This is a genomic window from Nocardia sp. NPDC004860, assembly GCF_040609015.1.
GTDB lineage: Bacteria > Actinomycetota > Actinomycetes > Mycobacteriales > Mycobacteriaceae > Nocardia.
Window position 1 is genome coordinate 225970 of the sequence record NZ_JBEXJI010000003.1, and the last position, 113113, is coordinate 339082.

Annotated in this window: 109 protein-coding genes, 1 tRNA gene and 3 pseudogenes (2 of these 113 running past the window's edge); 61 read left to right on the forward strand and 52 right to left on the reverse strand. The window is 67.9% G+C overall.

Annotation, left to right across the window (positions count from 1 at the left end; translation table 11 throughout):
- Positions 1-723, reverse strand: partial view of a serine hydrolase gene (locus tag ABZV44_RS08685; protein WP_354833516.1) — the 5' portion only. The gene continues 627 nt to the left of window position 1, outside the view; 723 of the gene's 1350 nt are visible here — the first part of the coding sequence; it begins with the start codon at positions 721-723; the stop codon falls past the left edge of the window.
- Positions 724-1018: 295 nt separating this feature from the next.
- Between ABZV44_RS08685 and ABZV44_RS08690 the strand changes: the two genes are divergently transcribed.
- On the forward strand, positions 1019-3268 hold the full coding sequence (locus ABZV44_RS08690; protein WP_354833517.1) for a serine/threonine-protein kinase: 2250 nt from the start codon (positions 1019-1021) through the stop codon (positions 3266-3268).
- Here the strand turns inward: ABZV44_RS08690 and ABZV44_RS08695 are convergent.
- A complete protein-coding gene (locus ABZV44_RS08695) occupies positions 3234-3704 on the reverse strand; it encodes a TetR/AcrR family transcriptional regulator C-terminal domain-containing protein (protein WP_354833519.1) in 471 nt (156 codons plus the stop codon). The two genes, ABZV44_RS08690 and ABZV44_RS08695, sit on opposite strands and share 35 nt — an antisense overlap.
- Before the next feature lie 512 nt (positions 3705-4216).
- Between ABZV44_RS08695 and ABZV44_RS08700 the strand changes: the two genes are divergently transcribed.
- The 3 genes from ABZV44_RS08700 to ABZV44_RS08710 all read left to right on the forward strand — a co-directional run bounded on the left by ABZV44_RS08700 (position 4217) and on the right by ABZV44_RS08710 (position 6939).
- Positions 4217-6283 carry a serine/threonine-protein kinase gene (locus ABZV44_RS08700; RefSeq protein ID WP_354833521.1) on the forward strand — a complete coding sequence of 689 codons (2067 nt, stop codon included), beginning with the start codon at positions 4217-4219 and terminating at the stop codon, positions 6281-6283.
- Positions 6284-6368: 85 nt separating this feature from the next.
- Positions 6369-6674, forward strand: a complete 306-nt coding sequence (locus ABZV44_RS08705) for a hypothetical protein (RefSeq protein WP_354833523.1) — start codon at positions 6369-6371, stop codon at positions 6672-6674.
- A 142-nt stretch (positions 6675-6816) separates the two neighbouring features.
- The gene (locus ABZV44_RS08710) at positions 6817-6939 is read left to right on the forward strand and encodes a hypothetical protein (RefSeq protein ID WP_354833525.1); all 123 of its coding nucleotides are present in this window, start codon (positions 6817-6819) and stop codon (positions 6937-6939) included.
- 52 nt (positions 6940-6991) lie between these two features.
- On the opposite strand, the gene ABZV44_RS08715 is transcribed toward ABZV44_RS08710, so the two are convergent.
- The gene (locus tag ABZV44_RS08715; protein ID WP_354833527.1) at positions 6992-7909 is read right to left on the reverse strand and encodes an alpha/beta fold hydrolase; all 918 of its coding nucleotides are present in this window, start codon (positions 7907-7909) and stop codon (positions 6992-6994) included.
- A gap of 109 nt (positions 7910-8018) precedes the next feature.
- Between ABZV44_RS08715 and ABZV44_RS08720 the strand changes: the two genes are divergently transcribed.
- The 4 genes from ABZV44_RS08720 to ABZV44_RS08735 all read left to right on the forward strand — a co-directional run bounded on the left by ABZV44_RS08720 (position 8019) and on the right by ABZV44_RS08735 (position 11803).
- Complete coding sequence (locus ABZV44_RS08720; protein WP_354833529.1) at positions 8019-8480, forward strand: helix-turn-helix domain-containing protein; 462 nt, start codon at positions 8019-8021, stop codon at positions 8478-8480.
- A 134-nt stretch (positions 8481-8614) separates the two neighbouring features.
- Positions 8615-9046, forward strand: a complete 432-nt coding sequence (locus ABZV44_RS08725; protein ID WP_354833531.1) for a CBS domain-containing protein — start codon at positions 8615-8617, stop codon at positions 9044-9046.
- Positions 9047-9310: 264 nt separating this feature from the next.
- Positions 9311-10015 carry a phosphate signaling complex protein PhoU gene (gene phoU, locus ABZV44_RS08730; protein ID WP_354833533.1) on the forward strand — a complete coding sequence of 235 codons (705 nt, stop codon included), beginning with the start codon at positions 9311-9313 and terminating at the stop codon, positions 10013-10015.
- Between the two features lie 426 nt (positions 10016-10441).
- Positions 10442-11803 (forward strand): FAD-dependent oxidoreductase, encoded by a 1362-nt coding sequence (locus ABZV44_RS08735; protein ID WP_354833535.1) that lies wholly within the window; start codon positions 10442-10444, stop codon positions 11801-11803.
- 173 nt (positions 11804-11976) lie between these two features.
- Here ABZV44_RS08735 and ABZV44_RS08740 read toward each other — a convergent pair whose 3' ends face one another.
- The 4 genes from ABZV44_RS08740 to ABZV44_RS08755 all read right to left on the reverse strand — a co-directional run bounded on the left by ABZV44_RS08740 (position 11977) and on the right by ABZV44_RS08755 (position 14043).
- Positions 11977-12423, reverse strand: a complete 447-nt coding sequence (locus ABZV44_RS08740) for a hypothetical protein (RefSeq protein ID WP_354833537.1) — start codon at positions 12421-12423, stop codon at positions 11977-11979.
- Positions 12424-12476: 53 nt separating this feature from the next.
- Positions 12477-13205, reverse strand: a complete 729-nt coding sequence (locus ABZV44_RS08745; protein ID WP_354833538.1) for an NAD(P)H-binding protein — start codon at positions 13203-13205, stop codon at positions 12477-12479.
- A 94-nt stretch (positions 13206-13299) separates the two neighbouring features.
- Entirely contained in the window at positions 13300-13743 is a 444-nt protein-coding gene (locus ABZV44_RS08750; protein WP_354833540.1) for a hypothetical protein, read from the reverse strand.
- 117 nt (positions 13744-13860) lie between these two features.
- Complete coding sequence (locus tag ABZV44_RS08755; protein ID WP_354833542.1) at positions 13861-14043, reverse strand: hypothetical protein; 183 nt, start codon at positions 14041-14043, stop codon at positions 13861-13863.
- A gap of 148 nt (positions 14044-14191) precedes the next feature.
- Here ABZV44_RS08755 and ABZV44_RS08760 point away from each other — a divergent pair, with 148 nt between their 5' ends.
- Positions 14192-14788 (forward strand): TetR/AcrR family transcriptional regulator, encoded by a 597-nt coding sequence (locus tag ABZV44_RS08760; RefSeq protein WP_354833544.1) that lies wholly within the window; start codon positions 14192-14194, stop codon positions 14786-14788.
- Here the strand turns inward: ABZV44_RS08760 and ABZV44_RS08765 are convergent, their stop codons facing one another.
- Positions 14789-15619, reverse strand: a complete 831-nt coding sequence (locus tag ABZV44_RS08765; RefSeq protein WP_354833546.1) for a hypothetical protein — start codon at positions 15617-15619, stop codon at positions 14789-14791. It lies immediately after the preceding gene.
- A gap of 153 nt (positions 15620-15772) precedes the next feature.
- Between ABZV44_RS08765 and ABZV44_RS08770 the strand changes: the two genes are divergently transcribed.
- The 3 genes from ABZV44_RS08770 (at position 15773) to ABZV44_RS08780 (ending at position 17982) form a co-directional block, all read left to right on the forward strand.
- A complete protein-coding gene (locus ABZV44_RS08770; protein ID WP_354833548.1) occupies positions 15773-16270 on the forward strand; it encodes a nucleoside deaminase in 498 nt (165 codons plus the stop codon).
- Between the two features lie 306 nt (positions 16271-16576).
- Positions 16577-17263, forward strand: coding sequence for a GNAT family protein (locus tag ABZV44_RS08775; RefSeq protein WP_354833550.1), 687 nt, complete (start codon positions 16577-16579; stop codon positions 17261-17263).
- A gap of 194 nt (positions 17264-17457) precedes the next feature.
- Positions 17458-17982: a hypothetical protein gene (locus ABZV44_RS08780; protein ID WP_354833552.1), complete on the forward strand. Its 525-nt coding sequence runs from the start codon at positions 17458-17460 to the stop codon at positions 17980-17982.
- Between the two features lie 4 nt (positions 17983-17986).
- On the opposite strand, the gene ABZV44_RS08785 is transcribed toward ABZV44_RS08780, so the two are convergent.
- The gene (locus ABZV44_RS08785) at positions 17987-18463 is read right to left on the reverse strand and encodes a hypothetical protein (protein ID WP_354833554.1); all 477 of its coding nucleotides are present in this window, start codon (positions 18461-18463) and stop codon (positions 17987-17989) included.
- A gap of 148 nt (positions 18464-18611) precedes the next feature.
- Here ABZV44_RS08785 and ABZV44_RS08790 point away from each other — a divergent pair, with 148 nt between their 5' ends.
- The 4 genes from ABZV44_RS08790 (at position 18612) to ABZV44_RS08805 (ending at position 25518) form a co-directional block, all read left to right on the forward strand.
- A complete protein-coding gene (locus ABZV44_RS08790) occupies positions 18612-22379 on the forward strand; it encodes a BTAD domain-containing putative transcriptional regulator (RefSeq protein WP_354833556.1) in 3768 nt (1255 codons plus the stop codon).
- A 71-nt stretch (positions 22380-22450) separates the two neighbouring features.
- Positions 22451-23107 (forward strand): CHAP domain-containing protein, encoded by a 657-nt coding sequence (locus tag ABZV44_RS08795; RefSeq protein WP_354833558.1) that lies wholly within the window; start codon positions 22451-22453, stop codon positions 23105-23107.
- Positions 23108-23263: 156 nt separating this feature from the next.
- Positions 23264-24496: a hypothetical protein gene (locus tag ABZV44_RS08800; protein ID WP_354833559.1), complete on the forward strand. Its 1233-nt coding sequence runs from the start codon at positions 23264-23266 to the stop codon at positions 24494-24496.
- A gap of 296 nt (positions 24497-24792) precedes the next feature.
- Positions 24793-25518, forward strand: coding sequence for a DUF1906 domain-containing protein (locus tag ABZV44_RS08805; RefSeq protein WP_354833561.1), 726 nt, complete (start codon positions 24793-24795; stop codon positions 25516-25518).
- Here ABZV44_RS08805 and ABZV44_RS08810 read toward each other — a convergent pair whose 3' ends face one another.
- Both ABZV44_RS08810 and ABZV44_RS08815 read right to left on the reverse strand, forming a co-directional pair.
- The gene (locus ABZV44_RS08810; RefSeq protein WP_354833563.1) at positions 25519-25878 is read right to left on the reverse strand and encodes a hypothetical protein; all 360 of its coding nucleotides are present in this window, start codon (positions 25876-25878) and stop codon (positions 25519-25521) included.
- A gap of 121 nt (positions 25879-25999) precedes the next feature.
- Positions 26000-26752, reverse strand: a complete 753-nt coding sequence (locus tag ABZV44_RS08815; RefSeq protein WP_354833565.1) for a hypothetical protein — start codon at positions 26750-26752, stop codon at positions 26000-26002.
- A gap of 360 nt (positions 26753-27112) precedes the next feature.
- Between ABZV44_RS08815 and ABZV44_RS08820 the strand changes: the two genes are divergently transcribed.
- Positions 27113-28330, forward strand: coding sequence for a mannosyltransferase (locus ABZV44_RS08820; protein ID WP_354833567.1), 1218 nt, complete (start codon positions 27113-27115; stop codon positions 28328-28330).
- A 184-nt stretch (positions 28331-28514) separates the two neighbouring features.
- The gene (locus ABZV44_RS08825; RefSeq protein WP_354833568.1) at positions 28515-29735 is read left to right on the forward strand and encodes a mannosyltransferase; all 1221 of its coding nucleotides are present in this window, start codon (positions 28515-28517) and stop codon (positions 29733-29735) included.
- On the opposite strand, the gene ABZV44_RS08830 is transcribed toward ABZV44_RS08825, so the two are convergent.
- Positions 29677-29970, reverse strand: a complete 294-nt coding sequence (locus tag ABZV44_RS08830; RefSeq protein WP_354834082.1) for a 4a-hydroxytetrahydrobiopterin dehydratase — start codon at positions 29968-29970, stop codon at positions 29677-29679. The genes ABZV44_RS08825 and ABZV44_RS08830 overlap by 59 nt on opposite strands.
- Positions 29971-29990: 20 nt before the next feature.
- On the reverse strand, positions 29991-30167 hold the full coding sequence (locus ABZV44_RS08835; RefSeq protein ID WP_354833569.1) for a hypothetical protein: 177 nt from the start codon (positions 30165-30167) through the stop codon (positions 29991-29993).
- A 170-nt stretch (positions 30168-30337) separates the two neighbouring features.
- Here ABZV44_RS08835 and typA point away from each other — a divergent pair, with 170 nt between their 5' ends.
- The 6 genes from typA to ABZV44_RS08865 all read left to right on the forward strand — a co-directional run bounded on the left by typA (position 30338) and on the right by ABZV44_RS08865 (position 37200).
- Positions 30338-32233: a translational GTPase TypA gene (gene typA, locus ABZV44_RS08840; RefSeq protein ID WP_354833570.1), complete on the forward strand. Its 1896-nt coding sequence runs from the start codon at positions 30338-30340 to the stop codon at positions 32231-32233.
- Positions 32234-32490: 257 nt separating this feature from the next.
- Positions 32491-34233: an ABC transporter family substrate-binding protein gene (locus ABZV44_RS08845; RefSeq protein WP_354833572.1), complete on the forward strand. Its 1743-nt coding sequence runs from the start codon at positions 32491-32493 to the stop codon at positions 34231-34233.
- Complete coding sequence (gene mshB, locus ABZV44_RS08850; protein WP_354833574.1) at positions 34230-35123, forward strand: N-acetyl-1-D-myo-inositol-2-amino-2-deoxy-alpha-D-glucopyranoside deacetylase; 894 nt, start codon at positions 34230-34232, stop codon at positions 35121-35123. Before ABZV44_RS08845 ends, mshB begins: the two co-directional genes overlap by 4 nt.
- A 12-nt stretch (positions 35124-35135) precedes the next feature.
- Complete coding sequence (locus tag ABZV44_RS08855) at positions 35136-35294, forward strand: hypothetical protein (RefSeq protein WP_169336837.1); 159 nt, start codon at positions 35136-35138, stop codon at positions 35292-35294.
- On the forward strand, positions 35291-35788 hold the full coding sequence (locus ABZV44_RS08860; protein ID WP_354833576.1) for a hypothetical protein: 498 nt from the start codon (positions 35291-35293) through the stop codon (positions 35786-35788). Before ABZV44_RS08855 ends, ABZV44_RS08860 begins: the two co-directional genes overlap by 4 nt.
- A 107-nt stretch (positions 35789-35895) precedes the next feature.
- Entirely contained in the window at positions 35896-37200 is a 1305-nt protein-coding gene (locus ABZV44_RS08865) for an FAD-binding oxidoreductase (protein ID WP_354833578.1), read from the forward strand.
- 56 nt (positions 37201-37256) lie between these two features.
- Here the strand turns inward: ABZV44_RS08865 and ABZV44_RS08870 are convergent, their stop codons facing one another.
- From ABZV44_RS08870 to ABZV44_RS08880, 3 genes are all read right to left on the reverse strand, one after another.
- On the reverse strand, positions 37257-38897 hold the full coding sequence (locus ABZV44_RS08870; RefSeq protein WP_354833580.1) for a PH domain-containing protein: 1641 nt from the start codon (positions 38895-38897) through the stop codon (positions 37257-37259).
- On the reverse strand, positions 38894-39400 hold the full coding sequence (locus ABZV44_RS08875; RefSeq protein ID WP_354833582.1) for a PH domain-containing protein: 507 nt from the start codon (positions 39398-39400) through the stop codon (positions 38894-38896). Before ABZV44_RS08875 ends, ABZV44_RS08870 begins: the two co-directional genes overlap by 4 nt.
- An 88-nt stretch (positions 39401-39488) precedes the next feature.
- Positions 39489-40964 (reverse strand): hypothetical protein, encoded by a 1476-nt coding sequence (locus tag ABZV44_RS08880; RefSeq protein WP_354833584.1) that lies wholly within the window; start codon positions 40962-40964, stop codon positions 39489-39491.
- Positions 40965-41135: 171 nt separating this feature from the next.
- On the opposite strand from ABZV44_RS08880, the gene ABZV44_RS08885 reads away from it, so the two are divergent.
- From ABZV44_RS08885 to ABZV44_RS08915, 7 genes are all read left to right on the forward strand, one after another.
- A complete protein-coding gene (locus ABZV44_RS08885; protein ID WP_354833586.1) occupies positions 41136-43841 on the forward strand; it encodes a bifunctional FO biosynthesis protein CofGH in 2706 nt (901 codons plus the stop codon).
- 234 nt (positions 43842-44075) lie between these two features.
- A complete protein-coding gene (gene fdxA / locus ABZV44_RS08890; RefSeq protein ID WP_040812194.1) occupies positions 44076-44399 on the forward strand; it encodes a ferredoxin in 324 nt (107 codons plus the stop codon).
- Between the two features lie 9 nt (positions 44400-44408).
- On the forward strand, positions 44409-45515 hold the full coding sequence (dapC, locus tag ABZV44_RS08895) for a succinyldiaminopimelate transaminase (protein WP_354833589.1): 1107 nt from the start codon (positions 44409-44411) through the stop codon (positions 45513-45515).
- Positions 45516-45584: 69 nt separating this feature from the next.
- Positions 45585-45658, forward strand: a tRNA-Asp gene (locus ABZV44_RS08900).
- 397 nt (positions 45659-46055) lie between these two features.
- A complete protein-coding gene (locus ABZV44_RS08905; RefSeq protein ID WP_354833591.1) occupies positions 46056-47543 on the forward strand; it encodes a GMC oxidoreductase in 1488 nt (495 codons plus the stop codon).
- 94 nt (positions 47544-47637) lie between these two features.
- Positions 47638-49275, forward strand: coding sequence for an L-glutamate gamma-semialdehyde dehydrogenase (pruA, locus tag ABZV44_RS08910; RefSeq protein WP_354833593.1), 1638 nt, complete (start codon positions 47638-47640; stop codon positions 49273-49275).
- Entirely contained in the window at positions 49272-50231 is a 960-nt protein-coding gene (locus tag ABZV44_RS08915) for a proline dehydrogenase family protein (RefSeq protein WP_354833594.1), read from the forward strand. Before pruA ends, ABZV44_RS08915 begins: the two co-directional genes overlap by 4 nt.
- Positions 50232-50345: 114 nt before the next feature.
- On the opposite strand, the gene ABZV44_RS08920 is transcribed toward ABZV44_RS08915, so the two are convergent.
- A complete protein-coding gene (locus tag ABZV44_RS08920; RefSeq protein WP_354833596.1) occupies positions 50346-51209 on the reverse strand; it encodes an oxygenase MpaB family protein in 864 nt (287 codons plus the stop codon).
- 145 nt (positions 51210-51354) lie between these two features.
- On the opposite strand from ABZV44_RS08920, the gene ABZV44_RS08925 reads away from it, so the two are divergent.
- On the forward strand, positions 51355-51987 hold the full coding sequence (locus ABZV44_RS08925) for a TetR/AcrR family transcriptional regulator (protein ID WP_354833597.1): 633 nt from the start codon (positions 51355-51357) through the stop codon (positions 51985-51987).
- A gap of 13 nt (positions 51988-52000) precedes the next feature.
- On the opposite strand, the gene ABZV44_RS08930 is transcribed toward ABZV44_RS08925, so the two are convergent.
- Positions 52001-52855, reverse strand: coding sequence for an oxygenase MpaB family protein (locus tag ABZV44_RS08930; RefSeq protein ID WP_354833599.1), 855 nt, complete (start codon positions 52853-52855; stop codon positions 52001-52003).
- A gap of 133 nt (positions 52856-52988) precedes the next feature.
- On the opposite strand from ABZV44_RS08930, the gene ABZV44_RS08935 reads away from it, so the two are divergent.
- Both ABZV44_RS08935 and ABZV44_RS08940 read left to right on the forward strand, forming a co-directional pair.
- Positions 52989-54398, forward strand: a complete 1410-nt coding sequence (locus tag ABZV44_RS08935) for an acyl-CoA synthetase (RefSeq protein ID WP_354834085.1) — start codon at positions 52989-52991, stop codon at positions 54396-54398.
- A gap of 34 nt (positions 54399-54432) precedes the next feature.
- Complete coding sequence (locus ABZV44_RS08940) at positions 54433-54801, forward strand: PPOX class F420-dependent oxidoreductase (RefSeq protein WP_354833601.1); 369 nt, start codon at positions 54433-54435, stop codon at positions 54799-54801.
- A 171-nt stretch (positions 54802-54972) separates the two neighbouring features.
- On the opposite strand, the gene dapD is transcribed toward ABZV44_RS08940, so the two are convergent.
- Entirely contained in the window at positions 54973-55935 is a 963-nt protein-coding gene (gene dapD / locus ABZV44_RS08945) for a 2,3,4,5-tetrahydropyridine-2,6-dicarboxylate N-succinyltransferase (protein ID WP_354833603.1), read from the reverse strand.
- A 109-nt stretch (positions 55936-56044) separates the two neighbouring features.
- On the opposite strand from dapD, the gene dapE reads away from it, so the two are divergent.
- The 6 genes from dapE to ABZV44_RS08975 all read left to right on the forward strand — a co-directional run bounded on the left by dapE (position 56045) and on the right by ABZV44_RS08975 (position 62289).
- Complete coding sequence (gene dapE / locus ABZV44_RS08950; RefSeq protein WP_354833605.1) at positions 56045-57148, forward strand: succinyl-diaminopimelate desuccinylase; 1104 nt, start codon at positions 56045-56047, stop codon at positions 57146-57148.
- 68 nt (positions 57149-57216) lie between these two features.
- Entirely contained in the window at positions 57217-58020 is an 804-nt protein-coding gene (locus tag ABZV44_RS08955; protein ID WP_354833607.1) for a TIGR00730 family Rossman fold protein, read from the forward strand.
- Positions 58014-58565 carry a TIGR00730 family Rossman fold protein gene (locus tag ABZV44_RS08960; RefSeq protein ID WP_354833609.1) on the forward strand — a complete coding sequence of 184 codons (552 nt, stop codon included), beginning with the start codon at positions 58014-58016 and terminating at the stop codon, positions 58563-58565. Before ABZV44_RS08955 ends, ABZV44_RS08960 begins: the two co-directional genes overlap by 7 nt.
- An 84-nt stretch (positions 58566-58649) precedes the next feature.
- Complete coding sequence (locus ABZV44_RS08965; protein WP_354833611.1) at positions 58650-60419, forward strand: long-chain-acyl-CoA synthetase; 1770 nt, start codon at positions 58650-58652, stop codon at positions 60417-60419.
- Between the two features lie 74 nt (positions 60420-60493).
- Positions 60494-61369: a dihydropteroate synthase gene (gene folP / locus ABZV44_RS08970; protein WP_354833613.1), complete on the forward strand. Its 876-nt coding sequence runs from the start codon at positions 60494-60496 to the stop codon at positions 61367-61369.
- A complete protein-coding gene (locus ABZV44_RS08975; protein ID WP_354833615.1) occupies positions 61366-62289 on the forward strand; it encodes a glucosyl-3-phosphoglycerate synthase in 924 nt (307 codons plus the stop codon). The genes folP and ABZV44_RS08975 overlap by 4 nt, the downstream gene beginning before the upstream one ends.
- 89 nt (positions 62290-62378) lie before the next feature.
- Here ABZV44_RS08975 and ABZV44_RS08980 read toward each other — a convergent pair whose 3' ends face one another.
- From ABZV44_RS08980 to sigE, 5 genes are all read right to left on the reverse strand, one after another.
- A complete protein-coding gene (locus tag ABZV44_RS08980; protein ID WP_354833617.1) occupies positions 62379-63215 on the reverse strand; it encodes a hypothetical protein in 837 nt (278 codons plus the stop codon).
- A 59-nt stretch (positions 63216-63274) separates the two neighbouring features.
- Positions 63275-63712 carry a Sec-independent protein translocase protein TatB gene (tatB, locus tag ABZV44_RS08985; RefSeq protein WP_354833619.1) on the reverse strand — a complete coding sequence of 146 codons (438 nt, stop codon included), beginning with the start codon at positions 63710-63712 and terminating at the stop codon, positions 63275-63277.
- Positions 63713-63888: 176 nt separating this feature from the next.
- On the reverse strand, positions 63889-65436 hold the full coding sequence (locus ABZV44_RS08990) for a trypsin-like peptidase domain-containing protein (RefSeq protein ID WP_354833621.1): 1548 nt from the start codon (positions 65434-65436) through the stop codon (positions 63889-63891).
- 10 nt (positions 65437-65446) lie between these two features.
- On the reverse strand, positions 65447-65851 hold the full coding sequence (locus ABZV44_RS08995; RefSeq protein WP_354833623.1) for a hypothetical protein: 405 nt from the start codon (positions 65849-65851) through the stop codon (positions 65447-65449).
- 92 nt (positions 65852-65943) lie between these two features.
- Positions 65944-66636, reverse strand: a complete 693-nt coding sequence (gene sigE, locus ABZV44_RS09000) for an RNA polymerase sigma factor SigE (protein ID WP_354833625.1) — start codon at positions 66634-66636, stop codon at positions 65944-65946.
- Between the two features lie 233 nt (positions 66637-66869).
- Between sigE and ABZV44_RS09005 the strand changes: the two genes are divergently transcribed.
- From ABZV44_RS09005 to ABZV44_RS09030, 6 genes are all read left to right on the forward strand, one after another.
- On the forward strand, positions 66870-67517 hold the full coding sequence (locus ABZV44_RS09005; RefSeq protein ID WP_354833627.1) for an O-methyltransferase: 648 nt from the start codon (positions 66870-66872) through the stop codon (positions 67515-67517).
- 251 nt (positions 67518-67768) lie between these two features.
- On the forward strand, positions 67769-68401 hold the full coding sequence (locus ABZV44_RS09010) for a TetR family transcriptional regulator (protein ID WP_354833629.1): 633 nt from the start codon (positions 67769-67771) through the stop codon (positions 68399-68401).
- Positions 68402-68434: 33 nt separating this feature from the next.
- On the forward strand, positions 68435-69370 hold the full coding sequence (locus ABZV44_RS09015) for an ABC transporter ATP-binding protein (RefSeq protein WP_354833631.1): 936 nt from the start codon (positions 68435-68437) through the stop codon (positions 69368-69370).
- Positions 69367-71025 (forward strand): ABC transporter permease, encoded by a 1659-nt coding sequence (locus tag ABZV44_RS09020; RefSeq protein ID WP_354833633.1) that lies wholly within the window; start codon positions 69367-69369, stop codon positions 71023-71025. The genes ABZV44_RS09015 and ABZV44_RS09020 overlap by 4 nt, the downstream gene beginning before the upstream one ends.
- Positions 71026-71250: 225 nt before the next feature.
- A complete protein-coding gene (locus ABZV44_RS09025; RefSeq protein ID WP_354833635.1) occupies positions 71251-71469 on the forward strand; it encodes a hypothetical protein in 219 nt (72 codons plus the stop codon).
- Positions 71470-71529: 60 nt separating this feature from the next.
- Positions 71530-72042, forward strand: coding sequence for a hypothetical protein (locus ABZV44_RS09030; protein WP_354833636.1), 513 nt, complete (start codon positions 71530-71532; stop codon positions 72040-72042).
- An 18-nt stretch (positions 72043-72060) separates the two neighbouring features.
- Here the strand turns inward: ABZV44_RS09030 and ABZV44_RS09035 are convergent, their stop codons facing one another.
- Both ABZV44_RS09035 and glgC read right to left on the reverse strand, forming a co-directional pair.
- A complete protein-coding gene (locus tag ABZV44_RS09035; RefSeq protein ID WP_354833638.1) occupies positions 72061-73245 on the reverse strand; it encodes a hypothetical protein in 1185 nt (394 codons plus the stop codon).
- A 126-nt stretch (positions 73246-73371) separates the two neighbouring features.
- Positions 73372-74586 (reverse strand): glucose-1-phosphate adenylyltransferase, encoded by a 1215-nt coding sequence (gene glgC / locus ABZV44_RS09040; protein WP_354833640.1) that lies wholly within the window; start codon positions 74584-74586, stop codon positions 73372-73374.
- Between the two features lie 147 nt (positions 74587-74733).
- Here glgC and glgA point away from each other — a divergent pair, with 147 nt between their 5' ends.
- Complete coding sequence (glgA, locus tag ABZV44_RS09045) at positions 74734-75903, forward strand: glycogen synthase (protein ID WP_354834088.1); 1170 nt, start codon at positions 74734-74736, stop codon at positions 75901-75903.
- A 12-nt stretch (positions 75904-75915) separates the two neighbouring features.
- Here glgA and ABZV44_RS09050 read toward each other — a convergent pair whose 3' ends face one another.
- Positions 75916-76425: a GNAT family N-acetyltransferase gene (locus tag ABZV44_RS09050; RefSeq protein WP_354833641.1), complete on the reverse strand. Its 510-nt coding sequence runs from the start codon at positions 76423-76425 to the stop codon at positions 75916-75918.
- A gap of 69 nt (positions 76426-76494) precedes the next feature.
- On the opposite strand from ABZV44_RS09050, the gene ABZV44_RS09055 reads away from it, so the two are divergent.
- Complete coding sequence (locus ABZV44_RS09055; RefSeq protein WP_354833643.1) at positions 76495-77433, forward strand: LysR substrate-binding domain-containing protein; 939 nt, start codon at positions 76495-76497, stop codon at positions 77431-77433.
- Here the strand turns inward: ABZV44_RS09055 and ABZV44_RS09060 are convergent.
- The 10 genes and pseudogenes from ABZV44_RS09060 to ABZV44_RS09105 form a co-directional block, all read right to left on the reverse strand.
- Positions 77405-77968, reverse strand: a pseudogene (locus ABZV44_RS09060) (methyltransferase domain-containing protein); the annotation flags it as partial. The gene ABZV44_RS09055 and the pseudogene ABZV44_RS09060 overlap by 29 nt on opposite strands.
- A gap of 450 nt (positions 77969-78418) precedes the next feature.
- Positions 78419-78664, reverse strand: a pseudogene (locus tag ABZV44_RS09065) (putative RNA methyltransferase); the annotation flags it as partial.
- A 185-nt stretch (positions 78665-78849) separates the two neighbouring features.
- On the reverse strand, positions 78850-79017 hold the full coding sequence (locus ABZV44_RS09070) for a DUF3117 domain-containing protein (RefSeq protein ID WP_083869218.1): 168 nt from the start codon (positions 79015-79017) through the stop codon (positions 78850-78852).
- A gap of 165 nt (positions 79018-79182) precedes the next feature.
- A complete protein-coding gene (locus ABZV44_RS09075; protein WP_354833646.1) occupies positions 79183-79755 on the reverse strand; it encodes a DNA-3-methyladenine glycosylase I in 573 nt (190 codons plus the stop codon).
- Entirely contained in the window at positions 79752-80171 is a 420-nt protein-coding gene (locus ABZV44_RS09080; RefSeq protein ID WP_354833648.1) for a DivIVA domain-containing protein, read from the reverse strand. Before ABZV44_RS09080 ends, ABZV44_RS09075 begins: the two co-directional genes overlap by 4 nt.
- Before the next feature lie 158 nt (positions 80172-80329).
- Positions 80330-81466 (reverse strand): P-loop NTPase, encoded by a 1137-nt coding sequence (locus ABZV44_RS09085; protein ID WP_354833649.1) that lies wholly within the window; start codon positions 81464-81466, stop codon positions 80330-80332.
- 101 nt (positions 81467-81567) lie between these two features.
- A complete protein-coding gene (locus ABZV44_RS09090) occupies positions 81568-82455 on the reverse strand; it encodes a lytic murein transglycosylase (RefSeq protein ID WP_354834091.1) in 888 nt (295 codons plus the stop codon).
- A 158-nt stretch (positions 82456-82613) separates the two neighbouring features.
- Positions 82614-84065: a lytic transglycosylase gene (locus tag ABZV44_RS09095; protein WP_354833651.1), complete on the reverse strand. Its 1452-nt coding sequence runs from the start codon at positions 84063-84065 to the stop codon at positions 82614-82616.
- Between the two features lie 156 nt (positions 84066-84221).
- Positions 84222-84809 carry a DUF1003 domain-containing protein gene (locus ABZV44_RS09100; protein ID WP_354833653.1) on the reverse strand — a complete coding sequence of 196 codons (588 nt, stop codon included), beginning with the start codon at positions 84807-84809 and terminating at the stop codon, positions 84222-84224.
- Positions 84806-86131: a CBS domain-containing protein gene (locus ABZV44_RS09105; protein ID WP_354833655.1), complete on the reverse strand. Its 1326-nt coding sequence runs from the start codon at positions 86129-86131 to the stop codon at positions 84806-84808. Before ABZV44_RS09105 ends, ABZV44_RS09100 begins: the two co-directional genes overlap by 4 nt.
- 61 nt (positions 86132-86192) lie before the next feature.
- Here ABZV44_RS09105 and ABZV44_RS09110 point away from each other — a divergent pair, with 61 nt between their 5' ends.
- The 3 genes from ABZV44_RS09110 to ABZV44_RS09120 are packed head-to-tail and all read left to right on the forward strand — an operon-like array spanning position 86193 to position 88251.
- Complete coding sequence (locus tag ABZV44_RS09110; protein ID WP_354833657.1) at positions 86193-87128, forward strand: CoA ester lyase; 936 nt, start codon at positions 86193-86195, stop codon at positions 87126-87128.
- A gap of 51 nt (positions 87129-87179) precedes the next feature.
- Positions 87180-87671, forward strand: a complete 492-nt coding sequence (locus tag ABZV44_RS09115; RefSeq protein WP_354833658.1) for a general stress protein — start codon at positions 87180-87182, stop codon at positions 87669-87671.
- Between the two features lie 4 nt (positions 87672-87675).
- Positions 87676-88251 carry a suppressor of fused domain protein gene (locus tag ABZV44_RS09120; RefSeq protein WP_354833660.1) on the forward strand — a complete coding sequence of 192 codons (576 nt, stop codon included), beginning with the start codon at positions 87676-87678 and terminating at the stop codon, positions 88249-88251.
- A 17-nt stretch (positions 88252-88268) separates the two neighbouring features.
- On the opposite strand, the gene ABZV44_RS09125 is transcribed toward ABZV44_RS09120, so the two are convergent.
- Together ABZV44_RS09125 and corA are read right to left on the reverse strand one after the other, a co-directional pair.
- Positions 88269-89891, reverse strand: coding sequence for an alpha/beta hydrolase (locus tag ABZV44_RS09125; RefSeq protein WP_354833662.1), 1623 nt, complete (start codon positions 89889-89891; stop codon positions 88269-88271).
- 80 nt (positions 89892-89971) lie between these two features.
- Entirely contained in the window at positions 89972-91042 is a 1071-nt protein-coding gene (gene corA / locus ABZV44_RS09130; protein ID WP_354834094.1) for a magnesium/cobalt transporter CorA, read from the reverse strand.
- Between the two features lie 71 nt (positions 91043-91113).
- Here corA and ABZV44_RS09135 point away from each other — a divergent pair, with 71 nt between their 5' ends.
- The 3 genes from ABZV44_RS09135 to ABZV44_RS09145 all read left to right on the forward strand — a co-directional run bounded on the left by ABZV44_RS09135 (position 91114) and on the right by ABZV44_RS09145 (position 95574).
- Positions 91114-91968, forward strand: a complete 855-nt coding sequence (locus tag ABZV44_RS09135; protein WP_354833664.1) for a PHP domain-containing protein — start codon at positions 91114-91116, stop codon at positions 91966-91968.
- Between the two features lie 314 nt (positions 91969-92282).
- Positions 92283-93839, forward strand: coding sequence for an FAD-binding protein (locus tag ABZV44_RS09140; protein ID WP_354833666.1), 1557 nt, complete (start codon positions 92283-92285; stop codon positions 93837-93839).
- Positions 93840-94365: 526 nt separating this feature from the next.
- Positions 94366-95574, forward strand: coding sequence for an NADP-dependent malic enzyme (locus ABZV44_RS09145; RefSeq protein ID WP_354833668.1), 1209 nt, complete (start codon positions 94366-94368; stop codon positions 95572-95574).
- 63 nt (positions 95575-95637) lie between these two features.
- Here ABZV44_RS09145 and ABZV44_RS09150 read toward each other — a convergent pair whose 3' ends face one another.
- Positions 95638-96465 carry a sterol desaturase family protein gene (locus tag ABZV44_RS09150; protein WP_354834096.1) on the reverse strand — a complete coding sequence of 276 codons (828 nt, stop codon included), beginning with the start codon at positions 96463-96465 and terminating at the stop codon, positions 95638-95640.
- 188 nt (positions 96466-96653) lie between these two features.
- Between ABZV44_RS09150 and ABZV44_RS09155 the strand changes: the two genes are divergently transcribed.
- Both ABZV44_RS09155 and ABZV44_RS09160 read left to right on the forward strand, forming a co-directional pair.
- The gene (locus ABZV44_RS09155; RefSeq protein WP_354833670.1) at positions 96654-97814 is read left to right on the forward strand and encodes a histidine kinase; all 1161 of its coding nucleotides are present in this window, start codon (positions 96654-96656) and stop codon (positions 97812-97814) included.
- A 34-nt stretch (positions 97815-97848) separates the two neighbouring features.
- Positions 97849-98508 (forward strand): response regulator transcription factor, encoded by a 660-nt coding sequence (locus ABZV44_RS09160; protein ID WP_354833672.1) that lies wholly within the window; start codon positions 97849-97851, stop codon positions 98506-98508.
- A 95-nt stretch (positions 98509-98603) separates the two neighbouring features.
- Here the strand turns inward: ABZV44_RS09160 and ABZV44_RS09165 are convergent, their stop codons facing one another.
- The 6 genes from ABZV44_RS09165 to ABZV44_RS09190 form a co-directional block, all read right to left on the reverse strand.
- Positions 98604-99335 (reverse strand): alpha/beta hydrolase, encoded by a 732-nt coding sequence (locus ABZV44_RS09165; protein ID WP_354833674.1) that lies wholly within the window; start codon positions 99333-99335, stop codon positions 98604-98606.
- 451 nt (positions 99336-99786) lie between these two features.
- Entirely contained in the window at positions 99787-100185 is a 399-nt protein-coding gene (locus tag ABZV44_RS09170; RefSeq protein WP_354833676.1) for a D-arabinono-1,4-lactone oxidase, read from the reverse strand.
- Between the two features lie 195 nt (positions 100186-100380).
- Positions 100381-100755: a hypothetical protein gene (locus ABZV44_RS09175; RefSeq protein ID WP_354833678.1), complete on the reverse strand. Its 375-nt coding sequence runs from the start codon at positions 100753-100755 to the stop codon at positions 100381-100383.
- A 366-nt stretch (positions 100756-101121) separates the two neighbouring features.
- The gene (locus tag ABZV44_RS09180) at positions 101122-101568 is read right to left on the reverse strand and encodes a DUF4189 domain-containing protein (protein ID WP_354833680.1); all 447 of its coding nucleotides are present in this window, start codon (positions 101566-101568) and stop codon (positions 101122-101124) included.
- Between the two features lie 980 nt (positions 101569-102548).
- A complete protein-coding gene (locus ABZV44_RS09185; protein WP_354833682.1) occupies positions 102549-102992 on the reverse strand; it encodes a hypothetical protein in 444 nt (147 codons plus the stop codon).
- A 978-nt stretch (positions 102993-103970) separates the two neighbouring features.
- Positions 103971-104282, reverse strand: a complete 312-nt coding sequence (locus ABZV44_RS09190; protein ID WP_354833683.1) for an EthD family reductase — start codon at positions 104280-104282, stop codon at positions 103971-103973.
- 281 nt (positions 104283-104563) lie between these two features.
- Between ABZV44_RS09190 and ABZV44_RS09195 the strand changes: the two genes are divergently transcribed.
- Positions 104564-105466 carry a LysR family transcriptional regulator gene (locus tag ABZV44_RS09195; RefSeq protein ID WP_354833685.1) on the forward strand — a complete coding sequence of 301 codons (903 nt, stop codon included), beginning with the start codon at positions 104564-104566 and terminating at the stop codon, positions 105464-105466.
- Positions 105467-105477: 11 nt separating this feature from the next.
- Here the strand turns inward: ABZV44_RS09195 and ABZV44_RS09200 are convergent.
- Positions 105478-105564: pseudogene (locus ABZV44_RS09200) on the reverse strand (3-hydroxyacyl-ACP dehydratase); the annotation flags it as partial.
- A 253-nt stretch (positions 105565-105817) separates the two neighbouring features.
- The gene (locus tag ABZV44_RS09205; protein WP_354833687.1) at positions 105818-106234 is read right to left on the reverse strand and encodes a helix-turn-helix domain-containing protein; all 417 of its coding nucleotides are present in this window, start codon (positions 106232-106234) and stop codon (positions 105818-105820) included.
- A 97-nt stretch (positions 106235-106331) separates the two neighbouring features.
- Here ABZV44_RS09205 and ABZV44_RS09210 point away from each other — a divergent pair, with 97 nt between their 5' ends.
- Entirely contained in the window at positions 106332-107204 is an 873-nt protein-coding gene (locus ABZV44_RS09210) for an alpha/beta hydrolase (RefSeq protein ID WP_354833689.1), read from the forward strand.
- A gap of 346 nt (positions 107205-107550) precedes the next feature.
- Positions 107551-108369: a TIGR02452 family protein gene (locus ABZV44_RS09215; protein WP_354833691.1), complete on the forward strand. Its 819-nt coding sequence runs from the start codon at positions 107551-107553 to the stop codon at positions 108367-108369.
- A 96-nt stretch (positions 108370-108465) separates the two neighbouring features.
- On the opposite strand, the gene ABZV44_RS09220 is transcribed toward ABZV44_RS09215, so the two are convergent.
- Positions 108466-108960: a hypothetical protein gene (locus ABZV44_RS09220; RefSeq protein WP_354833693.1), complete on the reverse strand. Its 495-nt coding sequence runs from the start codon at positions 108958-108960 to the stop codon at positions 108466-108468.
- Positions 108961-109456: 496 nt separating this feature from the next.
- Here ABZV44_RS09220 and ABZV44_RS09225 point away from each other — a divergent pair, with 496 nt between their 5' ends.
- Complete coding sequence (locus tag ABZV44_RS09225) at positions 109457-109867, forward strand: DUF4189 domain-containing protein (protein ID WP_354833695.1); 411 nt, start codon at positions 109457-109459, stop codon at positions 109865-109867.
- A gap of 271 nt (positions 109868-110138) precedes the next feature.
- Positions 110139-110393, forward strand: coding sequence for a hypothetical protein (locus ABZV44_RS09230; RefSeq protein ID WP_354833697.1), 255 nt, complete (start codon positions 110139-110141; stop codon positions 110391-110393).
- A 223-nt stretch (positions 110394-110616) separates the two neighbouring features.
- On the opposite strand, the gene ABZV44_RS09235 is transcribed toward ABZV44_RS09230, so the two are convergent.
- The 3 genes from ABZV44_RS09235 to ABZV44_RS09245 all read right to left on the reverse strand — a co-directional run.
- Positions 110617-111894, reverse strand: a complete 1278-nt coding sequence (locus tag ABZV44_RS09235) for a lipase family protein (RefSeq protein WP_354833699.1) — start codon at positions 111892-111894, stop codon at positions 110617-110619.
- Between the two features lie 338 nt (positions 111895-112232).
- A complete protein-coding gene (locus tag ABZV44_RS09240) occupies positions 112233-112640 on the reverse strand; it encodes a hypothetical protein (RefSeq protein WP_354833701.1) in 408 nt (135 codons plus the stop codon).
- 124 nt (positions 112641-112764) lie between these two features.
- Positions 112765-113113 carry the end of a hypothetical protein gene (locus ABZV44_RS09245; RefSeq protein ID WP_354833703.1) on the reverse strand. It continues 494 nt past the right edge of the window, so the window shows 349 of its 843 coding nt (coding positions 495-843); its start codon lies off the right edge, out of view; it ends in the stop codon at positions 112765-112767.

Genomic DNA, 113113 nt, shown 5'->3' on the forward strand with positions numbered 1-113113 from the left:
GGTGTGCCCGGCGCGATCGCGCGCCCAGTAATAATCACCGCGTTCGATGCCGAGCGGATCGAAAAGCTCACGCTGCGCGAACTGCTGCAATGGCTCGCCCATGGCCAACTCGATGACATAGGCGAGCAGATCGACATCGCGCTCGCTGTAGCTGAATACCGCACCCGGCGGATTGTCCAACGGCACCCCGAGCGCCTGCACGGCACCATTCGGATCGATCGGAATCACCCCGGTGACACCCTCGGTAAGTATATCGGCCGCCAGGCCGGACGATTCGGTCAGCAGATTCTCCACGGTGATCGACCGATGTTGCTCATCACCGAGTCCGGGCGGCAGATACCGATCGATCGGCGCCTCGAGATCGAGTTTCCCCTGATCCCATGCTATTCCGGCGAGCAGGGAGACAACGCTCTTCGTCGCACTCCAGATATTCCACGCGACATTGCCGGTCTCGTCGTTCGTCGGCCCCTCGCCGATCAGGCAGTTGTGCCGGAACACCTGCATATTCAACCGATTACGCCCACTGGCGAACGTCAAGGCGTCCGCGAGCAGTCCCGAATCCAGTCCAACCTGTTCCGGAGCCGCCCGTTCCGGGTCCCGCCCGGACGACACCTCACACGACCGCTGCTCGGCGGGCGCGGCCTGCGCACCCCCGGCGAAAACGCTCCCAGCGACCATCGATATCGCCGCAGTTCCGGCCAGGAATCTGTACATGCGACCCATAGCTCGAGGCTATCGCCCCCGGCAGCGCCAGAGCGGGCAACAGGCTGAATAAAGTTCAGCCGAATGCAAACCGGGCGTGCCGCTCAACGTCGAATATTCCAAGATTTCTCTTCGAGGACATCAGCGGCGTGTTCGTGCCGTGAACCATCCGGTGCCCATAGGAAGGCTTCTTGGGAGGGGGTGGACAGCTGGGGAGCAACGGTGTATCGCTATTGATGAAGTGCCGATCATCCACCTGAGGGATCCAATACCCCTTGTTGGGGAGGCGGGCTCAACCGCTTCGAGGCGAGCGACGATGGATAAGGACCTCGGCGCGAGCGCATTCGACCCCGGTGCCGCCCGCGCGACTGCAACGCAGACCGCGTTGACGACTCTGGTTGCCCAGTTCGCCGAGGACTGGCATTCATCGAGCGAACCACCTGATCTGTCGATCCACCTGCCGGTCGAGCCGGCGCTGCGGCGGACCACGTTGATCGAACTGATCAAAGTGGATCTGCACGAACGGTGGCAGCGCAGCGACGACGCGCTGCGCCTTGCCGATTATCGCGAACAGTTCCCGGAACTGGGCACTGCCCCGCTGCCGCCGGATCTCATCTACGAGGAGATCAGTGCCCGCAGCTGTCGCAACGACATCGACCTCACCGAGTACGAACACGACTATCCGGCCCAAATGGCCCGCATCGCCGAGACTTTCGATGTCGGCGGCGTGCGCAGCACGCTGCTGGCCGACCCCACGGCAGTCGATGCTCTCGACTCCATCAACACGGGCACATCCCTCGACGATTTCGATCTGCTGCTGCCGCTGGGCAGCGGCGCGTTCGCGCGCGTATTCCTGGCTCGGCAGCGATCGCTGAGCCGACTGGTAGCTGTGAAGATCTCCCGCGACCACGGCGCCGAACCGCAGACGCTGGCCCAGCTCGACCACGACCATATCGTCCGCGTCTTCGATCAGCGTCAGATCACTGAACAGCATCTGAAGTTGATGTACATGCAGTACGTGCCCGGCGGCACCCTGCTGGGCGTGCTGCAACTGCTGCGGCGCACTCCACCGGCCGGACGCAGTGGCAAGCTGCTGCTGGCGGCCATCGACGCCGCCACCACGACCACGGGCGTGCTCGCGCCGCAGCCCTCGCCCGCACGCGCGGAACTGGAACAGCTCACCTGGCCGGAAACCGTGGCCTGGCTGGGCGCCCGGCTGGCCGCCGCGCTCGACTACGCCAATCGCCACGGTGTGCTGCACCGCGACATCAAACCCGCAAATGTGCTGTTGACCGCCGACGGTCAGCCCAAGCTGGCCGATTTCAACATCAGCTTCAGCCGGCATCTGCCCGGTGCGAACCCCGTCGCGTACTTCGGCGGCTCCCTGCGCTACATGTCCCCCGAACAGCTCGAGGCCTGCCACCCCAACGTGGCCACCACTGCCGCCGATCTGGACACCCGCAGCGACCTCTACGCACTGGCGGTGGTCCTGTGGGAACTGCTCACCGGACTGCGACCGTTCGACGACGGAGACCGGGCCGGCGAATCGGAGCAATCGCTGCAGGCGATGATCGATCGCCGCCGCCGGCCCGTCGACGCGACTCTGGAGGCCGAGCTGCCCCCCGACTGCCCGGCCCTACTGCGTCACGCACTGCTCACCTGCCTTGCGCCCGACCCCGCCGACCGCTACCCCAGCGGTGCCGAGCTGGCCCAGCGGCTCGAATTGAGCCAGGACCGGGCCGCCCGTGACCTGGTCGACCCACCCGCACACACCCTGCGGGCACGGCTGCGCATGCGGCCGATTCCGGTGGTGCTTCCGACAGGCATGTTCGGCCAGGTCGCGGCCGGACTGTACCTTTCGGCGCACAATGTCCGGCTGATCCAACTCGAACTGGGCTCCGAGGCTGCCGGGCGGCTGACCCACCTGGGTTACGTGGTGATCGCGATCTCCTATCCGGTCGCCATCGCCGGACTGCTGTACTGGTGTCGCAACGTCTTCTTAGTGCCCGACGGCCTGCGCCGCGGCAAACAATTCGACGAGACCACCCTCGCCCGTGCGCGCGCCGACGCCCTCGCCTGCGGCGACCGGATCGCGGCAGTCGCGTTCACCGGGTGGATCCTGGCCATGGGCATCTTCCTGGTGAAACTGCTGTCACTGGGGCCGCTGCCGGGCGGGCTGCTGGCTAATCTGATCGCCTCGAGCCTCGTCGCAGCCACGGTAGCGGTCGTGTACACGTACTTTCCGGCCACCTTCTTCGTGCTGCGCTGGTACTACCCGGGTTTGGTCGCCGCCGGGCACCTGTCCCCCGACGACGCCACCCGGCTGCATCGGCTGATCCAACGCAGCCGTGTGTACCTCGGTGTGGCGGCATCGGTTCCGCTGATCGGCGTGCCGTCAGGGCTGATGTTCTTGACTCCGCAACAGCAGCACACGGTGATCGGCTCGATGGTAGCCCTCTGTGTCGGTGGGCTTATCGCCTTCGCCGTCGCCCTGCGCACCTTCTACGCCCTGCAATCGGATCTGACGGCTCTCAATCGCATCGTGAATCCCCATTCTCACGCCTGACGGATGGATGGCCATACAACCGAGATCGGCTGATCTCGAGCCGGTGTGAAGGACATTCACATGCGACCAGCGGCGTGCTGGCGTAGGCGGGAGCCGCTGCCGTACTACCACTTTCGGTACTGACGTATCCCGCGTTCCTACAGCCACCTGGCATGTCGATGGTGACAGCGCATCGGCGGGAGCGTTCTTCGATGAGCTGGGCCAGACCGTCGAGCACTCGCGCCAGGCCGAATTCGTAGGCGCTGTCGTGATTTTGGCCGACGCCGGCGGACAACGGATATTGCTCCGGGTCGAAGACCGATTCCAGGACTGGGGCGGCGCGCTGCCACCACTCGTGTTCGGACGTGTTGTTGTCGGCGGCGGCCCGCTGGATGTCGATGGCGATGCGGGCGACGGAGTTCACGAAACCGAGTACATAGGTGAGCGCCGCGTCCATCGAGAGGTCGTCGAGGCCGGGGCCGAGGCCGTGCAAGGCGCTCAGTTCATGGTCTATTTGGCGGCCTGGCCCGGACCTAGCGGCAGGCGGGTGGTCGGGACGTAGGGGTGGTGGGCCAGCATCTCCCGGTTCTCGGCCGCATCGTCGTAATGCGTTGCCGCCATGGCATTCCGGTGAGATCCGTGCGCGGCATCTGCTTGAACACGGCGTCCACCATCAGCTCCACCCAGGGAATGCGGCGGTACCTGAACGTGGGCACGGTAGTTGAGCGCGTACTCGAGTTTCGCTAGAGCCAGCGGGGGCGATCTGGCTGGGGGATCGATCCCGGGGCGGCACTGGCGCCGTCTCGGACTCGAGCAGGCCGACCGGTTCGACATCTCGTATGGCCGGTGTCCGCGCCTATGCTTATTGAGAGGTTTCTGTTGCCAGTGCGGGTGCCCGGATAGCGGGCTGGGTGTTTGCTGGTCGGGTGTCGGATTGAGGGTGTTCCCGGAAGGGAGGGGTCCTCAGCGATGGGCGCTTCGTTGGAGTCGGGGGGAGTGTTCGCCGGCTATCGGATCCTGCGTCGGCTCGGTGCGGGTGGTATGGGCACGGTATATCTGGCTGAGCATCCGAATCTGCCGCGCCTGGTCGCTCTGAAGGTGCTCAACCGTGCTCTGACCGATGACGAGGATGTGCGTGCCCGGTTCCTGCGAGAGGCCGATACCGCCGCCCGGCTGGACCATCGGAATATCGTCACCGTCTACGACCGCGGCAACGAGGGTGGTCAGCTGTGGATCGCGATGCAGTATGTCGACGGCAGCGACGTGGCCGAGCTGGTGCGGGATGGGGGGCTGCCGGTCGGGCGGGTGGTGTGGATCCTCACCGAGACCGCGGCTGCGCTCGATTATGCCCACGGGCACGGGGTGTTGCATCGTGACGTGAAGCCGGCCAACATCTTGTTGACCGACGCGTCGCGCGGTGAACCCGAGCGGGTGTTGCTCGCGGACTTCGGTATCGCCAAGGCTCTCGATGAAACCGGCGGATTTACCCGCAGCGGCATGCTTCTGGCGAGTCTGCAGTACGCCGCGCCCGAACAATTCGATATCGGTGCGACGATCGATCACCGTGTCGACGTGTACGCCCTGGGTGCGACTCTGTACCGGATGCTCACCGGGGCGCTGCCGTATCCCGGGAGCACCCCCGCGCAGCTGATGTACGGGCATTTGAGCCTGCCGATCCCGAAGCCCAGCAGGCAAGGCGAAGTGCATGTGCCCGAAGGTTTCGATGCCATCGTCGAACGCGCCCTGGCCAAGGACCGTGACAGTCGATACTCCAGTTGTGGTGAGCTGGCCGCTGCCGCCAACGGCGCGCTGGCGGCGGCATCGAAGGAGCTCACCGCGACCGTCTCATCGTCGACCGCACCGCCGAAATCCAAGATGGTGACGGAGGGCATCCCGGCAGTCGGAGGCGCCGAGTACGCGAGCGCGACGGAGCCGGCGGTGGTGCTGGGGACTCCGGTCCGAAAGCGCCGCGTCCGCCGCCGGTTGCTTGCGGTTGCCGCCGCGGCGGTCGCGATCATCGCTGCGGTCGCTGTGGTCCTGATGTGGCCGAAACCGCCACCGCACGGCTCGCCGGCCTTCACCGTCAGCCCGGTCGCCGTCGGGAAGAACCCGCAGGGCATAGCGGTCGATCCCACGACACACAACGTGTACGTCGCGAATACTACCGGCGGTACCGTTTCCGTTCTCGACGGCACCACCCTCGCTGTCACCGCCACCATAGAGAACATACCGAGCGCGTGGGGTGTGGCGGTCGACCCGCAAACCCGCACGGTGTACGTAACCGACTTCGCCGACGCTGGCAAGGTGTTCGTGATCGACGCGAAGACCAACACCGTCACCGCGACCATCGCCGTCGGGGCCAACGCGGACGGGGTGGCGGTCGACCCCCGCAGCCATCTGGTGTATGTCACCAACGCCACCGCCGATCCGCGCGCGGAGGGCGAGACCGGTACCGGTACCAATACCCGCACTTGGTCGAAGCCGGGTTCGGTGTCGGTGATCGACCCCCGCGTCCGCGCCGTGACCGCCACCGTCGGGGTGGGTATCCGGCCGAAGGGGGTCGAGGTCGATGCCGATCGCTCGCGGCTCTATGTCGGTAGCGATGGCGACAATTCCGTGTCGGTGATCGACCTGTCGACCAACACCGTGGCCGCGACCGTCGCGGTGGGCCCGGGGCCACTGGGCCTCGCGCTCGACCATCGCTCCGGCACCCTCTACGTCGCGAACAACGTGGGTGACTCGATATGGACGATCGACACCCACACGAACCGGGTCACCGGCATCATCCCCGTCCACCGCCCGAGCATGATTGCCCTTGACCAGGATCGCCGCATCCTCTACGTCGGGGTGCTGCCGTTGTACGGCGACCCGACCACGCTCGACCTGACGCCGGTGGCGATCGACGCCGACACCCACAAGGTCACCCCCATCCCCGGGTCCGGCCGGAGTACAGAGGGGGCCGCAGTGGACCCCGGCGCCGGTGCCGCCTACCTCGTCGACATCATCGACAGTACGGTCTACGTGGTCAGACCCTGACCGATTACCTTGCGGCCACGGGACACCCGCGATGAACAATGAGCCAGAACGACCATCCTCACCAAGATCGAATTAGTCTGAGCATATGGCGCAAATCACTGTCCAGCGGCGACCTGGCGGATATGTGGACCTTCTGCGCAAGTACCGCGTGTTCATCGACGGCAGCGAAGTGGGTCGCATCGGCCGTGGCGAGATGCTCACAGTCAGTGTGGACCCTGGCAACCACGAGGTCCAACTCGAGCTCGACTGGGGGACGTCGCCGACCGTCACCGTCGACCTCGCAACCGATGAGACCCGCCAGCTGTACTGCGAACCAGGCGCCAACGCCCTCACTGCGCTGTACTACACCATGTTCAGGCGCCGGCACTACATCAAGCTGCGCCCCACATAACTCCGTCGCTCATCGGTATGAGCGCGGTTCCGAGCACCGCCTCGTCGGCCCGCCCGGACCGCACGCTCGTGCACGCCGCCGACGACGGCTGGGACGTGCTCGAGCATGTGCTGCGGCACGCCGCGGTGCGGCCGGAACGTCCGTGCGGCTCACCGAGTACCCGGGAGCACGCCACGCGTTCCTCACCCTGCCGGGTATGGAACCGCAGGCCGAGGCCGCCCAGGCGGAGATCCTCGAATTCCTGCGCGCGGCCCTGGCAATCTGACGGCTGCATATTGCGCTGCCGAAGTGGCGGATCCCGGTTTCTCGCGCGTGGATTACGCGGTCGTGTCGAGGAACAGTTTCAGCAGCGCGGTGATAGTGGCCGGATTGTCCTCGAGGCTGTAGTGGCCGGTGTCGGGGAGCTCGTTGACCTGGCCGTTGGGGAAGGCTGCCCGGAACAGCGGTAGGAAATGGTCGGCGGCGAGGGTGTCGTCGGCCATTCCCCAGATGGCCAGTGCTGGGCAGGATTTCAGATGTTCACGGGCGTGGTCGGAGGGAGTCTCGAAGGTGTGGGCGCCTTGCGCGAAGCCCTCGGCCCAGCCGAGAGCTCCGAGCGTGTCCGCGGCTGTCGGGAACGGGGAGCCGTAGGCGCGCAGCCAGGTCGGTGTGATGATCGAATTGTTCTGGAAGCCATTGAGTTTCAAGGTACTCAGGATGTTGTAACCGAGCTGCCCCAGCGTGCTGCGCAGACTGTCGCGGTCGTGGGCCTCGGCGATCCAGCGGAACCATGGCGACCGGGACGCGTTGGCGGTGAGGGTGTCGACGAGATCGGGTTGGCCGAAGGGTGTCGGCCCATTGACGCTGACGACGCGGGCGATGAGTTCCGGATGCCGGGATGCGAGGCCCATACCGACGGGGCCGCCGAAATCGTGCATGACGAGTGTGATGTCGCGCAGTCCGAGCTCGAGGACGAGGGCTTCGAGATTGTCGATGTGGTCCTGCAGTAGATAGGAACGGTCGGCCGGGGTCGCGCTCTTGCCGAAACCCATGTGATCGGGCACGACCACGCGATGCCCGGGCGCGAGCGCGGTGATGACGTGGCGGAACAGATAACCCCAGGTGGGCTCGCCGTGCAGGCACAGGATCACCGGACCGGAGCCCTCGTCCACGTAGTGCATGCGGAACCCTGCCGCGGCGGTGAAATGCGGTGGGAAGGGAAAGGTTTCGTCGAAGGTTTCGGCGGCGGGGATCATCGGGTAAAGCCCTCCATGGTTTTGATTTGAAACCATCATGGACGGTGATGGTCTCGATTTGCAACCATGGAGGATGTGGGGCACCGAGACACTTCGAGCCGGGAGGATCATGAGCCGCGCAATGCCGGAGAGCGACTGGACGGATCCCGCGTGCCCGATCGCACGCACCATCGATCTGGTCGGCGACAGATGGTCGCTGTTGATCCTTCGCGATGCCTTCGACGGCAAACGGCGCTTCGGCGAGTTCCAGCGGAGCCTCGGCATCGCCAAGAACATCCTCAGTGCTCGCCTGCGCGGGCTGACCGCCGCCGGGATACTCCGTGCCGAACCCGCCTCCGACGGAAGCCGATTCGGGGAATACGTCCTCACCGATCGCGGCCGCGACCTGTTCGACCTGATCCTCGGGCTCGGTCAGTGGGGGCGCGATCACGCCTTCTCGCCCGGCGAGCGGCATGCGGAACTGGTCGACATCGACTCCGATGAGCCACTGCCGAGGCTGGCAGTCATGACGCCCGAGGGACGACGGGTTGCTCCTGATCGCGTGCGGGTACGCAGACCCGATCAGTGTTGACCAGGTCCTACGCGAACTTCGTCGAATCAGCGGTCAGCGGCAGGACTGGACATTCAGCGATCGATTCTGCTGCGCCGTTGACCACGACGTCGTTACCGTTGGAGAGGTCCGTAGCTCCCTATCTGGAGGTGACCATGACTACCGCTCGCGACATCATGCACCCGGGTGCGCATTGGATGACCAGCACAGACACCGTTCAGCGCGCGGCGCAGGTAATGCGCCAACTAGGCGTTGGAGCCTTGCCGATCGGCGACAAGAACGAGCGCATGATCGGAATCATCACAGACCGCGACATTGTCGTGAAATGCACTGCCGACGGCCGTGATCCAGCGAAGATGTCTTGCGCCGAGCTGTGCGAGGGCACGCCACGTTGGATCGATGCCGATGCCGACGTGCAGGATGTACTGCACGAGATGGTGAGCCATCGAATCCGGCGACTGCCCGTGATCGAGAACAAGAGGATGGTCGGCATGATCAGCGAGGCCGATCTGGCCAGGCATCTGCCTGACGATCAACTCGCCGAATTTGCCGGACACATCTACTCAGCGTCCCCCGGGCAGCGCTGAAGTACGCCGGCAAGTCAGTGTGGTCTCAACGGGTCGGCACACACGCAGACCCGTTGAGACCACAGGCATCTTCGTGCGTTGCCCGGTGGCCGCACTGCCTGCGGTTGGTCAGCCGCCCCGACCATTGATTTCCCTAGGGTTCGCGTTGGCCGGTTGGATCCGCGCGGTACGCGGTATGTCCGGTGGGGTGCTCGGTGCGTGTCGGCGGGCAGTGGAGACATTCACCGAGCCCCGTCGTCAGCTTATTTCTGCTGGTCAGCGCAATTGTCGTGGTTCGACGAAGATGGAGCCATGCGGACTGAGTATCACGCGAATCTCGCTCGTCTCGCCACCCTGCTCGTGGCGATGAGTCTGCGTGATCGCGACGCGGTGGCGTCGGCGACGAACGCGTTGCTCGACGCTGACATCGAACAGGCCGAGCACGCTATCGACGTGTGCGCGGAGATCGAGACCATGCGTGATCACTGTGAACAGGCCGCCGTTGGTCTTCTGGCCCGGCAAGCCCCGGTGGCCAGTGAATTGCGCCAGGTCGTGACCGCCCTCCAGCTCGTCGGCGACCTCGCCCGCATGGGCACCCTGGCGAGCCACATCGCCAGAACCGCCCGGCGCCGGCACCCCGGCCCTGCCGTCCCGGACTCGGTCCGCCCGATTGTCGCGAGCATGGGTGCGGCTGCGGTTGCCATAGTCACCAGCGCCGCAGCGGTTTTGGAGTCCCGCGATCCTGAAGACGCCGCGCGACTCGATCAGCAGGACGACGTGATGGACGAACTGCACCGCGAACTGTTCGCCAGGGTGCTCGGTCCGGACTGGCGCGACGGGGTCACTGCCGCTGTCGATCTCGCTCTGCTCGCCCGCTACTACGAGCGGTTCGCCGATCACGCCGTGCAAGTCGGACGCCGCACCATCTTTCTGGCCACCGGCGAAAACCCACAGACCTGGCTCGCCGATCGGCAATCACTCGACACCTGACCGAGCGCGAGACCTCTGACACGGAATGCTTGTCCAACATCGCACAATTGGCGGAAGAGGATGTCCTGGGCCGCAGCCGGTCTCGCTGCCGGCCACGTCCACTCTGGCCGATTCGAACCGCGCGGGATGCGGCGTTATCGTGCGTTCGCGGCTTGAAGATTGCCGCGGTAGCAGCGGAAGCCCGCGCCGTGCTCCGGCCTACTCAACTCTGTTCAACTGCGATCGGCGAATGTTGCTGTCCCGGCAAACTCATGCGCGATTGTCATGACCTTCGTTGGCCCGATCCGCCCATGTAGTTTGCTATAGAATTGCCGACTTGGGTGTGGGTCTGATCGGAGGCGGTTCGCATCCGTGAAGTCGTGGGTGCGGGCAGCGCCGTGGCCCAGCCGTGGCCAGGAGCACTTCGAGACGAAGGCGGTTCTCTCGATGACGGACTTCGACTATTGCGTGATCGGTGGCGGATTCGCGGGATTGACGGCTGCGTTGCGGCTGAAGCAGGCGGAGCGATCGGTGGTGGTGCTGGAAGCCCGCGACCGGCTCGGCGGGCGCACATTCACCGAGGTGCGCGCGGACGGTTGCTGGATCGACCGGGGTGGTGCCTGGATAGGGCCGGGACAGGACCGCATCCGGGCCTTGATGAACGAGTTCGGGGTACGGAGTTACCAGCAGTACACCGACGGTGAGGCCATGATGGTCGTCGACGGCAAGCAGTACCGCTACAGCGGCACGATCCCGTGGACGATGAGCCCCTGGGCGTCGATGAATCTCGGCGCGAGCTTTGTCGAGCTGGGGCACATGTGCAAGTCGATCCCGCTCGAGGCGCCGTGGGAGGCGAAGAAGGCCGACAAGTGGGATCGGATGAGCCTGGCGCAGTGGCTGGATCGCACCGTCTGGTCCAAGCCCGCCCACGATCTGCTCGAGACCGCCATCGCGGGCAGTTACACCTCGGCCGCCTCGGAAGTGTCGATGCTTTTCGCACTGCATCAGATGGCATCGGGAGGCGGGCCCAACTTCGTATTCGGCGTCAAGGGCGGCGCCCAGGACGCCCGGCCGATCGGGGGCATGGGTGCGATCTACGGGCCGATGGCGGCCCAGCTCGGCGACTCGATCCACCTGTCGCAGCCGGTGCGCAGTATCGAGCAGGACGCCGCCGGGGTGAGTGTGCATGCGGATGGATCGACGGTGCGCGCCCGTCGGGCGATCGTGGCCGTCCCTCTGGCGATCGCCGGTCAGATCCGGTACGAGCCGATGTTGCCGGTCGATCGCTCGCTCCTGCATCAGCGGGTGCCCAGTGGCTCGGTCATCAAGATTTCCGTCCTGTACGACGAGCCGTTCTGGCGGCGCGACGGATTGTCGGGTCAGTCGGCCGCGCCGGGATCGCCGGCCACCGTCACCATCGACGGCTGCACCGACGCCGGGCGTCCCGGGGTCCTGTGCGTCATTTCCGAGGGGCCCATCGCACGGCAGATCGGTCGACTCGATCCCGCCGAACGCAGGACGGCGATACTCCGCGAATTGGTCACGCGATTCGGCGAAAAAGCCGGTGTCCCGGTCGACTACATCGAGCAGGACTGGAGTTCCGAGCGCTATTCCGGTGGCGGGATGCTCAGTCACACGCCGACCGGTGTGCTCACCCAGTTCGGCCGTACGCTGCGCGAACCGTGCGGCCGTATCCACTGGGCCGGAACCGAGAGCTCGGCCGTCATGTGCGGTTGGGTCGACGGAGCCATTCGCTCGGGTGAACGCGCCGCGAGCGAAGTGCTGCAGCACGAACTCGCCGCGGTCTGAGGCCGGCCGACCGGAAGCTCTTGTGCGGCAGAGGCGTTCCCGCGTTCGCCGGCCACAGCAGCGCCTTCGGATCTGCGCCTCGGGACGAGTGGTCGACTACTCGCCCACGGCCAGGTTTCCGCACCGGCCGCTGGAATTCGAGCCGAGCGGCGTGGTCCGTGCCGTTGACTTCCTCACCGCCGCGATGTCGGGTCGAAGGCCTCGGGGTACTGCCGTCGTGCCTTGTCGAGGAGACCAGGCTCGGTGCTGGTGTCGAGCACGGTTTTGAGTTGCAGATTCGTTCTCTCCGCCGCGGCGTCGGCTTGGACCGCCTTGGCTTCGGCCTGAGCCCGGCCGGCCACGCCGAACCAGTAGCCGAGCGCGGATGTCAGCAGCGGAAGCACAACCAGCAGAATGTCTTTGGCGCGTTGATAGGAGTCCACGACATCTCCGGCGCTGTTTCTGGCCGGCGGGACGTCCAGGTCGCTGGCCACTACCCCCAGCCACCACGCGGTGAATCCCAGCAAGACGAGTGTGATCGCCGCCCGGATCACCGGTCCGGAGATCTTCATCAGTTCGCACTCCTTCGAATTGTTCCGATCGTCGACCCCAACTGTGCCGCAGCGGGTGCGGTCGGTCACGGGTAGTTTGCTACCTGATCCGTTTGGGTGCTGCTGTTCGTCGCGTAAGTGAGTCAGGAGAGCCAGTCGGCGTAGTGGGTGGGGGCGAGGTGGGCGTTTTTATCGGTGAGGACGTCGCCTTTGACCATGGCGAACATGCCGGCGGTGGGGTCGGTGACTACGGTTCGGCTGTCGCCTTTGCGGGCCAGGGTGATTCGGCCCAGTTCGTCGAGGGGGAAGATGTCGGGTCCGGCGATGTGGCGGGCGCCGTTCAGCGGGGCGCCGGTCGCGACTTCTGCTACCGCGGCGGCGACGTCCTTCGCGGCGATCGGCTGGATCGGTGTCGTGGGCAGTCGGACGGTGTCGCCGTCGGTGGTCCATGACAGCACGGCGTCGATGAACTCCATGAACTGTGTGGCCCGGACGATGGAATAGGGGATCGACCCGGCCGCCAGGATGTTCTCCTGCAGCACTTTTGCCCGGTAGTAGTCCAGGTCCTGCACCTGGTCCGCGCCGATGATCGACAGGATGACGAAATGGCCCACGCCCTGGCTGCGGGCAGCGGTCAGGAGGTTGTCCATGGAGGTCTGGAAGAAGGCCGGAGAGGCCTCGTCGAAGGTCGGGGAATTGGTCAGGTTGACGACGACGTCGGCACCGGCCAGGGCTTCGTTCAATCCGTTGCCGCTGATGACGTCGACACCGGTGGAATGCGAGTGCGGTATCGCCTGGTGTCCGGCGGCGTTCAGATCCTCGACGACCTGCGATCCGATCAGTCCGGTGCCGCCGATGACTGCGAGTTTCATGAGATGTCCTTCCGGGCGGTGTATCGACCTGTCTGGTTTCGTGAAACCTGTTGTGGTTCCGCCGAATACGTCTCGACGTCGCCGCTTCCGGCTGCTAGGTGGCGCGGTAGAAGTCGGCCGCGGTGACGGTGACGGGCACCCCGAGTTCGTTGGCTACCGCAGTGATCGCGGTATCGCCGACGGTGAGGTCGGCGCGGCCGTCGGTGGTGAAATACGGCGCGATGAAAGTCTCCCTGGGCGAGGTAACGAGCGAACCGCGCGAGTGCGGATTTGGCGGTGCCCAGCGCTGCCGGCCCCTGTCGCCAATGCCACTCGCCGCGTACCCGTGATCACGGTGCGACCTCCTTGTGATCCGCTCCTTCGAGCACGAGGTCGACGCGCCCCGCGGCAAATCGGTGGCGGTGCGGTCGAGTTCGTGTGATGCCGCGAGGCGAGCAGGCGCTCCAGCCTGCCGCGGGTAGATCACCGGGCTGCGTTCCACGGTCGTGAAAGGTCGATCCAGCTTCGGAATGCCACTCGGCTCGGATCCGATGTGCATCGGTCGCAGTTGAAGGCGTTGTGCGACAGTTATTTCGGAGACCGGCGAGAAATGGCCGCGTCCGAGCGAGCGGCCCACCGCGCGGTGCGCGGTTGGGCCGTGACCTCGCTCTGCGCGTCAGATGCAGATGTTGAAGATGATGAAGCCCAGCGGGACGCCGAAGCAGAACGTGACCGAGCCGACGGTGTCGGTGACCGGCACGGGTGCGGGCGGGGCGGCCGATGCGGTAGGAGCGGCCAGCCCGGCGAGCGACATGGCGATGCCGGTCGCGGCGATTATCGAGGCAATTGTGGTCTTCATTTCCGAGCTCCGTTCCTTGGATGAGCGATGGTGGTTCAGACCCCGACCCGGAACAGCTGCCCAATCGATCTTCCGCCGATGATCTCCCGGCGACAACCCCCCGGCCTACACTGCTAACGCCAGTTCGGCTTGTGTTTGTGGAGGTTCGGTGACGGAGGGTGAGGTTCGGCGGCGGCCGGGCGGCAGATCCGCCCGGGTGCGGGAGGCCGTGCTCGAAGCGGCATTGAATGTGCTGGCGGACAAGGGGGTAGGCGAGTTCGCGGTATCGGATGTGGTCGCGTCGTCGGGGGTGCACGAGACGACGATCTATCGGCGTTGGGGCAGCCGGGACGAGCTGATCATCGACACCCTGCTCAGCTACAGCGAACAGCGGATACCGGTGCCCGATACCGGGGCGATCCGGACCGACCTCTACGCACTGCTCGATGCCGTCGCGGCCTACCTCGGCACGCCGCACGGCCGGGCGCTCAATCAGGCGCTGTCGTTCAGCGGCGGCGAACCGCGGTGGGCGCGCGTGCGGGAGACGTTCTGGACCACGCGGCTCGACCTGACCCGGCCGATCGTCGAGCGCGGCGTCGACCGCGGCGAGCTGCCCGCCGGGACCGACCCGCGGCTGCTGCTCGAAACCTTGATCGCGCCACTGCAATTCCGCACGCTGGTCACCCGGGAACCGATCGACCCGCAGCTGTGCGTCCGCCTCGTCGACCTGGTGCTCGACGGTGCGCTCGCCGGTCCGCGGCCGTGATCACCGCATCGGCGACGATCCGGCCGCGACCGGGGCCGCCGCGATCATCCAATTACTGAACTCCGTGGCCAGGTGCCACTGGTGTTCGCGAATCAGCCGGGCGGGAAACACCCCCGGGAACTGCACGGTCAGCAGGGCCTCCATCCCGCCGTCCCGATCCCGGAATTGATGGCGCACACCACCGATGATCAGGCCGTCGTCGAGTACCGCGTGCCCCGCGAGCTGGATCGGATAGCCGGGGTCGGCCGGAATGGTCAGCGCGTCCGTCGAGGTGTAATCGACCAGGAATCTGGTGACCGTCGGTGAGCCGCCGGTGGTTTCGACGACTTCCTGCCGGCCATCGGGCAAGCCGCGCAGCAGGTAGTGGTCCGGGCACGCGTCGACCATATCGGCCTCGGCATTGCTCGCGGTCAGGGTGTCGAACCAGGCCGCGAAACGTGCGGCGGAGTAGTTCGGCACTTCGACCCGGACGGCACTGTGCCTGGTCCGGCCCCGGCTCGCCGCGACGCCGATCCGGGCAGCTCGCTCGGAGAACGCCAGCTCCCGCCCGAGCATGGCGTAGATCCCAGCGTGCCCCAGTCGCATCTTCAAACTCGTGAGTGCCGCCCGCTGCCGGTCGAGCGTCGCGTGCCGCAGGTCGGCGGCGGTGTGCGCGGGCGCGAGTTCGGCGAATCCCCGCGGCCCGAGCCGGGTCTCGAATTTCGCGAGCACCGCGCGGGTGCGGCGTGACTCCCATGCCAGTACCCGGTCGCGGGACATCCATTCGCCGCCGATGACCACCTGGATCGCGAGGGGATCCGCCGTGCTCCGCTGTTCCTCCACGCCCGCCATGTCGCCTCCCTAAAGCTAGTTGAACTAGCGTTAAGCATGGGTGGGGTGCCTGCTAAAAGCAAGAGGTACCCGCGTTTGTGGCCGCGACCCGCCTCCCGGCGATCTTCGAACCCCTCCGGTGGCGCCGAAGTGGTTGTGTGGCAAGGTGTTCGGGTGGTCGAATCGCTCAGCGAGCGGGATATGGAAAATCTGCTGACGGCTGTCGGCATTGCGCGGCGGTCGCGTGAGCACGGCAATCATCCATTCGGGGCGGTGCTGGCCGAGCCCGGGGGAAGGGTGTTGCTGGAGGCGGAGAACACGGTGATCACCGCGCGTGACGCGACGGGACATGCGGAAACGAATCTGGTGCGGCTGGCGAGCGCCGCCTATGACGCCGAGTTTCTGCGCGGCTGCACGCTTTACACCGGTACCGAACCCTGCGCAATGTGCGCGGGGGCGATCTACTGGGGAAATATCGGGCGGGTGGTTTATGCACTCGGCGAGGACCAGCTCTTGGCCCTGACCGGTGCGGATCCCGAGAACCCGACCATGGCGCTGCCCTGCCGTGCGGTATTCGCCGCCGGTCAGCGCGCACTGTCGGTCATCGGTCCGATCGAGCTCGCGGAGGCCAGGGCGGTACACGACGGTTTCTGGCGGGGAAGACCGGCGTAGTAATACCTTCCACCGCATAGGTATTCGCATTTCCGGCAGCCCGAAAGGGGGTCGCCGGCAGGTAGCGGATGGCCGTGCCGGAAAAGGCTGTAAGACACCTGTGAAATAACCCGCGCGACGCGCGGTAGAGCGCATGAAATTTACATGCCGCCTGCAGCGCCGTGCGCTGGTGTTCCGCTATCGTTCATCCCACTATCCGATGCTGCTACTGGCGCGCCAGGGCTGGTTCGTCGATTCCGGAGTGTGTGGCCGGGGCGGCCATTGCCTGACGCGAGCCCCCGACCCCTTCCGAAAGATCGAGGGAACGTGCCCGTACCCGTAACTCTGACCGGCCGTCTGGTACGGCTGGAACCCCTTGCGCCGCAGCATGCTTCGGGTATTGCGGAGGCTGCTGCGGGGAATCGCGATGCGTACGCGTTCACGCCTGTCCCACACGGTGTGGACGAGGCGCTGGAATACATCGCTCAGGCCCTTTCCGGGCATGCCGCGGGAACCTCGCTGGCCTTCGCCATCATCGCCGTCGCCAGTGGACGGGTGCTGGGCTCGACCCGATTCACCCGTTTCGACTACTGGCAGGGCCCGGTGGTGTGGCCGTTGGTGCACGGCATGCCGACAGGAGATCCCCTGCTCGCAGTGCCCGACGCCGCCGAGATCGGGAACACCTGGCTGTCTCCGCAGGCGCGCGGCGCCGGCATCAATCTGGAGTCCAAGCTGCTGTTGCTGCAGCACGCCTTCGACGTGTGGCGGGTGCGGCGCATCGCCATGCGGGCCGATGTCCGGAATCTGCGGTCCCGCTTGGCGATCGAGCGCCTCGGCGCCACCAGCGACGGAGTGCGCCGGGCGCACTCGCGCGGGCTGGACGGCGAGGTGCGCAGCACCGCCTTCTACTCCATCCTGGACGAGGAGTGGCCGACTGTCCGGGCCACCATCGAGGGCCAGCTGGCGGCGCTGCCGGCCCGAGAGGGCTCGCGCAGCCGTCTGGTGGGCGCGTAACCGGGCGGTACGGCAACCGGGCACCGATCGGATCGACCGTCAGACCGGTCGGTCTGATCGGTGCCCGGAGACTATAATTCCGGGTGTTGCACCGGTCGGGCGTCGAGGAGAGATCTGTCCGAGTCTGGTAACTCGGCGAGCCGGCACGATTCGGATGACGAAGCCAGCAACCCCTCCCGTGTAAGGAGTGGCGCATGACCGACCCCATGCGCACCAAGGTCTGCCTCTGCGACAGTCTGTCCGGATCCCCCGTGCTCAGCCTCTTCCTCGTCCCCGAACCCCGCGTGCCCGGCGCCAGCATCCTGCACCTGGTGGAGCAGACCCCGTTGTCCGCGAGGTCGATTCCGCGCCCCAACCCGCATCTCATCGAGTGGCTGCAGGAGCACGGCTCGCCCGCCATCCGCACCCGCTTCCTCGCCTTAGCGGCCGGGCAGCACGACCCGCACGATGTGCACGCGGTGCTGCACGATCACTTCATCGTCGACCCCGGCCCCATCGGCCTGGACATGGACGATCCGGACGAGATGACCCGGCTCGCACTGCTCCCGGAGCACTGGCTCGGCCCGCGGCGCATCGACGACTTCCATGACTACGCCGTGCGCAGCACGATGCTGGCGGTCTATCGGCACTTCGGCGTGGACCGGCGCATACCGCTCATGTACCACGGCTATGCCGAACCCGAGGACGGCTGGTTCGAGGTCCCGGCCGCCGAGGCCTGACCGGCTAGTCGAACGGCACCACCGTCAGCAGCCACCACGGTCGCTGCGGTGACTGGAACTCGAAGGTCTGCACGTACATCCGGCGTTCCCGGCGGGTCACCGGATCGTTCATCAGCACCGTGCGCTCGCGCGGCTCCGGGGGGACGACGTGGCTGTGCCACAAGCGATCCCAGTCGGGGGAGCGGCGCGCCAGATTGACGATCTCCTCGACCCGGTCCGGCCGCAGGCCGGGGGCGGCGGACCGGAAGGCCGACACCATGACCTGCGCCTCGGCCTCCCAGTCGCCCAGCCGGTAGCGGGCCATGGGTTCCAGCAGGATCGCCGTCATCAGATTCGCGCCCGGACCGGTGCCCGGAAACAGGTTCCGGAAGGGTTCGTTCGCGGCCACCACGTCGTAGCAGCCGTCGTGCAGGCAGGCCGGATGCGGAAGGCTGTGCAGGACCGCGAGATCGGCGTCCGGCGGCGGGGAGGGGTCGAACACCCTAGGCAGTGTGCGGGACAACTCTTCGGAGCGTCTTCGTATCGAGTTAAGCCCCGTCACAAGACTGGGTACTGTCGCAGAATTTCTGTCATATTGAGAGGATTCTGTTTGGTTTTATTCGAAGTGGGTACGGGGGTCGCACTGCGACATGGCGCTCATACGCATCGGGGTGCTGGGCCCACTGCACATCAGCATCGACGGTCAGCGCGTGCCTCCGGGCGCGCCCATGCAGTGCGCCGTGCTGGGACGACTGGTCGCCGCAGGTGGCCGGGTGGTTCCCACCGAACGGCTCATCGACGACCTCTGGCACGGTGACCCGCCCGCCAAAGCCGTTGCCGCGCTGCAGGTGTACATCCACAATCTGCGCCGGGTCTTCGAGCCGGACCGGCCGCGCCGGGCGCACTCGCGCGTCATCGTGTCCGAATCACACGGGTACGCGCTCAATCTCGAGCCGTCCCAAGTGGATTCCTGGCACTTCGAACAACTGCTGCACGGGCACGAGGCCGCCATGCGCGACCCCGCCGGGCGACCGGACCCGCTGGAGCAGGTGCGGGTGCTGGACGCCGCCCTGGCGTGCTGGCACGGCGGCGCCTTCGAATCCTTCCCCGGAATGCCCTGGGCGGCGCAGGAAGCCGCCCGCCTGCAGGCCCTGCGGCTGACCGCCGCCGAACTGCGAGCCCAGGCGGCGCTGGAACTGAACCGGCCCGCCGAGGTGGTGCTGGCGCTGCGGCCCATCCTGGAGGAGCATCCCGGACGCGAGGAATGCGCGCGGCTGCTGGCCGTCGCCCAGTACCGACTGGGACAGTCGCTGGACGCACTCGCCACGGTGCGCCGCAGCCGCGATTTCCTCACCCTGGAATTCGGGGTGGATCCCGGTCCGGGACTGCGGGATCTGGAGACCGCCATCCTCACCCACTCGGTGGACACCGAGACGGTCACCCCGCCCGTACCCGTGCGGCCCGCCGAACCCGAACCGCTGCCCGATCCGGAACCCTTGCCGGACAGCGGATATGCCGCACAGCGCGCCGCCGTGCTGGCCGCCGCCGACGCCGCGTCCGCCGGGCACGTCCGGCTGGTCTGGCTCTCCGGTGAGGCCGGCGCGGGGAAGACCACCCTCGCCACCGCCCTCACCACACACCTGGGCGACCGCGGCTGGACCACCGTGTTCGGCCGCTGCCCCGAGGTCGAGTCCGCGCCGCCCGCCTGGGCCTGGGCCGAGGTACTCACCGGCCTCGACGCCGCCGACCCCGAAACCTTCACCGCCGCCGATGCTTTCACGCTGGCCCGGCGCGTGGTCCGCTCCTGCCGCGAACGCTCGGCCGGGAGACCGATCGCCATCGTGCTCGAGGACGTGCACGGCGCCGATACCGCCACCCTGCAGGTGCTGCGGCAGGTGGTGAACTGGCTGCGGGACCGCCCGATCCTCATCGTCGCCACCCTGCGCGGCACCGAGGCGGGCGCGGGCGTCCGCGACACCGCCGCCGCCCTGGCCTTGTTCACCGCCGACCGCCTCGAACTCGACGGCCTCGATATGGCGGGCACCCGTCGCGCCGCGGCCGCCGCCGGGCTCGCCGCCCCCGACGACCGCACCGTGGAACTGCTACGCCGCCGCACCGGCGGCAACCCGCTGTTCGTGCGCGAACTCGCCAAACTCGTTGCCACCCAGGGCACCACCGACGGCCTGCCCGACAGTGTGCGCGACCTGCTGGGCCGGCGTATCGGTCAGCTCCCCGCCGACGTCGTGGACCTGCTGCGCCACCTCTCGGTCTGGGGCGAGGACAGCGACATCACCACCCTCGCCGCCTCCGCCGGCCGCCCCGCCGACACCGTCATCGACCTGATCGCCACCGCCGAATCCGCGCGCCTGCTACGCACCGACCGGGCCGGCCGCGTCACCTTCGACCACGCCCTGGTCCGCGAAACCGTCTACTACGACCTCCCCACCCTGCGCCGCACCCGAATGCACTGGGCCGCCTTCGAATACCTGCGCAGCGACCCGGAACCGGGCCCGGCAGTGCCGGGCTCGACCCGCGCGGTGGTCGCGCCCGGCCAGGACGAGCGCCGATCCGACGCCCAGGCCGGGACGGAAGTCCTTCCGGGCATGGGGAATCGAGTGCTCAGTGCGCTGTGGGGAGCCGATCACCTGGTCGCGGCGCTCCTCGGGTCGCCACGGCCCAGGGCCGCGCGTCGCACCGACCGGACGCTCGCGGCCCTCCGCGGGGCCGACGAGGTGGCCACGGACTCGTCGACCGGGCAGACGGAACCGGACGCCGCGAGCATCGCGGACCCCGGCACGGCGGCACCGCCGGGCCGTAGCCGAATCACCGAGTTCGCTTACGCCGGAACAAGTTCCGCGCACGATGCGGTATACGTACCGGGCGGGCGGGACATCGACGCGCTGGCACATCACGCGGCGCTGGGGGCGGATGCCGAAACCGCCACGGTGGCTCTGCCATACGTGCGCGCGGCGGCGCGGCGGTGCGTGGAGCGGCGGATGCGCGCCGATGCCGTGCGGCGCTGGCGATCGGTACTCGCGCTGCACGATCTGGCCGGGCACACCGGCGCGGGAGCCGCGCGCGCGGATCGGCTCGCGGTGCTCGAGGCGCGCTGCGAGCTGGTGGTGGCACTGGCCTACGACGGGCAGCACATCGCCGCGCGGGCGGCCCGCGAGCAGGCACTCGATCTGGCCGAATCACTCGGCGGCACAGCGTCATCGCCGGGCGGGACGGAGTTGCTCGCGCACGCGGTCACCTGCTGGCCGACGCCGCTCATCTGGTCGGTGCACGACTGGCACACCCCGGACCCGCGCATCCGCGAACCGCTGCGCCTGGCCTGTGCCGATACCGGGCTGCCGGTGCGCACGCGAATTCTGTTGCATGTCACCGCCGTTTTCGATCGCGCCGTCGAGGAACCCTCGGCGGCCCGCATCCTGGCCGGTTCGGCCATGGCCCTGGCCGAACCGCTCGACGACCCGGACCTGCTGTGCACGGTGCTCAACGCGCAGGCGTTCGCGGCGTTCGCGGCGGGCGGCTTCCTGCGCGCCCACGACCTCGAACGGTATGCGACCCGGCTGCTCGAGGTGTCCACCGCAGCCGAACTCACCGAATTCCGCGCGCTCGCACACTATCTGCTGTTCCGCGCCACCCTGGCCGACGCCGACCTGGTGGCCGCCGCCGAACACGCCGGGCGGGCCGGCGAATACGCCACCGACGGACAGCTGCGGCACCTGCTGGACGCCATCGCGCCCTTCGGCATGGTGCTGGAACTGTTGCGCGGCAATACCGATGAGGTGCTGCGCCTGCTCGGCGAGGGCTCCGGCGAACTGGACCACCTGGTGGCGCACTCCGGCGAGGGCGCGGCCGAACCGACCCGCGACGGCAATGCGCTGCATGTCGGCATCGCCGTCTCCATCGGCTGGCTGCGCAACGACATGTCCGTCTACCTGAACGATCTGCGCGAGCGCACCGCCCTCAAACCGGAGCTGTTCATCCACGGTTACGCACTGGCCCTGGTGCATTCGGGCCGCCCGGAGGAGGCCCGTCGCGTGCTGGCCGCCGCACCTCCACTGGCCCCGCAGTTCTGGTCCACCTTCACCGGAGTGAAGGCCCGCCTCGCCATCGCCCTCGAGGATCCGGTCATGGCGCTGGGCGTCTACCAGCAGCTGCTGCCGTACTCGGGCACCGTCTGCGGTCTGGAGACCGGCGCCTCGGTGCTCGGGCCCATGGATTGCATCCTCGCCGAGCTGGCCACCTACCTCGACGACCACGAGCGGGCCGCCGGTCACCGCGCCGCCGCCGAGGAACTGCAGGACAGACTGCAATCCGAGCTGGCCGAACTCGCACCCCGGGGCGTCGGGCTCATGCAGGCCGGCCGCCTCGGACCGATGGGCCGCAGCCGGCTGGTGCGCCGACCCTGAGGGAACTCCGCGGCCGGGTGGAACGTCCTTACCGGTAAGGCCGACGGCCGGCCGGAACGGGGGAGGACCGTATGACAGTCGAGCTCGAGCGCCCGCAGCGCAGACGGCGGCGCTGGCTGGTGGTGAGCGCCGTTGCGCTGGTGGTGATTTCGGCGCTGAGTGCCGGGGGAGTGCTCGGCGTGCGGTGGTGGCAGCAGCACCGGCACGAGGAGCCCTACGGCCCGCCGGAGCTGGACGGGCGTCTGCTGCACGACTTTCCGCAGGTCGATTTCGCCGGGTTGAGTCCCGGGCAGGCGCAGGTGGTCGATGTTCTGCGACAGCAATTCGACGAACAGAGCGGTAGGGACAAATACTCCGAGGGCATTGCCGAACCCTGGTGCGCCGACTTCGTCAGCTGGGTGATGCGCGCGGCCGGACAACCGTTGAGCAATCCGAATTCCGGATCCTGGCGGATTCCCGGCGTGTACACCCTGGAGGAGTACTACCGGGGACAGCACCGTTTCGAGCAGGCGAACAACGGATATCTACCGCGGGTCGGCGATGTGGTGATGTACTCGGATTCCAGTGTGTTCCATCAGCACACGAATATCGTTATCGCGGCGGATTCGGATACCATCACCACGGTGGGCGGCAATGAGGCCGGTGAATCCGGCGGTGTCGCCATCCACAAATTCCGACCGTCCGGCACATCAGGGCTGGTCGGCTTCGGGCGATTGGGAACACGCTGATTCCACATTCTGGAAACACGCGGGGCGGGGTGTACTACTGAGCGCATCTTCCGCTTACGATGGGTTTCGGCGGCGCCCGGCAGCGTCGTCGATTGATCCCTGTCCTGCTGCCCCCTCATCGGCAGGACAGGGGTCCCCGCCCGACGAAAGTAGCTGATGACGTCGTCCGACCAACCGACCTGGATCGATTACGCCGAATTCGGCGAACGTTTCGTGGCGGCGGCGGTGACGGAAACCCGGATCGAAGCGGCGGTCTCCAGCGTGGCCGGGCGCGGAATCACCATCGGCCCCTTCGGAATCGGGCCCGCCGGGCTCGCCCGGTTCGTGGCCAAGGGCAGCATCGGCAAACCCACCGTCATCCGGCGCGGGCCGCACGTGCACTTCGACGTCATGCTCCCGGTGAAACTGCGGGTCGACGTCACCCTCGGCGGGCAGCGGCTGCGGCTGGAGGCGGTGGTGGAGATCGACCTCAGCATGCACGCCCGCACCGCCGATCCGCTGCTCATCGTCATCGACATTCCTCCGGTTACCGGGCGCGACGTCAGCTTCGTCATGCGCGCGCAGGCCATCGGCACCGCCTGGGAACTGCTGCTGGACCCGATCGCCAAACTGGTGCAGCGCGAGGTCGCCAATCGCATCAATACCATTCTGGCCGACCCGGATTCGCAGCGCGGCCGCACCTTCGACGTGCAGGCCATCATGGACGGCACCCGCTCGGCCTACCGCGGGCGGCCCACCCACGAGTGGATCGGCTACGACGAATTCGGCCGCCGGTTCTTCGCGCGCATCGTGACCGCGGAACGGGTGCGGCAGGTGGTGGAATCGATGGCGGGCAAGCCCATCGAGGTCGGCCCGCTGCGCACCGGCCCGGGCAACAAGGCCGAGGTCTGGGTGCAGGGCAGTGTGCGACTACCGAGGGTCGCCGCCGCCGGTCCGGTCACCGTCACGCCCGTGCCCGAGCCGCGGATCGCCGAATTGCCCCATGCCGCGGCCGAATCCGCGGCGGCAGCGGCCGTGGCGGCCGAGGCACATGCGAATTCCCACGATCCGGCGCTCGTGCGCTTCGACCTCACCATTCCGGTGAGCCTGGACATCTCCGTGGACGTGCTCAAGACCAACCGCTATCGGGCCGAGGTGCAGGTTCCGGTGGCCCTCACCGCGCGTGCCGCCGAGCCGTTGCTGATCGTCATCGACGCGGTGCCGCCGCGCGCCCGCGACATCGATCTGGAGATGACCGCCGAAGGCTGGCGGGCGGCCGCGCTGGGCAAGCTGGCCGGCATGCGCAAGCAGATCGCTGCCCAGGTCGCGAAGGTCGTGCGCGCCGAGGTGGCCGACGTGTCGCGCCGGACCATCGATGTGGGCGCCCGGCTGGACTCGACGCGCGTCTGAGGTCCCAGCCCCGCGGCAATTCGATAGCTGTTGATTCGCCATCGGCCGGTCGTTGCCCGGTTCCGCCCCGATGTGACATATGGTGCCGATGTGCTCGATGAGCCTGGCGATTCCAATGTGAATATGGTGAAATGAGGGCACGTTCAGGGCTCCCGGCGCACGGATGATCTTGTTTTCATCGGGGAAGGTGCGCCGGGCACGCCGCAAGTAGTTCCAACCGGTCACCGGTGAGACGCCGTCTCCCCATCGTCACGACTGGAATGTTCGACCAGCGAGTGTGCGCGAAGGAGCCCGTGATGCGTCCTGCCCATGTCAATCGACGGAACTTCCTCTCCGGGGCCACGGCTCTCGCCGCCGGAGTCACCGCCGGACTGACCCTCCCACCCGCCACCGCGGCAGCCAGGCAACAGCTCGGCACCCTCCTCGACTACGCCGGCGGCGTCCCCTCCGCCCAATCCATCAGCGACGACGGCCATATCGGCGTCATCCGCTACGTCTCCGACCGGCGGCCCGGCGCCGAATGGATGGCGGGCAAACCGCTGCTCGCCCGCGAGGTCGACGCCCTGCGCGACGCGGGCCTGTCGGTGGTCTCCTGCTACCAGTTCGGCAAGGGGCCGACCGCCGACTGGCGCGGCGGTTACGCGGCCGGATTGCAGCACGCCGCACGGGGATTGATCCTGCACAAGGCCGCGGGCGGGCCCGACACCGCGCCCATCTACGCCTCCATCGACGACAACCCCGGCGACGACGATTTCGAGCAGTTCATCGAGCCGTACCTGCGCGGCTGGGAGACCGTCATCGGGCACGGCCGCACCGGCGTCTACGCGAACTCGCCGACCATCGACAACATTCGGGACGCGGGCCTGTGCTCCTTCTTCTGGCAACACAATTGGGGCACCCCGAAGGGCTACGTCCACCCTGCCGCCACCCTGCACCAGTTCGAGATCGACAAGCGCGAGGTCGACGGCGTCTCCGTGGACGTCAATGCCGTACTCGCCCCGCAGTACGGCCAATGGTGGTAACTAGGTCTGGCAGTGGCAGGTCGGGTCGGTCGCCAGGTCCGGCTCCTCGGGGACGACCCGGAGCATGAGGTGGGGGTCGGTGTGTTCGTCCTCGCCGCTGCCGTCGGCGAAGACCTCACCGTTCCCGTTCCAGGAGAACAGGGACCAGCGGGACAGCGCCGAGAAGGCGGAGCCGAGGCTGCCGAAGGAAGCCGAGGAGATGAGAGAGCCGAACGAGCCCACCGACCCGATCGACAGCACCGAGCCCACGCTGCCGATGGACAGGATCGAATAGGCCGAGCCGATCGACAGGATCGATCCCTCGGAACGAATCGAGAGGATCGACCGGCGCGAATGCAGTCCCCGTACGGGGTTGGTCACAGCGGCCATAGTTGTCGGTCTACCACAGGAAACCCGCCGTGCAAACGATTTCGCCCCCGTCCCTTCCGTGTGGTTACGGAGGAGAACAGGGGCGAAATTCTCGGCTACGTCGGGGTGTCCGTCAGGCGACCGTGAAGAATCCGATGGTCGGCAGGAACGAGCAGGTGATCGGCTGCGACTCCGGATCGGCCTGAGTCGTCAGCGAACCCGAGACGATGGCGACCACGCGACCGGAACCGGTGTTGGCGATGGCCGACAGGGTGGCCGGGCCGTCCGGGTTGATGTGCGCGTCATTGGTCAGGTTCTGGGTCGCGGTGGCGCGCGTGTCGAGGTTCAGCCACTGCACCGTCATCGGGGCGGGCTGCACATCGGTGGGCTGCTTGGTGCCCAGCGCGGTGAACACGAAACCGGCCTGGCCCTGCGCCGGTCCGGGCGGGGGCAGCTGCGCCGGACCGCCGACGGCCAGCGCGGTGCCCACCGAGTCGGCGGAGGGGGAGATGCAGCCCTTACCGATGGTCGGCCACAGGAACTGCGAGATGACCGGGCCATCCTTCGGGATGTCCGGGCCGCCACCGCCACTGCCGTCGAGGAACGTGATGACGGCGAGCAGCGTGGTCTTCACCTGCGCCGGCAGGTTGCTGCTCTCCAGCAGCTGCTTGGCCTGGGCGAGAATGGCGTTCTTGGGGCCCGCGTCCGCGATATCGGCGGGACCGGTGGCCGCGCCGATGATGGCGGGGACCAGCGAGGCCAGCGCGTCGACCGGAACCCCTTCGGGGATCATCGGAATCGACGCGCTCTTGGGTGCCGGCGCGGGGTTCGCGTAGGCCGTCGGCACGGCGACGGTGGCGCAGGCCGCCAGGGCCAATGCGGACATTGCGAACCGCGATCCTCGGGTGCGAAGCACTGGTGTAGCCGTCCTTACCTTCAGGGACATCTAGCAGCGATGGAGCCATCGCTCCGCGCCACTCTAGGGACCGGGCTGCCGTGTTGTACAGCCGCGGTGTGATCTTGGCGAACTCGATCAGCTGACGCTATCGAACGGGCGACCAGAGTGCCTGTTACAGATGGGGTCGGTGATGCAAATGTTACAGCGAAGGGTCCGCGCTGCACGAGACATTCTGCTGGGCGACTACGCTTACCGGGGCCACCGCAACGCCGCATTCGCGAGGCCCGCAAGCCGCATTCGCCAGCCGTGCACTCGGCCGGTGACCCGCCCGAGCTGAAAGACAGTGCCGTGAATCGACACTTCCACATGGCCGCCGCGGCACTGGGTATTTCGGTGCTGGCCCGTCTCGTGTGGGTTCTGTTCCTGCCCAATGGCATGAACTTCGTGGACCTGCACGTCTATGTGGACGGCTCCGCGAATCTGTTCGGCGGGAATCTCTACGACTACACCGATTCCAGTAAGACGCCGGACTTTCCGCTGCCGTTCACCTATCCGCCGTTCGCGGCGCTGGTGTTCTATCCGCTGCATTTCCTGCCCTTCGCGGTGGTAGCCATCGGATGGCTGCTCGCCACGGTCGCGGCGCTGTTCGGCGTGGTGTGGTTGGCGCTGGAGATGATGGTCGGCCGCGAGGCCATGCGAGAACGGTCCTGGCGCACCGCCGCGGTGGCGTGGACGGCGATCGGCATGTGGCTGGAGCCGGTGCGCTCGACCTTCGACTACGGCCAGGTCAATGTGTTCCTGGTGCTGCTCGCCATGATCGCGGTCCGCAGCGCGCGCTGGTGGGTGTCGGGCACGCTGGTCGGCGTGGCCGCCGGCATCAAGCTGACCCCGGCCGTCACCGGGCTGTATTTCGCGGCCCGCAAACGCTGGTTCACGGCGATCTGGTCGGCGGTGGTCTTCTTCGGGACCATTCTGCTGACCTATCTTTTCGCCCCCGGCGAGACCAACAAGTACTTCCGCGAATTGCTCGGCGACGCGCATCGCATCGGGCCGGTCGGATCGGCGACCAATCAGTCGCTGCGCGGCGCGCTCAGCCGGCTGCTCGGTCACGACGTGGTGTCCGGGCCGGTGTGGATCGCGGCCGCGCTGGTGACGGCCGTGCTCGCGTTCTTCGCTTGGCGCGCACTGGATTCCGACGATCGGCTGGGCACGCTGATCATCGTGCAGCTGTTCGGGTTGATGGTGTCGCCGATCTCCTGGTCGCACCACTGGATCTGGCTCCTGCCGGTCATCCTGTGGCTGTGCTACGGCCCGCTGCGGCAGGCGGCGGGCGCCCGGGTGCTGGCCGGTTACTGGCTGGTGGTGACGCTGATCGGCGTGCCCTGGGTACTGGGCTTCTTCCAGGATTCGATCTGGACCATCTCGCGTCCGGGCATCCTGTCGTGGCTGGGCGCGGTGGACGTGCTCGGCGTGCTGGCGCTCTATGCCTGGATCATCCGGGCGGGCCGGCTCAGCCCCGGACATCCGGTCGATCGAACTCGTGAGCAAGAACTGTCCGACCGGTGAGGTGAGATTTTCAGCGCGAGATCCGCGTCCCGAAGATCTCGGGCGCCTCGAATGTCGGTGGTGCCCTTAATATTTGGGGTGCGCGGGATGATCATTGGTCCGGCTACGCTCATCGAGCGCCGAAAAGGCCTGCTCGCCAGCCGTGAATTCCGGTCGGTGATCCACCCGACCGAAAGCCCGTGCCGTGAATCGACGTTTCCGCCTGGCTGCCGCCGCCCTCGGCATCTCGGTGCTGGTCCGCCTGCTGTGGGCGCTGTTCTGGCCCAGCAATCTGATCCTCGTGGACCTGCACGTCTATGTCGAAGGGGCCGCGAATCTATTCCGCGGGAACCTCTACGACTGGACCGATTCCAGTCGGTCACCACAATTTCCGCTGCCGTTCACCTATCCACCGTTCGCGGCGCTCGTCCTGTATCCGCTGCATTTCCTGCCCTTCGACGTGGTGGCCGTCGGCTGGCTGCTGGCCACGGCGGCGGCGCTGTTCGGCATCGTGTGGATCTCGCTGGAGATGATCGTGGGCCGGGAGGCCATGCACGAACAGTCCTGGCGCACCACCGCGGTGGCGTGGACCGCGGGCGGCATGTGGCTGGAACCGGTGCGGTCCACCCTCGACTACGGCCAGGTCAATGTGTTCCTGGTGCTGCTCGCCATGGTCGCGGCGCGCAGTGCCCGGTGGTGGGTGTCGGGTGCGCTGGTCGGCCTGGGTGCGGGGCTCAAGCTGACCCCGGCGGTGACCGGGCTGTATTTCGTGGCCCGCCGGCAGTGGCTCGCGGTGATCTGGTCGGCGGTGGCCTTCGCCGGGACCATCGGCCTGACCTTCCTGCTCACGCCGGGGGAGACCAGGAGGTACTTCGGGGACCTGGTCGGCGACCCGGGCCGCATCGGGCCGGTCGGTTCGGTGATCAATCAGTCGCTGCGCGGGGCGCTCAGCCGCCTGGCCGGCCACGACATCGGGTCCGGGCTGCTGTGGAAGACATCCGTGCTGGTGACGGCCGTGCTCGCATTCTTCGCCTGGCGCGCACTGCGTTCCGATGATCGGCTGGGCACGCTGATCATCGTGCAGTTGTTCGGTTTGATGGCGTCGCCGATCTCCTGGTCACACCACTGGGTCTGCCTGGTCCCACTGATTCTGTGGCTGCTCCACGGTCCGCTGCGCGAGGCCGCCGGTGCGCGCCTGATGGCCGCATACTGGCTGTTCACAACGGTGATCGGGGTGCCCTGGATGCTGGGAACCCTGCAGAAGTCGATGTGGGATATCTCGCGTCCGGGTTATCTGGCCTGGCTGGGCGCGGCGAACGCGATCGGGGTGCTGGCCCTCTATGCGTGGATGATCCGGGCCGGGCGGCTCAGCTCTGAGCGTGCAGTTGATCGATCTCGTGAGCGAGAGCCATATCGCGTTTCGTGAGACCGCCCGCGGAATGGGTGGACAGCGTGAAAGTGACCCGACGCCAGCGGATATCGATATCGGGATGGTGGTCGGCGGCCTCGGCCGCGGCGGCCACCCGGCGCACCAGTTCGATGCCGGCCGGGAATGAGGGGGCCTGGATGGTGCGTGTGATGCTGTTGCCCTCACGGGTCCATTCGGGCAGTTCGGTGAGGGCCTTGGCGATGTCGTCGTCGGAGAGCAGCGCAGGACTCATGACTCCGGTGTACTCCGGTTTCAGGCCGCCCGCGCGAGTTTCAGGCACTTCTTGAGTTCCTTGCCGCAGCAGCCTGCGGCTTCGGCCTTTTTCATCCGCGTAATCACAACCGGGCATTTCAGGCATCGCGTCTTCTTGCGGCAGCATTTCTTCTTCGGCTTCAGACCGGATACGTGTTTGGCCTTCACCTTGCCCATGGTTGGTTAGCTTAACCTAACCTCTGCCCATTGACCATGTGACCTAGTACGCCCGGTAGTCTGTAGCTCGCCGCATGCCCGGTGGAGTTCGCCATGTCTCGTCGTAGGCAGCCCCACGCATGAGACCCATCCGGGTCGGCAACAGACTTTTTCACCAGGAGGAATCAAACGTGTCGTCTGTCGAGTTCCGCAACGTCGCCATCGTGGCGCACGTCGACCACGGCAAGACAACACTGGTCGACGCCATGCTCCGGCAATCCGGTGCGTTCGCCGAACGTGCCGAACTCGTCGACCGAGTGATGGACTCCGGTGACCTCGAGCGCGAGAAGGGCATCACCATTCTCGCCAAGAACACCGCTGTTCACCGGCATAACGCCGACGGATCGGTCACCGTCATCAATGTCATCGACACCCCCGGCCACGCCGACTTCGGTGGTGAGGTGGAGCGCGGCCTGTCCATGGTGGACGGCGTCGTGCTACTCGTCGACGCGTCCGAGGGTCCGCTGCCGCAGACCCGCTTCGTGCTGCGCAAGGCCCTCGCGGCCTCGCTGCCGGTGATCCTGGTGGTCAACAAGACCGACCGCCCGGACGCCCGCATCGAGGAGGTCGTCGAGGAATCCCACGACCTGCTGCTGGACCTGGCCTCCGACCTCGACGACGAGGCCTCCGAGGCCGCCGAGCTGGCCCTCGACCTGCCGGTGCTCTACGCCTCCGGCCGTGCGGGCGTGGCGTCCACCAGCCGCCCCGACAATGGCCAGGTGCCGGCCGCGGAGAACCTCGACGAGCTGTTCGAGGTCCTGATGAAGTACGTTCCCGCCCCCAAGGGCGACCCGAAGGCCACCCTGCAGGCGCACGTCACCAACCTCGACGCGTCCCCGTTCCTGGGCCGAATCGGCCTGGTGCGCATCCACAACGGCACCCTGAAGAAGGGCCAGAACGTCGCGTGGATGCACGGCGACGGCGTCAAGACCGTCAAGATCACCGAGCTGCTCAAGACCATCGGCGTCGAGCGCCAGCCCGGCGAGGAGGCCGTGGCCGGTGACATCGTCGCCATCGCGGGCATTCCGGACATCATGATCGGCGACACCCTCGCCGACGTCGACAACCCGGTCGCGCTGCCGCGCATCACCGTCGACGAGCCGGCCATCTCGGTGACCATCGGCACCAACACCTCGCCGCTGGTCGGCCGGGTGCAGGGCCACAAGCTGACCGCCCGCATGGTGAAGTCGCGCCTGGACCAGGAGCTGGTCGGCAACGTGTCGCTGCGGGTGCTCGACATCGGCCGCCCGGACGCCTGGGAGGTGCAGGGCCGTGGTGAACTCGCGCTGGCCATCCTGGTCGAGCAGATGCGCCGCGAGGGCTTCGAGCTGACCGTCGGCAAGCCGCAGGTGGTCACCAAGACCGTCGACGGCAAGGTGCACGAGCCCTTCGAAGAGCTGACCATCGACTGCCCGGACGAGTACCTGGGCGCCGTCACCCAGCTGCTGGCCGCCCGCAAGGGCAAGATGGTCCAGATGAGCAACCACTCGGCCGGGTGGGTGCGCATGGAGTTCATCGTCCCGTCGCGTGGCCTGATCGGTTTCCGCACCGACTTCCTCACCGAGACCCGCGGCACCGGTATCGCCAACGCCGTGTTCGACGGCTACGCGCCGTGGGCCGGTGAGATCCGCGCCCGCCACACCGGTTCGCTGGTCTCCGACCGCAATGGTTCGGTCACCCCGTTCGCCATGATCCAGCTGGCCGACCGTGGCCAGTTCTTCGTGGAGCCGGGCGCCGACACCTACGAGGGCCACGTGGTCGGCATCAACCCGCGTGCGGAGGATCTCGACATCAACGTCACCCGCGAGAAGAAGCTGACCAATATGCGGTCCGCCACCGGTGACGTGCTCGAGACCCTGGCCAAGCCGCTGCAGCTGGATCTCGAGGGCGCCATGGAGTTCTGTGCCGCCGACGAGTGCGTCGAGGTGACCCCGGAGATCGTGCGCGTGCGCAAGGTCATCCTGAACGCCAACGACCGTCAGCGCGAGATCTCCCGCCGCAAGGCCCGCGACCGCGCGGCGCAGTAACCAGTCGATCAGCACGGGGCCGGGCAGGAGTCGTTGCCCGGCCCTTGGGGTGCTCGCCTAGGATCTCTTGCGCACTCCGTTCGCGGCGCTCCGCGCCGTGAACTGTGCAGGCAACCCGGCACCGCGAATCATCGCGCGATGATTCACGGCCGTCTCGATTCTGGACTGACGGAGCGGGGGAGCGAAGCGGAGGAGCGGAGGAGGGAAGAATTCAGACCTCGGGGCCGCGAATCCGCCCGGAGCGATGCGGAGGGCAAATGACACAGCTGCGCGCGGTGCTGTTGATGGTGGCGACCCTGTTGGCGGTCGCGACCGGATGCACCGCGAATCCGCCACCGCCCATCGAATCCACCGACAGTCCGAAGACGCAGCCGGCCAAGCCGGGGAAGAACTCCGTCGTGGTCGCGGTCGACGACATCGGGATCGGGTTCAATCCGCATCTGCGGTCGCAGCAGTCGCCGGCGACGGCGGCGGTCGCGTCGATGGTGTTGCCGAGCCCGTTCCGGCCCGGTCCGACGCCGGGGGTGCCGGGCGGCACGGACTGGATACTGGATCCGGCGCTCATGGTGTCGGCGGATGTGACGGCGCAGGAGCCGTTCACCATCACCTACCAGCTCAAGAACGAGGCGTCCTGGTCCGACGGCGCGCCCATCGCGGCCGAGGACTTCAAATACCTCTGGCAGCAGATGATCACGCAGCCGGGCACGGTGGATCCCGCGGGCTATCGGCTGATCTCGGATGTCAGTTCGTCGGCGGGCGGAAAGACGGTGACGGTCACCATGACGCAGCCGTATCCCGCCTGGCGGCAGCTGTTCTCGGATCTGCTGCCCCAGCATCTGGTCAAGGACTCGGGTTTCGAGCAGGGATTGATCGACACCATCCGGATCTCCGGCGGCCAGTTCCGGATCAAGCAGGCCGACCGCGGCCGCGAGGAGATCCTGCTGGAACGCAACGACCGGTACTGGGGTCAGCCCGCGGTGCCGGATCAGATTCTGTTGCGGCGCGGCGGAACTCCCGCGCAGGTGGCGGAGTCGCTGCGGGTCGGGGACGCGCAGATGGCGCTGGTGCACGGCGGTGTGGCGTTGCAGGCGCAGCTGGCGGCGATTCCGTCGGTGCGTACGGCCACCATGCCGCAGTCGCGGGAGATGCAGCTGGCGCTCAACGGTCGCAGCGGCGACCTGGCCGATGTCCGGGTGCGGCGCGCGGTGCTGGCGCTGCTGGATCCGGTGCTGCTGGCCACGGTCGGCGCGCAGACCGGCAGCTGGGTGGAACCGGCTCGGGCGCAAGTACTTTCGCCCTCCGATCCGGGTTATGTCGCGACCCAGCCGCCGCGCCTGAGCCAGGAGGAGGCGTTCGGGCTGCTGGCCGAGGCCGGATTCGCGCGGGCCGCGGAGACGCCGGCCACGCAGTCGGCGACCTCGCCCGCCCCGCAGCCGCGGTCGCTGGCCAAGAACGGTAAATCGCTGACGGTGCGGATCGGCGCGGTGGACGGCGACACCACCACGCTGGCGGTGGCCAATACCGCCGCCGACCAATTGCGCAGTGCCGGAATCGATGTCGTCGTGCGTAGTGTCACGGCCGCGCAGCTGTACGGCAAGGAGCTGACCGACGTCGGGGTCGACGCCGTGGTCGGCTGGGAACGCACCGGTGAGGATCCGGCCACGGTGCTGGCGTCGCGGTACGGGTGTACGCCGGTGGCGCCGCCCGGTGACACCGCCGACACCACCGTCGCGGACGGGGCGAGGAAGTCCCCGTCGAATGTGTCCGGCGTATGCGATCCGACCCTGCAGCCCGCCATCGACGCGGCCCTGCGCGGCATCGATGTGGGCAAGGTGATCGGCGAGACCGAGCCCAAGCTGTGGGAACTGGCGACGGTGCTGCCCATCGTGCAGGACACCCAGGTCGCCGCGGCGGGCCCGCGGGTGGACGGGGCCTCGCTGAGCGGCGCCATTCAGACCGGCATCTTCGGTGATGCCGCCAACTGGCGGAGGCTGCCGTGAATCCTCTCGATGCTTCCCGGCACGGCCTGCTGCTGGTGCACGCGCATCCGGACGACGAGTCCATCACCACCGGCGGCACCATCGCCCACTATCGCAAGCGCGGCCTCCCCGTCACCGTGGTGACCTGCACGCTCGGCGAGGAGGGCGAGGTCATCGGCGACGACTACGCGCATCTGGTGGCCGGGCAGGCCGACCAGCTGGGCGGTTACCGCATTCTCGAATTGACCAGGGCGCTGGCCGAATTGGATGCCGGGGTGCCGCATTTCCTGGGCGGCGCGGGCCGCTGGCGGGATTCCGGCATGGCCGGGACGCCGTCGGCGCGCAATCCCCGTGCCTTCGTGAACTCCGGCACCGCCGCGACCGACGCGCTGGTGCAGGTGATCCTGGAGCTGCGCCCGCGCGTGGTGATCGGCTACGACCCGCGCGGCGGCTACGGGCATCCGGATCACGTTCGCGCGCACCAGATCACCATGGCGGCCGTCGACGCCGCCTCGGACTGGGGCTGGACGGTCCCGAAGGTGTACTGGACGGTCACCGACCGCACCGTGCTGGCCATGCACACCGAGTCGTTGAAGCGCCGCACGGTGGATCAGCTGCCGGGTGCGCTGCCGCGCGGCTGGCGGCTGCCGCACGTGGGCGAATTGGCTTGTGTGCCAGCGGAATCCGTGACCACGACGGTGGATGTCTCGGATGTGCTGGCGGCCAAGCGCGCGGCCCTGCGGGCACACGCGACCCAGGTGACGGTGGCCCCCTCGGGCCGGGAGTTCGCACTGTCGAACGATGTCGCCCAGCCGGTGCTGCCGGAGGAGCATTACATTCTGGTGCGTGGCGAGCGCGGCCCGCTGGGCCCCGACGGCCGCGAACATGATCTTCTCGGTGGCCTGGAATGAGAGACTGAGGCTATGTACAACTGGGACCTGCAGAACGCGATCGCGGCGTTCGTCGAGAGCCAGCGCCCCTACTTCGAGTGGCAGCACCAGCTGTACCTCTCGGTGCTCTACGGCTTCGTGGACATGCAGAGTCAGCTGCTGACGCTGCTCGGATTCCCGCCGGTGCCGTGACGGCGGCGGTCGGTGCCCGGACGGGCGATGCGGTGCTGGCGGCGGGACCGGTGCGCGGGGTGCTGACCGCGTTGATCGGCACGCTGCTGCTGGCCGACGCGGTGATCACGCTCGGGTTCGAGGTGCTGTTCCTGCCGATCTACGCCGGCCGGGCCCACATCCCGGAGCCGACGCCGGTGCTGGCCGCGGGCACCCTGGCCTCGAGCATGACCGATGGCGCGATCGCGGTGCCGCTCACGGCCCTGGCCGCCGCGGTGGTGAACGTGCTGCTGGTGATGGGCATGGGTGTGATCACCAAGCGGATCGGGGTGATGGCCCTGCCGATCCTGGTGTGGGTCCTGGGTTTCCTGATCTGCGCGGGTTTCAGTCCGAGCGGGTACGCCCTGCTCATGGGTGACTGGCCGACCATGCTGCTGCTCATCTGCGGTCTGCTGCCCGCGGGCATGTACCTCTACTACCGGGCGACCGTCCGCCTGGCCCGGACCGGAGCCTGACCGCACCGTTCTGCGGTTTCCGACTTCTTTCGCCGCGCTGTCACACTTCGGCGGCCTGTCTCGTCCCCCTCGTGAATCGCAATCACGAGCGGGAACGAGGGAAGACGATGGGATTCGACGAGCTGCGCAATGCTGTCCGGGGCCGCGTCCTGGAGTCCGGTGACGCGGACTTCGAGCAGGCCGCGCGGCCGTGGAGCCTGGCCGTGACGCAGCCGGTGGCGGCGGTCGCCGAGGTCACCGACGCCGCGGATGTGGCGGCCGTGGTCCGCTACGCGGGTGCCGCGGGCCGCCCGGTGGTGACCCAGCCGACCGGGCACGGCGCGGCAGGCGGCGTCGACAGCGCGATCCTGCTGCGGACCGGCGCGCTGAACCGGCTCGAGATCGATCCGGTCGCGCGGGTGGCCCGCGTCGGTGCGGGCGTGCGGTGGGGGCAGGTGCAGGCGGCCGCGGCCGGGCACGGTCTGACCGGGCTCGCGGGCAGCAATCCGGTGGTCGGCGTGACGGGCTACACGCTGGGCGGCGGCAAGAGCTGGTTCGGCCGTAAGTACGGCTGGGCGTCGAATGCGGTGCGCGCCTTCGAGATCGTGGACGCCGAGGGCCGCCCGGCCCGGGTGACCCCGGACAGTGATCCGGACCTGTTCTGGGCATTGTCCGGTGGCGGTGGCGATTTCGCCGTGGTGACGGGTCTCGAGTTCGAGCTCTTCCCGGTGCCGGGGCTGTACGGCGGCCGCGTCACCTGGACCGCAGATCGGCTGCCCGAGGTGTGGGAAGCCTTCCGCGAGTTGACTTCTCGAGCTCCCGATGAGTTGTCGGTGTGGTTCAACCGCTTCCAGTTCCCGCAGGCGCCCGAGATGGTGGGCGTGGACCTCGCCTATCTGGGCGATCCGGAGCAGGGCCGGACCCTCGTGTCCGCGCTGGACCGGATCGGCGGCGCGCTCACCGACACGCGGTCAGCCCGGTCGGTGGCCGACCTCGGCGACATCACCCAGGAGCCGGTCGATCCCAGCCCGGCCATCACCCGCGGCGAGCTGCTCGACGACCTGTCCCCGGCGGCGGAGAAGATCATTCTCGGCGAATCCCTCGCACCGCTGGTCAGCGTTCAGGTCCGCCATCTGGGCGGCGCGCTGGCCCGCCCGGCCGCGGGTGCGCGCGGTGCGCTCTCCGACCGCTACCTCGTCTCCACCCTCGGCCTCGGTCTGCCCCACCTGCGAGAGGCAGTGCACGCCAGGACGAATGCGCTGGTGGCGGAGTTCGGCGCGCTGGTGACGGGCAAGAAGCCCTTCACCTTCCTGGCCCCCGGTGAGTCGGCCGCCGCGGCCTTCGACGCGGCGACCCTGGACCGCCTGCGCACGATCAAGCGTGAGCGAGACCCGCAGAACGTGATTCGCTCGAACTACCCGGTGCTCGGCTGACCGCGCTGAATTCCGGCTCGGGGGCGGAACATTCGATGCGCCGCCGAGCCGTTCGGTCACCGCCCGGCGGGGGTGCCCAGCTGTCCGGGGGTGACCGCGTCGATGAGGGACCACGCCTGGTCGATCGGCAGGTCGATGACGCGGTAGCGCTTCTTGCCCGCGGCGGAGGCGGCCACGACCGTGGCCACACCGGCGCGGCGCTGGAAGAGGGTCTGGCGGACGGTCCAGCCGATGACGCCGGGTGCCTCCAGGCAGTCGCGGTCGCGATCCAGGCAGCCGCTGCGGGTGATGAGCCAGGCCGGTTTGCCGTCGGCGGCGGGGAGCACGGCGTGGCCGAGGCCGCGGTAGCGGTCCCAGGCGAGGGCGGCGGCGATGGGGGTGGCGACGGCGAGGGTGATCCACATCCAGAGCGGGATGTGGCCGCCCGCAAGGGAAATGACGAGCAGCAGCGCCGCGATGGCCGCGAGCGGGCCCAGGGTGCGGGTGTAGCGGCGGCGGTGGGCGGCCGGGCCGTGGGGGACCAGCGGCACGGTCACCAGCGGGGGTACCGGCAGGGTGGCTTCGGCCGGAAGGGTGGAGGTGCCCAGCAGATGGGCGAGGGTGCGGTGCACGGCGGCGCGGGGAGCCTGCGGCAGGATCTTCTGCCGCGGGCTGGTGCCGGTCATGATGGCTTCGAGTTCGGCGGCTCCGGCCAGGCGCAGCAGCAGGGGCTCGTTGACGGTAGCGCCGCGCAGGCGGGCCAGGTCGAGGGTGGTCTGGCGGGTGGTGAACAGCCCGTGCCGCACGGTGAGGGTCTTGCCGTCGTCCAGCACGTTCAGGCCGAACCAGGTCATGAGGTAGCGCGCGCAGGCGGCGAGGCTGACCACGACGACCAGGATCACGACGAGCAGCGCGATCACCCCCGCGATGACGGTCGCGCTGCGGTGCCCGACATCCTGGACCGTGCCGGATCTCAGGAAGAGCTGGGCGAACCCGTACTGGAACGCCAGACCGACGACCGGCGCGATGATTGCGAAGCCGGTCAACGAGAGTGGCGCGTACCGCACCCAATCCGGTTGCCAGTGCGCGATTTCCACGACGGGATGGCCGGGCGTCGCGTCCGGTGTTTCGCCTTCGGTCGTAACCGTCTGGGCATCAATGGATTCCGTGCCAGCCCGGGTGTGCGCCAGCAGTGCGAGCCGGAGTTCCGGCACCAGTTTGGCATCCAGCGAGTCCAGTTTGAACTGTTCCCGCTTCTCCGCGTGCTGCCCGGTGCCGATGGACAGCACCGCCAGTCCGAGTACCCGGTGCAGCAGGTCGGCCTGCACATCGACCGATCGGACCCGGGTGCGCGGCACCGACAGTCGTTTGCGCTGGATCAGGCCGGTGCGCAGCTCCACATTGTCGGGGGTGATGCGATAGGTGGTGGTGAACCAGCGGGTGAGCGCGAAGCCGACGATGATCGCCACCACGGCCAGGCTCCACCCGGGATTGTCCCGGCTCGCGCCCGCCACCAGCGTGGCGATCAGCACCGGGATGAAGCGGATGAGCTCGGTGACCGGGTGGACCAAAAGCATGCGCTTGTCGAGCCGCTGCCAGTTCTCGGCGTCCGGGCCGAGGGGCGTCCCCGGTCCCGATCCCGCGGTGATCGGTGAAAGCACTTCCGTCGGATAGGAATCCGGGAACACGTCCGGATCCGGCGGTGGCGGCTGGGTCATGTGGCGTCCCCCCGGTGCTGGGCGGCGATGGCGGTGAGCTGGGCGACGGTGTCGCGCGCGTCGGCCAGGGCGAGCGCGCTGATGTGCACGGCCCCGGCCGAGGAGGCGGTGGTGACGGTGACGGTGGCCAGCCCGAGCAGCCGTTCCAGCGGTCCGCGGTAGGTGTCCACGGTCTGCACGCGGGTGATGGGCGCGACCCGGCTCTCCTGGGTGAACCAGCCGGTCCGGGTGTAGACGGCCTCGTCGGTGATCTCCCACCGGTGCACGGCGTAGCGCCACAGCGGGATGGCCACGATGCTGAATATCGCTGCCAGCAGCACGATTCCGAATACCAGCGCCTGCAGGCCGCGCCGGTGTGTGTCGAACAGCGCCCAGACCCCCACTCCGAGGATCGGCACCACCCACGACAGCGCGGCGCTCAGCGCCCACAGCAGTTTGGCGCGTGGGCTGGGACGCCGCGACGGGCCGGCCAGGATGCCGCCGGGAGCGAGGGGCTGGGACATGCTGCCCATGCTTGCATGAATCGGGCCGCGGAGGCGGTTGTTACTAGAGAGGACCGGACGGTCGGTTTGTTTCGGCGGCGTCGGTCCACTACTTGGGCGTAATGCGGAACAGTCCGGTCGTGGCGCCCTGGTATTGGATTCGGCCGGGCGCGATGGTGCCGACCATTTCCAGGGTGTCGTTCACGGTGGTCGCGCCGACGAACTGCTCGGTGTCGACCTTGCCGGTATCGGCGTCGATCACCGCGAAGCTGTAGTTGTCGGTCACTCCCGCGCTGCCGCTGCCCAGGCCGCTGCTGCTGCCACTGCCGAGTGCGCCGCTGCCGCTGCCGAGCAGGGAGTGCCGGGTGAAGGTGTAGATCTTGCCGTCCGCGACCGACAGCCGCGGCACCGCCGAGGAGGGCACGGTGTTGGTCCAGACCACGGTGCAGCCGGAGCCGGTGACATCGATGCGGGTCATGCCGCCCGAAATCGGCGCGCTCGCGGGCTGACTGGTGCCGGCGTTGGGCGGCAGCGCCGGGTAGGGGTAGCCGTAGGTGCTGGCCACGAACACGCTGTTGCCCGAGCCGATGGGGGAGTTCTCGGTGCCGTCGATGGCGGGCACCGAGCACACCGGGCGGCCGGTGGCGGTGTCGAAGACGAGCAGGTTCTCCTTGGTGGCCGCGTTGTCGGTGATGGCCAGGTATTCGGTGCCGTCGCCGGGTCCGAAGAAGGTCGGCGTCGCGCCGGTGCCCCAGCTCAATTGGCCGGGCTTGCGGGCCGGGCCGCGGTCGTAGGCCTGCCGCCACACGATCTGCGGGTTGCCGCTGCCGTCCACGTTCAGCAGGTACAGCGCGTGGTCGGTGGCCACGGCCATGCCCTGGGGCGCGGTGGCGATGCTGTTGGCCACGTTCTCGCCGGGCGCGAGCACGATCGAGTGCGCGGTGCCGTCGGTGTTGACGAATCCGGCCGCGGCGCTGTCGGTGGCGAACCACACCCGGCCCTGGTAGTCGGGGGACACCGAACTGACCGCATCGCAGGTGCCGCCGCCGCAGTGTCCGGTGACCGCCTGTGTCACATCGGTTTTCGAGGCGATCGACAGTGACCAGGAGCCGTCGGAGCCGCGCTGGTGCCCGATCCGCAGCAGGCTGCCCGAGCCGTCCACGGTGACCATCTGGTCGTGGTTGTCCAGGTAGGCGTAGACCCCGCCGAGCAGGCTGCCCTTGGTCAGATCGAGGTGCGCGAGGGTGTTGCCGTTGTTCGGGTCCAGCAGCAGCACTTCCGGCGCGCGATCGGTGACCTTCGTGCACAGCGCCTGCGGGAAGCCGTCCGCGCCCTGCAGGATCGTCGGGCAGGCAGCGCCCTCCTCGTGGAAGTCCGCGTTGACGCCGCCGGTGCCGACGCCGGGCAGTGGCGTGGTATCGGAGGCCTCGGCGTCGCCGTGCATGGTCGCGGTGCCCACCGGTCCCAGATACGGATTGGCGGGCGGCACCGGTCCGAATGCGGAGGCGGTGCTGGTGGCGATGGTCAGCAGGGCGGCGGCGCCCAGGCCGGCGACGACGGCGGCGCGGCGGATTTTCGCGAGCACGAAGGTCTCCCTCTTCTTCTGCGAAGTGGACGCCCGCGAGGCTATTTCATCGGAACCGAGATTTGAATAGATGAACTCGAGGATACGAATAATCAACTCGGAATACCGGACGTGGGTGGCAGGTTGGCTCGTTCCATGGCACCCGAGTCGGAACAGCCGGATGGATGGCGCATGATCGAGACCGTGACGGATCTACCGAACCCGAGCCTGCCGCCGAGGCCCACCAGCAGTTCGGCTGCGCCCACGGGTTCCGCCATACCCGATGGTTCCGCTGTGCGCACCGATACCGCCGTGCCCACCGCCGCTGTGCCCACCGATTCCGCGATGCGCCGTGCGCTGCGCCGCGCCCGGGACGGTGCGACCCTCAATCTCGACGAGGCCGTGGTGCTGTTGCACGCCCGCGGCGCCGATCTGGAGGATCTGTGCGCGTCGGCCGCGCGGGTGCGCGATGCCGGGCTGCGGGAGTCCGGCTACGCGGGTGAGGTGCTGCCGATCACCTACTCCCGCAAGGTGTTCATCCCCATCACGCATCTGTGTCGCGACCGCTGCCACTACTGCACCTTCGTCACCGTGCCCGGCAAGCTGCGCGCGCAGGGCAAGGGCATGTACATGGAGCCGGACGAGATTCTCGAGGTCGCCCGGCAGGGCGCCGAACTCGGTTGCAAGGAAGCGCTTTTCACCCTGGGTGACCGCCCGGAGGAGCGCTGGCCCGAGGCGCGGCAGTGGCTCGACGAGCGCGGCTACGACTCCACCCTGGATTACGTGCGCGCCATGGCGATTCGCGTGCTGGAGGAGACCGGCCTGCTGCCGCATCTGAATCCGGGTGTGATGAGCTGGGAGGAGCTGTCGCGGCTCAAGCCGGTGTCGCCGTCCATGGGCATGATGCTGGAGACCACCTCGACGCGGCTGTTCACCGAACCCGGTCAGGCGCACTACGGTTCGCCGGACAAGGACCCGGCGGTGCGGCTGCGCGCGCTCACCGACGCCGGACGCCTGTCGGTGCCGTTCACCACCGGCATCCTGGTGGGCATCGGCGAGACGGTGGTCGAGCGCGCCGAGTCGATTCTCGCGATTCGCAAGGTGCACAAGGCTTTCGGGCACGTGCAGGAAGTCATCGTGCAGAACTTCCTGGCCAAGCAGAACACCGCCATGCGCCACAGCCCGGATGCCGGGATGGAGGAGTTCCGGGCCGCCATCGCCGTGACCCGGCTGCTGATGGGGCCGAAGATGCGCATCCAGGCGCCGCCGAATCTGGTGTCGCTGGAGGAATGCCGGGCACTGCTGGCGGCGGGTATCGACGACTGGGGCGGGGTGTCGCCGCTCACCCCCGACCATGTGAATCCGGAACGGCCGTGGCCGAATCTGGAGACCCTCGCGCAGATCACCGCCGACTGCGGCTATGTCCTCACCGAGCGCATCACCGCCCACCCGAAATATGTGCTGGCGGGCCATCCGTGGATCGATCCGCGGATTTCCGAACATGTTGCGGCACTGATGGATCCGAAGACCGGCCTGGCCGCCGACGTGAAGCCGTCCGGCCTGCCCTGGCAGGAGCCCGACCAGGATTGGGAATCGGTCGGCCGCATCGACCTGCACACCGCCATCGACGCCGAGGGCCGCCGGACCGAATCCCGCAGCGACGCAGGGATTGCTGATGATTCACTAGGAGCGTTCGGCGACTGGGAGAGCATCCGCGAGCAGGTGCTCGAGCTGGCTGGTTCCTCCGCCCCGGAGCGTGTCGACGCCGACGTGATGGCCGCCCTGCGCGCCGCCGAGCGGGACCCCGCGGGCCTGACCGATGACCAGTACCTGGCCCTGGCCACCGCCGACGGCCCGGCCCTGGAGGCCGTGACCGCGCTGGCCGACCAGCTGCGCCGCGATGCCGTGGGCGACGAGGTCACCTACATCGTCAACCGGAACATCAACTTCACCAATATCTGCTACACCGGCTGCCGCTTCTGCGCGTTCGCGCAGCGCAAGGGCGATGCCGACGCCTTCAGCCTGAGCCCGGCCGAGGTCGCCGACCGCGCCTGGGAGGCCTGGGTCGAGGGCGCGACCGAGATCTGCATGCAGGGCGGCATCGATCCCGAGCTGCCGGTCACCGGCTACGCGGATCTGGTGCGCGCCATCAAGGCTCGCGTCCCCGGGATGCACGTGCACGCGTTCAGCCCGATGGAGATCGTCAATGGCGCGTCCCGCAGTGGGCAGTCGGTGCACGACTGGCTGTCGGCGCTGAAAGAGGCCGGGCTGGACAGCATTCCGGGCACCGCCGCCGAGATCCTGGACGACGAGGTGCGCTGGGTGCTGACCAAGGGCAAGCTGCCCGCCTCGGCCTGGGTGGATGTCGTCACCACCGCGCACCGGCTGGGCCTGCGCTCCAGCTCGACCATGATGTACGGCCACGTGGACAATCCCGAGCACTGGGTGGGTCACCTGCGCGTGCTGCGCGGAATCCAGGACGAGACCGGTGGTTTCACCGAATTCGTGCTGCTGCCGTTCGTGCACCAGAGCGCCCCGCTCTACCTCGCGGGCGCCTCCCGGCCCGGCCCGACCGTGCGGGAGAATCGGGCCGCGCACGCGCTGGCGCGGATCATGCTGCACGGCCGGATCGAGAATATTCAGACCAGCTGGGTCAAACTTGGTATCACGGGTACCCGGCTCATGTTGAACGGCGGCGCCAACGACCTCGGCGGCACGCTGATGGAGGAAACCATCTCCCGCATGGCCGGTTCCGAACATGGATCAGCCAAGACGGTCGAGGAACTGACGGAGATCGCGTCGGGTATCGGCCGCCCGGTCCGGCAGCGCACCACCACCTACGGTGTGCCACGGACCCGCTCGCTCGCCCGCCTCTCCGCGACTTCGGCGGACGGCTGAGAGCCGTTGGAGTCGCGCACCCGCGCCGGCGGTCAGGTGGGTGTCTGAATTTTGGACGTGCCCGACGAGGTACCGCTGGCGCAACGAGATCAGTTGTTGCGTTCGGAACGCCTGCCCGGGGTATTGCCGAGGGCGAAAGTTAGGGCAGGCTGTGCAGTAGTAATGTTGGCTGGCCGGGATAGGGTTTCGCCGGGCGGAGTATCCCGCATGTGAGGACAGACTAGGAGAGCGGCAGTGCCGTACATCATCGCTGAACCGTGCGTTGACGTGAAGGACAAGGCGTGCATCGAGGAATGCCCCGTGGACTGCATCTACGAGGGTGGCCGCATGCTGTACATCCAACCGGACGAGTGCGTGGACTGTGGTGCGTGTGAACCGGTCTGCCCGGTGGAAGCCATCTTCTACGAAGACGACACCCCGGATCAGTGGGCCGGTTACGTCAACGCCAATGTCGACTTCTTCGACGATCTGGGTTCGCCGGGTGGCGCCACCAAGGTCGGCAAGGTCGACTACGACCCGCCGTTCATCGCCGCGCTGCCGCCGATGGCCAGCGAGTAGGACGAGCATTTGACCGCGCGTGGCCGGGTCAGCGCTCTGCTACCCGATTTCCCCTGGGACACCATCGCTTCCGTGAAGGCGAAGGCGGCGTCGCATCCGGACGGCATCGTCGACCTCTCGGTCGGGACACCGGTCGATCCGGTGGATCCGCTGATCCGCACGGCACTCTCGTCGGTGGCGGAGGTACCGGGCTACCCGACCACGCACGGTACGCCCGAATTGCGCGAAGCCGTTGTCGCGGCGCTGAAGCGGCGATTCGGGATCACGGGGGTGGACCCGGCGGCGGTGCTGCCGGCCATCGGCACCAAGGAGCTCATTGCCGGGCTGCCGCGGCTGCTCGGCCTGGGATCGCAGGATCTGGTCGTCATCCCCGAGGTCGCCTACCCGACCTACGAGGTGGGCGCGCTGCTCGCCGGGACTCGCTATGTGCGCGCCGACGGCACCACGCAGCTCGGCCCGGAGCGGCCCGCGCTGATCTTCCTCAACTCGCCGTCGAACCCGACCGGCAAGGTGCTGGGCGTCGACCACCTGCGCAAGGTGGTGCAGTTCGCCCGCGAGCGCGGGGCCATCGTCGCCTCCGACGAGTGCTACCTGGGGCTGGCCTGGGAGGGCCGCGCGGTGTCGATTCTCGACCCCGAGGTCAGCGACGGTGACCACACCGGCCTGCTCGCCATCCACTCGCTGTCCAAGACCTCGAATCTGGCCAGTTACCGGGCCGGTTTCGTGACCGGTGATCCGGAGCTCGTGGCGGAGCTGCTGGAGGTGCGCAAGCACTCCGGCATGATGCTGCCCTTCCCGATCCAGGCGGCCATGACCGCGGCCCTCGGCGATGACGCGCACGAGGTTCAGCAAAAGGATCGCTACCGGGCGCGGCGGGTCGTGCTGCGAGATGCCCTGCAGCGCGCGGGATTCCGGATCGACGACTCCGAGGCGGGTCTGTACCTGTGGTCGACGCGCGGCGAGGAATGCCGCACGACCCTGGATTGGCTGGCCGAGCGCGGCATCCTGGCGGCCCCGGGCGAGTTCTACGGCCCGCGCGGCAATCAGCATGTGCGCATTGCCCTTACCGCCACGGACGAACGAATCACCGCGGCCGCTGATCGTCTGACCAGCTGATTTCCCGTTACCACCGGGCCCGTGATAGCGTCTACGACGTTGCAAGGCCCGGTGGCCGAGCGATTGCAAGGCCCTGTGGCGCAGTTGGTTAGCGCGCCGCCCTGTCACGGCGGAGGTCGCGGGTTCGAGTCCCGTCAGGGTCGCACTGTCACTGTCCCGCCTCCCCGCGTATTTAGCGGGCGGCTGGGAGCCGTTCACTCTTGGCAACCCGTGCCGGCGGTTGGGTGCCGAAACCATTCTGGGCGTACCCGGGGAGTTACCCCCATCTCGCGAAATCAGTTGTCGTCTCCCTAATTTTGTTCAAAACTGACACACGTTCTCTTCACTACCTCTATAACAGGTTCTCATCGCAACTCGATGAGGAGTCTTTCAGTGCGTGGTCTGTCTTATGAAACCCCCGGTAAGAGTGTCTATGGCAGCAATGTCAGCCGACGTGGGTTCCTAGCTGCAACAGGTGTCATTCTGGGGGCGGCTGCGCTACTACCGAAGGCGCCCCTGGCCCGGGCACTACCCACGGGATCGATCAATGACGGTGACACGATGCCGGTTCTGGTCATCGGCACCGGCTACGGCGGCGCGGTCGCGGCGCTGCGGCTCGCGCAGGCCGGGCAGAACGTGGTCATGGTCGAGAAGGGCATGTCCTGGAGCCAGCCCGGGTCCGACGGCAAGGTCTTCTGCAACATGCTGAATCCGGACGGCCGGTCCTTCTGGCTGCGCACCGAGACCGACCAGCCGGTCAACCATTTCATGGGCGCGCCCTACAACAAGTCCATCTCCCGCTACACCGGTGTGCTGGATTCCGAGCAGTTCAGCGGGATCCGGATCTACCAGGGCCGCGGCGTGGGCGGCGGCTCGCTGGTCAACGGCGGTATGGCGGTGACGCCCAAGCAGGAGAACTTCGCCAGCATCCTGCCGTCGGTGGACGCCGGCTCGATGTACAGCACCTACTACCCGCGCGCCAATGCCGGGCTGAAGGTGAACAACATCGACCAGACCTGGTTCCAGGGCGCGGACTGCTATCAGTTCGCACGGGTCGGCATAAAGCAGGCGCAGCGGTCCGGGTTCGCGTACACCTTCGTGCCCAACGTCTACGACTTCAACTACATGAAGCAGGAGCAGGCCGGCACCGCCACGCGGTCGGCGCTCAACGCCGAGGTCATCTACGGCAACAACTACGGCAAGAACTCACTGGACAAGAGCTATCTGGCGGCGGCGTCGGGCACCGGCAAGGTGACCATCGTGCCGCAGCACGTGGTCACCATCGTGGCGCCGGCCAATGGCGGCGGCTACTCGGTGTCGATGAACCAGATCGACACCAGCGGCAATACCGTCAAGGCGAAAACCGTTACGGCGCAGAAGGTCTTCTTCGCGGCCGGCAGTGTCGGGACCAGCAAGCTGCTGGTTACCCAGAAGGCCACCGGCAAGCTGGGCAATCTGCCGGACTCGATCGGCGCCGGCTGGGGCAACAACGGCAATGTCATGGTGGCCCGGCAGAACCAGGCCTGGGACGCCACCGGCAGCCTGCAGTCCTGCATCCCCTGCGTCGGCATCGACAACTGGGCCGACAGCGGCGGCCCGGCCTTCGCGGAGGTATCGCCGTTCCCGGCCGGCATCGAGACCTTCGCCAGCCTGTACCTGGCCATCACCAAGAACCCGAATCGCGGCACCTTCTCCTACAACTCGGGATCCGGTGGCGTGGACCTGAACTGGCAGACCGCCTGGAACCAGCCGAGCATCGACGCCGCCAAGCGCATCTTCGACAAGATCAACAGCAAGGAAGGCACCATCTACCGGACCGACCTGTTCGGCGAATACAAGACCTGGGGCGACGATTTCGCCTACCACCCGCTCGGCGGCTGCGTGCTGAACGTGTCCACCGACAACTACGGGCGGCTCACCCAGTACCCGGGCCTGTACGTCATCGACGGCTCCCTGATTCCGGGCCTCACCACCGTCAACCCGTTCGTCACCATCACCGCACTCGCGGAACGCAATATCGAGACGATCATTTCGCAGGACTTCCACTGAGGAAGCGGCCCCGCCGACGGAGAAATTCCGTCGGCGGGGCCGACCGGGGCGTGTTCGTTCCGGTCGGGCAGCGGCGATCGCGTTAGCCTTGGATATGGACGCTGTCACGGTTGTCCCTGCTCCCGGCAATGAACCGGTGCACACCTACGCCCCCGGCAGCCGCGAACGCGAGCTGCTGGCCGGCAGGCTCGCCGCTCTCGCCGCCGACCCCGTGGATGTGCCGCTCGTCATCGGCGGCAAGCATCAGCCCGGCGGCGGCGAGCGGCACACCATCGTGATGCCGCACCGGCGTCGCCAGGCACTCGGGACCTACACCCACACCACCCACGACGACGCGCGCGCGGCCATCGCGGCGGCGACGGCCGCCGCGCCCGGCTGGCAGGCCATGCCTTTCGAGGAACGGGCCGCCATTCTGCTGCGGGCCGCCGACCTGCTGGCCGGGCCCTGGCGCGAGACCCTGGCCGCCGCCACCATGCTCGGCCAGTCGAAAACGGTGCAGCAGGCCGAAATCGACGCACCCTGCGAGCTGGTGGACTTCTGGCGCTTCAATGTCGCCTTCGCCCGGCAGATTCTCGCGGTTCAGCCGGAATCGGCGGCGGGCGTGTGGAATCGGATGGACTACCGGCCTCTGGAGGGCTTCGTCTACGCCATCACGCCGTTCAACTTCACCGCCATCGCCGGGAACCTGCCCACCGCGCCCGCGCTCATGGGCAATACCGTCGTCTGGAAACCTTCCTCGGCACAGACACTGTCGGCGTACTACACGATGAAGCTGCTGGAGGAGGCGGGCCTGCCGCCCGGGGTCATCAATATGGTGACCGGCAGCGGCGCGCAGCTCTCGGAGGTGGCGCTGGCCGATCCGCGGCTGGCGGGCATCCACTTCACCGGTTCCACCCGCACCTTCCAGTACCTGTGGCAGAGCGTCGGCTCGAATATCGGCCGCTACCACGGATATCCGCGGCTGGTGGGGGAGACCGGCGGGAAGGACTTCATCCTCGCCCACCCGTCCGCCGACCCGGATGCCTTGCGCACGGCCATGATTCGCGGCGCCTACGAATACCAGGGGCAGAAGTGCTCGGCCGCCTCGCGCGCCTATATCGCCCGGTCGGTGTGGCAGCGCATGGGGCAGGACTTCCTGTCCGAGGTGGAGTCGCTGACCTACGGCGATGTCGCCGATCTGTCGAATTTCGGTGGGGCCGTGATCGACAACCGCGCCTACGACAAGTGCGTGGCCGCCATCGAGAAGGCGAAGGACCGCGGGCTCACGGTCCCCGCGGGCGGTGGCTACGACGACAGCGAGGGCTGGTTCGTCCGGCCGACCGTGCTGCTCGGCGAGGATCCGGGCGACGATGCCTTCGCCACCGAGTACTTCGGGCCCATTCTGTCGGTGTACGTCTACGACGACAGCGCCCCCGACTCGTTCGCCGAGATCCTCGAGGTGGTGGACGGGACCTCGCCCTACGCACTCACCGGCGCGATCTTCGCCCGCGACCGCAAGGCCGTCGAAACCGCCTCGGACGCACTGCGGTTCGCCGCGGGCAACTTCTACATCAACGACAAGCCCACCGGTGCGGTGGTCGGGCAGCAGCCCTTCGGCGGGGCCCGCGCCTCCGGCACCGACGACAAGGCGGGCTCCTACCTCAACCTGCTGCGCTGGGTCGCGCCCCGCACGCTCAAGGAGACCTTCGTTCCACCCACCGACTACCGCTACCCCCACATGGAGACGCGATGAATCCGCTGCGGCCCGCGATTCTGGCCGCGGCCGGATCGTCGCGGATGAAGGACGCCGTCACCCGGGTGCCGGTCACCGCCGCGGTGGTCCGGCGGTTCGTGGCCGGGGAGACCCGGGCCGGGCTGGTCCCGGTGGCGCGTGAGCTGCTGGCGAGTGGCCGCGCGGTGAGTGTCGACTTCCTGGGCGAGTACACGACCGAGCGTGCCCAGGCCGATGCCGCGGTGGCGGAATACCTTTCGCTCATCGACGACCTGGCCGAGGCCGACCAGGTGATGCCCGGCGCGCACACCGACATCCCCCGGGTGGAGGTCTCGCTCAAGCTGTCGGCGCTCGGCCGGTCGCTGGGTCAGGACGGGCCGGCCATCGCCGCGGAGAACCTGCACAAGCTGTGCGCCAAGGCCGCCGAGCGGCACGTCTGGGTGACCGTCGACGCCGAGGACCACACCACCACCGCCGGCACCCTGGAGGCGGTCCGCCAGGCCCGCGCCGAATTCCCCTGGCTCGCCGTCGCTTTGCAGACCTACCTGCGTCAGGCCGAGGACCGCGCCCGCGACCTGGCCGCCGACGGCACCCGAGTCCGCCTCTGCAAGGGCGCGTACCAGGAACCGGCGACCGTCGCCTATCGGCGCCGCGCCGAGGTCGACGCCTCCTACCTGCGCTGCCTCGACGTCCTCTTTCGCCGCGCCTGGTACCCCATGATCGCCTCCCACGACCCGGCCATGATCGCCGCCGCCCTCGCCCTCTCCATCGAAAACCATCGCAACCCAGGCGATTTCGAGTTCCAGATGCTCTACGGCATCCGCGACGCCGAGCAGCGCCGCCTCGTCGCGGACGGCCACTCCCTGCGCGTCTACATCCCCTACGGCACCCAGTGGTACGGCTACCTCATGCGCCGCCTCGCCGAACGTCCCGCCAACCTCGGCTTCTTCCTTCGTGCCCTAGCTGACCGCGCCTGAGAATTCGCGGTCACGGGTTCGTTCCCGGGGCGCGCCAGGGCCGCACACTCGAGCGTGCGGTCCTGCTCTGGACGGAGTTTCAGGGGTGAAATCCCTGAGCGTCCGAGAGTTGGTTCAGACCAGGGGGCGGCCGAGGCGGCGGCGGAGGCGCATGTCGGCGAGGTAGAAGTTGTAGGGGAACAGGCGGATCGGGGTGGGCATGCGGGTCCAGATCGCGGAGATCAGGCGCAGGAAGCCGCCGAAGATGCGCTCGTCGCGGGCGGACCAGGTCATGGCCATCTCCTCGCGCAGGTGCGGCGGGAGCAGGGCGGTGACGATGAAGCGGTGCAGGCCACCCAGGGTGATCTGCAGGGGCCAGGGCAGCATCTTCAGGTCGGTGAGGTCGTTGAAGTACTTGCGGGTGGGAGCATCGATCGACTTGGTCGCGAGGTTCTCCTCCCAGTACACGTAGAACTCGTCGCGGGTGGCGGGCCACATCTCGGGACGCATCTGCAGGGTGGTGCCCAGCCGCGCGCAGTACTGGTAGAAGGCTTCCGCCAGTTCGGGATTCATGGGGCCGCGCATGCGGTGGTAGAGATCGTCGACGCCCCAGTAGAGGCAGGCCGCCACCCACAGCTGCAGCTCGGGGTCGAAGGCGTTGTACTTGACCGCACTGCCGGGCTTGGAGTGGACGCTGCGGTGCGAGCGGTTCACGGCCTCGCGGTAGTCGCGGCGGTCGTCGTCGTTCCCGAGCAGCGCGACCGACAGATAGGTGAGGGTGGTGCGCAGCCGCTTGATCGGGTGCAGCGTCACCTTGCCACTGTCGACGTCGCTCTCCATGACGCCGTAGGCGACGGGTTTCAGCGACAGCTGCATGACGACATTGGCCGCGCCGCCGAGGAAGGCCGCGACGCCGTCGATGTGCTCACGCACGGATTCCGGGGTCATCGGCTCGTAGGCCGGCGGGAACTCGTCGAACTTGCGCAGGGGGGCGGTCATCGTCGACTCGGCTCCTCGTCGTCACTCCTCACCTATGAGGAGAGTGTGAGAAATTTCGCCCCTCACCCTCTCATCGCAGGGTGGTCATGTCAATGTGCGAAGATTAGTGCCTCACCGTTTCTTTGCGACCGGAAAGGCCCGGACCATGGCCAAACTGGCCAAACTGCTGCCGCTCGTCCGCGGATCCGGCCCCGAGGATCACAACCAGGCCAAGGTCCTCGATGCCGCGCTGATGGCGTTCCTGGACTTCGGCATCAAACGCACCAGCATGGTGGAGGTCGCCCGCCGCGGCGGGCTCTCGCTGGCCACCCTCTACCGCCGATTCGCGGGCAAGAACGACCTCATCCAGGCCGTCGGCCTGCGTCAGGCTCGCCAGCTCGTCGAGGACATCGACGCCGCGGTGCAGGTTCCGGTCGAACGCGACGCCAGCGCCGAGGAGCAGATCACCGTGCTCTTCATCGCATTCATCGAGGGCCTGCGCGGCAATCAGCTGCTGGGCCGCCTGCTCAAGACCGAACCCGAGGTGGTACTGCCCTATCTGACCGTGCAGGGCGCGCCGGTCATCGAACTCGGCCGCGATTACCTTGCCGAGTTCATCGCCCGCCTGCAGGCGGAAGGCAAACTGCCGCAATACGATCCGCTGCCGCTGGCCGAGATGATCGCCCGCGCGGCGCTGTCGCTGGCGCTGACGCCGCAGACGGTCATTCCGCTCGACGATCCCGTCGCGCTGCGGCAGTTCGCTCGCGACCACATCATTCCCGGATTCCGGATCCTCTGACCCGCACCGGGTTTCACACCAGCCGCAGGCCCAGCCTGCGCCGCAGACGCATATCCGTGAGATAGACGTTCAGCGGGAAGGCCCGCAGTGACGGCGGCACGACCGATTCGGCCGCACCGGCCAGCCGCAGCATCCGGGCCAGTGCGCGGTCCTGCCGCGGCGTCCAGGTCATGCCCATCTCGTCGCGGAGATGCCGCGGCAGCAGGCCGGTCACGAAGAAGCGGTGGACGCCGCCGAAGGCCAGCTGGAACGGGCGGGGCAGCATCCTCAGGTCGATGAGATCCTCGAAGTAGGCCCGGATCTTGGGATCGATGCGGGTCTTGGCGAGGTTCTCGTCCCAATATCGGTCGAAGGCGGCGCGATCGGCGGGCCACATGTCCGGGCGCACCTGCAGCGTGGTGCCGAGCCTTGCGGCGTGGAGGTAGAAGGCGTCGGCGTCGTAGTCGTCCATGGGTCCGTGCATGCGCTCGTAGAGATCACGCGCACCCCAGTACAGGCAGGCCGCGACCCAGAGCTGCAGCCGGGGATCGAAGGCGTTGTACTTCACGGTGCTGTTCGTGTGGGACCGGACGTACTTGTGCACGGAATCGACGGCCTCCCGATAGGCCGCACGGTCTTCCTCGGTGCCCAGCAGGGCCACGGCCAGGTAGGTGAGGGTGGTGCGCAGCCGTTTGAGGGGATGGACCATGACATTCCCGGATTCCACCGGGCTCTCCACCACGCCGTATCCGACCGGCGGGTGGGAGAGCTGCATGATCACGTTCGCCGCCGCGCCGAAGAAGCCCGCCGCACCGTCCAGATAGTGGCGGACGTCGATCTCCGGTGCGGGGGCTGCGGATTCGGACCGGTCGTGCAGCGGCCTGGTCATCGTTGACCACATCCTCGGGTGAGAAAGTTATATAGAAACTTTCTTACCCACTCGGGTCACCTGTCAACCGGCTCGGCGGGTTCGCAAGCGATTCGTTGCCGTGCGGCTCCGGTAGCGTGGGCCCGTGTCGCCGCTGTTGCTGAGCTCGTTGAACCCGGCCGCCATCGCCGCCGGAGCCGATATCCCGGATGCCGTCACCATCGACGGGGAGACGTTGTCGCGCAGTGATCTGCTCGGCGCGGCCACCTCCGTCGCCGAACGCGTGGCCCAGGCGCGCCGGGTGGCCGTGCTGGCCGAACCGACCGCTACCACCGTGCTCGCCGTGGTGGGCTGCCTGATCGCCGGGGTGACCGTGGTGCCGGTGCCGCCGGACTCCGGCAGTGCGGAACTGGCGCACATCCTGCGGGATTCGGGTGCGCAGGCCTGGCTGGGCAAGGCTCCCGAGGGCTCCGATCTGCCGGTGATCCCGGTGCGCAAGCACGCACGGTCCTGGCATCGATACGCCGAACCCGCCGGGAAGGCAACGGCTTTCATCCTCTACACCTCCGGCACCACCGGCGCGCCGAAGGGCGTGATGCTCAGTCGCGACGCCATCGCGGCGGGCCTGGACGCGCTCATCGAGGCGTGGGGCTGGACCTCGAAAGATGTTCTGGTGCACGGTCTTCCGCTGTTCCACGTGCACGGCCTGATCCTCGGCGTGCTGGGCCCGCTGCGGGCCGGCAGCCCGCTCGTCCACACCGGTAGGCCCACCCCGAAGGCGTATGCCGACGCGCACGGCACCATGTACTTCGGCGTGCCCACCGTGTGGTCGCGAATCGTCGAAGATCCCGACGCCGCACGGGAATTGGCGAAGGCGAGGATCCTGATCTCCGGCAGCGCGCCGCTGCCCGTGCCGGTGTTCGAGCGGCTCGCCGAGCTCACCGGGCACGCTCCGATCGAGCGCTACGGCATGAGCGAAACCATGATCACCCTGTCCACCCGGCCCGACGGCGAACGCCGCCCGGGCTGGGTCGGGACCCCGGTGGCGGGCGTCGAGACCCGGCTGCGCGACGAGGCGGGCGACCCGGTGCCGCACGACGGGGAGAGCGTCGGCGGACTCCAGGTGCGCGGACCCATGCTCTTCGACGGCTATCTGAACAAGCCGGAGGTCACCGCCGAGAACTTCACCGCCGACGGCTGGTTCCGGACCGGCGACGTGGCTGTCATCGACGCCGAGGGCTTCCACCGCATCGTGGGCCGGGAATCGGTGGACCTCATCAAGTCCGGTGGCTACCGCATCGGCGCGGGCGAGATCGAGACCGCGCTGCTGGGGCATCCGGCGGTGGCCGAGACCGCGGTCGTCGGCGTCCCCGACGACGATCTGGGGCAGCGCATCGTCGCCTATGTCGTGCTCCGCCCCGGGGCGGGCGCGGCGATCGCCGACGAGCTCATCGCCCATGTGGCGGGCGAACTCTCGGTGCACAAGCGGCCGCGCGAGGTACGCGTGGTGGACGGCCTGCCGCGCAATGCCATGGGCAAGGTCCAGAAGAAACTGTTGTCTTGACCTCGAGTGCACTCGAGGTCCTACCGTGATCGGTATGACCGCATCGCTGTCGCCCGCCCAGATCGAGTACCTGAACAGCCAGCGACTGGGGCGGCTGGCCACCATCCGTCCGGACGGCTCACCGCAGAACAATCCGGTGGGCTTCCGCTACAACGCGGCCCTGGGCACCATCGACATCGGTGGGCTCGATCTGGGCGCGAGCCAGAAGTTCCGCAATCTGCTCAAGGAGGAGCGGGTCGCCTTCGTGGTCGACGATGTCCCCTCCGTCGATCCCTGGACGGTGCGGTGCCTCGAAATCCGCGGCACCGCGCAGGCGTTGCGGGACGTGGAGCCGTGGTACCCGGGCCTGTCCCCGGAGCTGATCCGCATCACCCCCGAACGGGTCATCGCCTTCGGCCTCTGACACCGGAGGTCCGGTGCTGGAGGTTTCGGGGCCGGGCCGGTGCAACTCCGGCGGCATCCCGTTCCCCGGCATGGACGGCTTCGCGGCGCTCTGGCGCGGCCTCTACCACTGAACGTGAAATGACGAAAACCCCTGCGGCGCAAGCCTGCAGGGGTTTTCGCGGCATTGAAGTCAGTCGTTGGCGTGCAGCGCCGCGTTCAGCTCGATGCCGGTGCCCTTGCGGGGCCGGACCTCGACCGCGCCGGTCAGCGAGTTGCGAATGAACAGCAGATTCGACTTGCCCGACAGCTCACCGGCCTTCACGACCGTGCCGTCCGGCAGCGCTACCTTGGTGCCGGCGGTGACGTACAGGCCCGCCTCCACCACGCAGTCGTCGCCGAGCGAGATGCCCAGGCCCGAGTTCGCGCCCAGCAGGCAGCGCTCACCGAGCGAGATGACCTGCTTGCCGCCGCCGGACAGGGTGCCCATGATGGATGCGCCGCCACCGACGTCGGAGCCGTCGCCGACCACCACACCGGCCGAGATCCGGCCCTCCACCATGGAATTGCCGAGCGTGCCGGCATTGAAGTTGACGAAGCCCTCGTGCATGACCGTGGTACCCGAGGCCAGGTGCGCGCCCAGCCGCACCCGGTCGGCGTCGGCGATGCGCACCCCCGACGGCAGCACGTAGTCGACCAGGCGCGGGAACTTGTCCACGCCGTACACCGTGACCGGTCCGCGGGCGCGCAGCTTCAGCCGGGTCAGCTCGAATTCCTCGTTGGAGCAGGGGCCGTGGTTCGTCCACACCACATTGGCCAGCAGGCCGAAGATGCCGTCCAGGTTCGCGCCGTGCGGGCGGATCAGCCGGTGCGAGATCAGGTGCAGACGCAGGTACGCGTCGTGCGTGTCGATCGGCGCGGAGGCCAGATCGGCGATGACGGTCCGCACCGCGACGATCTCCACGCGGCGTGCCTCGTCCGTGCCGACCGACGCGGCGAACTTCGCGAATTCGGGATCCGAGGCATCGAGCCGGACGGTGCCGACCTCGTCGGCGGAGAAGGTCCCGAGGCTGGGATACGGGTACCAGGTGTCCAGGACTGTGCCGTTGACGGTGACGGTGGCTAGGCCGACTGCAGATGCTCCCTGTGTACTCACGTCCCCCTACGTTACCGGGCTGTGAATTCATACCGCATGCGGTGCCGATTTGTGCCAACGCAGCGACCGTGCGGAGAACGGAGGTTATTCCTCCTTTATGGTGGATCAAGTGACCATCGATCTGAGTGCCGACCCCATTTCACTCACCGCCGCGCTCGTGGACATTCCGAGCGTGTCGAAGAACGAGAAGGTCATCGCCGACATCGTCGAAACGGCGCTGCACGAACAAACCACCGGATTCGAAATCCTGCGGCACGGCAATACCGTGCTGGCGCGCACCAATCGGGGGCTGCCCACTCGCGTCATTCTCGCCGGGCATCTGGACACCGTGCCCATCGCCGACAATGTCCCCGGCCACTTCGAGACCACCGCGGACGGCGAACAGCAGCTGTGGGGTTGCGGCAGCGTCGACATGAAGTCCGGTGACGCGGTATTCCTGCACCTGGCGGCCACCGTGGCCGATCCGGTCCACGACCTGACCCTGATCTTCTACGACTGCGAGGAGATCGCGGCCGAGTTCAACGGCCTGGGCCGCATCGAACGTGAACTGCCCGAGTGGCTCGCGGGCGATCTGGCCATTCTCGGCGAGCCCTCCGGCGGCTGGATCGAGGCGGGCTGCCAGGGCACCCTGCGGGTGCGGCTGACCACCTCCGGCGTGCGTGCGCACACCGCGCGAGCTTGGCTGGGGGACAACGCCATTCACCGCCTCGCCCCGATCCTGGAGCGGCTGGCCCGCTACGAGGCGCGCGCGGTCGAGATCGACGGCTGCACCTACCGGGAGGGCCTGTCCGCGGTCCGGGTGGAGGGCGGCGTGGCCGGCAATGTGGTGCCGGACGTGGCGACCGTGGACGTGAACTTCCGCTTCGCCCCCGACCGCACCCTGGAGCAGGCCACCGAGCACGTGCGCGAGGTATTCGCTGGTCTGGAACTGGATTTCGAGCGCACCGACGGCGCGCCCGGCGCCCTGCCCGGGCTGTCCAATCCGGCCGCCAAGGACCTCATCGAGATCGTGCACGCGCACGGCAGCGGCGGCGTCCGCGCCAAGTACGGCTGGACCGATGTCTCGCGGTTCGCCGCCCGCGGCATCCCGGCCGTCAATTTCGGCCCGGGCGACCCGAATCTGGCCCACAAGCGCGATGAGCACCTGCCCGTCGACCAGATCACCCAGGTGACGTCGATGCTGCGCAGTTACCTCACCGGCGCCAAAGGCTGAGTAGTTGTTCAACACCCCGCTGATCGAGCGACCGGCGGGGGTCACCCGCTCCCTGTACGGTTGGCTGCATGTCTGCTGACGCCGAGTACGAGGGTGTGCGCTCGCCCAAGACGCCACGATTTCGCGGGCCGATCATGCTGCGGCGGGATCGTAAGAAGGGCATAGGCACCACCGATCAGCATCTGCTGGACGAGCGCGGGCCGGCCGACTGGGTGCACACCGACCCCTGGCGCGTACTGCGCATCCAGGCCGAATTCGTCGAGGGCTTCGGCGCTTTGGCGGAGGCGCCGGCCGCGGTGGCGGTCTTCGGCTCCGCCCGCACCCCCGCCGAGTCGGCCGAGTATGAGGCCGGTATGGCCATCGGAAGTGCCTTGGCCCGAGCCGGTTTCGCGGTCATCACCGGCGGCGGACCGGGCGCCATGGAGGCGGCCAACCGGGGCGCCTCGGAGGCGGGCGGATACTCCATCGGCCTCGGTATCGAGCTGCCCTTCGAGCAGCACCTCAACGAGTGGGTCGACCTCGGCATCAACTTCCGGTACTTCTTCGCGCGCAAAACGATGTTCGTGAAGTACGCCCAGGCATTCGTCTGCCTCCCCGGCGGTTTCGGCACCCTCGACGAACTGTTCGAGGCGCTGACCCTGGTGCAGACCCGTAAGATCACCCGCTTCCCGATCATCCTGTTCGGCACCGAATACTGGGCGGGACTGATGGATTGGATGCGCGACTCACTGCTCGGCTCGGCCAAGGTCGCCCCCGGCGATCTGGGGCTGCTGCACATCACCGACAGCGTGGACGAGGTGGTGCGGATCGTGGTGGAGGCCGCGCAGGCGCGCCGCGAGCTGGACGAGGCGGGCGTGGAGGATCAGTGGTGAGCACCGCCTACGCGGTCTGCGTGTACTGCTCGGCCAGCGTGGACGATCCGGTCGCGCTGGATCTGGCCACCCGGGTGGGCGACGAGATCGGCCGTCGCGGTTGGCAATTGGTGTCCGGCGGCGGCAATGTGTCCATGATGGGCGCGGTCGCGCAGGCGGCCCGGGCCGCCGGGGCCAGGACCGTCGGGGTGATCCCCAAGAAGCTGGTGCACCGCGAGGTCGCCGACACCGACGCCGACGAGCTGATCGTCACCGACACCATGCGCGAGCGCAAACAGGTCATGGACGACCGCGCCGACGCCTTCCTGACCCTGCCCGGCGGCATCGGCACGCTCGAGGAACTCTTCGAGACCTGGACCGGGGCCTACCTGGGCGTGCACGCCAAGCCGGTGGTGGTGCTCGATCCGCAGGACCACTACGCGGGCCTGTTCGAGTGGGTCGAGGGGCTGCGGCTGCGCGGGTACGCGGGCCGCGAAGCGATCGATCGGGTGCTGGTGACCAAGGACTTCGACTCCGCTTTCGAGGCGCTGCGTCCCGGCCGTTGAGAAACCATCTGGTTTCACTCGACAAGATCGGGCGAATCGGTAAGGGTGGGCGGCGGGGGACGTGAGCGCGAGGAGCACAGCGAAGTGAATACCGATGTCCGTTCGACGGTGAGCCTGCTCGACCTGGTCCGCAGTCTGCCCGGCATGGCGATGCAGGCCCCCGGCATGCTCCGCAATGTCGTGCACATGCTGGTGAAATCCGGCGACAAGGCATCCATCGGGCTGTTCTTCCAGCGCGGCGCGGTCAGGCACCCGGACCGGCCCTTCCTGAAATTCGAAGGGCGCGTGTACACCTGGGGCGAGGCCAACTCCGAGGTCAACCGGTACGCGAAGGTGCTCGCCGCGCACGGGGTCGAGCGCGGCGACGTGGTGGGCATCCTGATGGTCAATCGCGCCGAGGCGCTGTTCACCGTGCTCGCCACCGTGAAACTCGGCGCCACCGCGGGCCTGCTCAACCACAATCAGCGGGACGTGGTGCTGCAGCACAGCTTCGGGCTGCTGAACTCGGTGCTGGACGTGGTCGGTGAGGAGTGCGCCGACGCCCTCGACACCCTCACCGAGGCCCGGCCCGCCCTGCTCTGGTCCGAGCAGCTGGCCGCCGAGGCCCGCACCGCCGACGCCTCGAATCCCGCTGTGACCGAACAGATCACCGCCGGGGAACGCGCCTACCTGATCTTCACCTCCGGCACCACCGGGCTGCCCAAGGCCAGCGTCATGACCCACCTGCGCTGGACCAAGTCCATGGCCGGCATCGGCGGCCTCGGCGTTCGGCTCGACGGCCGGGACACGCTGTACTGCTGTCTGCCGCTGTACCACAACAACGCGCTCACGGTGGCGCTGTCCGCGGTGATCGCGGGCGGCGCGACCTTCGCGCTGGGCCGCAAGTTCTCGGCCACCCGCTTCTGGGACGAGGCCATCGCCAACCAGGCCACCGCCTTCATCTACATCGGTGAGCTGTGCCGCTACCTGCTCAACCAGCCGGCCCGGCCCGCCGACCGCGCGCACACCGTCCGGCTCTGCGTCGGCAACGGCCTGCGGCCCGAGCTCTGGGACGAGTTCCAGCAGCGCTTCGGCATCGAGCGGATCGTCGAGTTCTACGGGGCCAGTGAGGGAAATGTCGCCTTCATCAACGCCTTCTCGGTTGCCCGGACCGCCGGCTTCACCCCGCTGCCCTTTGCCATCGTCGAATACGACGACGCCACCGGCAAGGCGTTGCGCCACCCGGACGGCCGCCTGCGCCGGGTGCCGCCGGGCGGGGTCGGGCTGCTGCTCGCCAAGGTCACCACGAGCTCGCCCTTCGACGGCTACACCGACGCGGCCGCCACCGAATCCAAGCTCGTGCGAGATGGTTTCGAGCCGGGCGACTGCTGGTTCGACACCGGCGACCTGGTGCGTGACCAGCGCTGGGGACACATCGCGTTCGTGGACCGCCTCGGCGACACCTTCCGCTGGAAGGGCGAGAACGTCGCCACCACCGAGGTCGAGGGCGCCTTCGACGGCATCGACTCGGTCACGCAGGCGGTCGTTTTCGGCGTTGACATCCCGGGCACCGACGGCAAGGCGGGCATGGCCGCTGTGACGCTGCACGAGGGTGGGCACTTCGACGGCAAGGTCGCCGCCAAGGTGCTCTACGACCACCTGCCGGCCTACGCCGTGCCGCTGTTCATCCGCGTGGTGCCGGAGCTGGAGCAGACCTCCACCTTCAAGAACCGGAAGGTGGAACTGCGCAAGCAGGGCTACACCCCCGACGACGAGAGCACCCTCTACGTCCTCGCGGGCCGCACCGAGGGCTACGTTCCCGCATACTCCGAATACGCCGCCGACGTGGCCGCGGGGCGCGCGCCCGGCAACTGAACAGCAGCCGGTCGGAGCCCAGTTCCGGTCGGCTGCCCAGCAGTGGCGCCACAGCCCTCGGTACAGTCGAGGGCATGTGTGCGCCGTTGCCGACATTGTGCGGGAAGCCGGTGGCGACGGATCGGGCGCTTGTCATGGCGATCGTGAACCGGACGCCGGACTCCTTCTATGACCGAGGCGCGACGTTCAGCGACGAGGCCGCCATGCGGGCCGTCGACAAGGCCGTCGCCGAGGGCGCGGATCTGGTCGATATCGGCGGGGTCAAGGCCGGTCCGGGCGCCGAGGTGGACAACATCGAGGAGGCTCGCCGGGTGGTGCCGTTCGTGGCGGCCATTCGCGAGCGCTACCCGGATCTGCTCATCAGCGTGGACACCTGGCGTGCCGACGTGGCCCGGGCCGCGGTCGCCGAGGGCGCGGATCTGATCAACGACACCTGGGCGGGGGCGGACCCGGATCTGGTCGGCGTCGCCGCCGAACTGGGCGTAGGAATTGTGTGCTCACACACCGGGGGTGCGATTCCGCGGACCCGTCCACACCGGGTCCGATACACGGATGTGGTGACCCAGGTCACCGAGACGGTGGTGGCCGCGGCCGAAAATGCTGCGGCGGCAGGGGTGGCCAAGGACTCGATTTTGATCGATCCGACCCATGATTTCGGCAAAAACACCTATCACGGGCTCGAATTGTTGCGTGCGATAGACGTTCTTGTGAAAACCGGATGGCCCGTCTTGATGGCGCTGAGCAATAAGGATTTCATCGGAGAGACTCTTGGTGTCGTCGAGCTGTCCGAACGATTGGAGGGCACATTGGCAGCGACTGCTTGGTCGGCCGCCGCGGGTGCTCGCGTCTTTCGAGTGCACGAGGTGGCTCACACCCGCCGGGTGGTGGACATGATCGCCGCCATCCAGGGTCACCGCCCACCCGCCCGTACCCTGCGAGGTCTCGCATGAAAACAGACTGGGTGAACACCAACACCTTCGACAGCCCCGACTGGACGGTAGCGGAACTCACCGCCGCCAAGGGCGACCGCACCGTCTCGGTGGTGCTGCCCGCCCTCAACGAGGAAGCCACCGTCGCCGCCGTGGTGGCCAGCATCCGGCCCCTGCTCGGCACGCTGGTGGACGAACTCGTCGTCCTCGACTCCGGGTCCACCGACGCCACCGCCGCCCGTGCACAGGCGGCCGGAGCCACCGTGGTGACCCGCGAACAAGCCGTCCCCGAACTCGACCCCGTCCCCGGCAAGGGCGAATGCCTGTGGCGCTCGCTGGCAGTCACCAGCGGCGACATCATCGCCTTCGTGGACTCCGACCTCATCGACCCCGACCCCAACTTCGTCCCCAGGCTGCTGGGCCCGCTGCTCACCGTCGACGGGATGCACCTGGTCAAGGCGTACTACCGCCGCCCGCTGCGCACCGGCGAATCGGTGGACCACCACGGCGGCGGCCGCGTCACCGAACTGGTGGCCCGCCCGCTGCTGGCCGCGCTGCGGCCCGAACTGTCGAATGTGCTGCAGCCCTTGGGCGGTGAGTACGCCGGCACCCGCGAACTGCTCACCTCGGTACCGTTCGCGCCGGGCTACGGCGTCGAAATCGGCCTGCTGCTCGACACTTACGACCTGCTGGGCCTGTCCAGCATCGGCCAGGTCAATCTCGGCGTCCGCCAGCACCGCAACCGCCCGCTGGCCGACCTGGGCGTCATGAGCCGCCAGATCCTGGGCACCGTCCTGGGCCGCAGCGGAATTCAGGACTCCGGCGCGGCCCTGACCCAGTTCCCCATGGTCGCAGGCGAATTCATCGCCCACGCCACCGAAGTCTCGCTGGCCGACCGGCCCCCGATGAACACCCTCCGCCCGGAGGAGGCCGCCGCCTGACCTCGAGGGGCCGGGCGACGGCGCACTGCCCTCGCCCGCGCCGCCTCGCTGGATTCCGTTGCGCGCCATCATGCCGGCCATGCATCCGGCTAGCGGTCGTGGCGGTAGATCGGCGTCAGCAGGTCGGCCTCGATCGGTTCGCCGGTGGAGCGGTCGTACCGGACGCCGACCACCGCCGAGAACGGATGCGTGCTCGCGCGCTCGTGCAGGGTCGCGAGTCTGGTTGCCAGCAACCGGATCGCGCCCAGCGAGGCGGGCGGATGCAGGCCGTCGATGACCAGCACGCTGCCCTTGCCGTCCGGGCGGGGGAGGCGGGCCAGGTAGGCGATGTCGTAGGGCTCGGTGCCGCCCGGGCGGTAGACGCGGCGGGCGGCCCGGTCCTCGATGCCCCGGCGTACCCGCCCGGCGCGCGCCACCGTGCGGCGCAGGCGCGGGTCCGCGGCCACGAGATACCGCAGACTGGGCGACAATTCGGGCCCGCCGAGCACGATCAGGCCGTCCCGGTCGAGGTCGAGCGGGCGGCCCGGCAGGAAGCGCTGGACATTGGCGGTGAAGCCGAGTTCGCGCAGTAGCTCGACCAGCCGGTGCGGCGCCGCGGCATCGGGCGCACCCACGAGGGCGATGGCGCGCGTCGTGCTGCGGACGTCCGGGGTGAGGATGGTGAGCGGTCCATGCCCGAAGAACAGACCTTCCGGTACTGGCCCTTGCGTACTCACCTGGTGGATGCGGGCGCGGGAAAGTCCCGCGGCCGCACCTATTCTCGCGAACGTCCAGCCCTCGGCATGCAGTTCGCGGATGACGGCGCGGCGGATGCGAGTCAGCTCATTGATCTGCTGCTGCGCGGCTGCCACGCCTTCGGTGGCGGCTTTCAGGCGTTCGACCTTGTCCTCGATCGCGAATACCCGGGCCACCTCGTCGGCCGACATGTGCGCAGTCTAGATAGCTGGACAGCATCATGCGTCAAGTCCGGTCGACATATTTGATCTCAGGTGGCGTCCGGATCCACCGGCGGACGTTCGTTGCGCTCCAGCGGTTTTTGTTCCTTCGGCATCGAAATCGGTCCGGATCCGCTGTTGGTGTAACCGTTTCCGCTGTTCGGGGAGCTCACCGGCTTGTCGAAACTGGTCAGGTCGTTGAAGCTGTTCAGGATCGAGTCGTCCCCGTCGAGCAGGTGTTTGGTGACCATGGATCGCGGATTCATACTGCGCAGTTCGTTCAACTGCTCCAACGGTTTCCGGATCTCGTCGAATTCCGGACCGAGCTCATCGCGCAATTGCTGAGTCGCGCCGGTGGCGTAATCGCGTGCCTGTTTCAGGGCGTGCGCGGTCCAGCGAACGGCGCCGGGCAGACGCTCCGGACCCAGAATCACAAGTGCGGCGACGAGCAGAATGAGCATCTCGCCCCAGCCGATATTGCTGAACACAGTACTTATTTTGCCTTCCGCTTCACTCCAGGCGGTTCGCGGCCCTGTTACCCCGGTCTTCCCTCCTCCGCTGCGCTCCCCCGCTCCGTCAGTCCAGACCGGGGCGGGCCGCGAACTCTGGGTTCGTTCTATTTTTCAGGTGAGGTCCATCAGTCCTATTTTTCAGGCGCGGTCCATCAGTCCGACTCCAGGGTGACCGGGACATCGACCTCGCGGCCGTCGCGAATCAGGCGCACCGTCACGGTCTGCCCGATCTCGTGCGACTGCACCGCAACCGTCAGTTCCTCCGGACCCGACACATCGCGGTCCCCGACCTTCACGATCACGTCGCCCTCCACGATGCCCGCCTTGGCCGCCGGGCTACCGGCCTGCACATCGGCCACCGCCGCGCCGCTCATCACGTCATTGGCGACGATCTTGGTCTTGGCGCTGACTCCCAGCCGCGGGTGGTGCACCGAGCCGTCCCGGATCAGCGCCTGCGAGATCCGCTTGACCTGATCCACCGGAATCGCGAAGCCCAGGCCCACCGAACCGCCGCTCTCCGACTTGATGGCGGAGTTGATGCCGATCAGCCGGCCCTGCATGTCCACCAGCGCGCCACCGGAGTTGCCGTGGTTGATGGCCGCGTCGGTCTGCACGGCGTCCAGGGTGGCATCGGTGTCGGTGCCCTCGCCGCCCACCTTCACCGGCCGGTGCAGCGCCGACACGATGCCGGAGGTGACCGTCTTCTCCAGGCCCAGCGGCGAACCCAGGGCCAGCACGTCATCGCCGACCTGCACGTCATTGGAATTGCCGAGCTGGATCACCGCGAGGTTCTTCACATCGACCTTGAGCACCGCCAGGTCCGACTTGGTGTCGCGGCCCACGATCTGGGTCGGCACCCGCGAGCCGTCGGAGAACACCACATCCAGCTTGGCCTTACCCGACTTGTCATTGGCGGCCAGCGAGATCACGTGGTTGTTGGTGACGATGTAGCCGGCCCCGTCGATCACCACGCCGGACCCCGTGGACCCGGTGTCGCCCAGCCACGCCCGGACGGTGACCACCGCGGGCATGACGGCATTGACGACCTTGGTGATCTGGTTGTGCGATTCGACGGCCGCGGGCGCGGACTGCAGCGCCACCTTGCGGGAGGTCAGCGCGGAGGTCGACGAGCCGGTGAACGCCCCGACGAACCCGCCGAGCAAACCGATGACCGCCGCGATGACCGCGAGCAGCGCCAGCGCCTGCCAGGACACCCGGCCACCGAACAGCACCTCCCGCGCACCCAGCTTGGGTCCGGGCGTCAGCGCCTGCGGCCGGGTCTGCGCCACGGCCGGAGTGCCCAGGCGCGCGGCCGAATTCGGATCCCGCCACGGGTCGGCGGGCGCGGCCGGGGCGGTCGTCTCGGTCTTTGCCTCCGGGTCCCGCTGCAGCAGGTCGGTCGAACCCACCGGCCGACCGAACGCCTCCGCCAGCACCGCGTCCGGCGGGCGATTCCGAATCTCGGTATCCCCCTGCGGCGCCGCCCCCGCGGCACCCGCCGGCCGCGCCGCGAACGAGCCGTGCTGACCGTTCGGGCGGCGGAACGCACGCGCGGTGTGAGTGTCCACATGCGGCCGCAGGACCGGCCGCGGCCCCAGCACCGGTGCGTCCGACGGCCTCAGGTTCCCCCGATTGGCCGCCGAATCGGAAACCGCATCCCGCTCGGGCCCCGGGCCCGTGTTCTTCGATTCGGTGGTCACGCTATGGACTCTACTTGCGCCACCACGAGGTCCACCGCCTGCTGTCGAACGAATCTTGGCGCAGGCCGAAGGAACTCATGCCGCGCGCCAGCGGGCCCCGATCGCGGTCGGCGGGGTCGGGAGTCTGGTGATTGCCGCACTCCTGCAGCAACGCCCGCGGAATCCGGCTCAGCGTGTCGTGCAGGCTCAGCGGCGCGGAGATCTGATCCGAGGACTGCCGCAGCGCGATCCGGGCCTGCTGCTGGGCATCCACCTCGGCCGCGCACTCGCGGCACACGGAAATATGGTGGGCGGCACGCAGGTACGCGTTCATCCGCAGCTCGCCGTCCACATAGGCGGCGATGGCCTCACTGGCCAGATGCTCGGTGGGGGCGAAACGCGGGGGACGACGGTGCGGTCGGTCCTCGCCACTCATACGCTGCACACCCTTCCGGACGACTCGAGCTGTTCGGGCGACACCTGCCCGCGGGCGTGGTGTCCAGGAAGCGCGGGCGCAGTGCCCGCGGCTCACCCGACGTTTTCGGTCGCGGCGAATCGCCGCTCAATCCCATTATGCTCGAGGTGCTCGCGCAGTGCCTGACGTCCTCGGTGGATGCGGCTGCGCACGGTACCCAGCTTGACGCCCAGCGTCGCGCCGATCTCCTCGTACGACAGACCTTCGATGTCACAGAGCACCACCGCGGCACGGAACTCCGGGGCCAGCGAGTCCAGCGCGGACTGCAGATCCGGATCCAGGTTGGCGTCGTGATAGGCCTGCTCGGGACCCGGACCCTCGGAGGGCACCCGGTCGTAGTCCTCCGGCAGCGCCTCCATGCGGATGCGGTTGCGGCGGCGGACCATGTCCAGGAACAGGTTCGTGGTGATGCGGTGCAGCCAGCCCTCGAAGGTGCCGGGCTGATAGTTCTGCAGGGACCGGAAGACCCGGATGAAGGTTTCCTGGGTCAGATCCTCGGCGTCCTGCGGATCACCGGTGAGGCGGTAGGCCAGGCGATACACGCGATCAGCGTGCTCGCGGACCAGCTCGTCCCAGGTCGGCATCACGGAGCGATCGCCGGTGGCGTCGAAGGCTGCGGTGCCGGACAGGGCGGCCTCGTCATCGGCGGGGGACAGGAGAAGGTCGCTGTCCAGCGTGGTGTCGCTGTCCAGCGGCTTGATCTGCGGGTGCAGAGTGTTGGCGTGTTCACGCGCCGCGTCGACCATGTGGATGGGGTTACCTCCTACTCGGGACCGTGGACCCGGTATCGGGGACAACCAATCTGCTGGATCAGCTGTTCCCGATTCCGAGCCAGCGGTCGCTGGCCTGGCGTGAGCATTACTCTGGTCGGTCGTGATGTGGCCGCTGTATGCAGAGGCTGAGGGACACCTGAGAAAAATCGCCACACCGGCCGGTCACCGCCACGCCTTACCGGTGTATCGCCATTAGCCTCTACTTCGTGAGCCAGACTCCCGCGGCACAGAACCTGCAGCGCAACCTCGCCTACGTGGAGGAATCCGTCGCCGAGGACGACATCCTCGTCGGTGCGCGCGAGCGCGCCCTCGAACTCGGCGCGGCCCCGGTCGCGCCTGCGGTCGGCGCGCTGCTCAGCATGTATTCCCAGCTGCTGGGGGCGCGGGCCGTGGTCGAGGTCGGCACCGGGGCCGGGGTGAGCGGGCTGTGGCTGCTGGACGGCATGCGCGAGGACGGCACCCTGACCACCATCGACTCCGAGCCCGAGCATCAGCGCGCGGCCCGTGAGGCGTTCCGGTCGGCCGAGATCGCGCCGGCGCGCACCCGGCTCATCAACGGGCGGGCCCTGGATGTGCTGCCGCGGCTCGCCGATGGGGCCTACGACCTGGTCTTCATCGATGCCGCGCCGCTCGAGCACCCGCAGTATGTGGAGCAGGCGGTGCGGCTGCTGCGGGACGGCGGCGCGATCCTGCTGCACAATGCCCTGCTCGGGGGCCGGGTCCCGGACCCCGCCCAGCGCGACCCGCAGACCATGGCCGTGCGGGCGGCGACCCGCGCGATCGCCGAGGATCCGGACCTGACGAGTGTGCTGATCCCGGTCGGCGACGGGCTGCTCTGCGCTGCGCGCGGGTGAATTCAGCGCTGCGCGCACGTGAGATTCTGCGCTGCGCGCGGGTGAAAACTCAACGCCCGGTGTGGAATTCGATTCCATCGTGGCGTTCCGCGCGGCGATAGTCCGCGTGGCAACAACTGCGTTAAAAGAGCTTTCCCGGCGCGGAAATTCTCCGGTGACGAAGTGCCCGGACGTCTGGATTTCGTAAATCCTCGCGACTCGAGCCGAAAGCCCCTTGCCCTCCGCTTGAACGCGTGTTTAAGATATTAAACATGCGTTCAACCGACGATCTGACAACCCGGGCCCGGATTCGCGACGCCGCGATCACCGTGTTCGGGGAGCAAGGGTTCGGGGTCGGCGTGCGGGCCATCGCGGCCGCGGCGGGAGTCTCTGCCGGGCTGGTCAATCACCATTTCGGGTCCAAGGACGGGCTGCGGGAGGCGTGTGACGAGTGGGTCCGGGAGACGATCCGGGCCGCCAAGATGGAGTACATCGAGAACCCCTCGCCCGGCGGGCTCATGCGCCAGCTGGCCGAGATCGAGGAGTTCGCCCCGGGCATGGCCTACCTGATGCGCAGCTTTCAGGCGGGCGGGTCGCTGATGAAGACCTTCTTCGAGCACATGGTCGAGGACACCGAGCAGTACCTGCGCGCGGGCGTCGCGGGCGGGTCCATCAAGCCGATGCGCGACGTGCGGGCCACCGCGCGTTACGTGGCCACCAACAACGGCGGCGGCATGATGATGTTCCTGCAGCTCTACGCCGCCGAACAGCCGGGTCCCATCGACTTCCGCAAGGCGCTGCGCGAATACGCCGACCGGATGATGCTGCCCGCGCTGGAGATCTACACCCACGGCATGCTCACCGATTCCACGGCGCTGGACGCATTGACCAGTACTGCGCAATAACCCATCAACGTCGTTTTCCTACAAGGAGATTCGATGAACGTTCCTGCCAATCCCGTGATCGAAGTCCGGGATCTGCACAAGAACTTCGGGCAGGTGCGAGCCCTGGACGGTCTCGACCTCGAGGTCGCCGAGGGTGAGGTGCACGGTTTCCTCGGTCCGAACGGGGCCGGGAAGTCCACCACCATCCGCATCCTGCTGGGCATCCTGTCGCGCACCTCCGGTGAGGCCGTGGTGCTGGGCCGGGATCCGTGGACGGACGCGGTCGCTCTGCACCGCGACATCGCCTATGTCCCGGGCGATGTCACGCTGTGGCCGTCGCTGTCCGGCGGTGAGACCATCGATCTGCTGGCCCGCATGCGCGGCGGGATCGATCAGGATCGCCGCGCCGAGCTGATCGAGCGTTTCGAGCTGGATCCGGGCAAGAAGGCGCGCACCTATTCCAAGGGCAACCGGCAGAAAGTGGCTCTGGTGTCGGCGTTCTCGTCGAACGCCCGGCTGTTCCTGCTGGACGAGCCGACCTCGGGCCTGGATCCACTGATGGAGCAGGTGTTCAACGAGTGCGTGGCCGAGGCGGTGGCGCGCGGCACCACGGTACTGCTGTCCAGCCACATTCTGTCCGAGGTGGAGCGGCTGTGTGAGCGGGTGACGATCATCCGGGCGGGCAAGACCGTCGAGACCGGCACGCTGGCCGAGATGCGGCATCTCTCGCGCACCTCCATCACCGCCGAAATGATCGGCAGCCCAGGCGATCTCAGTCGCATCCCGGGAGTCGAGGACATCAGCGTCGAGGGCAATACCCTGCACGCCCAGGTGGACAGTGAACACCTGGGTGAGTTGATCCGGGTGCTCGGCGACGCCGGTGTGCGCAGCCTGGTCAGCCAGCCGCCGACGCTGGAAGAGCTGTTCCTGCGCCATTATTCGCTCGATGGTCGGGCTCCGGCCGACGAGCGCGAGCGGGTGTCGAAATGACCGCGGTCACCGCCACCGCGCCCCGCGCGTTCGAAACGCCGTCATTCGCGGGGGATTTCACCGGGACCTGGCAGCTGCTGCGGCTGTATCTGCGGCGCGACCGGATCATTCTGCCGCTGTGGGTGCTGTTGCTGTCGCTGCCGCTGGGCAGCGTGTACATCAAGAGCCTCGAGAAGATCTACCACACGCCCGCCGACTTCCAAGGCTTCGCCGACGGCATCCTGTCGAACCCTGCCGAACTGGCGATGTACGGGCCGATCTACAACACCAGCCTCGGCGCCTCGGGCGTCTGGAAGGCCGGGATGTTCTTCACGCTCATCGGCGTGGCCACCATCCTGACCGTCATCCGGCACACCCGGGCCGACGAGGAGACCGGGCGTACCGAACTGCTGGCCTCGACGCGGGTCGGGCGGTTCGCCGGACTGACCGCGGCGCTGATCGTGGCCTACGGTGGCGCGCTGGCCACCGGGCTGATCGGATTCGCCAGCATCGCGAGCACTTCCGTGCCGCGCTCCGGCTCGCTGGCCTTCGGTCTGGCGCTGGCCGGGTCGGGCATCGTGTTCGCGTCGGTGGCCGCGATCGCCGCCCAGCTGTCGGCCAGCGCCCGCGTGGCGCGCGGTATCGCCTTCGCGGTGCTGGGCGTGACGTACACGCTGCGCGCGGTCGGTGACGTGCGTGCCGCGGCGGGCCCGACCAGCCCGCTCACCTGGCTGGCCCCGCAGGGCTGGTCACTGCAGGTGCGGGCGTTCGCGGGCGATCACTTCGCGGTGCTGCTGCTGCACCTGCTCACCGCGACCGTGCTGACCGTCATCGCGTATTACCTACTGGCGCACCGGGATACCGGTGCCGGCCTGATCGCGGAGCGGCCGGGCGCACTCGCGGCCGGGCCCGCGCTGGGCAGCCCGCTCGGTCTCGCCTGGCGGCTGCAGCGCGGGACGCTGCTGGCCTGGACGGTCGGACTCGGGCTGTACGGGTTGATGATCGGCAGCGTGACGAACGGCGTCGGCAAGCAGCTGGGCAGCAGCCAGACCATTCGCGATCTGATCACCCGCATGGGCGGTTCCGAATCGCTGGAGAAGTCGCTGATCAGCTACGCGTTCACCATGGTCGCGCTGGGTGCGGCGGCCTACTCGGTGTCGGCGGCGCTGCGGCTGCACTCCGAGGAGAGCACCGCGCACGCGGAAGCCGTGCTCACCGGCGCGGTCTCCCGAACCCGTTGGGTGGCTTCGCATCTGACGTTCGCCCTGCTCGGACCCGCACTGGCGCTCGCGGTATCGGGCCTGCTCGGCGGCCTGATCTACGGTCGCGCCGCCGGTGACGTCGGTCAGAAGACCGGTCAGGTGCTCGGGGCCGCGCTGGTGCAGGTGCCCGCGGTGTGGACCTTCACCGCCATCACCGTCCTGTTGTTCGGTCTGCTGCCACGCTGGTCGACCGTGGCGTGGGGTTTCCTCACCGCCGCCATCGCGGTCTTCCTGCTGGGCTCGCTCGCGGGCGCACCCCAGTGGTTCCGCGATCTGAACCCGTTCGAGCACGCCCCGAAGGTGCCCGGCGAGGCGTTCACCGCCACCCCGCTGGTGGTGCTCGTGCTCGTGGACGTGGCATTGATCACGGTGGGGCTCATGGCATTCCGCCGCCGCGATCTCCGATCCGCCTAGCGCGACACCCCCGCGAACGCCCGCGCCGGACCGCCGGTGCGGGCGTTCGCTGTGACCCGGTGTGCCGGGTGGTCCCGATTCCGTTGCCGGCGAATCCCCAGTTGCCGGTGCGGGTACGGCGATCGGGCGGGGTGGGCGGTGCAAGGGCAGTGCTGAGGTCTGGATTCGGCCGGTGACGCGGTGGTACAGCAGAGGGGGATCGATTTTTGCTAGGAGGTGGGGGATATGTTCGAGGGACTGGCCCTCGGGGTACACCTACCGGCCGGATGGCTCTGGCCCGCACTGGTTTTCTTCGGCGGCATCATCTGCCTGGGGCTGCTGGTACTGCTACTGATCAGCGGAGCTCGTTTCGACGACCACGCGTCGCGGTACATGCCCACGACGACCAGTACGTGTGAACCGTTCTGCGGTGCACGTACTCCGGTGCCCGGATATCCGAACTGAACGGTCGTATCGAGGTTTCCGGACCGTCGGCGCGGATACTCCACGGAAATAGTTCGACGAGTGGGGGTACCCATGGCGCAGCGGATCCCGGCCGTGGTCGGGTTGTACTTCCGCGAGGCCGGGCAGTGGCGGCGCATCGCCGAATTCCGGCTCGCCGCGGACGGTCGCGCCACCTTCCGGACGGTGGACCCGGTCGAAGGACTGGTCGCCCGCGTCTGGTACCACCAGGGCGTCGACATTCTCGGCGAGAACCGCACCGTGCTGCCCGAGGACGGCGCGTCCTTCCTGCGAGCGCTGCTGCAGCCGTTCGGTTTTCGCGACTACTGGTTCCGCGACGACAGTTCGCCGCGCAGCGGGCGCAGCCGCACCGGGCACGCGGTCTCGCGGAGCGCGGCCGCGGTACGCCCGGACGCCTGCGACAAGGACTGCGCGGCAGCGGAGCCGGATTGCCGGTGCGCCGGGGATCGAGCGCCGGCCGATGTCACTCCGCAGCCGCACGAGGAGCGGTCGCACCGTCCGGTGTCCCGGCCCGCCGCCTGGCGGCTGCTGGACGCGGACATCCTCCGATTCTGAAGCGCCGCACCGGATCCGCTACAGGCTGTTGGCCAGCAGCGCGTACTGCGCGGCCGCCTTCTTCTGGGCGTCGGAATCATTGGTCCCGTTCACCACGCCCACGTACTGCTTGTAGCTGACGTAGCAGCGGCTCGGCGACTTGTCCGAGGTGCGGTGCACGCACTTGACGTCGGGCACCTTGTCCGGCCCGCTGGTCGTGGATTCCTGCAGGTTGCTGATCATGCCGGTCACGAAATCCGCGCTCGCCTTGCCATCTCGCAGCCGGATGACGAAATTACCATCGGCACTGGACATTTCGTCGGCGCCGCCATCGGACACCAGCTTGGTCCAGTAGGCCATGTCGTCGGAGGGCAGGATGAGCCAATTGGCCGGGAACACCGCGAAATTGTCGGGGTCGACGGTCCTGTGGTCACGATCGGTCACCAGGGTGCGGGCCAGCAGGCGATCGGGATCGACCGGCAGCTGCGAGATCTGGTCGTTCGGGGTCTCCTGGAAGGCGTCCAGCGTCGGGACCTGGGCGTCGAGGGTCTTCTTGGCCCAGGACAGCAGATCCTTCTGATCGGCGCTGGGGCGCAGGATGAACAGCGAGATCACGAAGTCCTTGCGCGCCATGGTCAATCCGATGTTCGGCACGCCCGGCCGCCAGTGCGCGTAGGCGTCCGGGTAGTCGGGCAGGGTGAGCTTCTGGTTCACGTTCAGCGCGACATTGAAGTCGGCGTCCTCGAGTTCGCGGGCGGCCAGCTTGGCATTGTCGGCGGACGGGAAGCGCAGCACGCGGGTGGTGATGGTGGTGCCGTTCGGATCCGGATTGTCGTTGACGTCCTCGCGGTCCGAGCCGCTGGCCGCGAAACCGGCCACGAAGCCGCGGTTGGTCAGCACGCCCTTGACCGCGGAGGACAGGTGGCTGACATTCACCACATCGTCGACCGTGGACAGCACCACGCCGCCGCGGCCGATATTGAGATGGGAGTCGATCTTCACCGCCGGGGCGACGGCCGCGGTCATGCGGATGCCCTCGAGGGTGTTGCCCTTGCCACCGTTGTTGCGGTCGTAGGCGTAGCGGTTCACCGGATAGGACCCGGTGTCCAGGGTGCGGACATCCAGCTCACCGGGAACCGGGGTGCCGGACCTACCGCATCCGGACAGCAGGGCGGTCAAGGTGAGGCAGGTGACGGCGGTGACGACACGTCCCGGACGGCGCATGGTGATCCCTCCCGCGCGGCCCGTCGGCGGCGGCGCTCCATGCACAGATTTTCGGACCAGCATCGGCCGGATGTCCACTCTTATCCGTGTCGCTCGCCCGGCCGGATGGACTGAAATGCCTGGTAGTCAGACCCAGATGCCCTTGCCGACGGTCACCACGCCGCCATTGCTCACCGCGAAACGCTCCCGATCCCGGTCCAGATCCACACCGATGATCTCGCCCTCCGTCACCACCACGTTCTTGTCCAGAATGGCGTGCCGCACCACCGCGCCCCGGCCGATCCGCGCGCCCGGCATGAGCACACTGCCCTCCACCGTCGCACCGTCCTCCACCAGCACATTCGAGAACAGCACCGAATTGCGCACCGTCGCCGCCGACAGAATGCTGCCCGCGCCCACGATCGACTCCTGGGCCAGGCCGCCGCGGCCGAACTTGGCGGGCGGCAGATTCTCGGCCGCACCGCGAATCGGCCAGTGCTTGTTGTAGAGATCGAAGACCGGATCCACCGACACCAGATCCATGTGCGCCTCGTAGAAGGCGTCGATGGTGCCGACATCGCGCCAGTAACCGCGGCTGCGCTCGGTCGCGCCGGGCACCACATTGGTGGAGAAGTCGTAGACCGCGGCCGCGCCCGACCGCACCAGGCTCGGAATGATGTCGCCGCCCATGTCGTGGTCGGAGTCGTTGTCGTCGGCGTCGGCGCGAATGGCGTCCACCAGCACCTTGGTGCTGAACACGTAGTTGCCCATGGAGGCGAAGGTGACATTCGGATCGTCGGGGGTACCGGGCGGATGCACCGGCTTCTCCAGAAAGCCGATGATGCGGCCGGATTCGTCGGAATCGATGCAGCCGAAGGCGCTCGCCGTACTGCGCGGCACCCGGATGCCCGCCACCGTCACGCCCGCCCCGGAGTCGATGTGCGCCTGCACCATCTGCTCCGGATCCATCCGGTACACGTGGTCCGCGCCGAAGACCACGATGTACTCCGGGTCCTCGTCGTAGATCAGGTTCAGCGACTGCATGATCGCGTCCGCGCTGCCGGTGTACCAGCGCGGGCCCAGCCGCTGCTGCGCCGGCACCGGGGTGATGTACTCCCCGCCGAAGCCCGACAGCCGCCAGGTCTGGGAGATGTGCCGATCCAGCGAATGCGACTTGTACTGCGTCAGTACGCAAATGCGCAGGTAACCCGCATTCACCAGATTCGACAGCACGAAGTCGATGAGCCGGTACGCGCCGCCGAAGGGAACCGCGGGCTTGGCGCGGTCCTTGGTGAGCGGAAAGAGTCGCTTGCCCTCGCCACCGGCGAGCACGATCCCGAGTACGTGCGGCTGGCTCCTCACACCCCTGAAACTACCGGTTGTGCCCGAACACGGAATGTCCAGCTGGTGCCGTGTTCATCGCGATCTCGCGGGCCACCTCGATTGGTTAGCCCGCGAGCTAACGTTTAGTTTGGACCGGTGAGTTACCGCGCGGACGGAGCTCGCGGACTGCGAGTGGCCCTGATGACCCGCGAATACCCGCCGGAGGTGTACGGCGGGGCGGGGGTGCACGTCACCGAACTCGTCCCGCGGTTGCGGCGGCTGTGCGATGTCACCGTGCACTGCATGGGGGTCGCGCGCGCGGATGCCGTGGTGCACCAACCGGATCCGATGCTCTACGCGGCGAATTCCGCCTTGCAGATGATGTCCGCGCAGCTGCGCATGGCCGAGGCCGCGAGCTTCGCCGACGTGGTGCACTCGCACACCTGGTACACCGGGCTCGCGGGGCATCTGGCCGGCGAGCTGTACGGGATCCCGCATGTGCTGACCGCGCATTCACTGGAACCGCGACGGCCGTGGAAGGCCGAGCAACTCGGCGGGGGTTACCGGCTGTCCTCGTGGTCGGAACACAATGCCATGACCCACGCCGACGCCGTCATCGCGGTGAGCGCGGGTATGCGCGCCGATGTGCTCGCCGCCTACCCCCACATCGATCCCGCCAAAGTCCACGTGGTGCACAACGGCATCGACGCCGACGTCTGGCATCCGGGCGGTCCCGCGTCCGGCTCGCGGGACGTGCTCACCGAACTCGGCGTGTCCCAGGGACGGCCCATCGCGGCCTTCGTCGGGCGCATCACCCGGCAGAAGGGCGTCTCGCATCTGCTGGCCGCGGCCCGGCATCTGGATCCGGACATTCAGCTGGTGCTGCTGGCCGGGGCCGCCGACACACCCGCCATGGAGGCCGAGGTGGCGGCGTCGGTGCGGGCGCTGCGGGCCGACCGCGACGGCGTGTTCTGGATCAAGGAGATGCTGCCCACCGAGCTGGTGCGGCAGGTGCTCGCGGCCGCAACGGTTTTCGTGTGCCCGTCGGTGTACGAGCCGCTGGGCATCGTGAATCTGGAGGCCATGGCCTGCGGGACCGCGGTGGTGGCCTCGGATGTGGGCGGGATTCCGGAGGTGGTGGTGCCCGGGGAGACCGGGCGGCTGGTCCACTACGACGAGACCGCGCCCCGGGACTACGAGCGCGGCTTGGCCCGCGCGGTGAACACCGTTGCGGCGGACCCGGTCACGGCCGCCGCGATGGGGGCGGCCGGCCGCGACCGGGCGATCGGCGCCTTCGACTGGAACCGGATCGCCGCGCGCACCGCGCACATCTACGACCTGGTCCGCAAGGGATAGCCGGGCGCCGGTTCAGGCGGTCAGGGGATACCGCATGAACACATCGGCCCGGTCATAGGGACTGGGCGGCAGCTCCGAGGGCGGCACGTGCACGAAACCCATGGCCTCGTACAGGTGCACGGCACTGGCCAGCCGGGCATTGCTGGCCAGGAAGAACTCGGTCGCGCCCAGATCGCGCACCCGCTCGATGGCGGTGGCCAGCACCACCCGGCCGATGCCTCGGCCCCGCAAGCGCGGCGACACGGCCATTTTCGACAGCTCGAACACGCCCGGCTCCTCCTGGACCAGGGCGACGCAGCCGACGGCCTCGCCGTCCAGCCGGGCGATCAGCACCTCGCCGCCGTGATCGACGATGGCCTGCGGATTGTCGAGGGTGGCCAGGTCGGCGGGCTCGACCGAGAAGATGGTCTCGATCCACTCCAGGTTCAGGTCCTTGAAGGCGCGGGCGTCGTCGGGCGAGGACATCGGCGCGACCACGATCGAATCGAGTTCCGGGGCGCGGGCTTCCGTCTGCTGAGTCACCAGGAAAGCATGTCGGACGTCGAACCATAACGTCCAATACTTGATAGCTGCGATCGATATGATCAACTTATGAACCCCGGTGTGGAGCTGCGGCACCTGCGCTACTTCCTGGCGGTCGCGGAGGAACTGCACTTCGGGCGGGCCGCCGCCCGCCTGCACATCGCCCAGCCCGCCCTCACCCAGCAGATCCAGCGCCTGGAAACCCTGCTCGGAACCCGGCTCTTCGACCGGACCTCGCGCACCGTCGCGCTCACTGCCGCGGGAATCGTGCTGCGCGAGCGTGCCCGCGCCCTGCTCGGCCACGCCGAACGCGATCTGGCCGAGGTCACCCGCATCGGCCAGGGCGGTCAGGGCACGCTGTACCTGGGCTTCGTCCCCTCGGTGCTGCCGCTCGAACCACTGCGCGGGGTCCGCGAATTCCGTGAACGCTTCCCGCTCGTGCAGGTCGACCTGGTCGAAGGGTTCACCAGCCACCTGATGGAGCGCCTCGCCAACGGCACTCTCGACATGGCCATCGTCCGCGACCCCGACGAGCAACCCGGCACCGTCACCGTCCCCCTGATGACCGAGCCGTTCGTGGCGATCCTCCCCGCCGACCACCCCGACGCCGGACGCCCCACCGTCACCGGCGCCGAACTCGCCGAGAATCCGCTGGTCTTCTTCCCGCGCGCCGCGGGCGGACTCGCCTACGAGAAGAACCTCGCGCCGCTCCTGGAATCCGGCCGCCCCCCTCGCATCGTCCAGGAGGCCACCAACTGGACCATCATCCTCTATCTGGTCGCCGCGGGCCTCGGCGTCACCATCGCCCCACGCAGCGCCACCTTCACCGCCCCCGACTCGGTCCGCATCATTCCCCTCGCCGAAACCGACGCCGCCACAACGATTTACATCGCCACCCGGGCGGACGACACCCGCCCCCTGGTCCGCAATCTCCTCGACCTGCTCCCGAACCGCCCGAAACCGCCGGAACCGCTCGGCCTCAGCGCGGGCGATACACCGAGATCGTGACCGACGCGGTCACCGGCATCGGATCAGGAAGGGCCGCAATCTGTTCCGCCCGCCCCTCGGCCGCATGAAACGCCGACGGCCCCATGGCCGCCACATTCGCCACATCCTCGTGTGAGAGCTCCATCGTGTACTCGACCGCATCGTGTCCCACCAAATCGAAGCGCTCCCCGAGCGATTCGGCGAGCCGATCCGCCTTGGCCGCATCCACACTCACCATCCCGAGCGGCTCGATCAGCTCACCCAGATGCCGCAAGGTCGGCGTCACCACCACGAACCGCCCCTCGTCCCCCAGTACCCGCGCCACCTCGTCCGCATTCCGCGGCGCGAACACCGACACCACCGCCCCCATCACGCCATCCCGCACCGGCAGCCCGCGCCACGCATCAGCCAGCACCGACCCGCCCCGCGCATGCGCTCGCGCCGCTCGCCGCGCCGCCGCCTTCGACACATCGAGGGCGACTCCCCGACCCTCCGGCACGGCATCCAATACGGCTGCCAAGTAATACCCGGTCCCCGCCCCGATCTCGAGCAGTGCCGGGCCGCCCGTAGTGCCCTCACGCGCCGACGAATTCGGGCCGGCCAACGGATTCTCCGCCGCCGTCGCGGGCCGGTCGACGGCGGACTCCCGAGGCGTGGCATGGGCCTTCCCACGGCTCTCCGCAGCCCGACGGGATTCGGGTGCGGGGGTCCCATCTTCGGACAGGAGGGTGGTGGCGAGCCGTGCTGCGGAGGCCGAGGTGACGGTCATTCCGGGTGCGAGGGTTCCGGGGCGGAAACGCCGATGCCGGGTCGGCGTGGCTGGGCCAGGTTTGCGTGGAATGTGGGAGCTCGCCGGGTCGGCGGTGCCACCGTGTTGCCGGGCTGCGGGTGGGTGCGTGGGCGAAGTGGCAGCCGTGGGGGAGTCCGCTCCGAATACTGCTGTGTCGGAATCAGTTACGGGGCGGGGGGTGGCGTCTCGGTGGGGTAGGGCTGCTGCGACGGTCTCGGCCAGGGCGGCGGCGATGGGGGCGAAATGCCCTGCGGTTTGAAAGGCGGTGCGGGCGTCGAGCATGGTGGGGGTGTCGCCGGTCATTTTGGTGGACGCGCCGGTGAGGAGGCTGATGTAGCCCTGCTTGGCCAGGTCGAAGCTGTGGCCGTGCGGGCAGCGCAGGGTGCGGGCGGGCGGGGCGCCGGCCGCGGGGTCGGCGACGGGAGCCGTGAGGGGCAGGCCGCACTGCGGGCAGGCCAGCAGGTCGGCACAGGCCAGGAGCCGTTCCGCGGGGGAGGGCTCGGCAGTGCCGACTATGGGGGGATATGAGTTGTCGTTCACCGTGATACCGGTAAGCCTGGGAGCCCCCGGGATTCTCGAGGGGGTTCGGGGGCGAAGCCCCTGAGAGTCCCGGGAGTTGGGCTCACCGGCACCGGCGAGTCGATCGATCAGCTGGTGACTTTGACGAGTTCGTCACCGAGCGCCGCGGCTTCATCCGGCGTGAGCTCGACGACCAGACGCCCGCCACCCTCGAGTGGAACCCGCATCACGATTCCACGCCCTTCCTTGGTTGCCTCGAGGGGACCGTCCCCGGTGCGGGGCTTCATGGCCGCCATCCTCTGCTCCCTCCAGATCTGCGCGGTCTGCTGCGCACTTTCATGGAACTCCAGTTGTCACCAACCAGGCAGCCCGCCGGCATGTGGCGGGCTACACCATGCCCATTCTTCCCTATCGCGGATCGAGGCGGGTACCTGAGTTCCAAAAACCGACCGTCGTGGCGTTCAGCGAGTACCGACATTCACCCAGCAATCGGCGATGTGATCGTCTACCATCCCCGTCGCCTGCATGAGTGCGTATGCGGTCGTCGGTCCCACGAATTTGAACCCGCGTCGCTTGAGTTCTTTTGCGAGAGCGGTGCTTTCGGTGGTGACAGCGGGCACGTCGGACATGCTCCGCGGGCGCTTGCGCGAGGCCGGCGCATAGGACCAGAGCAGGGCGTCCAGGCTCTCGCCGAGATCGCGGGCAACCCGCGCATTGTGGACGCTCGCCAGTATTTTGGCCCGATTGCGAACAATGCTGGGATCCGCCATGAGGCGTTCGACATCGGCATCCCCGAACCCCGCCACCCGTTCGATCGCGAAGCCCTGGAATGCGGTCCGGAAGGCGGGCCGCTTCCGCAAAATCGTGATCCACGCCAACCCCGACTGAAACGCCTCGAGGCACATTCGTTCGAATAGCGCGTCATCGCCGTGCAGCGGTCGTCCCCACTCCTGATCGTGGTAATCCCGATAAAGCTGGGAGCCTTCCGCCCATCCGCACCGAATCAGTCCGTCGGTGCTCGCGTCCGCGGTCATCGTGCGCCCGGCTCTTCGCCGTGCTCCGTCGGGACGGCCGATTCGGCCGGGAGCACCTGGGGGACCGCCGCCTCGCTCGGCCCGGACTTCGAATCGGCGCCGGGCTCGGCGGTCGGCTCCGCCGCGGCCTCCGCTCCGGTCACGCGGGCGAGTTCGCCCTCGAGTTCGTCGATGCGTGCGGCCAGCCGGGTCAGGGCCCAGTCCACCTCGCCCGCCTTGTACCCCCGGAACACCTGCTGGAAGCGCAGCGCCCGCACATCGCAGCCGCTGATCCCCGTCGCGGGCAGCACGGTGACGGTCGTCCCCTCCGGCAGCGGCCCGAGCTCCTCCGACCGCCCGAAGATCGCACTGGCCACCAGGAACAGCAGCGCGGCGACCAATCCGACGATCAGCACGTACAGCAGCATCGTGAGCATGCCCCGAGCTTAGGGCCCGCCCGCAGCGCAGTCCGCCCGTACCCCTGGCGGAAACGCGCCCTCGAATTCCGCACTCCCCCAAAGGGAGAACAAAGTCAGGGAGCTCTCGGCGCGGGATTCGGGCGAATTCCGCGCTGAGAGCTCCCTGATCGTGATTGCTACAGGTGGCGGGTGGTGTCGATGGAGAGGGACATGCCGGCCAGGCCGCGTCGGCGGACGGACAGTTTGTCGGCGATGTCGAGCAGGGCCTTGCCCGACGAGCTCTCCGGGGCGCGCAGCACGATGGGGGTGCCCTCGTCGCCGGCCTCGCGCAGCTGCTGCTCGATCGGGATCTGGCCCAGCAGCGGGACATTCGCGCCGATGGCACGGGTCAGGTTGTCGGCCACGGTCTGGCCGCCGCCGGCGCCGTAGAGCTCCATGCGGGTGCCGTCGGGCAGATCGAGCCAGGACATGTTCTCGATGACACCGGCGATGCGCTGGCGGGTCTGCAGGGCGATGGAGCCCGCGCGCTCGGCGACCTCGGCGGCGGCCAGCTGCGGGGTCGTCACGACCAGGATCTCCGCGTTCGGAATGAGCTGGGCCAGCGAGATGGCCACGTCGCCGGTGCCGGGCGGCAGGTCCAGCAGCAGGATGTCGAGGTCGCCCCAGAAGACGTCGGCCAGGAACTGCTGCAGCGCGCGGTGCAGCATCGGGCCGCGCCACACCACGGGGGTGTTGCCCTGGGTGAACATGGAGATCGAGATGACCTTCACGTCGTGCGCGATGGGTGGCAGGATCATGCGCTCGACCTGGGTGGGCCGCTGCTCGGTGCCCAGCATGCGGGGCACACTGTGGCCGTAGATGTCGGCGTCGAGCACGCCCACCGAGAGGCCCTTGGCGGCCATGGCGGCGGCGAGATTGACGGTGACCGACGACTTCCCGACACCGCCCTTGCCGGAGGCGACCGCGTACACGCGGGTGAGCGAGCCGGGCTGGGCGAAGGGAATGACCGGTTCCGCGGCGTCACCGCGCAGCTTCCGGCGCAGTTCGGTGCGCTGCTCGTCGCTCATGACGTCCAGCTCGACCGTGATGGCGCCGACTCCGGCCACGTCGGCGACGGCCTTCGTGACCCGTTCCTGGATGGCGGATTTCATCGGGCAGGCCGATGTCGTCAGGTAGATCACAACGTGGACACCGCTATCCGCGCCGACCTCGACGCTCTTCACCATGCCCAGCTCGGTGATCGGCTTCCGGATCTCCGGGTCGATCACCTTCGCGAGCGCGACCCGCACATCCGATTCCATAACCACTGGCATGCGCCCAAGTCTAGGAGCGCCGTCGGCCGTGCCGTTTTCGCCCTCCGCTTATACCCGGGGCGGGTGTGCCGGGGCGTGGTCGGAGGCGTGGGTGGCGGGGTCTAGATGCGAGGCAGCGCGGCGGCCGCCGGGGAGATCCCCGAGCCGTACGCGGTCTCCCACGCCATGACGTTCGCGACGTAGGCCATGGAGTTGTTGTAGCGCAGGATGGCCCGGGTCTGCTGGCCCGGATCATGCATGTCGAGGCCGCCCGAGCAGAGGTACTTGCCGGCGGTGAGCGCCGCGTCGTACATGTTCTGCGGATCGGCGACGCCGTCGCCATTGCCGTCGGCCGCGTACTTGCGCCAGGTTTCGGGCAGGAACTGCATGGGGCCCACGGCGCGGCGGTAGCTGCCGGACAAGCCGTCCAGGTCGCCGCCGTCGGAGGTCGCGACCACGTTGTTCCCGGCCAGCCTGCCGTCGAGGATCGGGCCGTAGACGGATTCGAGCGGATAGCCGTTGTCGTCGATTTTGCCGTAGCCGTGGGTGGATTCGACCCGGCCGATGCCGGCGAGCAGATTCCACTGCATATTGCAGGTCGGATTCTCCACGGCGAGAATGCGTTCCGCGTTCTCGTAGGCGTCCTGCGCGACGCCCGGCATGCCGAGCGGCCCGGCGGCGCGCGCCGACGGCACCCGGCCGTCCGGCTGCGCCACGGACTTGACCTCCGGAGGGCCAACGGGCGCAACCTGTTTGGCCTCGTGCAGCAGCGGTTCCGGTGCGGCGGCCGGTATTACGGCTGCCTCGGGTTCGGGTAGCTGTTCCTCGCTGTCGTTCGACAGCTGGTGCTGGACGGTAGCCGCGAGCTTGTCGGCGATGTTCCCGTCGCCGGCTCCGGTAACTGTGGCCAGTCCGGCGGGCACGAGCCCGGTCAATGCGATGACCGATCCACGGCGAACTTTCGGGACCGGGGGTTTGCGGTGACGACCCACTGTGTGGTGACCCTCCATTGCCATCGGTTGATACCGGGGGGATGCAACGAAGGTCAGGTTACCTTATCCGAGACCTTCCTGTTACCCCTTCGTGACCAACTCTCAGGATTTGAAGGAAACGCAAGTCAGACGCGAGTTCCGGAGCGGCGCGCCGGAACTCGCGAATCACACCATCGTTACGGCGCGGGCGCGGGGGCCGGCGCCGGAAGCGGAATCGTGATGCCGAACGGCAGTGTGATGCCGGGGGCCGGGGTGGTGGTCGTGGTGGCGTCCGGAGTGGTTTCGGCCCCGGCCCCGGCCTCGGGTTCGGGCGTCCCGGAGGGCGTGACCGTTTGCTGGTCCTGCGGTTGCTGGACGGCCTGCTGCGGCTGATCCTGCGGCTTCTGGCCCTGCTGTCCCTGCTGACCCGTCTGGGTGTTGCAGGTGGTGACGGCGGGCTGATCCTTGACCACCGGCTTGCCGTCGGGTCCGAACTGCTGCTCCGCCGGCTTGCCGTTCTCGGCCGTGGCGGCGTCCTCGGGCTTGGACTTGTCCTCGGTGTCCGGTGCGCCGGGGACCTTGTCGGCCTTCTGATCCGGCTGCTGCGCCGGAACCGTCACCTGCTCACAGGGATTCGCGGGCACCACCGGAGCCGGGCAGAAGATGCCGCACGGGATCGGCGGCAGGCCCGGGATGGTGATCATCACCTGGGTCGGCGTCGGCGGGGTGGTCTGTCGCGTGGTGTCGGGCGCCTCGGTGGCCGGGATCGTGGTCGAGGCCACCGTGATATCCGGGCCGTTGACCGGAACGTAGTTGTTGGGCACCAGATCCGGTGAGATGCTCACCTGCTGCGGGGCGCCGCCGGTCTTGTAGGCGTTGGCCCAGCTGAGCACGTTGGCCGCGTACGACACCGAATTGTTGTAGCGCAGCACGGCCCTGAGCTGCTGCTGCGGATCGGCCAGATCCATGCCGCCCGAGCACAGGTACTTGCCCGCCGCCAGCGCCGCGTCGAAGACATTGTTGGGATCCGGTGTGCCGCTGCCCTTTCCATTGGCGGCGTACACCGACCAGGTGCCGGGCAGGAACTGCATGGGGCCGATAGCCCGCACGAAACTGCCGTCGCTGGCCTTGATGATCTCGTTGCCGGGCAGCGTCCCGTCCAGGGCCGGGCCGTAGATCGGCGAGACCGTCGTGCCGGCGGCGTCGGTGCGGCCGTTGTTGGCGTGGTTGGACTCGATGCGGCCGATGCCGGCCAGCAGGTACCAGGGCAGATGGCAGTTCGGGTCCGAAGACTGCAGCGCCAGTTCGGCATTGCGGTAGGCGGCCAGCACGATCTCCGGAATGCCCAGCACGCCACTGCCGCCGGGCAGCGCGATGTCCTGCAGCGGCACGGTGCCGCCGAAGAGCGGCGAGCCGTCGGCGGGCGGGGTCATTGCGCTGAGTTTGCGGGGGGCCTCGGGAGCCGCCGGAACCAGGCCGACGGTCTGATCCGAGGGGGTGTCGGCGGGACCGTTCACGCTCGCGGTGTGCGCGGAGGCGGCCGCCAGCAATGCGTCCGGCGCGGCCTGCGGGGCCACGGTGTGGACGGTCGTATTGGTGGCGGAACCGGCGGTGACCAGGCCCGCAATCAACAGTGCCGACGCTGTCACCGGAGCAGAAATTCTCTTCGCCACCACACAATCCCCTCAGTCGTGCGGCCGGTGCCCCGTGGTGACACTCATACAGCGGCTGTGTCTGGGTCGGTCGCTCGGAACAACGTGATCCAGGTTACCCATGAGTCAGCTAGATCGGAACAATTTCGGTGGTCAGTCGCCATCTTTTTGTGGCGAAATTGCGACCTCATCGGGCTTCCGATCGGTACCCTTCTTTGCTTTCTTGGGCTTCGCGACCTCGTCGCCGACCGTCAGTTTCTCCAATCTGACCAGGGATTCCTTGATGTCGTCCAGTTCCCGGCGCACGTAGTCGCGCGTGGCGACCTCGCCCACGGCCAGCCGCAGCGCGGCGAGCTCACGCGCCAGGAATTCGGTGTCGGCTTTCGTCTGGGCCGCTCGTGACCGGTCCTCCTCGAGCGAGACCCGATCGCGATTGTCCTGGCGGTTCTGCGCCAGCAGGATCAGCGGCGCGGCGTAGGCGGCCTGGGTGGAGAACGCCAGATTCAACAGGATGAACGGATACGGGTCCCACTGCAGCCGCAGCGCGAACACATTGAGCAGGATCCACACCACCACGATGACGGTCTGGATTACCAGGTAGCGGCCGGTACCGAGGAAGCGGGCCACCTTCTCGCTGGAACGGGCCATCGCCTCGGGATCCCAGTCGAGGCCGCGGAAGCGGCTCTGGACCGGAGTCTCCAAACGCTGGCGGGCGCTGAGTTTTTCGAGCCGTTCGCTCATGCGCGGCCTCCCGTCCCCTCGATCACGGGCATGCCGTGCGCATCGTGATGGTCTTCGTCCTGCTCGCGCCAGTCCTCGGGCAGCAGGTGGTCGAGCACGTCATCGACGGTGACGGCTCCCAGGAGATGATTCTCCGCGTCCACCACCGGCCCGCACACCAGGTTGTAGGTGGCGAAGTAGCGGGTCACGGCGGTGAGCGGGGCATCGGGCCGCAGCTGCACCAGATCGGTGTCGACGATGCCGCCGACCAGGTTCGCGGGCGGTTCCCGCAGCAGCTGCTGGAAGTGCACACAGCCCAGGTAGCGGCCGGTCGGGGTGGCCGTGGGCGGACGCACCACGAAGGCCATCGACGCCAGGGCCGGAGTCAGCTCGGGATCGCGGATGCGGGCCAGCGCCTCGGCGACCGTGGTGGAGGCGGTGATGACGATCGCGTCGGGCGTCATCAGACCACCGGCGGTGTAGGGCGCGTGCTCGAGCAGGCGGCGCACCGGCTCGGAGTCCTCCGGATCCATCAGCGCCAGCAGCGATTCCGCCTCGCCCTCGGGCAGCTCGCCCAGCAGGTCGGCGGCGTCGTCGGGGTCCATGGCCTCGAGCAGATCGGCCGCACGTTCCACACCGAGCTGCTCGAGCAGTTCCACCTGGTCGTTCTCGGGCAGCTCCTGGACCACGTCGGCCAGCCGCTCGTCGTCGAAGGCGGCCGCCACCTCGATGCGGCGCTTGAGCGGCAGTTCGCGCAGCATGTGCGCGACGTCGGCGGGTCGCATGCCCTCGAACTGCCCGAGCAGCTGGGTGACGTCCTGGCCGGGCAGGTTCAGCTCGGTCTGGGTGAGGCCGCGCACCTGCGCCCAGTCGACCACGTGCACCGCGCCGCGCCGGCCGAAGCCCACCCCGAGGCGGCGGCGTTCGCGCACGGCGACCCGGGATACCACCCAGTCGCGGGTGCGGCCCTGCTCGATACCCAGGTCGACCACCACCACGTCCGTGCTCGCCAGCTGTGGCAGCTCGGGATCGGAGACGCGGACCGTGGAGTCGAGAATCTGCGCGATGGCCAGCAGCTCGCCGGGCCGCTGCTCGAAGCGGCGCACGCTGATGGTGCCCGTGGTGAGGGTGATCGCGCCGGGGTCGATGGTCTGTACCCGCAGCATGGGCACGAAAATCCGCTTCCGGGTGGGCAATTCGACGAGTACGCCCAGGACTCGGGGTTGCTGGCGGTCATAACGTATCGAGATCACGATGTCCCGGAGGCGGCCGATAGACTCGCCGTCCGGTCCCAGTACCACCAAGCCCGCCAGCCGGGCGGCGAAAACCTTCGTCGCTGCCATGTTTGGTAAGGCTAGTGGGTCGAACGCGTCCTAAATGTCGCGCCACGTGAAGGAGTGAGCCATGACATCGCGCCGATCGGTGCTCGCCGTCCCCGGCAGCAACCCGCGCATGATCGAGAAGGCCAAGGGACTGCCCGCCGACGAGGTGTTCCTGGATCTCGAGGACGCGGTCGCGCCGGCGGCGAAGGCGGCCGCCCGGGCGAACATCGTGGCGGCCCTCAACTCCGGCGGCTGGGGCGCCCAGATCCGCGTTGTGCGGGTCAACGATTGGACCACCGAGCACACCTATGCCGACGTCATCACGGTGGTGGAGGGCGCGGGCTCGGAGCTGGACGCCATCCTGCTGCCGAAGGTCACCGACGCCGGGCAGGTGCAGGCCCTGGATCTGCTGCTGACCCAGCTGGAGAAGGCCAACGGGCTGCCGGTCGGCCGGATCGGGATCGAACCGCAGATCGAGAACGCGCTCGGGCTGCGCAATATCGACGCCATCGCCACCGCGAGCCCGCGGGTGCAGACCCTGGTGTTCGGGCCCGCCGACTTCATGGCCTCGATCAATATGCGCACCCTGGTGGTGGGCGAGCAGCCCGAGGGCTACGAGCCGGGTGACGCCTACCACCACATCTATATGACGATCCTGCTGGCGGCCCGCGCCCACGGCCTGCAGGCCATCGACGGCCCCTACCTGGCGGTCCGCGACATCGACGGCTTCCGCCGCAACGCATCCCGCACGGCCGCACTGGGTTTCGACGGCAAATGGGTGCTGCACCCGGATCAGATCACCGCCTGCAACGAGATCTTCAGCCCGCGCCAGGCCGACTACGACCGGGCCGAGGAGATCCTCGACGCCTACGCGTTCCACACCTCGGCCGAGGGCGGCGCCCGGGGCGCGGTGATGCTCGGTGACGAGATGATCGACGAGGCCAGCGCGAAGATGGCTCAGGTGATCGCTGACAAGGGCAGGGCGGCCGGAATGGCGCGAACCACGCCTGCGCTGTGAATCGGGCACGGCGAATCGGCGTCCGTCAACGCGAAATAGCATGATGGAGTCATGACGAATCCCATGGGGAATCCGAGCCGGGGCCGTCCCGGCCTGCCGACGCCACCGTCGGGCTGGCCGGTCGGCTCCTACCCGACCTATGCCGAGGCGCAGCGGGCGGTCGACTACCTGGCCGACAACCAGTTCCCGGTGGAGGGCGTGACCATCGTCGGCGTCGACCTCATGCAGGTCGAGCGGGTGCTGTACCGGCTGACCTGGGGCAAGGTCATTGGCGGCGGCATGGTTTCGGGCGCTTGGCTGGGCCTGTTCCTGGGTCTGTTGCTGAGCATGTTCACCTCCGGCGGGGCCATCGGCCCGCTGGTGGTCGGCCTGGTCGGCGGCATCATCTTCGGCCTCATCTCCGCGTCCATCCCGTACGCGGCCACCCGGGGTCAGCGCGACTTCGCCTCCACCATGCAGCTGGTGGCCGGTCGCTACGACGTGCTGTGCGACCCGAAGACCGCCGAGCAGGCGCGCGACATGCTCGCCAGGCTGGCCATCTAGATCCATGGAGGTACTGGATCAGGTCCGGGCCGCGGTGCTCGGTCATTTCGAGGTGGAGTCCGCGGACGCGGCGTCGGTGACGTTCCTGGGTTTGGAGCCCATCGACATCCTGCGCATCCCGGACGGTGAGTTCGTGCACTACGCCACGCTGGGCGGTTCCCGGCATCCGATGACGGATCCGGCCGCGGCGCTGGCCGATCCGGTGCGCGGGCCGCGCGCGGAGCTGGTGCTGACGCTGCGCGGCGGTGCGGGCGCGGGTTCGGGGCTGACCCGCACGCTGGGCGTGCTGGTGGCGGCGCCCGCAGTGGAAGGTGTTGTGCTGCAAGCGGATGCGCTGCTCGATCTGGGAGAACCGTTGTGGACCAACGCGCCGTTCACCGCGGTGCTGCTGGGTGTGAGTGACATCCCGGAGGTGGCGCTGCCGGAACCCGCTGAGCCCGTGCGGTTCCTGACGGTCGCGCCGATCACCGCGACGGAGGCGGCATGGGTGCGGATTCGCGGCGCGGCGGCGTTGCGCGACGCCTGGGCCGAGGCGGAAATCGATGTGCGTGATCCCGCCCGGGCCGCAGCGTCGCTCTGATCGACCGCCGCGTCGCGCTAATCGAACGGGTTGCCGTCGATCGGACAGGTCGCGCCGTCGGCCGGAAGCGTTCCCGCGATGAGATAGTCGCGTTTCGCGGCCTCGGAGCAGGTGCTGCGCACGTACATGCTGCTGTGCCCGGCTCCCTCCACCACCAATAGGCGCGCGTCCGACAGTTCCGCCGCGCCGGCGGCGGCTCCGGCCAGCGGTGTCGCGGGATCATTGCGACTGTTGATCACCAGGATCGGGGCGGTCGGCCGATCCCAGGGGCCGAGGTAGGGACGCACGGCGGTCTGCGGCCAGTAGGCGCAGGTCATGGCGTCGAATACGCCGAGGCGGCCGAAGGCGGGCACCCGCTGGTCCTCGCTCACCGCCAGGTCGCTGTAGCGGCGCTCGTCGCGCGGCACCCGGCTGTCGGCGCACTGGACGGCGTAGAAGGCCTCGGTGTAGTTGTCGTCGTAGGTGTTCGTGCCGGTACCGCCCAGCGCCGTGGAGCTGCCCGTGCCGATATCGGCCACCTGCCGCACCAGCACCGCGGTCTCGGCGAGCACGTCGGTCGGCAGGTAGGGCGTGTCACGCAGGTCGTAGAGGTGTTGCAGGGTGGCGGCGAGGACCGGCCAGCCGGCGGGGTCGGACAGCTGACCCGCCGCCGCGACCACGGTGCCGTAGTCGTAGCGTTTGCCGTCCCACGAGATCGGTTCGCGCCTGACCCGCTCGAGGATCCGCTGCCATTTCTCCTGCGGATTCCCTTCGGAGAAGGCGCATTCGGGTCCGGCCGCCACACAGGCGTCGAGCATGGCGTGGAACGTGCCCGCGATTCCGGTCGCGACGTCCTGCCGGGTGTCGATGGGCCGGTCGGCGTCGTCGGGGTCGAACGCGTTGCCGCGGAAGTCCATCGATCCGTCCAGCACGATGCGGCCGACTCGGCCGGGAAACATGTTGGCGTACAAGGCTCCGAGGTAGGTGCCGTACGAAATCCCGTGGTAGGTCAGCTTGTCATCGCCGACGGCCCGGCGCAGCAGGTCCAGATCCCGGGCGGTGTTCTCGGTCGACATGTGCGGCAGCAGGTCGGCAGCGCGCTGTGCGCAATTGTCCGCCAGGGTCTTCGCGGCCGCGAAGAACGGCGGTTCCATGCCGGGCGTTCCGGGCATCGCGGGATAGGTGGCGAAGAACAGCTGCTGCGCGGTCGCATCCGGAAAACAGCGCACCGGTGCGCTGTTCGCGACGCCGCGGGTATCCCAGGACACCAGATCGAAGCGGGCGCGCAACTCGTCGGAGAACAGCCACGGCCAGTGCGCCCGCTCCCGCAGCCGCTGCACCCCGGACCGGCCGGGCCCGCCGAAGTTGACGAACAGGGTGCCGATCCGCCGGGCCGGGTCGGCGGCGGGGAGTTTGATCATCGCCAGGTCGATCGATCGGACCTCGGGATGCGCATAGTCCAAGGGCACTCGCGCTGTCGCACAGGAGAATCCGGAATCGCAGTCGGTCCACTGCAGGGCGGGCGCCGGTGCGGCATCGGCGAGCGCATCGACGTAGGAGTCGGTTGCCGGGACGGCCGCGGCGGGCACCGGCACGGCCAGCAACAGGCCGAATATTGCTGCCCACCAAGCCATCCGGCCGCGGACCGGCGAACTACTCATCACGAACACAGTCGAATTCATAGCAACCCCGTAGCCAGTGAGTCGAGGCGGTCAGCGAAGCCCCTGGTGGGGCCCGCGGGTCAGAGCCAGTTGTTGCGGTGGAAATTCGCGTACAGCAGAGCACACAGGGCGATCATCGCCACGATCACGATGGGGTAGCCGTAGGTCCACGAGAGTTCCGGCATGTGTTCGAAATTCATGCCGTAGACGCCCGCGATCATGGTCGGCACGGCGGCCATGGCGGCGTAGGCGGAGATCTTGCGCATATCGGTGTTCTGCTGCACGCTCACCTTGGCCAGCGCGGCATTGATGAGAGCGCTGAGGGATTCGTTGAAATCGATGATCTGCTCGGTGACCGCGGTGTGGTGGTCGGTTACGTCGCGCAGGTAGCGGCGGATCTCCTTGGGCAGCGGCAGGGTGCTGTCGTGGGTGAGCACCTGCAGCGGCATCCCGAGCGGCTTGACGGCCCGGCGCAGTTCCACCACTTCACGTTTCAGCTGGTAGATGGCGTCGATCTGGAGCTTGTTCGCGGGGGTGAAGACGGCCTCCTCGATGGCGTCCACATCCTCCTCGATCGCCGCCGTGACCTCCACGTAGGAGTCGACCACGCGGTCGGCCACCGCGTGCAGGACCGCGCCGGGCCCCAGCGCGAGCTGGCGCGGGTCGGCTTCGAGATCCTTGCGCACACCGCTCAATTCGGTGTGCTCACCGTGGCGGACGGTGATCACGAAATCGGATCCCGCGAACACCATGATCTCGCCGGTGTCGACGATCTCGCTGACCGTGCTGAGCTCGTGCTCGACGTAGCGCACCGTGCGCAGCACCAGGAACAGGATGTCGTCGTAGCGTTCGAGTTTGGGCCGCTGCTGCGCCTTGACCGCGTCCTCGACGGCGAGTTCGTGCAGGCCGAAGGTCTGCGCGATATCGGCCATGAGTTCCTTGCCGGGTTCGAGCAGTCCGAGCCAGACGAATCCTTCGTGGCGTTCGCGCACTTCGGCCAGCGCGTTCTTGTAGGAGCTGTGCTCGAACAGCCGCACCCCCTCGACATAGACCGCGCAGTCGACGATCCGGCCGTGATGGACGGGCATCTTGGCGGGGTCTCGCGGCTCGCCGGACCGCCCGGGCCAGTGGAAGGACGGCAACGGCGGTATCGAGGACACATCAAGGATGCTAATCGTCCCGCCCCCTGGCGTCGGTTCGGGCCGCAGGCAATATAGGGGGCGTGCGCATCGATCTCCACACCCATTCCAACGCGTCCGACGGCACGGATACCCCGGCCGAACTGATCGCGAACGCCGCCGCTGCCGGTCTCGACGTCGTGGCCCTGACCGATCACGACACCACCTCCGGCTGGGCCGAGGCCGCCGCCGCGCTCCCTGCGGGCCTGACGCTGGTGCGCGGTATGGAGATGTCGTGTGTCGGGCTGGGGGAGGACGGCTATCCGGTGCCGGTGCACCTGCTGGCCTACCTGTTCGATCCCGAGGACGAGTCCTTCGCGCAGGAGCGGGAGCGGTTGCGCGCCGAGCGGGTGGTGCGGCTGCGGACCATGGCCGAGCAGATGGCCGCCGACGGTCTGCCCATCGATCCGGACGCGGTCATGGCCTCCGTGGGCCCGTCGGCGGGTCGCCCGCATCTGGCCCGGGCGCTGGTGCAGGCCGGGGTGGTGCCGAGCGTGGACGCCGCGTTCCAGGATCTGCTGGCCCCGCACGGCCGCTACTACGTCGAGAAGGCCGACACGCCGCTGCGGCGGGCCGTCGAAATGGTGGCCTCGGCCGGCGGCGTGAGCGTGGTGGCGCACGCCCGGGCTCGCAAGCGCGGGCGGCTGCTGGCGCTGGATCACATTCGCGAGATGACCGAGTTCGGGCTGGGCGGCCTGGAACTCGATCACCCCGACCACAGTGCGGAGGACCGCGAGGTGCTGCGCCGGCTGGCCGCCGAGCTGGGTTTGCTGACGACCGGCTCCTCGGATTACCACGGCGCCAACAAGACCATTCGGCTCGGCGAATTCACCACCGACCCAACGCAATTCGAGGAAATCGTGGGCAAAGCGAGCGGAGTCCCGGTGATCACCGCATGAGAGTGGTCCGGGGCCTGAGCGGGGTGGTCGCGGGGGGCACGCTGGTGCTGGCGGCCACGGTCGCCACCACCGCGATCATCGGTGCTCGGCGCGGTTTTCCGGGCCCCGGATGGGCGGCCGTGACGTGGCATGTGACCGCGGCGGCAGCTGTGCTGGCCGCCCAAATTTATGCGGATAGACATCGGGGTTTTGCGGCTTTTTTCGGATGTTTGGTCGTTTTCGTGATAGCCGGATATCTGCTCTGGGCGCAGTGGTGGAATTGAAATACGCATAACGGTTGCGACCCAGTGAACTGTCGTCGAACATTTGTCGTTATGACCGAATTCGACGCCGATGTGCTGGTGCTGGGAGGTGGCCCGGCCGGAGCCTGGGCCGCGCTGGCTGCTGCCGCTGCGGGCGCGCGGGTACTGGTCGCCGACAAGAGCCGTTGCGGCAGCAGCGGCCCCACGGCGCGGGGCGGGGTCACGCTGTGGAACCTTCCGTCCGGTCCGGCTCGGGACGAGGCCGTGCGGCAGAACTTCGCGCACGGCGGCGGGCTGGGGGACCCGGAGTGGATGTACCGGGTGCTGGAGGAGACCCATCGGCGTGTCGGCCAGCTGGTGACCGGCGGCTTCCGGTTCCGGGGCGAACACGCCGAGCGCCCGGCGCGGGTCTATCTCGACGGCGCGAAGTATCTGGGCCGGCTGCGGCGCAGCATGGTGATCGCGGGAATCCGCATCCTCGACCACCATCCCGCACTCCAGCTCATCACCGACCGTGACGGCGTCGTGTCCGGCGCGGCGGGTGTGACGCAGGGTGGCGAGTTCCGCGGCTGGACCGTCCGGGCGCGCGCGGTGGTGCTGGCCACCGGCGGCTGTGCCTTCCTCTCCGGTGGCGCCGGCACCGATGTGGACACCGGTGACGGGCTGCTCATGGGGGCCGAGGCGGGGGCCGAATTGTCCGGCATGGAGTTCTCCAACGCGTATTCACTGACCCCGGTGGCCGATTCGCCGGTGCTGGGCGGCCGTCCGGTCGCCGCGGTGTTCGCCTCCGACCAGGTCATGCACTTCGCCACCCTCTACGACGAGTCGCGGGCGGTGCTGTGGGGGCAGGGATGCGGTTCGCGGGCACAGGCTTTCGCGGCCATCGCCGACGGGCGGCGGGTCTACGCGGCGGTGGACGAACTGCCCGAGGCGGTGCGCGCGGAACTGCTGCGGCACGGGCCGAGCCTGACCGGTCAGGTGCCGCTGTGCGCGGTGCTGCAGGGCACGGTGCGCGGCACCGGCGGTCTGCGGCTGACCGGACCCGACTGTGCGACCACGGTTCCCGGCCTCTACGGCGCGGGCGACGTCACCACCCGGGAGCCCATCACCGGGGCGGTCAGCGGGTTCGGCGGCCAGAACGGCGCGTGGGCCATCTCCTCGGGTGTGTGGGCGGGCGCGGGTGCCGCCGATTTCGCCGTGTGCCGTCGCAAGCTCGGCAAGGCGCGCCCGGTGCCGGGCGCGGGCCTGGGCGACCGGGCGCGGCTCGATCCGCGCGCGGTGGTCGGCCTGGTCCAGGAGCACACGCTGCCGCTGCGGCGCAGCTACTGGCGCAGCGACGGCAGCCTGCGCGACAGCATCGGCGAGCTGGACGGCATGTGGCCCGGCGTCGAATTGGCGCTCGGCGGAAAGGGACCCGATCGCCTGCCCGCCCGGCAGGCCGCGGCGCTGCTGGCCGTCGCCCGCTGGACCAAGTACTCCGCCCTGGCCCGCACCGAGACCCGCGGCATGCATCGCCGCACCGACCATCCGGGCGCCGGAAGCGACTGGCGCGTACGGTTGCTCTCCGGGGGTCTCGGCAGTGTCTGGGTCCGGCCGGACCTCACAGCGGTGACTGCAACCCCCGCTTGACAGCTCACAGCCGCCGCCGCGACCGCGTTGTGACAGTTCTCCGAGTTCAGGTTCCGACCAGCGAGTTCCTGTTCATCTCGGCGTGATTCGACTGCCTTACCCTTCAACGATGGTGAGGCGACGCGACGGACCCGGGGGCGATTTGGCAGGCCGTCGCAGAGACTGGCAGAATGGGCCGATCCCGGCCGCAGCCACCGCCCGGCCCGGGACACTCGGTGATCACGAACCCCGACTCGCGGGTTCACACGAGGTCACCCCGGCTGTATCGCCCGGACACACCCCTCCGGTTCTCGCTCGACGATCTGCGCTGCCGCGACACACTTCTCGCAATGCCGTAATACTTTGTATGCGTCGCCACGATGAGGTGGCAAGGTTTCCACGAAGTGGCTCGGAAGTGGTGTCGACGTCGCTGAACGCGGCTGCGGCAAAAGATATATGAGCACCGAAACCACAAATTCCGCTATTACCGAACGGTAACCGTCCAACGGTTGAGTCCGAACCGATCAGGAGTGAAATCGTGTCACCCGTGACTGAAGCAGTGAATGCCACCGAGGCCCCCGCGTCCAATGGGGCGAACCTGTCCGACATCACCACGGAAGAAATTTTCGCCGGGCACCTTGGCGGCAAGCTCTCGGTCGAACTCACCGCTCCGCTCGACACCCAGCGCGATCTGTCCATCGCCTACACCCCGGGCGTGGCGCAGGTCTGCCGCGGCATTCACAAGGACGAGAGTCTGGCCAAGACCTACACCTGGGCCGAGCGCCTGGTCGTGGTCGTCTCCGACGGCACCGCCGTGCTGGGCCTGGGCGACATCGGCCCGCGCGCCTCGCTGCCGGTGATGGAGGGCAAGGCGGCGCTGTTCAAGAAGTTCGCCGGTCTGGACTCGATCCCGATCGTGCTGGACACCAAGGACGTCGACGAGATCGTCGAGACCCTGATCCGCCTGCGCCCGAGCTTCGGCGCGGTCAACCTGGAGGACATCTCCGCGCCGCGCTGCTTCGAGATCGAGAAGCGCGTCGTCGAGGCCCTCGACTGCCCGGTCATGCACGACGACCAGCACGGCACCGCCATCGTGGTGCTGGCCGCCCTCAAGGGCGCGGCCGCGGTGCAGGGCCGCGACATGTCCGGTCTGAAGGTCGTGGTGTCCGGCGCCGGCGCGGCCGGTGTGGCGTGCACCGACATCCTGCTGGCCGCCGGGGTTTCCGACATCGTCGTGCTCGACTCCAAGGGCATCGTGAGCCGGGATCGCGGCGACCTCAACAGCGTGAAGGCCGAACTGGCGCAGCGCACCAACCCGCGCGGCCTCACCGGCGGCGCGGCCGAGGCGCTGGCGGGCGCGGACGTGTTCCTGGGTCTGTCGGCGGGCACCATCGCCGAGGAGCTCATCGCGTCGATGGCTCCCGAGTCCATCGTGTTCGCCATGTCGAACCCGGACCCGGAGATCCACCCCGAGGTGGCCAAGAAGTACGCCGCCATCGTGGCCACCGGCCGCAGCGACTTCCCGAACCAGATCAACAATGTGCTGGCCTTCCCGGGCGTGTTCAAGGGCGCGCTGGACGCCGGCGCGCGCCGCATCACCGAGGGCATGAAGGTGGCCGCGGCCGAGGCGATCTTCGACGTGGTGGCCGGTGAGCTGTCCGTGGACAAGATCATCCCGAGCCCGCTGGACCCGCGGGTCGCGCCGGCCGTCGCCGAGGCCGTCGGCAACGCGGCTCGCGCGGAGGGTGTGGCGTAGCCACTCGCCGAGCAACGAAAGGGGCGCTTCGTCGTAAGACGAAGCGCCCCTTTTCCTATTGGACTAGACCGCGACCTTTTCGAGGTCGGGGGTGGCGGCATTCTCGTGCCAGCCGGGCGGGCCGAAGATATATCCGAGACGGCCGCGCCAGGTTCGGGCAGTCCGGACATCACGGACCAGATCGACGAGTTCGGTGTAATTGACCTTGATCGGATTGTCGGTTTCGATGTCCTTGGTCAACCCGTAGCGAATCGGTTCGGTTTCCGCGGCGAAGCTGCCGAACAGGCGATCCCAGATGATCAGGATGCCGCCGTAATTGGTGTCCAGATACGGCTGGTTGGAGCCGTGGTGGACGCGATGGTGGGCCGGGGTGTTGAACACGAATTCGAGGGGCCGCCACAGGGTTTTCACGCGCTGGGTGTGGATCGGGAACTGGTAAAGCAGCCCCAGCGACTGCAGGGCGAACACCATCCAGGCCGGGAAGCCCAGCAGTGCCGCGGGCACCCAGCACAGGCCGCGCACGATATTGGCGGCCGGATGCGCCCAGGGCAGCCGGATGGCGGTGGAGAAGTTGAAGAACCGGCTGGAGTGGTGGACGCTGTGCGAGGTCCACAGCAGCCGCACCCGGTGGTCGGCGCGGTGCGCCCAGTAGTAGCAGAAATCGGTGACGATCAGGCCCAGCACCCACACCCACCAGTGCGCCGGTGACAGGTGCAGCGGGGTGAAGTGCGCGGCCAGCACCACGCCGGAGAACGGAATCACCTGCGCCAGAATCGGTTTGGCAATACGGCCGAGTACGAAGGTGGCGATGTTGGAGGTGGTGTCGCGGCGGTCGATGCCATTGACCGGGCGGTCCGGGTCACGCCGGTTGTCGATCCATTCGATCAACATGAGCAGCGCGAACGCCGGCAGGGCGTAGATGAACAGGTCGGCATTCACGGGCGTGCTCCTCGGCGGGGCGGTCGGGCTGCTGGCATGTGCTCGACGCTAGTTCGGCGGCGCGCGCGGATCGTCGCGCCGACGGGGGATTCCGCGTCCCCCACACGGGGGATGGCCGGTCTCCGGGGTACCGTGCGGCCATGGATGTGACCAGGTCGCTGGCCCGGCAGTCGCTGCTGGTGGCCGCCGTCGCGGCGGCGCTGGACGGTGCCCAGATGGTGATGTGCGGGGCCTTCGGCGCCGCGCCCGCGCTGGCCGCGATCCTGACGCTGGCCACGGTGGCCGCGGATCTGGCGCTGGCCGCGCCCGCCTCGACGGCGGCCGCGGTGGCGGTGGCGCAGGTGGTGGTGAAGGTGGCGGTGGCGCTGTTCGCCCACCACTACGGCATCACCGCACGGGTTTTCGATGTCGGCTTCCTGGTCGCGGGGTATCAGGCGGGTGCCTGGCTGAGCGGGCTCAGCTCCGTTCTGACCGTGCTGCTGCTGGCCGGCGGCTCGCTGACGGTGAATCTGGTGGCGGCCATCGCGGGCGTCAACAATCCGATCCGGCTGGCGATCTTCGCGCTGGGCGCGGGCGTGGTGCCCTGGCTGGTAGGCCGGTACACCGCGGCGCGCGGGGCCTATATCGCGGAGCTGGAGCAGCGGGAGAGCCTGCGGCAGCAGGAGCAGCGGGCGGCGCTGGACCGGGCGCTGGCCGATGAGCGCGAGGCCATCGCCCGGGATCTGCACGACGTCATCTCGCATCATGTGAGCGCCATCGGGATTCATGCCGGGGTGGCGCGAATGGCGCTGTCCCGCACCGATACCGAGGCGGCGGCGCGGTCGGTGACCGCGGTGGAGTCGAGCAGCCGCGCCGCCATGGTGGATCTGCGCCGGCAGCTGGATCTGCTGCACGGCCGTGACGACGAGGGTGAGCGGCAGCCCGGCCTGGCCGATATCGAGGACCTGGTGCAGCGGGTGCAAGACGCCGGATTGACTGTGCGCGTGACGGTTTCGGGTGAGCCGCCGGTGCTGCCGGAGTCGCTGGACGTCATGCTCTACCGGGTGGTCCAGGAGCTGCTGACCAATGCGCTGCGGCACGGGCGTGATGCGGCCGCGCTGGAGATCGGTTATCTCCCGGGCGCGGTGGAGTTGCGCGAGACGAATCCCATTGCGGCCCTGGAGAGCGCCACCGGGGTGCCGCGCGGCCTGGACGGGATCCGCCGCCGGGTCGAACTGTTCGACGGCACCGTCGCCTACGGTGCCGACCCGTCCGGAACCCGTTGGGTCATCCGGGTTTCCGTACCCGTTGGGTCCGCATGATGCCCATGGGGACCGCACCGCCGATCGGAGCCGTATGAGCATCACCATCCTGATCGCCGACGACCACACCGTGTTCCGTTCCGGTCTGCGCGCGGTGGTGGACGCGCACCCGGATCTGGAGTGCGTGGCCGAGGTGGGCGACGGCCGCGCCGCCATCGAGGCGGCCGCCCGCACCCATCCGGACGTGGCGGTCCTGGATGTGCGCATGCCGAAGCTGGACGGCCTCGCCGCCACCGCTGCCATCGTGGCGGCGGGCGGCACCCGGGTGCTGGTGCTCACCACCTACGACAGCGAGGCCAACCTGCACCGCGCGCTGTCGGCCGGGGCCAGCGGCTTCCTGCTGAAAAGCCTTCCGCCCGAAGAACTCGTGGCCGCCATCCGGGTCGCGGTGCGTGGCGACGCCGTCATCGATCCGTCCATGACGCGCCGCCTGGCCACCCGCCTGATGACCGGCATCGCCCCGCCGGTCGAGCCACCTGAGCTGGCGCAACTCACGGCCCGCGAACGTGAGGTACTCCTACTGGTGGCAGATGCCCGCAGCAACAGCGAGATCGCCGCCGCCCTGGGCGTCGGCGAAGAAACGGTCAAAACCCACGTCTCCCGAGTCCTCGCCAAACTCGGTGTGCGCGACCGCATCCACGCCGTCGTCTACGCCCACCAACACGGCCTCGTACACCCCGACCGTCCCCATTGACGACGTGCTCGGCCGGGTCGGAGCCGGTCACCTCAGCTTGCGACGAATGACGCGGTTCTCGAACATGCTTCTGCTGCCGGCCCGACGGGCCGGTCTCACTTCAGGTGCCGGGCGAAGAACCGGCTCCCTTCATCCGCCTCGGACGCCGGGACGCCGGTATGCCCGCCCATATTGGCGTGCAGCGCCTTCTCCTTGGAGCCGAAGGCGTCGAACAGGTCCAAGGCCAGCTGCCGGTCGTTTCCCTCATCGTCCCACTGCAACAGGACCTGCAGCGGAATGGTGACCTGCCGGGCCTCGCCGAACATGCTGCGGGGCACGAAACTTCCGGCGAACAGGCGGGCGGCGCAGATGCGCGGCTCGACCACCGCCAGGCGGAGGCCGAGGGCGATCACCCCTCCCGAGTACCCGACCGGGCCGCCGATCTCGGGCAACGCCAGGAGGGCGTCCAGGGCGGCTCGCCACTCGGGAACTGCCTGTTCGATCAGCGGGAGAATGAGACGTTCGACGATTTCGTCGGTGACCGGTTCGCCGGCCTGCAACGCCCGGCGCAGGTCGGCGCGAGCCTGATCGGTGACGGCGGAACGGGGCCGGTCACCGCTCCCGGGGAGTTCGATCGTGGCCGCGGCGAAGCCATCGGCCACGGTGTGCCGGGCCCGGGCCGCCAGTCGGGGGTGCATCTTCTGCAGTCCACCAGGGTGGCCGAGCAGGATCAGCGGGGTTGGTGCGGATGCGGATCCGGGCGTCCACAGGATGCCGTGGATCTCGCCGAGAGTGAATTCACGCTCGAGGGTGCCGTCGTCGAGGCGCTGTTCGGAATTGAATTGCACGGTCGTGCCTTTCAGGAGTGCTCGTGAACGGCGCTCCCGGACGACCTATCGCCCGACCGTGACCCCGGAGGGGAGCACCCATGTCGATACTGCGTTCACGGGTACCACCTCCTCGTTCTCTGGCACGGTCTTCAGGAAAGTAGCAGCGGTCGCCGTGGTCCGCCAACTGGTTTTCACCGAGGTTCGGCGCCCGGATGCCACGGAGCGACACCATGGCTCTGGTACCGCCGCCGAAGACGACAACCCTCTCGGCTGGTGGATCAACACCTGACCCGCTCCGACATACGGCATTCGACATGAGCGAGCACCGCCGGCGGTCGTACGGCGCTGTGCCCGTTGATCTTCCGATGCCCAGTGCTGGCCAGTACGGTCAGCGCGCCATGCTTGGAAGAGGGCGATGGGCCAGGCGTTGCCTACCCGTATTTTCCTGGTAGGCAACGCTTGCCGGTGATCAGTGGCCTGTGTGGACGAGGTTGTCGTCGATGAGATGCAGGCGGCGGGCGAGATCAGAGACGAAGATCCGTTCGGGGTCGATACTGTCGCGGACACGCCGCCATTCCTCGAGCCGCGGGTACATCGCGCGGACCATTTCCGGGGTGGTGCGGGAGTCTTTGGCGAAGTACAAGCGTCCGCCTGCGTCGAGGACCCGCTGGTCGAGTTCGGCACAGAATTCGCCGAGTCCGGATTTGAGTGGGAAGTCCAGGCTGAGCATGAACCCTGGGTGCGGCCACGACAGCGGGGCCCGGTTGGCGGCGCCCATGCGCTTGAACACGTTCAGGAACGACCGGTGGCCGGAGTGCGCGATCGCGCGCACCGCGGCCGCGAGCTGTGGTTCGGCGCCGAAGGGCATGGAGAACTGATATTGCAGGAACCCGCGGCGGATGGTTCTTGCCGTGGATGTCGGAGGCGATCGCGCCGCCCACGGTGACTTGACGGGTGCCGGGGAGGACCGGAACCCACAGGCCATGGGGCAGAGCCGCTTCGGGTGTCGCCGGTTCACACCACGAAGGTGTGAACGTCGGTTCCCGCGCCTTCTGGCCGGTTTTCACCGCTGGTTACGCACTCGCACCGTGACGACCCGCGCAACGGCGAGCAGTGTTGTCAGGATGGGGAACGCGACCCCGACCACCCACGCCGTCAGCACGATCTCGGGTGGATTCGACGGCGTCTCACGTTCGATGGGCAAGCTCCCCGGCGGGACGAGGGCATTCGAATACCAGATGGACAGCAGGACGAAATCCAGGATGAACAGCAAGCAGCCGCCGATGATCGCCATGGTCCGCCCGGTAATCGTGCCGGTCACCAGCGCCACGGCCGCAGCGGCGACGACGATCACTTGGATCACGAGGAGGACGTTCTGTACGGCGGGCGCAGGATCCTCATCGGGAATGCCGCCGATCACGCCGATCAGCAGCGCCAAGCCGTACAAGGGGACCAGTCCTACGGCGACCTAACCGCCAAGTCCCGCAAGAATCCTCGTCGATATGTCTGCCGATTCCACGAGGTGAGTCAACCAGAGCGATATGGGGATTCGCGGTGAAGAGTTCGGTCTCGAGTCATGATCGGTTCCTCGCCCACGCCGGATCCCGGCGGCAATAGCGTGCGTTCGCGGTGACAAGGCAGCCCCGGCAGGCCTGAAGATCCTGGTCTACACCACAATGCCGTGCGACGCCGTCTCGAGAGACTGCGGTTCGATCGAGAAACCACTGTGCCCCCTCCGAATTACCAGGCGGGGCACAGTCACTTTCAGGTCCGGCACCGAGGTTTCGGCGGTACCGCCCGCGAATCATGCGTTGGCGGTGCAGATTACATCGTTGATCGCCGTCGCCGACAGGTCTGCGGAACCGACATTGGCCAGCATGGCCCGCGGATAAACCCGGGAGAGACTGGAATAGGCCTCGCGGAGCGCGGACGCCCGGTCGCGGCCAGCGCCGCTGCCTACCGCGACGTCGTCTCCAGCGTCGTTGCGGTACACGAGTGCGCCACAGCCGTCCGACCAGGCCACAAGAACGGCGCAGTCGGAGATGCCGCCGTAACTGCAGTTGGCCATCGCCTCGTCGATCGCCTCGCCGCGGCTGCCCGCATTGACACTGGTGCCGTAGCTCCAGTTCTCGACACTGAACGCGATCGCACCGTGGAGATCGGCCGCATTCGCCGTACCAGCACCGATCGCCGACCCGGCCGCAAGGCCCACCGCCGCGACCCCGACGACGGCCTTACCCATGAACTTCATCAAGCATTTCCCTGTCAACGTATGGAGAGACTTACCCGGCGAATCATGGCTGATCACTGTCAGATTCGCCAAAAGGCCTAAAGTCACAAACCCCGCCGGCGAGTATCCGCGAGATCGCGGACGCGCTCAATGGCTGGGCAAGTCGAGTCGGCGCGACGTCACAAACGGCTGACCGCAACTGCTGAATCGGCATAAGTGCGCTACCGGCGGCCGGACGGCCTCTGCTGGTTGATCTTCCGATGTCCCATGCTGGCTGGTTCGATCAACGCGGGGCGCGGCAATTGAGGACGTTCTGGCTGGTATTGGTCACCGTTTGGGTCCTATTGCCCGCGATGCTCGCAGCATTGACGTTTTGGCAGTCACCCGAGCGTCTGCTCGATCATCCACAACTGCCGCCGACCGTGCCCGCGCATTTCGATCGCTGGTGATCGCTCGAACCTGGCAATTGCACATCGGCACAGGGGCTGAAAAACCGCTGTATACGAACATCGGCAACATCTCCGGGCATGCTCAACTCGGCAGCTGCGGACGTTCCGCCGGCCTCGGATCGGCACGGCCAGTTGATCTTCCGATGCCTCGCGCTGGGCGGTTCGGTCAGCGCGGTATGACGCCATGACGGCGCGTTCGGGAGCTGCCTGGCGGCCGGCCTATGGCGGCGGACTGGCCTGTTGCTCCATTCTCGAGTGGTTTCAAGCAGTTTCCTGGCTCAGAGGCACCGAAAGTGGAGCAAAAGGCCAGATCCAACCTCCGTCACATGGTCACTGGTTCGATCCAGCTAGAACCACAGGAAGCGGCCGGTCATCGCAGGTGTTGCGATGACCGGCCGTTTTCGTGCCATTTGCGTGCGCACTGGAATCGATGAAGAAGATCGACCTCGTCGATAGGCCAAAAACGATTGCTGCGTAACGGCGTTCGATTCACTTTGTGTGCCTGGGCCGTCGACCACTGCACTCCACCGACCCACTGTCCCAACTGGTCGGTCAGAGTTGGGTGTGCCCGGAGCCGGTGAGGATGATCAGCGGCATCATCAGAGCGCCGAGAATATCGTTTCCGGTGCACTGGGCCGAGGCGCTGGAGCTGCCGGTCGGCTGGCTGCCGCAGTTCTGCACCGTCATGGACTTGGTCGACGAGCCCTGCGTGGCGGTGAGGCTATAGACGCCTTCGGGAAGCTTCGAGCGATAGACGTACTGGATGATCCCGGTGCCGGCCGTGGATCCGGCTTGTGGGGTGAAGGTGCCAACGTTCTGCCCGTCCAAGGTGACCGTGACCGGTGCCAGGGCGTCCGCGCCGCTGGTGGTCACCAATATCGTGCAGGTATTGCCTGCCCCTTCACATCCGCCGATGCCGGTGTCGACCTGTGTCAGATTCACATTGTCGACCGTGGCCGACGCCGATGCCGCCGCGACGACCGGTATCGCCAGCATGGCCACCGTGACGGCGGCCCAACTCATTTGCCTCATCTGTACTTTCCCGTTGGAGTAGTCGTTGCCGGCACCTGAGTGCCGCTCCGACGGTAACCGCGTAGTGCGGCCCCGCGCGTACAAATTGAAAAGCCCATACTTCAATATGCCCCTGCGCTTCGCATGCGCGTCATAGTGGCTTCTTCATGCGCCGCGAGCGCCTGGACGCCGGGAGCGGCTTCCATAGAGTCGGCTCTGGGCGTGGTGCCCTCGAAGAGGCCGGGGTCCCGTCGGTGGCGTAGCGCTGGGCGGCGGTGACGTTCACCGGGTGCGGCGCGCCGCAGGCCAGTTCGCCGACCAGATACCGAAGAAGACGAATTGTCGAGGGAGCGACGGTGCGTTCGGCTCAGCCTCGGATCGGCGCGGCCGGTTGACCTTCGCCCGCCCGTTGTAGCCGGTTCGGTCAGCGCGGTATGCGGCAGAAGAGCACGCTGCCGTGCGCGCATGAACGGCCAACCCAACCGTTCTGAACGCGCACTACAGCTGAGGAGCTGGCGCGAAATCGCTGTTCTACAGCGGATTGTGCGGGATTGCACCGGTCCTCCGAAACTCGGCATGGGCGCGCACTGCCGGCGGTCGTACGGCGCTCTGCCCGTTGATCTTCCGATGCCCCGCGCTGGCCGGTTCGGTCAGCACGGTATGCGGCATAGAAAGACGTTCTGTGCGTCGGTTGTCTGGACGTGGGGAACGTCCTCCTGATGCGCTTGTCGGGCTTGGTGTCTCATCGCAGGAGGAGGACGGCCGTTGTTCGAGGTCATGTCGCGCAGTTGCAGTGTCATCGAGCCGGTCGGTGCCGCCCGGAGTGGCGGACATGGCTCCGGCCAGGAAATCGGCCCCACCTTTGACGCTCAATGAACCAGCAACCGCGAAGGGTGTCCCGCCGATAGCCGGACCTGGCCCGCAACGGCCGACCGAACGCGTCCCGGGGCTTACCGTCCTGCCTCAGCCGGGGCCGTCCTGCACCGGATAGTCGATGACGACCGCACCGCCGGTGGCGTAGTTGGCGACATCGGCGGCCACCCGCTGGCCGTGCGCCGACGCCCGCGCCGCGGCCAGGGCGGCGGCGTCAGCGAAGTCGCCTTCGAAGACCACGAAATACGGCGCTTCTCCCTTGGTCGCCGCCACGTCGAAGCTGTAGCGCCACGCAAGCAGGCCGGGCATCTTCATGACCAGTGGAAGGTGGTTGGTCACGTAGTAGTCGCGGAAGTGGTCAGGGTCGGCGGGCTTGGGATACAGGACCAACAACTTATGCATGACGACCTCCGTCCAGCGGCGAAATCACAACACTCCGGGTGACCTGGAAGCTCCTGTCGTGAACTGCCGCCGACCTCGCTAGGTGCGGAGCATCGGGATCTGGCTGAGGACGGAGGTGGTTTCGAGGAGCGCGTGGGAGTCGGTGGCCAGCCACAGCGGGAGGTCGCCGACGAAGGCGTCGAATCGTCATATGCGCAGGTTAGGGCTTGATGTGCGGTCGAGGGAAAGACCGGAATGGGATAGGCTCAGAACGGATCGTTATCAATTGGCGGGGAGGGCTTGTGGCGCCGGATACGGTGAGCCTGCGGTACTTCCTGGTGCTGGCGCAGGAGTTGAACTTCACCCGTGCGGCCGCACGGATCGGTATCGCACAGCCCGCACTCAGCGCCCGGATGCGCCGATTGGAGGCGGAACTCGGTACGGCCCTGCTGGTCCGCAACACGCGTAGCGTCGTATTGACCACGGCCGGTGCGGCTTTGGCGGAGTCCGCGCCGTCCGCGCTGGCGGCGCTGGACCGGGCATGGGACACGGCCCGGAGCGCGGCGGCCGGTGAACTGGGCACGCTGCGCATCGGATACAGCCTCAGCACCGGGGCCGAGACGGCACCGGCCCTGGTGGACGGGCTGATTCGCGGCAACAGCGGACTCGAGGTCGCTGCGGTCCCGATGGCGACACCGGAGATCTCCGCCGCGGTCGCCGACGGCCGCATCGATGCCGGGATCACCCGCGGTGAACAGCCGGGCCGTGGCGTGCGCCGGTTCCTGCTGCGGTGTGAGCGCATCGGGGTCCAATTGGCGCAGCACCATCCGCTGGCTGAACACCCGGAGATCGAGATCGCCGACGCGGCGGCGTATCCGCTGCGACTCCCGGACCGTGCGGCCAACCCCGTGATCCACGATCAGCTGTCCGCACTGTTCCGCGACACCCGGCCACACCCCCGATTCCTCACGCCCGCAGTCTCTTTCGACCTGTCTCAGCGCGACCTGCGCGCCGGGGTCACCCTCGCCCCGGCCGGTGAAGCCGCGGTCACGGCAGCACCGGCCGGTCTCACCTGGCGACCGCTGCGGGGCGCGCCCAGCCTGACGATCCACCTGGTCCTCCCGCGCGAGCAGTCGCCGCTACACCGCCGCATCCGTGCTGTCGCCAAAACCTTGGCGCACGAGCTGCACTGGCTGCCGGACTGACGCGCAAGAGGTCAAGCGAGACGGACGTCTGCGGTGGCGAAGCCGAAGACCTTGCGCCCGGCGGACTTCGCGGTGATGACGACGACGGCGGTCTTGCTGAATGTCCGACACGACCTCGCTACGCCGGCGGATCAGCATCAGATGATGGCCTTTGCGATCTGCTTGCCTGGAGGTCGGGTTGCTGCGCCCTGTATTCGGCAGTTGCGTGCACTCGCCGACCGAGCCTGCGGCCGGTTCCGAACGCCCGCGTCGCGGCTGTCAGTGCATTGGCGCGCTGCCGGTTGATCTTCCGAAGCGCCGCGTTGGCCGTTCAAAGCAGCATGGCATGCGGCATGAGCGTGTGCTGGGAAGCTATTCGGTGGCGGTTGGGTCGGCTTGCGTGTCGTTGACGGTATTGGCGTAGTCGATCTCGGCCATATGCTCCTCGGCCCAGGTGCGCAACGCCGCTAATGGAATCTCCAGGGACAAGCCCAGTTCGGTGAGCCGGTAGTGCACGCGCGGTGGCACTGTCGGCTCCACTCGACGGATGACCAGGCCGTCGCGGACCAGGTTGTGCAGGGTCACCGACAGCATCTTCTGGGATACACCGGGCATTCGCCGCCGCAGCTCGGCGAACCGCACGTCACCCGGGGCGGCCTCGGCGAGGACCTTGACCGCCATCGACGTCCATTTCGTGCCGATACGGTCCAGCAACTGCCGTGTCGGGCATTGGGAATCGAACAGATCACCGCGAACCGGTGCCTTCGCGTGCACTGATCGAGCAGTCACCTGGACCTCACCACCTGTAGCCGAAGTGCCTTCTTGGCAGCGTAACCGACGTTACCTACCGTTTTCTGGTAACTAATGGTAACCAGCTGGAGGTCTCATGATCCGCACGCCACCGCTCCAAACCGCCCCTATCGAGCTGCGCCAGATCGAGACCAACGGCATCCGCGCCAATGTCGCCATTGCCGGCTCCGGCCCCGCAGTCGTTCTGCTGCATGGTTTTCCGCACACCTGGCGACTGTGGAGCGAGATCATCGGCCCGCTGTCCACGCATTACCGGGTCATCGCCCCGGACCTGCGCGGATTCGGCGCCACCAGCCGTGCGCCGGACGGCTACGACGCCACCACGCTGGCCGCCGACATCGCCGGGATCCTCGACGCCCTCGGCGAACCCACCGCGGCCGTGGTCGCGATCGATGCCGGTACCCCGGTCGCGGTCCTGCTCGCCCTGCGCCACCCCGACCGGGTACGACGGCTGGTGGTCATGGAAGCCCTGCTGGGCGCCCTCCCCGGCGCCGAGGACTTCCTCGCCGCGGGTCCGCCGTGGTGGTTCGGCTTCCACGCCGTCCCCGGTCTCGCCGAAACGGTCCTGTCCGGCCACGAGGCACAGTATGTCGAATGGTTTCTCACCACCGGCACCCGTGGCCGAGGTGTGCGGGCCGATATCCGCGACGCATTCGTCGATGCCTATACCGGTGAAGAGGCCCTACGTTGCGCCTTCTCGTACTACCGGGCACTACCGACCAGCGCACGACAGATCGATCACGCCGTGACAGCCGGCCGACTCACCACACCCACCCTGGCGATCGGTGCCCACCCGGTCGGCGACGCACTCGAGCGGCAACTACGCCCTATCGCCGATACCCTTGCGGGACACGTCATTCCGGATTGTGGCCACATCATCCCGCTGGACCGTCCGCAAGAACTGCTCAACCTCATAACCCCCTTCCTCGCCGCCGACCAACCTGCCTGACCGCGCATCCGCACAGCCCCCCATGAGGCCATCCCCGGGTACAACACTCCATCCGGCATTCCGCATGAGCGTGCACTGCCGACGGTCGTACGGCGCTCTGCCCGTTGATCTTCCGATGCCCGCACGGCCGGTTCGGTCAGCCCGGTATGCGGCAGTAGCAGACGTTCTGGTGCCGTGCAGCGGGGCGCGATCGGCATGATCGCATCGCCGAAGAAGATTGGCCCACAGCGTGTTACGGGGCTGTGTGCGTAGCCGAAGATTGGGCGTCGTGTTCTGGTTTTTGTGGCGGCCCGCACCCTCCGGCGGTGGTATCCGGTTCGTCTCGAGCCATGAGAGCATTGCGGGCGTGACCGAACGCCTGCGCGCCATCGCTGCCGACAACGAGCGGATCATCGCAGCCGGCGGTTACCGGACGCCCAGCGGGCACCATGTGTCGTTGACATCGGGGGTACAAGCCGCCGTCGAGGGCACCCGGATGTACGGTCCCGACCCGGTCCCGGTAATCATCCGCAGCGAGGCCGCCACCGTCATCACGGTGACCGGGGAGAGCAGCCTCGCCGCGGCGCGCCGGATGCTCGACACCGATCCGGAGCCGGTCGCCGTTCTGAATTTCGCGTCCGCCCGCAATCCCGGCGGCCACTACCTCGCCGGCGCCCGCACCCAGGAAGAAGCCCTGTGCCGAGCGTCGGCGCTGTACACCACCCTGCTGGCCGTGCCGCAGTACTACGAGCACCACCGCCGCACACCGGACCCTTTCTACAGCGACCGCGTGATCCTGTCTCCTGCCGTACCTGTCTTCCGCGACGACACGGGCATTCTGCTCGACAGCCCCTATACGGTCGGCTTCCTCACTTGCCCAGCGCCCCGGACCAACGTGATCGTGCAGGAGCTGGCGAGCCAGGCGTATCGAATACCCGCGGTGCTGGCCACCCGCGCCGAGCGCATTCTCGAAACAGCCGTCGGCTACCGGCGTTTGGTGCTGGGCGCCTGGGGCTGCGGCGCCTACGGCAACGACCCAGGCATGGTGGCCGGTGTCTTCCATGCACTGCTAGCCGACGGTGGGCGGTTCAACGGGCACTTCGACGAGATCACCTTCGCAATACTGGACCGGACCCCCGGCGAGGCCACCCTCACTGCCTTCCGAGCGGCCCTCAGCTCGGCCTGACGGCGCGTTCGGCCAGCCGTGGATACGCACGGCCAGTTGATCTTCCGCCGCGCTCGCCGGTTCGGTCCGCGCGACCAGCGGCAAGAGAGGGCGTTGCTAGCCGTGGCAACAGACCCGAACAAGCACTGTGTCGTCGGGCAGTGTCTCCAGGTAGTTTTCGATGCCGCCCGGCGGTATCGGGCAGTCGGTTTGGTCCTTGCCGGACGTGGTCTCGCCCCAATCCTTGTGTCGGCAAATGCCACTCCACTCGACCCACCAACCGTCCTGGGTGAGTACATCGGGCTCTGACAGGTTGTGTACCGCGACGTTCAGCAAGGACTTCGGGCCGCCCGCGCACTCACCTCGCGTGGGGAGCAGCACGATGCCGAATTGGTTGGGGCCGTCGTGAATCAGCCGAGGATCGTCCTCATGACCCGGTCGGACGTAGAACCCGGCTCCTCCTCCGCCATCCCGAATCTGCCACGTGTCCCACATATCTCGCTCCGGGAACCCTTGCCGCATCTCGAATGGAGCGAGAGCTCGCGTGATCGCGGCTTCCACGTCATCGATCGCATCCGGCGGCAGGCAGATCGTCACCCAGCGCTGCACCAAACCACATCCCTCCCGCCGTACCGCGCGCCCAAGGTTACCTCTCGGAATCGACGAGCACAGATTCCTGACCGCTGTGACCAATCCACCAGAAGAGCGCCCTGCCATCGGCAATAGCGGACGTTCTGCGCCGCACCAGGTTCCGATTGCCGGCGCCCCGCGCTGGCCGGTTCGGTCAGCGCGGTATGCGGCAGAAGAGTGTGTTCGGCAAGGCGACCTCGTCGAGGGAGGACCGAATCCGCCGCAGCCACGGCTCTCGCCCGGGCCACACGTCGTCATAGTTGACCGCGTCCGTCGCTGCGCGAGGCGATGGCCACCGACGAGGGCGCTCCCGCAGCCAAGGGCGACTAGATCGGTTTCAGCAGATCCGTCACGAACACCGCAGTTCGTGATGGTCTTTGCCGTGCCCCCAAGACTTGGGGCGATCTCGAGTCCATGCGCTGCGGTATCTTCCATGCGATCGCCGCACCCTGGTCGGCGCGCAGAGGAAGCACGCCACTTGTTCAACAAATACTTTGCGGCCGCCGCCCTCTCGGTGAGCGCCGCTGCCGTTCTTGCGGCACCGCCTGCCGCCGCCGACCCGGTCAACTGGGGCGCCGTTTCCCTCAGCGTGTGGGGCAACGTCTACGCGATTTCGGTCAACCACCCGACGGAAGCCGACGCCATTCGAGCCGCCGACCGAGCGTGCAAGGGTCAAGGCATCATCGACTGCCGGATGATGGTGACGTTCGCGAACGGCTGCGGTGCAGTCGTGACGAGTCCGCTCGCGATCGTCGCAGGGTTCCCGATCGTGGGCTTCGGTAAGGGGGCGACCCCGGGGGAGGCATACGCCGACGCCACCCGCAACCTCCCCACCGGCACCGGAAGCGTCGGCTCGTTCAATCGCGAACATGCCTGCACCCAGCCTTGATCTAGTTCCAGTGCGGTCCTCGGCAGTAGCGGACGTTCTGCGGCGTAACGGGTTCCGGCTGCCGGCGGGACCCACCACCGCGGCCCCGGACCGCGCGGGTAGCGGCAATAGCGGGCGTTCGCGCTCGTAGCCATCTCTGAGACAGACTGTCACCCATGCGTTTCCTGGTGATCTCCCGTTCCGAGGTGGACAGCATGGCTCACTACGGATCAAGGGCCGCTGATCGTCGGGACCATTTTCACGTCAGTGAACTGATCGGGGCTTAGGAAGCATGGCTGGCAATATCTTTCAAGGGCGACTGATAGAGATCATCGATCACGACGACCTCAGCGTCGATCAGCGAGTCTTCGAGTTCACCGACCCGGCCATACCCGAAGGCGGCTCACACTTCGCCATTGCAGTCCCGGACCCGGACGACGGGAACGGGTCATGGACCGATGCGGTGGTGAGCCTCCACATCAATGAGGTTCCCGTCGATCTGCTGCTGTGGGCGATCGCAAAGGCCAAGGAGATTTCCCGGTTGTAGGGGCTTTCAGAGGTCCCGGTGATCTCGCGGCCCGCGGCAGACTGCCTGGGTTATGGACATACCGGGGAGCACTAGGAAAACGGCAGTGGCCGGCGCTCGGCCAGTACCAGATCGATGCTGCCGGTTGATCTTCCGACGTGTCACGCTGGCCGTTCCGAACAGCACGGCATGCGGCAGATGAGTGCGTCCCCGGGACAGCCGGTCATGGAGATATGCTCGAGTACTACGCACCACCGATCGCCATGGACGGCACCGTGCGCGTCGAGCAGCCGTCTGGTGCGGCCTGCCCCGCCAGACGTTCATCGATCCACAGCAGGGCTGCGGGCAACGCACTGATCGCGAGAATGGCGTGTTCGCTCAATTGGTCCCGCGTATAGGTCACCGGCGCCCCCGATGCGCACCACTGCGCCACCGTCTGGTCGACCGGCGCGATGGCGACGATCTCGTCGTTCACAGCGTGAAAGAGGAAGAGCGGCACGGTCGGTGCCGTGATGCCGTCGATCTCGTCGAACGACGCTTGTAGCTGCTCCAACAGTTGCGAAAAAGGGATCGTCAGGTAGTCGTTCATGTGCAGGAACGCGTACTTTTCCACGGCGGGCACCGAGCATTCGCCGCCACCCGCCGCCATCAGCGCTTTCCCGGCAGGCGTCAGATACGTGTCGAACACCGCTGCGATCCGCGGATCGGCGCGCATCATGCCCGGCAGGAGCGCCAGCAGGAAACCGGAGAATGGGCCGCCGTCGAGCGACCGCAGGTACTCACTCATGGGCTCCAACGGACCGCCTGCTCCACCGCCCCGAGCAACACCCACCAGTCGTAATTCGGGGGCGTAGGTCGGTTGAACCTGTGAGAGCCAAGCGCTGCCGTACGAGCCGCCGGAGTAGCCGAACGCAGCAACCGGAGTATCGGTGCCCGACAGGCCGAGTGGTGCGAACGCCTCGGCTGCGCGCACTCCGTCGAGCGCGGTATAACCCGGCTGATTCGGGGTGAGCAACGCCCCGTTCGCCCCCTCCCAGTCGGGTACGGAAATCGCATGACCTGACGACAACATCTGGTTGATCGAAATGAAATCCAGCGAGGCGTCGTACTTGTGGTCCATCGGGACCGCTCCTTGCCGGAGCGCGAACGAGGGAGCGCACTGCGGGGCCGAGGCATCTTCGGCAGCCTGATAACTGATCAAGCCTTTGACCTGCCCGGTTCGTGGCCGCAGCACCGTTGTCACGGTCGTGATGGGCTGACCGGCGGTATCGGTCGTTCGATACAGCAACTGCCAGGCATCGGCGTCCTGCGCCTGCGGACCCAGCGAGGCCACCTCGATGGGCCGCGAATTCAGCACGGTGCCCGGCGCCTTCGAGTCCCAGCCCGGCGGCGGGGTGTAGAACGGGTCGTTCTGCGGAATCGGGATCGGCTCCGCACCACCGACCGCGATGGCAGTACCGGTAAAGCACAACACAGCCGAAACCGCGATCAGAACCGAGCGCAGCTGACCGCGTGTGACCACTGAACACGCTGCGCCACAGGCTGATACGACACTGCCCAACATTCGGAATTCCCTCCCTGGAGGGGGCCGACTCCCGCGAATCCCCCTGAGGGCAGTCAGATTACATTCCTCGACCGAGTTCGATACCCGAACCGACAACGAAAATCACGGCTGCCGCCCGCCCAGCTCGCCATGCGCCTCAGTCACCAACACTCGCCCGACGATCTCTATCGCGCTCGCTCATCGGCATGAGCGCGCACTGCCGGCGGTCGTACGGCGCTCTGCCCGTTGATCTTCCGATGCCCGCACGGCCGGTTCGGTCAGCGCGGTATGCGGCAGATCAGTGCGTTGCCCGGCTGTCAGCGTGGAGCGGTGTTGGTGGTGAAGAGGTCGGTGATCGGTTCCCTGGCTGCCCACCCGTCGAACATCGGCTCACGGGAATCGGACTCCGGCGCGCTGCGTCCGTTTGCGGAGCCGCCGACCACCCAGCCCGACATTTCTTCGGATGTCACCACGAACAGGTTTTCCCACTGTGTCAGATTGCGTCCGAGAACCCTGGGGACGGTCGCATACATGTCACCATCGGTCACCATAGCGATGTTGATGCCGGTCATCCTGTTCGGGAGACACACGAAGTCGGCGGGCTTGAACAAGATTTCGACGCGGGGATCGTCGCCGGAGCCGCCCCAGCTGCGCAGCAGAAGGCCAATATGTCCTGGACTCCATTGCCAGACCTCGAAAGTGCGCGAGCTCGCGAAGATATGCATGGAGAAATCTTCGCGCTACCGCGAGCACCTTCAGGCAACGACCCGAATATGGCCGAGCCGTTGATCGTCGAGCCTCCTGTGCTGCCTGCCTTTTGGTGTCATGATCCCTGAGATGGTGATCGAGTTACCCCTCGGGAGTGTCCTGGGCTACCGAGGGAGCGAGACGGAGTTCGGGACCAGTAGCCCTGGTCCAGCTGGCCACGACAAGCCCTGCGGTATGGGAAGCCGAATCGGATATCAACTGGCCCTCGAACTCTTGTCCTTCGGCCGCGCCGGCCAGAACCTGCCACGACGCTCGGCCGGTTGCTTTCAGCGTCCGTGATTCCACGGGATCGAGTTGGCTGAGAGTGGCGGTGTCCACGCACGCGAAGGCCCGTGCGAGGGCGTTGTTGTAGACCACTCCCCGGTTTACCGGGTCAGTGGGCAGCTGTTCACTCGGCGCGGCATCGCCGACGACGAGCATGGCAACGTTG

Excerpts from the sequence above, each read along its gene's own strand:
- ABZV44_RS08790 (WP_354833556.1), top strand. The coding sequence starts at position 18,612 with ATGGCGCTCATACGCATCGGGGTGCTGGGCCCACTGCACATCAGCATC.
- ABZV44_RS08995 (WP_354833623.1), bottom strand. The coding sequence starts at position 65,851 with ATGAGTGGCGAGGACCGACCGCACCGTCGTCCCCCGCGTTTCGCCCCC.
- ABZV44_RS09190 (WP_354833683.1), bottom strand. The coding sequence starts at position 104,282 with ATGCATAAGTTGTTGGTCCTGTATCCCAAGCCCGCCGACCCTGACCAC.
- ABZV44_RS08795 (WP_354833558.1), top strand. The coding sequence starts at position 22,451 with ATGACAGTCGAGCTCGAGCGCCCGCAGCGCAGACGGCGGCGCTGGCTG.
- ABZV44_RS08875 (WP_354833582.1), bottom strand. The coding sequence starts at position 39,400 with ATGTCCCAGCCCCTCGCTCCCGGCGGCATCCTGGCCGGCCCGTCGCGG.
- ABZV44_RS09015 (WP_354833631.1), top strand. The coding sequence starts at position 68,435 with ATGAACGTTCCTGCCAATCCCGTGATCGAAGTCCGGGATCTGCACAAG.
- ABZV44_RS09170 (WP_354833676.1), bottom strand. The coding sequence starts at position 100,185 with ATGCCCTTCGGCGCCGAACCACAGCTCGCGGCCGCGGTGCGCGCGATC.
- ABZV44_RS08815 (WP_354833565.1), bottom strand. The coding sequence starts at position 26,752 with ATGTCCGCATTGGCCCTGGCGGCCTGCGCCACCGTCGCCGTGCCGACG.
- ABZV44_RS08720 (WP_354833529.1), top strand. The coding sequence starts at position 8,019 with ATGAGCCGCGCAATGCCGGAGAGCGACTGGACGGATCCCGCGTGCCCG.
- ABZV44_RS09035 (WP_354833638.1), bottom strand. The coding sequence starts at position 73,245 with ATGCGCCGTCCGGGACGTGTCGTCACCGCCGTCACCTGCCTCACCTTG.
- ABZV44_RS08725 (WP_354833531.1), top strand. The coding sequence starts at position 8,615 with ATGACTACCGCTCGCGACATCATGCACCCGGGTGCGCATTGGATGACC.
- ABZV44_RS09105 (WP_354833655.1), bottom strand. The coding sequence starts at position 86,131 with ATGGCAGCGACGAAGGTTTTCGCCGCCCGGCTGGCGGGCTTGGTGGTA.
- ABZV44_RS09055 (WP_354833643.1), top strand. The coding sequence starts at position 76,495 with ATGAACCCCGGTGTGGAGCTGCGGCACCTGCGCTACTTCCTGGCGGTC.
- ABZV44_RS09090 (WP_354834091.1), bottom strand. The coding sequence starts at position 82,455 with ATGGAGGGTCACCACACAGTGGGTCGTCACCGCAAACCCCCGGTCCCG.
- ABZV44_RS08830 (WP_354834082.1), bottom strand. The coding sequence starts at position 29,970 with ATGAGTCCTGCGCTGCTCTCCGACGACGACATCGCCAAGGCCCTCACC.
- ABZV44_RS09140 (WP_354833666.1), top strand. The coding sequence starts at position 92,283 with ATGACCGAATTCGACGCCGATGTGCTGGTGCTGGGAGGTGGCCCGGCC.
- ABZV44_RS08975 (WP_354833615.1), top strand. The coding sequence starts at position 61,366 with ATGAAAACAGACTGGGTGAACACCAACACCTTCGACAGCCCCGACTGG.
- ABZV44_RS08705 (WP_354833523.1), top strand. The coding sequence starts at position 6,369 with ATGGCGCAAATCACTGTCCAGCGGCGACCTGGCGGATATGTGGACCTT.
- ABZV44_RS08870 (WP_354833580.1), bottom strand. The coding sequence starts at position 38,897 with ATGACCCAGCCGCCACCGCCGGATCCGGACGTGTTCCCGGATTCCTAT.
- ABZV44_RS09230 (WP_354833697.1), top strand. The coding sequence starts at position 110,139 with ATGGCTGGCAATATCTTTCAAGGGCGACTGATAGAGATCATCGATCAC.
- ABZV44_RS08980 (WP_354833617.1), bottom strand. The coding sequence starts at position 63,215 with ATGTCGGCCGACGAGGTGGCCCGGGTATTCGCGATCGAGGACAAGGTC.
- ABZV44_RS09100 (WP_354833653.1), bottom strand. The coding sequence starts at position 84,809 with ATGAGCGAACGGCTCGAAAAACTCAGCGCCCGCCAGCGTTTGGAGACT.
- ABZV44_RS09010 (WP_354833629.1), top strand. The coding sequence starts at position 67,769 with ATGCGTTCAACCGACGATCTGACAACCCGGGCCCGGATTCGCGACGCC.
- ABZV44_RS09120 (WP_354833660.1), top strand. The coding sequence starts at position 87,676 with ATGGAGGTACTGGATCAGGTCCGGGCCGCGGTGCTCGGTCATTTCGAG.
- ABZV44_RS08750 (WP_354833540.1), bottom strand. The coding sequence starts at position 13,743 with ATGCACATCGGATCCGAGCCGAGTGGCATTCCGAAGCTGGATCGACCT.
- ABZV44_RS08695 (WP_354833519.1), bottom strand. The coding sequence starts at position 3,704 with ATGGACGCGGCGCTCACCTATGTACTCGGTTTCGTGAACTCCGTCGCC.
- ABZV44_RS09075 (WP_354833646.1), bottom strand. The coding sequence starts at position 79,755 with ATGACCGCGGACGCGAGCACCGACGGACTGATTCGGTGCGGATGGGCG.
- ABZV44_RS08855 (WP_169336837.1), top strand. The coding sequence starts at position 35,136 with ATGTACAACTGGGACCTGCAGAACGCGATCGCGGCGTTCGTCGAGAGC.
- ABZV44_RS08745 (WP_354833538.1), bottom strand. The coding sequence starts at position 13,205 with ATGAAACTCGCAGTCATCGGCGGCACCGGACTGATCGGATCGCAGGTC.
- ABZV44_RS09180 (WP_354833680.1), bottom strand. The coding sequence starts at position 101,568 with ATGAAGTTCATGGGTAAGGCCGTCGTCGGGGTCGCGGCGGTGGGCCTT.
- ABZV44_RS09025 (WP_354833635.1), top strand. The coding sequence starts at position 71,251 with ATGTTCGAGGGACTGGCCCTCGGGGTACACCTACCGGCCGGATGGCTC.
- ABZV44_RS08905 (WP_354833591.1), top strand. The coding sequence starts at position 46,056 with ATGCCGGTTCTGGTCATCGGCACCGGCTACGGCGGCGCGGTCGCGGCG.
- ABZV44_RS08690 (WP_354833517.1), top strand. The coding sequence starts at position 1,019 with ATGGATAAGGACCTCGGCGCGAGCGCATTCGACCCCGGTGCCGCCCGC.
- ABZV44_RS09160 (WP_354833672.1), top strand. The coding sequence starts at position 97,849 with ATGAGCATCACCATCCTGATCGCCGACGACCACACCGTGTTCCGTTCC.
- ABZV44_RS09070 (WP_083869218.1), bottom strand. The coding sequence starts at position 79,017 with ATGGCGGCCATGAAGCCCCGCACCGGGGACGGTCCCCTCGAGGCAACC.
- ABZV44_RS09155 (WP_354833670.1), top strand. The coding sequence starts at position 96,654 with ATGGATGTGACCAGGTCGCTGGCCCGGCAGTCGCTGCTGGTGGCCGCC.
- ABZV44_RS09085 (WP_354833649.1), bottom strand. The coding sequence starts at position 81,466 with ATGCCAGTGGTTATGGAATCGGATGTGCGGGTCGCGCTCGCGAAGGTG.
- ABZV44_RS08930 (WP_354833599.1), bottom strand. The coding sequence starts at position 52,855 with ATGACCAGGCCGCTGCACGACCGGTCCGAATCCGCAGCCCCCGCACCG.
- ABZV44_RS08835 (WP_354833569.1), bottom strand. The coding sequence starts at position 30,167 with ATGGGCAAGGTGAAGGCCAAACACGTATCCGGTCTGAAGCCGAAGAAG.
- ABZV44_RS09210 (WP_354833689.1), top strand. The coding sequence starts at position 106,332 with ATGATCCGCACGCCACCGCTCCAAACCGCCCCTATCGAGCTGCGCCAG.
- ABZV44_RS08925 (WP_354833597.1), top strand. The coding sequence starts at position 51,355 with ATGGCCAAACTGGCCAAACTGCTGCCGCTCGTCCGCGGATCCGGCCCC.
- ABZV44_RS09240 (WP_354833701.1), bottom strand. The coding sequence starts at position 112,640 with ATGCATATCTTCGCGAGCTCGCGCACTTTCGAGGTCTGGCAATGGAGT.
- ABZV44_RS08715 (WP_354833527.1), bottom strand. The coding sequence starts at position 7,909 with ATGATCCCCGCCGCCGAAACCTTCGACGAAACCTTTCCCTTCCCACCG.
- ABZV44_RS09185 (WP_354833682.1), bottom strand. The coding sequence starts at position 102,992 with ATGCTGGCGATACCGGTCGTCGCGGCGGCATCGGCGTCGGCCACGGTC.
- sigE (WP_354833625.1), bottom strand. The coding sequence starts at position 66,636 with ATGGTCGACGCGGCGCGTGAACACGCCAACACTCTGCACCCGCAGATC.
- ABZV44_RS08755 (WP_354833542.1), bottom strand. The coding sequence starts at position 14,043 with ATGAAGACCACAATTGCCTCGATAATCGCCGCGACCGGCATCGCCATG.
- ABZV44_RS08780 (WP_354833552.1), top strand. The coding sequence starts at position 17,458 with ATGACCGACCCCATGCGCACCAAGGTCTGCCTCTGCGACAGTCTGTCC.
- ABZV44_RS08805 (WP_354833561.1), top strand. The coding sequence starts at position 24,793 with ATGCGTCCTGCCCATGTCAATCGACGGAACTTCCTCTCCGGGGCCACG.
- ABZV44_RS09110 (WP_354833657.1), top strand. The coding sequence starts at position 86,193 with ATGACATCGCGCCGATCGGTGCTCGCCGTCCCCGGCAGCAACCCGCGC.
- ABZV44_RS09150 (WP_354834096.1), bottom strand. The coding sequence starts at position 96,465 with ATGTTGATCGAATGGATCGACAACCGGCGTGACCCGGACCGCCCGGTC.
- ABZV44_RS08800 (WP_354833559.1), top strand. The coding sequence starts at position 23,264 with ATGACGTCGTCCGACCAACCGACCTGGATCGATTACGCCGAATTCGGC.
- ABZV44_RS08700 (WP_354833521.1), top strand. The coding sequence starts at position 4,217 with ATGGGCGCTTCGTTGGAGTCGGGGGGAGTGTTCGCCGGCTATCGGATC.
- ABZV44_RS08955 (WP_354833607.1), top strand. The coding sequence starts at position 57,217 with ATGTCTGCTGACGCCGAGTACGAGGGTGTGCGCTCGCCCAAGACGCCA.
- ABZV44_RS08940 (WP_354833601.1), top strand. The coding sequence starts at position 54,433 with ATGACCGCATCGCTGTCGCCCGCCCAGATCGAGTACCTGAACAGCCAG.
- ABZV44_RS09125 (WP_354833662.1), bottom strand. The coding sequence starts at position 89,891 with ATGAGTAGTTCGCCGGTCCGCGGCCGGATGGCTTGGTGGGCAGCAATA.
- ABZV44_RS08865 (WP_354833578.1), top strand. The coding sequence starts at position 35,896 with ATGGGATTCGACGAGCTGCGCAATGCTGTCCGGGGCCGCGTCCTGGAG.
- ABZV44_RS08920 (WP_354833596.1), bottom strand. The coding sequence starts at position 51,209 with ATGACCGCCCCCCTGCGCAAGTTCGACGAGTTCCCGCCGGCCTACGAG.
- pruA (WP_354833593.1), top strand. The coding sequence starts at position 47,638 with ATGGACGCTGTCACGGTTGTCCCTGCTCCCGGCAATGAACCGGTGCAC.
- ABZV44_RS09020 (WP_354833633.1), top strand. The coding sequence starts at position 69,367 with ATGACCGCGGTCACCGCCACCGCGCCCCGCGCGTTCGAAACGCCGTCA.
- ABZV44_RS08885 (WP_354833586.1), top strand. The coding sequence starts at position 41,136 with ATGATCGAGACCGTGACGGATCTACCGAACCCGAGCCTGCCGCCGAGG.
- ABZV44_RS09115 (WP_354833658.1), top strand. The coding sequence starts at position 87,180 with ATGACGAATCCCATGGGGAATCCGAGCCGGGGCCGTCCCGGCCTGCCG.
- folP (WP_354833613.1), top strand. The coding sequence starts at position 60,494 with ATGTGTGCGCCGTTGCCGACATTGTGCGGGAAGCCGGTGGCGACGGAT.
- ABZV44_RS08735 (WP_354833535.1), top strand. The coding sequence starts at position 10,442 with ATGACGGACTTCGACTATTGCGTGATCGGTGGCGGATTCGCGGGATTG.
- ABZV44_RS08915 (WP_354833594.1), top strand. The coding sequence starts at position 49,272 with ATGAATCCGCTGCGGCCCGCGATTCTGGCCGCGGCCGGATCGTCGCGG.
- ABZV44_RS08845 (WP_354833572.1), top strand. The coding sequence starts at position 32,491 with ATGACACAGCTGCGCGCGGTGCTGTTGATGGTGGCGACCCTGTTGGCG.
- ABZV44_RS09080 (WP_354833648.1), bottom strand. The coding sequence starts at position 80,171 with ATGCTCACGATGCTGCTGTACGTGCTGATCGTCGGATTGGTCGCCGCG.
- ABZV44_RS08765 (WP_354833546.1), bottom strand. The coding sequence starts at position 15,619 with ATGGCGGGCGTGGAGGAACAGCGGAGCACGGCGGATCCCCTCGCGATC.